Annotated in this window: 82 protein-coding genes, 6 pseudogenes and 1 riboswitch (1 of these 89 cut by a window edge); of the genes and pseudogenes, 37 read left to right on the forward strand and 51 right to left on the reverse strand. The window is 67.4% G+C overall.

What is annotated here, in order from left to right:
- From IEY60_RS31880 to IEY60_RS31890, 4 genes are all read left to right on the forward strand, one after another.
- Nucleotides 1-350, forward strand: partial view of an AAA family ATPase gene (locus tag IEY60_RS31880; protein ID WP_189034248.1) — the end only. It extends 451 nt beyond the left edge of the window; only the last 350 of its 801 coding nucleotides appear in the window; its start codon lies beyond the left edge, outside the window; it ends in the stop codon at nt 348-350.
- 15 nt (nt 351-365) lie between these two features.
- Complete coding sequence (locus IEY60_RS36305) at nt 366-494, forward strand: hypothetical protein (protein ID WP_268241500.1); 129 nt, start codon at nt 366-368, stop codon at nt 492-494.
- A gap of 95 nt (nt 495-589) precedes the next feature.
- Nucleotides 590-1195 carry a hypothetical protein gene (locus IEY60_RS31885; RefSeq protein ID WP_229740317.1) on the forward strand — a complete coding sequence of 202 codons (606 nt, stop codon included), beginning with the start codon at nt 590-592 and terminating at the stop codon, nt 1193-1195.
- Nucleotides 1196-1217: 22 nt separating this feature from the next.
- Nucleotides 1218-1649, forward strand: a complete 432-nt coding sequence (locus IEY60_RS31890) for a hypothetical protein (protein ID WP_373291795.1) — start codon at nt 1218-1220, stop codon at nt 1647-1649.
- A 343-nt stretch (nt 1650-1992) separates the two neighbouring features.
- On the opposite strand, the gene IEY60_RS31895 is transcribed toward IEY60_RS31890, so the two are convergent.
- Together IEY60_RS31895 and IEY60_RS31900 are read right to left on the reverse strand one after the other, a co-directional pair.
- A complete protein-coding gene (locus IEY60_RS31895; protein ID WP_308426149.1) occupies nt 1993-2910 on the reverse strand; it encodes a chloramphenicol phosphotransferase CPT family protein in 918 nt (305 codons plus the stop codon).
- 165 nt (nt 2911-3075) lie between these two features.
- Nucleotides 3076-3855 (reverse strand): annotated as a pseudogene (locus tag IEY60_RS31900) (transposase family protein); the annotation flags it as partial.
- 1414 nt (nt 3856-5269) lie between these two features.
- Here IEY60_RS31900 and IEY60_RS31905 point away from each other — a divergent pair.
- From IEY60_RS31905 to IEY60_RS31915, 3 genes are all read left to right on the forward strand, one after another.
- On the forward strand, nt 5270-7543 hold the full coding sequence (locus IEY60_RS31905) for an aminotransferase class III-fold pyridoxal phosphate-dependent enzyme (RefSeq protein ID WP_189034251.1): 2274 nt from the start codon (nt 5270-5272) through the stop codon (nt 7541-7543).
- 18 nt (nt 7544-7561) lie between these two features.
- A complete protein-coding gene (locus tag IEY60_RS31910; protein ID WP_229740305.1) occupies nt 7562-9793 on the forward strand; it encodes an MMPL family transporter in 2232 nt (743 codons plus the stop codon).
- 83 nt (nt 9794-9876) lie between these two features.
- Nucleotides 9877-10515 carry an LmeA family phospholipid-binding protein gene (locus IEY60_RS31915; protein WP_229740306.1) on the forward strand — a complete coding sequence of 213 codons (639 nt, stop codon included), beginning with the start codon at nt 9877-9879 and terminating at the stop codon, nt 10513-10515.
- 108 nt (nt 10516-10623) lie between these two features.
- On the opposite strand, the pseudogene IEY60_RS36430 reads toward IEY60_RS31915, so the two are convergent.
- Together IEY60_RS36430 and IEY60_RS31920 are read right to left on the reverse strand one after the other, a co-directional pair.
- Nucleotides 10624-10899, reverse strand: a pseudogene (locus IEY60_RS36430) (group II intron maturase-specific domain-containing protein); the annotation flags it as partial.
- A 4-nt stretch (nt 10900-10903) separates the two neighbouring features.
- Nucleotides 10904-11833: pseudogene (locus tag IEY60_RS31920) on the reverse strand (reverse transcriptase domain-containing protein); the annotation flags it as partial.
- A 928-nt stretch (nt 11834-12761) separates the two neighbouring features.
- Here IEY60_RS31920 and IEY60_RS36750 point away from each other — a divergent pair.
- Complete coding sequence (locus IEY60_RS36750; RefSeq protein ID WP_505829444.1) at nt 12762-13277, forward strand: DUF4158 domain-containing protein; 516 nt, start codon at nt 12762-12764, stop codon at nt 13275-13277.
- Nucleotides 13278-13616: 339 nt separating this feature from the next.
- Here the strand turns inward: IEY60_RS36750 and IEY60_RS31935 are convergent, their stop codons facing one another.
- Complete coding sequence (locus IEY60_RS31935) at nt 13617-13898, reverse strand: hypothetical protein (RefSeq protein WP_189034253.1); 282 nt, start codon at nt 13896-13898, stop codon at nt 13617-13619.
- A 249-nt stretch (nt 13899-14147) separates the two neighbouring features.
- Here IEY60_RS31935 and IEY60_RS31940 point away from each other — a divergent pair, with 249 nt between their 5' ends.
- The 3 genes and pseudogenes from IEY60_RS31940 (at nt 14148) to IEY60_RS31950 (ending at nt 15781) form a co-directional block, all read left to right on the forward strand.
- Nucleotides 14148-14411 (forward strand): hypothetical protein, encoded by a 264-nt coding sequence (locus tag IEY60_RS31940; protein ID WP_189034254.1) that lies wholly within the window; start codon nt 14148-14150, stop codon nt 14409-14411.
- 65 nt (nt 14412-14476) lie between these two features.
- A pseudogene (locus IEY60_RS31945) lies at nt 14477-15035 on the forward strand (DDE-type integrase/transposase/recombinase); the annotation flags it as partial.
- 395 nt (nt 15036-15430) lie between these two features.
- Nucleotides 15431-15781, forward strand: a complete 351-nt coding sequence (locus IEY60_RS31950; RefSeq protein WP_189034255.1) for a histone-like nucleoid-structuring protein Lsr2 — start codon at nt 15431-15433, stop codon at nt 15779-15781.
- A 168-nt stretch (nt 15782-15949) separates the two neighbouring features.
- Here the strand turns inward: IEY60_RS31950 and IEY60_RS31955 are convergent, their stop codons facing one another.
- The 12 genes and pseudogenes from IEY60_RS31955 to IEY60_RS32010 all read right to left on the reverse strand — a co-directional run bounded on the left by IEY60_RS31955 (nt 15950) and on the right by IEY60_RS32010 (nt 31055).
- On the reverse strand, nt 15950-16441 hold the full coding sequence (locus IEY60_RS31955) for a hypothetical protein (protein ID WP_229740307.1): 492 nt from the start codon (nt 16439-16441) through the stop codon (nt 15950-15952).
- Nucleotides 16442-16708: 267 nt separating this feature from the next.
- Nucleotides 16709-16998: pseudogene (locus tag IEY60_RS36105) on the reverse strand (chorismate-binding protein); the annotation flags it as partial.
- Between the two features lie 229 nt (nt 16999-17227).
- Nucleotides 17228-18604, reverse strand: a complete 1377-nt coding sequence (locus tag IEY60_RS31965) for a hypothetical protein (RefSeq protein ID WP_189034257.1) — start codon at nt 18602-18604, stop codon at nt 17228-17230.
- A gap of 9 nt (nt 18605-18613) precedes the next feature.
- Nucleotides 18614-19450, reverse strand: coding sequence for an ABC transporter permease (locus tag IEY60_RS31970; RefSeq protein WP_189034258.1), 837 nt, complete (start codon nt 19448-19450; stop codon nt 18614-18616).
- A gap of 23 nt (nt 19451-19473) precedes the next feature.
- Nucleotides 19474-20427: an ATP-binding cassette domain-containing protein gene (locus tag IEY60_RS31975; RefSeq protein ID WP_189034259.1), complete on the reverse strand. Its 954-nt coding sequence runs from the start codon at nt 20425-20427 to the stop codon at nt 19474-19476.
- Entirely contained in the window at nt 20424-21683 is a 1260-nt protein-coding gene (locus IEY60_RS31980; protein ID WP_229740308.1) for a glycosyltransferase, read from the reverse strand. The genes IEY60_RS31975 and IEY60_RS31980 overlap by 4 nt, the downstream gene beginning before the upstream one ends.
- A gap of 62 nt (nt 21684-21745) precedes the next feature.
- The gene (locus IEY60_RS31985; protein WP_189034261.1) at nt 21746-23206 is read right to left on the reverse strand and encodes a condensation domain-containing protein; all 1461 of its coding nucleotides are present in this window, start codon (nt 23204-23206) and stop codon (nt 21746-21748) included.
- 1706 nt (nt 23207-24912) lie between these two features.
- Nucleotides 24913-25737 (reverse strand): esterase/lipase family protein, encoded by an 825-nt coding sequence (locus IEY60_RS31990; protein WP_189034262.1) that lies wholly within the window; start codon nt 25735-25737, stop codon nt 24913-24915.
- Nucleotides 25738-25787: 50 nt separating this feature from the next.
- Nucleotides 25788-27077: a family 1 glycosylhydrolase gene (locus tag IEY60_RS31995; RefSeq protein ID WP_229740318.1), complete on the reverse strand. Its 1290-nt coding sequence runs from the start codon at nt 27075-27077 to the stop codon at nt 25788-25790.
- A gap of 123 nt (nt 27078-27200) precedes the next feature.
- Nucleotides 27201-28001 carry a crotonase/enoyl-CoA hydratase family protein gene (locus IEY60_RS32000; protein WP_229740309.1) on the reverse strand — a complete coding sequence of 267 codons (801 nt, stop codon included), beginning with the start codon at nt 27999-28001 and terminating at the stop codon, nt 27201-27203.
- 81 nt (nt 28002-28082) lie between these two features.
- Nucleotides 28083-29096, reverse strand: a complete 1014-nt coding sequence (locus IEY60_RS32005; protein WP_229740310.1) for a GDSL-type esterase/lipase family protein — start codon at nt 29094-29096, stop codon at nt 28083-28085.
- A 363-nt stretch (nt 29097-29459) separates the two neighbouring features.
- Complete coding sequence (locus tag IEY60_RS32010; protein ID WP_189034265.1) at nt 29460-31055, reverse strand: GMC oxidoreductase; 1596 nt, start codon at nt 31053-31055, stop codon at nt 29460-29462.
- A gap of 715 nt (nt 31056-31770) precedes the next feature.
- Between IEY60_RS32010 and IEY60_RS32015 the strand changes: the two genes are divergently transcribed.
- Nucleotides 31771-32994: a hypothetical protein gene (locus IEY60_RS32015; RefSeq protein ID WP_229740311.1), complete on the forward strand. Its 1224-nt coding sequence runs from the start codon at nt 31771-31773 to the stop codon at nt 32992-32994.
- Nucleotides 32995-33233: 239 nt separating this feature from the next.
- On the opposite strand, the gene IEY60_RS32020 is transcribed toward IEY60_RS32015, so the two are convergent.
- The 3 genes from IEY60_RS32020 to IEY60_RS32030 all read right to left on the reverse strand — a co-directional run bounded on the left by IEY60_RS32020 (nt 33234) and on the right by IEY60_RS32030 (nt 37204).
- Nucleotides 33234-33713 carry a hypothetical protein gene (locus IEY60_RS32020; protein WP_189034266.1) on the reverse strand — a complete coding sequence of 160 codons (480 nt, stop codon included), beginning with the start codon at nt 33711-33713 and terminating at the stop codon, nt 33234-33236.
- A 485-nt stretch (nt 33714-34198) separates the two neighbouring features.
- Nucleotides 34199-34453 (reverse strand): hypothetical protein, encoded by a 255-nt coding sequence (locus IEY60_RS32025; protein ID WP_189034267.1) that lies wholly within the window; start codon nt 34451-34453, stop codon nt 34199-34201.
- 573 nt (nt 34454-35026) lie between these two features.
- Nucleotides 35027-37204 (reverse strand): malate synthase G, encoded by a 2178-nt coding sequence (locus IEY60_RS32030; RefSeq protein ID WP_189034268.1) that lies wholly within the window; start codon nt 37202-37204, stop codon nt 35027-35029.
- A 247-nt stretch (nt 37205-37451) separates the two neighbouring features.
- Between IEY60_RS32030 and IEY60_RS32035 the strand changes: the two genes are divergently transcribed.
- A complete protein-coding gene (locus IEY60_RS32035; protein ID WP_189034269.1) occupies nt 37452-38111 on the forward strand; it encodes a TetR/AcrR family transcriptional regulator in 660 nt (219 codons plus the stop codon).
- Nucleotides 38112-38113: 2 nt separating this feature from the next.
- Nucleotides 38114-39403: an acyl-CoA dehydrogenase family protein gene (locus IEY60_RS32040; RefSeq protein WP_189034270.1), complete on the forward strand. Its 1290-nt coding sequence runs from the start codon at nt 38114-38116 to the stop codon at nt 39401-39403.
- A gap of 39 nt (nt 39404-39442) precedes the next feature.
- Here the strand turns inward: IEY60_RS32040 and IEY60_RS32045 are convergent, their stop codons facing one another.
- Nucleotides 39443-39895 (reverse strand): winged helix-turn-helix transcriptional regulator, encoded by a 453-nt coding sequence (locus IEY60_RS32045; RefSeq protein ID WP_189034271.1) that lies wholly within the window; start codon nt 39893-39895, stop codon nt 39443-39445.
- 84 nt (nt 39896-39979) lie between these two features.
- Between IEY60_RS32045 and IEY60_RS32050 the strand changes: the two genes are divergently transcribed.
- The gene (locus tag IEY60_RS32050) at nt 39980-41200 is read left to right on the forward strand and encodes an MFS transporter (protein ID WP_189034272.1); all 1221 of its coding nucleotides are present in this window, start codon (nt 39980-39982) and stop codon (nt 41198-41200) included.
- A gap of 24 nt (nt 41201-41224) precedes the next feature.
- Here the strand turns inward: IEY60_RS32050 and IEY60_RS32055 are convergent, their stop codons facing one another.
- Together IEY60_RS32055 and IEY60_RS32060 are read right to left on the reverse strand one after the other, a co-directional pair.
- Nucleotides 41225-41917, reverse strand: coding sequence for a DUF4232 domain-containing protein (locus tag IEY60_RS32055; RefSeq protein WP_189034273.1), 693 nt, complete (start codon nt 41915-41917; stop codon nt 41225-41227).
- 105 nt (nt 41918-42022) lie between these two features.
- Nucleotides 42023-42235 (reverse strand): hypothetical protein, encoded by a 213-nt coding sequence (locus IEY60_RS32060; RefSeq protein ID WP_189034274.1) that lies wholly within the window; start codon nt 42233-42235, stop codon nt 42023-42025.
- A 61-nt stretch (nt 42236-42296) separates the two neighbouring features.
- Between IEY60_RS32060 and IEY60_RS32065 the strand changes: the two genes are divergently transcribed.
- The 3 genes from IEY60_RS32065 to IEY60_RS32075 all read left to right on the forward strand — a co-directional run bounded on the left by IEY60_RS32065 (nt 42297) and on the right by IEY60_RS32075 (nt 44869).
- Nucleotides 42297-42839 carry an HNH endonuclease gene (locus IEY60_RS32065; protein ID WP_189034275.1) on the forward strand — a complete coding sequence of 181 codons (543 nt, stop codon included), beginning with the start codon at nt 42297-42299 and terminating at the stop codon, nt 42837-42839.
- Complete coding sequence (locus tag IEY60_RS32070; protein WP_189034276.1) at nt 42836-43090, forward strand: WhiB family transcriptional regulator; 255 nt, start codon at nt 42836-42838, stop codon at nt 43088-43090. The genes IEY60_RS32065 and IEY60_RS32070 overlap by 4 nt, the downstream gene beginning before the upstream one ends.
- A gap of 111 nt (nt 43091-43201) precedes the next feature.
- Nucleotides 43202-44869, forward strand: coding sequence for a VWA domain-containing protein (locus IEY60_RS32075; protein WP_189034277.1), 1668 nt, complete (start codon nt 43202-43204; stop codon nt 44867-44869).
- 78 nt (nt 44870-44947) lie between these two features.
- Here the strand turns inward: IEY60_RS32075 and IEY60_RS32080 are convergent, their stop codons facing one another.
- Together IEY60_RS32080 and IEY60_RS32085 are read right to left on the reverse strand one after the other, a co-directional pair.
- On the reverse strand, nt 44948-45775 hold the full coding sequence (locus IEY60_RS32080; protein WP_444543810.1) for a Vgb family protein: 828 nt from the start codon (nt 45773-45775) through the stop codon (nt 44948-44950).
- 10 nt (nt 45776-45785) lie between these two features.
- The gene (locus IEY60_RS32085) at nt 45786-47264 is read right to left on the reverse strand and encodes an ABC-F family ATP-binding cassette domain-containing protein (protein ID WP_189034279.1); all 1479 of its coding nucleotides are present in this window, start codon (nt 47262-47264) and stop codon (nt 45786-45788) included.
- Between the two features lie 73 nt (nt 47265-47337).
- On the opposite strand from IEY60_RS32085, the gene IEY60_RS32090 reads away from it, so the two are divergent.
- Nucleotides 47338-47943: a TetR/AcrR family transcriptional regulator gene (locus IEY60_RS32090; RefSeq protein WP_229740312.1), complete on the forward strand. Its 606-nt coding sequence runs from the start codon at nt 47338-47340 to the stop codon at nt 47941-47943.
- A gap of 52 nt (nt 47944-47995) precedes the next feature.
- On the opposite strand, the gene gcvP is transcribed toward IEY60_RS32090, so the two are convergent.
- The 7 genes from gcvP to IEY60_RS32125 all read right to left on the reverse strand — a co-directional run bounded on the left by gcvP (nt 47996) and on the right by IEY60_RS32125 (nt 55229).
- Nucleotides 47996-50803 carry an aminomethyl-transferring glycine dehydrogenase gene (gene gcvP, locus IEY60_RS32095; protein ID WP_189034280.1) on the reverse strand — a complete coding sequence of 936 codons (2808 nt, stop codon included), beginning with the start codon at nt 50801-50803 and terminating at the stop codon, nt 47996-47998.
- A gap of 158 nt (nt 50804-50961) precedes the next feature.
- Nucleotides 50962-51061: riboswitch (glycine riboswitch) on the reverse strand.
- A 210-nt stretch (nt 51062-51271) separates the two neighbouring features.
- The gene (locus IEY60_RS32100; RefSeq protein WP_189034281.1) at nt 51272-51829 is read right to left on the reverse strand and encodes a MerR family transcriptional regulator; all 558 of its coding nucleotides are present in this window, start codon (nt 51827-51829) and stop codon (nt 51272-51274) included.
- Nucleotides 51830-51998: 169 nt separating this feature from the next.
- On the reverse strand, nt 51999-52472 hold the full coding sequence (locus tag IEY60_RS32105; RefSeq protein WP_019046780.1) for a bifunctional nuclease family protein: 474 nt from the start codon (nt 52470-52472) through the stop codon (nt 51999-52001).
- Nucleotides 52473-52629: 157 nt separating this feature from the next.
- The gene (ftsR, locus tag IEY60_RS32110) at nt 52630-53418 is read right to left on the reverse strand and encodes a transcriptional regulator FtsR (protein WP_189034282.1); all 789 of its coding nucleotides are present in this window, start codon (nt 53416-53418) and stop codon (nt 52630-52632) included.
- 70 nt (nt 53419-53488) lie between these two features.
- Nucleotides 53489-53974, reverse strand: a complete 486-nt coding sequence (gene odhI / locus IEY60_RS32115) for an oxoglutarate dehydrogenase inhibitor Odhl (RefSeq protein ID WP_189034283.1) — start codon at nt 53972-53974, stop codon at nt 53489-53491.
- A 178-nt stretch (nt 53975-54152) separates the two neighbouring features.
- Nucleotides 54153-54551, reverse strand: coding sequence for a glycine cleavage system protein GcvH (gcvH, locus tag IEY60_RS32120; protein ID WP_189034284.1), 399 nt, complete (start codon nt 54549-54551; stop codon nt 54153-54155).
- A 42-nt stretch (nt 54552-54593) separates the two neighbouring features.
- A complete protein-coding gene (locus tag IEY60_RS32125; protein ID WP_189034285.1) occupies nt 54594-55229 on the reverse strand; it encodes a CDP-alcohol phosphatidyltransferase family protein in 636 nt (211 codons plus the stop codon).
- A gap of 121 nt (nt 55230-55350) precedes the next feature.
- On the opposite strand from IEY60_RS32125, the gene IEY60_RS32130 reads away from it, so the two are divergent.
- The 3 genes from IEY60_RS32130 (at nt 55351) to IEY60_RS32140 (ending at nt 58358) form a co-directional block, all read left to right on the forward strand.
- Nucleotides 55351-56739, forward strand: a complete 1389-nt coding sequence (locus IEY60_RS32130) for a DUF2252 domain-containing protein (RefSeq protein WP_189034286.1) — start codon at nt 55351-55353, stop codon at nt 56737-56739.
- Nucleotides 56740-56851: 112 nt separating this feature from the next.
- Nucleotides 56852-57730 carry a nuclease-related domain-containing protein gene (locus IEY60_RS32135; RefSeq protein WP_229740313.1) on the forward strand — a complete coding sequence of 293 codons (879 nt, stop codon included), beginning with the start codon at nt 56852-56854 and terminating at the stop codon, nt 57728-57730.
- A 22-nt stretch (nt 57731-57752) separates the two neighbouring features.
- Entirely contained in the window at nt 57753-58358 is a 606-nt protein-coding gene (locus IEY60_RS32140) for a phosphatase PAP2 family protein (protein WP_229740314.1), read from the forward strand.
- On the opposite strand, the gene IEY60_RS32145 is transcribed toward IEY60_RS32140, so the two are convergent.
- Entirely contained in the window at nt 58355-60286 is a 1932-nt protein-coding gene (locus IEY60_RS32145; RefSeq protein WP_189034288.1) for an acyl-CoA dehydrogenase family protein, read from the reverse strand. The genes IEY60_RS32140 and IEY60_RS32145 overlap by 4 nt on opposite strands.
- A 100-nt stretch (nt 60287-60386) precedes the next feature.
- Between IEY60_RS32145 and IEY60_RS32150 the strand changes: the two genes are divergently transcribed.
- From IEY60_RS32150 to IEY60_RS32160, 3 genes are read left to right on the forward strand one after another with little or no spacing between them, the layout of a single operon-like run.
- Nucleotides 60387-61034: a TetR/AcrR family transcriptional regulator gene (locus IEY60_RS32150; RefSeq protein WP_189034289.1), complete on the forward strand. Its 648-nt coding sequence runs from the start codon at nt 60387-60389 to the stop codon at nt 61032-61034.
- Nucleotides 61035-61037: 3 nt separating this feature from the next.
- A complete protein-coding gene (locus IEY60_RS32155) occupies nt 61038-61973 on the forward strand; it encodes an ABC transporter ATP-binding protein (protein WP_189034290.1) in 936 nt (311 codons plus the stop codon).
- Nucleotides 61970-63601, forward strand: a complete 1632-nt coding sequence (locus IEY60_RS32160; RefSeq protein WP_189034291.1) for an ABC transporter permease — start codon at nt 61970-61972, stop codon at nt 63599-63601. Before IEY60_RS32155 ends, IEY60_RS32160 begins: the two co-directional genes overlap by 4 nt.
- A 40-nt stretch (nt 63602-63641) precedes the next feature.
- On the opposite strand, the gene IEY60_RS32165 is transcribed toward IEY60_RS32160, so the two are convergent.
- On the reverse strand, nt 63642-65141 hold the full coding sequence (locus tag IEY60_RS32165) for a sugar transferase (RefSeq protein WP_189034292.1): 1500 nt from the start codon (nt 65139-65141) through the stop codon (nt 63642-63644).
- A gap of 486 nt (nt 65142-65627) precedes the next feature.
- Between IEY60_RS32165 and IEY60_RS32170 the strand changes: the two genes are divergently transcribed.
- Genes IEY60_RS32170 through IEY60_RS32185 form a run of 4 tightly spaced genes read left to right on the forward strand, consistent with a single transcriptional unit; the run spans nt 65628 to nt 69356 of the window.
- A complete protein-coding gene (locus IEY60_RS32170) occupies nt 65628-66899 on the forward strand; it encodes a class I SAM-dependent methyltransferase (protein ID WP_189034293.1) in 1272 nt (423 codons plus the stop codon).
- Nucleotides 66896-67672 carry a sugar phosphate nucleotidyltransferase gene (locus IEY60_RS32175; protein WP_189034294.1) on the forward strand — a complete coding sequence of 259 codons (777 nt, stop codon included), beginning with the start codon at nt 66896-66898 and terminating at the stop codon, nt 67670-67672. Before IEY60_RS32170 ends, IEY60_RS32175 begins: the two co-directional genes overlap by 4 nt.
- A complete protein-coding gene (locus IEY60_RS32180; protein WP_444543811.1) occupies nt 67669-68319 on the forward strand; it encodes a PIG-L deacetylase family protein in 651 nt (216 codons plus the stop codon). Before IEY60_RS32175 ends, IEY60_RS32180 begins: the two co-directional genes overlap by 4 nt.
- Nucleotides 68320-68321: 2 nt before the next feature.
- Entirely contained in the window at nt 68322-69356 is a 1035-nt protein-coding gene (locus IEY60_RS32185; RefSeq protein WP_189034331.1) for an NAD-dependent epimerase/dehydratase family protein, read from the forward strand.
- Here IEY60_RS32185 and rfbC read toward each other — a convergent pair.
- Nucleotides 69334-69897 (reverse strand): dTDP-4-dehydrorhamnose 3,5-epimerase, encoded by a 564-nt coding sequence (rfbC, locus tag IEY60_RS32190; protein WP_189034295.1) that lies wholly within the window; start codon nt 69895-69897, stop codon nt 69334-69336. The two genes, IEY60_RS32185 and rfbC, sit on opposite strands and share 23 nt — an antisense overlap.
- 14 nt (nt 69898-69911) lie before the next feature.
- On the opposite strand from rfbC, the gene IEY60_RS32195 reads away from it, so the two are divergent.
- A complete protein-coding gene (locus IEY60_RS32195) occupies nt 69912-71003 on the forward strand; it encodes a class I SAM-dependent methyltransferase (protein WP_189034296.1) in 1092 nt (363 codons plus the stop codon).
- Here the strand turns inward: IEY60_RS32195 and IEY60_RS32200 are convergent.
- The 6 genes from IEY60_RS32200 to IEY60_RS32225 all read right to left on the reverse strand — a co-directional run bounded on the left by IEY60_RS32200 (nt 70924) and on the right by IEY60_RS32225 (nt 77933).
- Nucleotides 70924-72105 carry a glycosyltransferase family 4 protein gene (locus IEY60_RS32200; protein WP_229740315.1) on the reverse strand — a complete coding sequence of 394 codons (1182 nt, stop codon included), beginning with the start codon at nt 72103-72105 and terminating at the stop codon, nt 70924-70926. The genes IEY60_RS32195 and IEY60_RS32200 overlap by 80 nt on opposite strands.
- A complete protein-coding gene (locus tag IEY60_RS32205) occupies nt 72092-73162 on the reverse strand; it encodes a glycoside hydrolase 5 family protein (RefSeq protein ID WP_189034335.1) in 1071 nt (356 codons plus the stop codon). The genes IEY60_RS32200 and IEY60_RS32205 overlap by 14 nt, the downstream gene beginning before the upstream one ends.
- On the reverse strand, nt 73068-74675 hold the full coding sequence (locus IEY60_RS32210) for an oligosaccharide flippase family protein (RefSeq protein ID WP_189034298.1): 1608 nt from the start codon (nt 74673-74675) through the stop codon (nt 73068-73070). The genes IEY60_RS32205 and IEY60_RS32210 overlap by 95 nt, the downstream gene beginning before the upstream one ends.
- Entirely contained in the window at nt 74672-75604 is a 933-nt protein-coding gene (locus tag IEY60_RS32215; RefSeq protein ID WP_189034332.1) for a glycosyltransferase family 4 protein, read from the reverse strand. The genes IEY60_RS32210 and IEY60_RS32215 overlap by 4 nt, the downstream gene beginning before the upstream one ends.
- 125 nt (nt 75605-75729) lie before the next feature.
- The gene (locus IEY60_RS32220; protein ID WP_189034299.1) at nt 75730-77097 is read right to left on the reverse strand and encodes an O-antigen ligase family protein; all 1368 of its coding nucleotides are present in this window, start codon (nt 77095-77097) and stop codon (nt 75730-75732) included.
- Between the two features lie 5 nt (nt 77098-77102).
- Nucleotides 77103-77933, reverse strand: a complete 831-nt coding sequence (locus tag IEY60_RS32225) for a glycosyltransferase (protein WP_229740316.1) — start codon at nt 77931-77933, stop codon at nt 77103-77105.
- Between the two features lie 223 nt (nt 77934-78156).
- On the opposite strand from IEY60_RS32225, the gene IEY60_RS32230 reads away from it, so the two are divergent.
- The 5 genes from IEY60_RS32230 (at nt 78157) to IEY60_RS32250 (ending at nt 85285) form a co-directional block, all read left to right on the forward strand.
- Nucleotides 78157-79245, forward strand: coding sequence for a GumC domain-containing protein (locus IEY60_RS32230; protein ID WP_189034300.1), 1089 nt, complete (start codon nt 78157-78159; stop codon nt 79243-79245).
- Between the two features lie 17 nt (nt 79246-79262).
- Nucleotides 79263-80546, forward strand: a complete 1284-nt coding sequence (locus tag IEY60_RS32235; RefSeq protein ID WP_189034301.1) for a GNAT family N-acetyltransferase — start codon at nt 79263-79265, stop codon at nt 80544-80546.
- Complete coding sequence (locus IEY60_RS32240; protein WP_189034302.1) at nt 80546-81877, forward strand: glutamate-1-semialdehyde 2,1-aminomutase; 1332 nt, start codon at nt 80546-80548, stop codon at nt 81875-81877. Before IEY60_RS32235 ends, IEY60_RS32240 begins: the two co-directional genes overlap by 1 nt.
- Nucleotides 81874-82977: a glycosyltransferase gene (locus tag IEY60_RS32245; protein ID WP_189034303.1), complete on the forward strand. Its 1104-nt coding sequence runs from the start codon at nt 81874-81876 to the stop codon at nt 82975-82977. The genes IEY60_RS32240 and IEY60_RS32245 overlap by 4 nt, the downstream gene beginning before the upstream one ends.
- 277 nt (nt 82978-83254) lie before the next feature.
- Nucleotides 83255-85285, forward strand: coding sequence for an SDR family oxidoreductase (locus tag IEY60_RS32250; protein WP_189034304.1), 2031 nt, complete (start codon nt 83255-83257; stop codon nt 85283-85285).
- 60 nt (nt 85286-85345) lie between these two features.
- Here the strand turns inward: IEY60_RS32250 and IEY60_RS32255 are convergent, their stop codons facing one another.
- The 5 genes from IEY60_RS32255 to IEY60_RS32275 all read right to left on the reverse strand — a co-directional run bounded on the left by IEY60_RS32255 (nt 85346) and on the right by IEY60_RS32275 (nt 89073).
- Nucleotides 85346-86230 carry an NmrA family NAD(P)-binding protein gene (locus IEY60_RS32255; RefSeq protein WP_189034305.1) on the reverse strand — a complete coding sequence of 295 codons (885 nt, stop codon included), beginning with the start codon at nt 86228-86230 and terminating at the stop codon, nt 85346-85348.
- Nucleotides 86231-86304: 74 nt separating this feature from the next.
- A complete protein-coding gene (locus IEY60_RS32260; RefSeq protein ID WP_189034306.1) occupies nt 86305-87498 on the reverse strand; it encodes an NAD(P)/FAD-dependent oxidoreductase in 1194 nt (397 codons plus the stop codon).
- Nucleotides 87495-87677, reverse strand: coding sequence for a rubredoxin (locus IEY60_RS32265; RefSeq protein ID WP_189034307.1), 183 nt, complete (start codon nt 87675-87677; stop codon nt 87495-87497). The genes IEY60_RS32260 and IEY60_RS32265 overlap by 4 nt, the downstream gene beginning before the upstream one ends.
- Entirely contained in the window at nt 87674-87850 is a 177-nt protein-coding gene (locus IEY60_RS32270; protein ID WP_189034308.1) for a rubredoxin, read from the reverse strand. The genes IEY60_RS32265 and IEY60_RS32270 overlap by 4 nt, the downstream gene beginning before the upstream one ends.
- Complete coding sequence (locus IEY60_RS32275; RefSeq protein WP_189034309.1) at nt 87850-89073, reverse strand: alkane 1-monooxygenase; 1224 nt, start codon at nt 89071-89073, stop codon at nt 87850-87852. The genes IEY60_RS32270 and IEY60_RS32275 overlap by 1 nt, the downstream gene beginning before the upstream one ends.
- A 141-nt stretch (nt 89074-89214) precedes the next feature.
- Here IEY60_RS32275 and IEY60_RS32280 point away from each other — a divergent pair, with 141 nt between their 5' ends.
- Nucleotides 89215-89817, forward strand: a complete 603-nt coding sequence (locus IEY60_RS32280) for a TetR/AcrR family transcriptional regulator (RefSeq protein WP_189034310.1) — start codon at nt 89215-89217, stop codon at nt 89815-89817.
- Nucleotides 89818-89835: 18 nt separating this feature from the next.
- Here the strand turns inward: IEY60_RS32280 and IEY60_RS32285 are convergent, their stop codons facing one another.
- Together IEY60_RS32285 and IEY60_RS32290 are read right to left on the reverse strand one after the other, a co-directional pair.
- Entirely contained in the window at nt 89836-90408 is a 573-nt protein-coding gene (locus IEY60_RS32285) for a cutinase family protein (RefSeq protein WP_189034311.1), read from the reverse strand.
- Nucleotides 90409-90679: 271 nt separating this feature from the next.
- Entirely contained in the window at nt 90680-90895 is a 216-nt protein-coding gene (locus IEY60_RS32290; protein WP_189034312.1) for a hypothetical protein, read from the reverse strand.
- Nucleotides 90896-90993: 98 nt separating this feature from the next.
- On the opposite strand from IEY60_RS32290, the gene IEY60_RS32295 reads away from it, so the two are divergent.
- Nucleotides 90994-92691: an FAD-binding dehydrogenase gene (locus tag IEY60_RS32295; protein WP_189034313.1), complete on the forward strand. Its 1698-nt coding sequence runs from the start codon at nt 90994-90996 to the stop codon at nt 92689-92691.
- Nucleotides 92692-92696: 5 nt separating this feature from the next.
- On the opposite strand, the gene IEY60_RS32300 is transcribed toward IEY60_RS32295, so the two are convergent.
- The 3 genes and pseudogenes from IEY60_RS32300 to IEY60_RS32310 all read right to left on the reverse strand — a co-directional run.
- Complete coding sequence (locus IEY60_RS32300) at nt 92697-93530, reverse strand: IclR family transcriptional regulator (RefSeq protein ID WP_189034314.1); 834 nt, start codon at nt 93528-93530, stop codon at nt 92697-92699.
- Between the two features lie 120 nt (nt 93531-93650).
- Nucleotides 93651-94781: an Mrp/NBP35 family ATP-binding protein gene (locus IEY60_RS32305; RefSeq protein ID WP_189034315.1), complete on the reverse strand. Its 1131-nt coding sequence runs from the start codon at nt 94779-94781 to the stop codon at nt 93651-93653.
- Between the two features lie 10 nt (nt 94782-94791).
- Nucleotides 94792-95265 (reverse strand): annotated as a pseudogene (locus tag IEY60_RS32310) (pyridine nucleotide-disulfide oxidoreductase); the annotation flags it as partial.

The following is a 95265-nucleotide window of genomic DNA, read 5'->3' on the forward strand; positions in this document are numbered from 1 at the left end:
TCAAACCCTCGTTCCGGCAACGATTCATCACCCTGGCGATGACCTACCTGCCGCCCGTGCACGAAGCCGAACTGCTGGCCTCCGAAACCGGGGTAGACCCCGCGGCCGCCCGGCGACTGGTCGCGTGCGCAACTTCGATTCGCCAGGCCGACAGCGCCTTCCACTTCGAACCACCCTCGACCCGCGTACTCGTCACCGCTGCGGCCATGATCGCGGCGGGTGCCACCGAGATCGCCGCCGCCGAGGCCTGCGTTCTCGCGCCGCTGAGCAGTGACGGGGCGATTACCGACGGACTGCGTGAGATCGCGGCCGCCACTCTGCTCGCTCCCGAAACCTCGACCACGTCATAGAAAGGTGCGGCCGGCATGGACCTGAAGGAACGCAAACGCAAAAGGGCACTGATCGTCTTCCAGATCGTCATCTACGGCTATCTGCTGACGATGTTCTTCATCCAGCTCTACATGTCCTTCGCCCGCGGGTGGTGGGACCTGTGACGACGTCACGACCGGCGGCCGCCGACACGCCACCACTGTCGCTGGAAGACCACCACGAACAGTCCCGCCTGGCCCAGCGCCGCGCCGACAAATGGATGATCACCGGGGCCGCCCTGATGGGCATGTGGGCACCGGGGCTGATCGGACTGCCGATCTTCCTGCGCGGTGTCCAGCTGCAACGTCGAGCCGAGCGCGCGGGTCTGTCGGTGCGTCCGATGGTCATCACCCTCATCGGGTATCTCGTACTGATCGACGGCTGTCTCAACAGCCTCGGCTGGGCGCTGGATCTGGTCGCCAGCCACACCCTCATCAACCGCGTGCTGCTGGTCGGGTGGGGCAACATGTTCGACGCCGGATACTTCTGGCACTACAACGAACTGTGGGTCGGCGGCGCGGCAGGGCCGGGCGAGAAAGCTCTGGTCGCGGGACTCATTCTCACGGTCTTCTCGATGCGCGTCGCCGCGGCGATCGGGTTCCTGCAGATGAAGCGCTGGGGCCAGCAATGGATGATCGTCACCTGCTGGATGGGTGTGGTCACCTGGGTCGTCTACGTGTTCAACATGACCATGTACGCCGATGTCCGCTACGCCGGAACCGTCTTCCCCGTCATCGGCTGGTGGCTCTACGACATCTTCTACATCACCCCCTTTCTCGCCATCCCCTACCTGCACACCGTCAACCGCGAAATCTTCTCCGACTGAACGATATTCGAGGGATACCAACATCGTGACCACACCGGCTTCGACCGACACCGAACCCGCCGACGACCTCCCGGCGGGCACCACTCCCTATTACGCGCGCATGCACACCTGGATCAAACGAGCCGTCCTGGTATGCCTGATCGCCCTCGTCTTCGAGGGCGCGTTCACGCTGCCGTTCATGGCGGTCTACTACGGCTACCCAACCCTGAGCCTGACCGAGATCTGCAGCGAATTGTACAAAGTGCGGTACTCCGACGACACCCTCGAGTGCAAATACCCTTACCCACCGCTCGGGCCACCAGAAGGCGCACAAGGCAAGGACACCGCCCAGGACGAATGGGGAATCCAGCCCACCCCGAAATACCACCGGCTCGGCTTCCGCGAACTTGTACGCCTGCACGACGAACGCGAAGCCCGCAAGGCTGCCGAGCAACAGCAAGATGCGCCCCCCTGAGCATCCAGAGTCCGTGTGACCCACAATGCCGGCAAGCACGCGATCGCGTCTGGTGATCGAACTGTCCGAAAGTCGTCGACGGTAGCGACCGTGGACTCGTCGTACTGTGTCGCGCAACTCGGGCGGGCGGCGGGTTCATCGCAGGTTGCCGACTGATCCGCACCGTAGAACCAGCGGCGAGAACCTTCCCGATCACCAGGCCGTCGAGGTGCGGGAACACGACCCCCATCGGTCCAAGTGTCCGATGCCAGTTGAGGTGACGTAGCGTTCGGGCCGCGACCAGGAGTGTGTCATGTATGTGGCAGAAGGTCGGGCGGGTTCTCTGCCAGGTTGTTGACGCAAGTCAGTGTTTCGATGCGGCCCGAAGTTGATCGAATGCTCGCAGTGATGGGGTTTGGTCAAGGAACTTCTTGATCTGGGCGGAGCAGTCCTCGATGGAGTCGGTGCTGGTATCGACTTCGAGGTCATAGATGGCCTGGGCGTGGACGGATTCGATCTGCTGGGCGGCGGTGCCGATTGGGCGGTCCCCGCGTTGCTGTTCGCGGCGCTGTAGTTCGTCGGCTGAGCAGTGGACACCGATGAAGACGACGTCGATGCCAGCGAGAACGGTCAGACAGTCGTTCAGGCGCCAAGGCTCGCTCAGGACGTGGTCCATGATGATGTCGTTGCCTGCGTGGGTCATTCCGGCGACGGCTCGGTGAAATCCTGCTCGGGTTCGTTGGAGGACTTCAGCGAGCTCGGTCGTGTCGAGTTCGTGGGTTCGGGTTTGCGAACGCATCGCGCCGATCATGTCGATGCCCATGTGAAAGAAGGGGCCTTCGAGGTCGAGCTGCAGTTGGCGCGCGAGGCTGGACTTGCCCGAACTCGACACGCCGTTGAGAAGAATGACCTGACCAGCCGTGGTTTCATCAAAGTGTTCGGTGGCGCCGGAGGGCTCAGACATGTCTTCCATAGTGGCGGAATATTCGCTGACCGGCAGGGGTGGCCGGGGCGTCGGGCCGCGGCGACTGAAGACATAATCGTGGACGGATTGATAGGTGACGGCCGCATGGTGGTCGTCGAGCAGACCTTCCCAGATCTCCCGGATGGAGATCAACGGTGCGCCGGTGAGAAGAGCGTCGATGTGCGATTCCAGTCCTCGCAGGCCAGGGCGCTCGCGACGGGGATATTTCTTGCGCGTGGGCGGGTTCGGTGATCGCAGTGCAGCCTGGACGGTGCGCCAGCCGACCTGGTGCTTGCGTTCGATGGCTCTGCCCGACATGCCCGCGAGAGCGTAGCGGCGGATGGCCGCATAGACCTGCTTTTTGGCTTCGACGTTGCGCTGCTTGCGTTTTCGTTGTTCGGCGACGATGCCGAGGCGCTTGGGCTGCCGTCGCCGGGCGGCCAGTTCGGGGAAGATGCGCAGAACAACCGGCGTGGTGCGGCCGCTGACGGTGGCGAGTTTGGCCAGCCTCGCCACCCCAGCCATCGCAGCACCCACCCCCGCGCAAACGGTAATCGCGCAAGATCTTCCAGGTCTTCATCCGGGCGAAAGCATGCTCGACGCGAGCGCGGACCTTGCGGTGGGAAATGTTGTGTGCCTGTTTCCATTCCGGCAGCTCGACACCAGCGGGATGATCAAGCCGGTGCCCTGATAGCCGCCATCCGCAATCACCACTGCGTTGCGGCAGACATCGGCCGCACCGGACTCGGTCCAGGCCCGGCAGTCGTTGCGGTTGCCCGGCAACGGCCGCCCGAGCGCGACGACGAGTTCGGTGTCAGCGTCGATCACGACCTGATGGTTGGTCGAGTACCGGTAGTTCTTGCTCTGGGCGGCGAGGTTGATCACGGGTCGGGACCAGGTGCCGTCCACGATCGACACCGCACCACGCGGGAACCGGGCCCGGGGCCGTAGCGCCAACGCCGGTCCAACGTCATCGATCACCCGGGCCGCGGCCGACTTCGAGACTCCGAACACCGCCGCGAGCTGCCGCATCGTGAGGTTGGTCCGCAAGTAGGTGGCCACCAGCAACACCCGGTCTTCGAAACACAACCCCCACGGCCGCCCCCGCAACGGCCGATCAGCGCCCTCGCGCCGCAACTGGGTAATCAGGCGAGCGAACGTGCGTGGCCGCAGCCCGGAGAACAACTCCACCATCACCGGGTCAGACGCCGAGATCACCACCGCGACACGATACCCGTTGCTGCTCAACGACTTACGGGACATCCCTCAGGCGACCTCACATCGGCAGACGTAAAGCGCTTCTGGCTCCGTGCCACACACCTACATTCGGCCTCGAGGCGCCATTTGACAGTGCGAGTACACCGCCATCTATCACTGCGAGTAACAGCCACGAGCACCACCACCTCTCGTGAATCGACTTGGTCCGCGGACACCTTGAATCCGCGTTCGAGATCCAGCGAGTGAGCCTTTCGGGTGATACGGATACGGGTGGTAGTCGATCGACAGCAGCGCATTATTCGGTGCGCAGCTCGGACGCCGACGCCTCCGTCGCGCGCAAGGCCGCCGACCCGGCGACCCGACCGCATGCATCGGCTCGAGCGAGAAGGCACACCGCGAACTCGGCTGGAAACCACAGCGCCCCAGGGCTTGACGACATCATCACCGACGCGTGGCAGCTTCATCGCGCTCTCTATGCGCGGGTGTAGCGGAGGAGACAAGAGTCTGAATCTTCGATGCGCAACAGAAGGAAGCGAACAGATCCGCTGCCTGTCCGCCGCTGCCGAGCGGCAGTGACGTTCTCAAATCGACGTCGCGTAGCCGACCGCCAACCCCACGGCATCGAACCGTGCCAGCAACTCCAGAGCATCCGTGCTGGCAGTATCCGACTCGCTCGGAGATGAGCGCAGCGCTCCCTCTTCCACGGACATAGGCGCGGGGTAGACCGGCCTTGTCCGCCCCGCACCCGCCGTGGCGTTGCCAGAAGGGCCGGGATTCCGCCAGGGGAGACACACGCACCACTCGGGGCAGAGAAAGCGCCCGCCAGCACTGCGGTTCGCACGGGGTGTCATCATCGGTACAGCGCGCTGGTCCGACGATCCTGCCGGACAAGCGTTCATGTCGCCAGGCGGCACCACTACGGGGCTTGGGGATACAAGAGCCGCCGGTTGCTGCTGGCGAGTAGCAAACCGCACCGCCCCAGTCGAGCGTCACCAGGCGTGCGTGTGGCGAGTGGCGTTAGCGCCGAATTAGCGGCTGGTACGGCGAGTCTCACCGAAGTAGAACGTTGCTCTCCACCAGATCGTATTGTAATCTCGCCAGGGGGGGGTAAGCCGCGCAAGGGCGCTCGGCCGGAATCCAAAGCTTCAGCCGACGTAAGACTGAGATAGCAGAGGGCTCAGGGGGACCGATGCCAAGTCACGACGATTCACGCGCACTGATAGCCGGCTCGCTTGCTGGCGTCGGTTTCAGAAGATCCAGTCGCCTGCTCACACCTCGAAGCAACCGTTACTGACCCGGTTTCCAATATCCTGGGCCGCCGCCCTCGCGGCGCAGTGCTGCGCGCGAGACGCGGCACGCCCGGATTCATTTCAGTAGCCCGGCGGCCGGAGTTGTCGACTGCCCGGATACGCAATCCATGCTTCACAACGAATTTTCTTGACTTCCAAGGAGTCTCATCGTGAAGGTCGACCACGACCAGCAGGACAATACTCAGCGGCAGCAGTCGCGATTCGCGCCGACAGCGCGCTGGGTGCGCGATCTGATCATCGAACGCAATACATACGCCCGCCCGAACATGCTGTTCGCGGGGCAGTCCGTCAGCGAGGAGGGGGCGCAGCTGGCCTACACGCTGAGTATGGCACATACTCCGGGGACCGAGGCTGGCGACTGTGTATCGTTCCTGGCGAATTCCACCGAAGAGGGGATCTCCGCGGCGGTCAAACTCGCGCGCCACACCGCCGCCCGTAACAACCGTTCAGGCCAAGTCCTGTTCATCGATCCGCAACAATCGCTGGCCCGGTACTTCGACCCGGTCGGCGACGGGCTCACCGACGCCCTCGTGCCCGGTGTGCGGTTGGTCGATTCCGTCAAGGAGGCCATCGACGCGCTTCCCACGGAGTCGTGGGGAGCGGTACTGATCGTCCTGTCCGCTGAACTCGACGGGCAATCGGAGGAAGTGGCGGACCTGCTGCGCACGGCGGCCGCCGACGGCGCGATGCGTATCGTCTGCGACCGTCGGCCGGTTCCGGTCGCGACCGGTGAGCGCCAGCTGCCCGCCGCCACCCTCGATGCCGATGTCTGGGTCTACGGTGAGAACCTCACCGACAACCAGGTCCCGTTCGGTTGCTCGGTAATGACGCGGCAGGCATACACAGTGTGGAACAACCCCGTCGATTGCCTCGCGCACAGCTCGACCTTCGGCGGCAACGGCGTCGCGGCTACAGCCGCACTGCACGTGCTGCGGGAACGCGGCTATCTCGACGATCGGGCCGAGCGGGCGCTTGCCGACATCATCGCCAGCCGCCGCGCCCGTAACGAAGCGTTCGCCCGCTACGTCAGTCCGCCGGCGGCCGGCTTGCTCGAGGCATTCGAGCTCGACTTCGATATCAAACAGGCTCGCGGCTCATTGTTGACCATGCGCGACGGCCAAACCCTGCTCGATTGCGCGGGTGGCGCCGGTGCGAGCCTGCGCGGACACAATCCTCCCGAGGTGCGCGCGACGGTCGCGGCGCACGACCCGGCGCACGACTACTTCGCTGACCTCGAGCAGTACTTGCACACGCTGACCGGATTCGACCATGCGTTTCCCGCGGTCAGTGGCGCCACCTGCGTCGAAACCGCCCTGACGCTGGCCAGGCTGGCCAGTCCCGAGCGGAAGACGATCGTGACCTTCCGCGGCAACTACTCCGGGAAAACCCTCGCCTCGCTGAGCATGAGCAAACACGGACCGCAACGATCGGCCACGATCCCGGAAGCGTTCCGGCCTTACTATTCGAATCTCGTCTACATCGACCCGATGAGTCCGAACGCCAAGCGTGACTTCGAACGTGCGCTCGACAACGACGACGTCGGCCTGGTCTGGTTCGAGCTCGTCCAGGGCTTTTCGTGCCGGGAGATCTCGCCAGATCTCGTCGAGATGGTCGACGAGCGCAAGAGGACTGGCGGCTATCTCATCGGCGTCGACGAGGTGCTCACCGGAGGCTGGCGGACCGGTGAAAGCTTCCTGGCCCATCCCGCGGCGATCGCCTCGGCCGACTTCACCACGTTGGCGAAACCGTTGTCCGACATGACTATTCCTATGGCAGTCATGCTGTGCCGCGTCGACGCCGTCGACCGGGCCACCCGATACGATTCCACCCTGGTGGAGCGACTGCGGTACGGGTATCGCAACGGCTTGGGCGCGCACTTGGCACTCGACGCGCTGCGCGCGGTGAATACCGTTGAGCAGCACGCTCTGCGCCGGCGCGAACTGCAGGCGCTGCGTTCCGGCCTAGAACGTCTCGCCGAATCGTCGCCGCTGTTCGAGGGGGTGGTCGGCCGGGGCAGCCACCTGCGGCTGGCGATGAACCGGCGCTGGTTCCCGCAGCGCTCGAACTCGATGCTGACGCTGGCGGTCGAGGGCTCACTGATGGACATCATGGCCAACCGGTGCCGTGTGCTGATCGCGGACCAGCGGTTCTTCCCGCCGCTGTTCGCCCGACCGGGCACGATGCAGGAGGCCGTGGATCGTCTGTCGGTCGGGCTGGCCGATGTCACTCCCGCCCATGTCTACGCGAACCTCGTCTCCCGGATCAGCGCCCATGCGCTCCGGCAGACATGGCGAACGACCCTGCGGTTCGGGACCGGAGGCCGTAGCCGGGGCAGGTTCCAGAGCCCGCCCGAGTTCGGCTCGCGGCAACGATACGACGACAGTCACCGTCGGACGCCACTCACCTCTGCCCCCACCGAATAGAGAACGGACAGGCACGCGATGACTGTGTTTGGTCACAATGACAGCGAAACGCCGAGCCGAAGTCGCTGGCGCGGGGTGTCGGGGGGCACCCTGCTCAGCGAACTCGCGCACCGATCCGCCGGGCATCGGCGCATCGTCATCGCGTGCTGGGCGGTGTTGCTGACGGTGATCGTCGGCATGGCACTGTTCCTGGGCGGGCGGACCGACGAAACCTACAGCGTGCCCGGTTCCGACTCCGGCACCGCGCAGGACGTGCTGGCTCGGGCGTTCCCCGCCATGTCCGGGACGTCGGCTACTGTCGTCTTCGCGACACCCGCCGACGGCCAGAACATCCGGGATCACGCGACGGCCATGGCGGACGTTCGTTCGGCGATCACGGCCCTGCCACACGTCGGAGCCGTCGACGACCCGCTGGCCAACGTCTCGGCCAACAATCGCGCGGCGTATGCGACCGTGAGTTATGACGTCAATGAGAACGCGCTGTCCAAGCAGGCCGTCGATACACTGCGAGAGGCCGCGGCCCCGGCCCGCGCGCAGGGACTCGACGTGCAATTCGGCGGTCCGCTGGTCTCCAACACCGCCTCCCGGGGTTCGATATGGGCTGAAGTCATCGGCGTCGCAGTGGCTTTCGTCGTGCTGCTGCTGTCGTTCGGCTCGCTGACAGCGACGCTGATCTGTCTGGGCACCACTGGTGTCGCGGTGGGAATCGGGTTGTCAGTGCTCGAACTGCTGAGCCGAGTCACCACGATGTCGTCCTCGGCGACCTCGATCGCCTCGATGATCGGTATCGGCGTGGCCATCGACTACGCACTGCTGGTGGTCAGCCGTTACCGCGGCTACATCGCGGACGGCAGGAGCGCACCCGACGCCATCGCGGCCTCGGCTGCCACCTCCGGGATGGCGGCCGTGATCGCAGGTTCGTCGGTGGTTCTCGCCTTGCTCGGACTGCTGACCGCGGGTATTCCGGCGATCTCGGCGATGGCCTACGCCACCGCGATCATGGTCGCGGTCGTGCTCGCGGCGACCTCGACCCTGCTCCCGGCGCTTCTGGCGGCGGTCGGACACCGGGCCCACTCGGTGATTCCGGCGCTGGCACGCATCGCGCTGGGCAGCGAGGCCGTGCAGCAGCGGTGGCGGCGCTGGATCGGGCGCGCTGTGCGCCATCGGTGGGGATATCTGCTGGGCAGTCTCGCAGTACTGGGGCTGTTGGCCTTCCCTGTCACGCAAATAACGCTGGGCCAACTGGACGCTGGTGTCGATCCACCGTCGACGACCCAGCGCCGCGCCCACGACCTGATCGCCGACAACTTCCCCCCCGGCACGAACAGTCCCCTCGTTGTCGTGCTGCAAGGCTCGCCCGACACGGTGCCCGCGGTGACAGATAGGGTGCACGACCGGCTCGCCGCTGATCCAGATGTCGCCGCCGTCACACCGGCGCAGACCAACCTGGATGTGGCGGTGATGACCGTGACGCCACGCGAGGCCCAGCACTCCGCGCGAACCACCGCGCTGGTGGACCGCATCCGCGCGTTGCCGGGCACACATACGGCCCCCGGCACCGCCATCCACGTCACCGGTATGGCCGCGGCCGATGCCGATCTGGCCGCGAAGATCGAATCGCGCATCCCCCTTTTCCTCGCTGTGGTGCTCGGCTTGTCGATCATCGCGCTCACTATCGCGTTTCGAGCTCCGCTGGTCGCGGTCAACGCGGCGGTGCTCAACGTGGTGTCCGTCGTCGCGGCTCTGGGTGTAGTGGTTGCGGTATTTCAATTCGGTTGGGGTAGCACGATTCTCGGCGTCGATACGCACTGGCCAATTCCGGCGTACATGCCGTTGCTGATCTTCGCGTTCATCTTCGGATTGTCGATGGACTACGAGGTGTTCATCCTGTCGCGGGTCCGCGAGGAGTACATGCTCCACGATGTCCGCGACCGTGCGGCGAACGAGCAGGCGACGATCAACGGGATCGCGGCCTCCGCCCAGGTGATCGCACCGGCAGCGCTCGTGATGATCGCCGTCTTCATCGGGTTCGCCCTTGATCCGGACGGCAACATCAAAATGCTCGGTGTCGGACTGGCTACCGCGATCGCCCTCGACGCCAGCATCATACGACTCGCGCTCATCCCCGCGGTCATGGCTGTGATCGGCCACCACAACTGGTGGCCTGGTGACCGTCGCGCTTCGAATCGCCGCAGCGCCAAAGTACTTCGAACATCGAGTACCGCCCAGCGTGAACGCGAAGACGGGTGACAGCAGTCAAACCGCCGATCGGCGGGCGGCACGGCACCCGGAGCCTGTGGCGGATAGTCCTCGTCCTCGTCCTCATCCTCGCCGTGGTCGGCGCCGAAACCTACTACCGCCACCGCACCACGAACTGCATCGCCGCGCAGGTGGAGCAGGAACTGGGCTCCAAGGTTTCGGTGAGCTTCGGTCCGAAACCGTTGCTGCTCACCGCGATCGACCACCGGATCCAATACATCGATATCGACAGCGACGACGCCGAATTCGGACCCGCCGTCGACATGAAGGTGCACGCACGGCTCAACGACATCACGCTGATCGACAACGGCCGCAGCGGCGTAGACATCGGTAGCAGCAGCGCCGAGGCCGCCTGGAGCAACGAGGGCATCGCCCAGACCCTGCAAACGCTCGTCTCGGGGGTTCGGTCCGATCCACGCACCGGCGTACTGGGCATCGAGGTGCTCGGCGGCCTTGCCGAGTTGCGAGTGCAACCGCGGATCGTCGGAGAGCAGATCGAGGTGAACACGCAGTCCGCTCAGCTATTCGGTTTCGGCCTGCCCACTGACCTTGTGGACGGCATCGTGGATCTGATGACCAAGAGCCTGCAGAGCAATCCGCTGGGTCTGAAGCCGACCGGGGTGAAGGTCACCGACAACGGCATCGCAGTCACGCTTGTCGGCGGCCCCACCAAGCTGGAAATTCAGCATAACACCGAGGCATACAACTGCTGAATGAGGTGCCCGAACTCTTCGGACTGCGACCCAGAGTAGGTGCTGCAGATAGCGGCGCTTGATCTTTCGCCAACCCAGGCGCGGATGCCTCATCATCAGCCACCGCGCGACCTTCTTCCACGAATAGAAGTACAGGTAGCGGTAGGTAGCGGCCGGGACACCGTGTCGGAAATACATACACCAACCCCGAACAACAGGTCCAAGGTGTTTGAGGAGATGTTCGAGCGACATATAGGGAGACCCTGATCTGCGAGTGATATACCGCACCTTGCCGACGATCGAGTTCAAGGACTTCTTCGACGGGTAGGTGTAGATCACTTTGCGGTTCGTCCCCTGCCTTCGTCCGGCGCTGGATACGCCAACCGAGGAAGTCGAACCCCTCATCCATATGCACCACACGGGTTTTCGGCTCCGACAGTGCTAATCCCATCGGCGCCAATATCTGCGCGACCTCGGCCCTGGCCTGTTCGGCGTGATGCTGCTGACCATTGACCAGGACCACGAAATCGTCCGCATAGCGAACGAGACGATAGGTCGCACCCCCTTTCGCGCGCAGAGCACTGCGCCGTCCGATGGCCTTCCTTTGGGTGTCTCCGCCGACAGCGTCCCATTTGTGCTGGTAGTGCTCATCCAGCACGGACAGGGCAATATTCGCCAGCAGCGGAGACAAGATGCCACCTTGCGGGGTCCCCGTGTGGGTATCGCGGTCGATGCCTTCCTCGGACAAGATGCCCGACTTCAGGAACGCTTTGACCAGCGACAGAACACGTTTGTCTGCGACTCGGTGACGCACCCGGTCCATCAGGGCCGTATGGTCGATCCGGTCGAAACACGCCTCGATATCAGCTTCGAGCACCCACCTATACCCGTGGATGCCGAAGTGATGGATCTCGGCGATCGCGTCCTGAGCGCGTCTTCGCGGCCGGAACCCATACGAACTGGGCTGAAAATCGGCCTCGAAGATCGGCTCCAATACCAACTTCAACGCGGCCTGAACAACGCGGTCCGCTGCCGTTGGTATCCCCAGCCGGCGCTTCCTCAACGGATTACCCGGTTTCGGGATCAACTTCTCCCGCACCCGATCAGGACGATAACTACCACCCTTCAATTCGGACCGAACACGCGACAACAGGCTGGTCGAGTCTTTCGGGATCTCGCGGGGCACAACCCCGTCGATCCCCGCAGTCCGTCCACCTTTGTTGCCGTGCACTCGTTCCCAGGCATGTATCAGAAACGCCGGATCGTGCACAAGGTTGTACAGATCATCGAAAACACGGTCCGGTTCCCGGACCGCCCACCAGTGCAGTTTGGTCTGCATCCGCCGTACCCGCAGCCCGGCTTCCTCGAAGTCCGGCCACGACTCACCCGAATTCACAAGTGCCTCCGACCATTACAATCCCTTCCTGCGATATCCACTGGCGTCCTTCGCCATGTGAACGGCTTTCCCGTTCTCGGACTACTACGACGCCTCCGCCCCATCCACGCCCCACCAGCCGACGACGAGCCTGCCCGCGGGTGGCCGATGGATTCGACCCTCTACGGGCGGAACAGGATGGTTCCCACGTTCACTGCTATCCATTCGAGACAGGAGGTGGCCAGCTATACCCCTGCGGCATCGTCACGGCTACGCCGCAGACATTCACCGTGACCTCCGACCGGGCCTAGTGCCTCCCGGTTGAGGAGTTCCCTACCCTACGAATCAGGCAGGTGCGCACCGCAATTCAGCCCATATCCACCGAGTTGGAGCTGACGGACTTCTTGAGGGGCCTTACACACTGGTTCCTTACGTCCACCTTTGCCTCACGCTTGCCGGACCCGCACCATTCGGCAGTGCTGACACGTCCCGGCTTTGTCAGGGCTGCTTTCCGCCCTCCCCGGCGTCTCCCGGGTCAGGCTGCCCTCAGCTACAGCAATCGTGCTGCGACACAATCACTTCGGAGTCGTTGCACCTCCAATATGGATAACAGCGCCTCGTGGCGCACGACAAGGAAGGTCCACATGTCGGCGCGCGGGTGACCGATGATCGACAACGGCGGGACCCCGCGCACATAGAGGGTTGACCTTTTGTGCCAGCTCGGTGGGCATTGAGATTCGTCATTTCGATGTCAGTTGGCGACCTGGGGATTCGTCACTCGTGTCAGTGGAGTTCGTCACGAGATGCCAGTAAAGACCTGGTCAAGCCCTGTATTTGAGACGAGGGCGGCCGAGTCGGAATCGTTCGTAGAACCTCTCCAGAGATGTCAGTAATGACGAATCTCGACGACGAGGACAACAGGCTGATCGCGGCCCGGCGCCGCGACTACAACCGGCTGGGACTCGCGTTGCAGCTGGTCACGGTGCGTCATCTCGGGATATTCCTGACCGATCCGCTGGACGTGCCGGGCGAGCTGATCGACTATCTGGCCGAGCAGTACCGATCCGGCGCTGTCGCTGGAGCTGGTGTGGGATCTGATCGAGAACACGGTGACCCGCGCCGAGCTGCGTGCCGAGCTGACGACGGTCGATCCCGGCCGCATCCAGATACGCGGTCGCGTTGCGGCTCTTCGTGCAGCGCGGGTTGTGCCAGATCTCGGTCTGCCCAGAAGTCATCCTCGCAGAGTAACGGGCACCAGGTGCTCGAGCTGTTCGCCGTCATCGCCCGCGACAACAAGCAGAACGCCGAGTTCAACGGCATCGGCTACACCGCTGACGGCGAAGCGTCCAAGGCCGACATCTACCAGACCTGGCAGCAGGGCGGCGGCATCGAACTCACTCCGCGCTGAGCACATGACGACGGCCCACCGGGGGTTTCCCGATGGGCCGTCGCGGTGTCGGGTCAGCTGGCCGCGCTGCCGCTCTGGATCGCGGCGAGGATCAGGTCAACGAGCACGGTGGCCAGCAGTGAGGATGCGGATCCCATGGATGTCTCCTAGGTCGAGTTCGAATACCGAGCCCAAGTCTCGACTGGACGGATGTCCAGTACGCACAAGTCTCGACTGGACGAATGTCCAGTACGCAAAGCCCCGGTGACGAACAGCAACCCGGACGATGATGGGACAGCGAACATTTCTCCGACCTGGCGTTGTTCCGAACCGCCCCGCGTGCGATCCCGCACACGGTGCCTACTTGCCACCCTCGGTCGGGGTCACCTGCACCGGCTGATACCCGGTCCCCGCGACATCGATGCCCTCGGCCTTCAACTGATCGAGCGCCTTGGCGACGTACTCGGTGGTGTAGGCGTCGGCGCTCCGGACGATGGTGGGCACCCCGCCGGCCGGGCCATACGGCGGTGTCCGCAGGATCGCCGCCCGCAACGCGGCCAGGATCGCTTCCCGGTTCGGCGTCTTCGGCGTGACGGCCACGCCCATGATCACGCAGTGCTCGGTATCGACGAACCAGGTCACTCACGGCTCCATCAGCCGCCCGCCCGACATCGACCTCCACGTGGTCGGCTTCCCAGGTCGCGTTGCGGTACGTGCTGGGCCGTTTGAGGAAGACGTCGAACTTGCGGCGCGAGCGTTCACCCTCGCGCATGCCGACGATGTCGCCGCGGGTCATGTCCTCACGGATCGCACGGTGCAACGTAGACAGCTCGGCGCCGGTGGCCGCCGTCGCGTTCACGTTGTCGCAGTTCGCGATGCAGCGCGGAGGCGTTGCCGCGCCAGTACGCGAGCCGCACCCGCAGCGCGGCATCGATCCGGAAACGCTCCGGTGACCTCGGCTCACGGCGGGCCGCGAGCCACACCGTGATCGTTGGTCAGGTCATCGTGCTGATCGAGGACGGCCAACCGGTCAACGGCGGCTTGCCGGAGCGCACGCTTCGCAGCATCGGCCACCCGCCCACGCCTTCCGAACCTGTTGGCTCGCAACAGATCCGCGCAAGCGCCCTGCAAAATCTTCGACCACGGACCACCTGATCAGCGGTCGTTTTACTGACATTCTAGTGACGAATCGCTACTGACATTCTGATGACGAGTCTCAGTTGAACCGCAAGTCCGGCCCGCCGGTCCACGACGACCTCGTCGGGCGACGATTCACCGCAGCGACACCGGACTCGGTGTGGCTGACCGATATCACTGAGCATGCCACCGCCGGCGAGGGCAAGCTGTATTGTGCGCGATCAAGGACGTGTTCTCCAAGGATCGTCGGGTTCTCGATCGATGCACGGTTGAAGGCGTCGCTCGCGGTGTCGGCGTTGAACCACGCGGTCGCTTTCCGCTCACCCATCGCGACGGTCGTCCACTCGGACAGGGGAAGTCAATTTCGGTCTCGGAAGTTCGTGAATGCGTTGTCGGTCAACGGCTTACGAGGTTCGATGGGCCGGGACGGGCGTGTGGCGACAATGCGGCGATGGAGTCGTTCTTCGCGCTGCCGCAGAAGAACGTTCTCGACCGGAAGCGCTGGGCGACTCGCGCGGAACTGCGGTTGGCGACGTGGTCTGGATCGAGAAAACCTATCACCGCACCCGCCGACAACGTCGACTCGGCCGACTCACCCCGATCGAGTTTGAGACAATAAACCAGCCCGCGCTCGCGGCCTGAAACACCACACCCGCGAGTCAACCGAACTCGGGGCAGTCCCTCCCGTTGGTCGTCGACCACACCGACGCGCCGCGCGTCAGACGCATCGACCGATACCTGATGATTCTGAGACATCTCGCCTGCCTTCAGCAGACACGGGACCGCTGATCTCCCAACGTCTTCCGGGCTACACTCGATCTACGATCGTAGGCGCGAAGATGTCGCGTGGCGACTGGTCATCTGTCCGATGACAACTCCGAGGTTCGTTAACGAAGCGTTACGCCCTACGAGCTCCTCGTCGGCGATCTCTCGACTTCGCGCCCACTGCTGCCAGTGCACTGGCACTGGATGGTCCCGACGTGCCTTCGGCTATTACGATCCGTGGACACCCTCTGTACTCGAACGAAAGGATCCCCATGGCACGCAAAGTCACTGTCAGCCTTATCGATGACTTCGACGACACCTCCGAAGCAGACGAGACCGTCACCTTCGCAATCGACGGAGTCGCCTACGAAATCGACCTCTGCGACACCAACGCCACCAAACTGCGCGAAACGTTCGACCAGTGGCTCCCCTACGCTCGCCGAATCGGCCCGGCCAAGACTCCCACCAGCCGCCTCACCGCGAAAACTGCTGCGCCCGCACCGATTCGACGCAACGATATTACTGACATTCGTGCGTGGGCCAGCAATAACGGCCATACCGTATCGACCCGCGGACGGATCTCGGCCGATGTTATCGCCGCCTATGACGCTGCTTCTGCATAGAGCAGAAGATTTGTCGGCAGGTAGCGCTGAGATCATGCTTTACCAGATTTCGCTGTACCAGGAATGCGCATACGCGAGTGACCATAAGCGACTCGGTAGCGCTCCACGCAACCGAGTCACACCTCCACGATTTGCTCGACCACAAGCAGAGGGACAGCGCTGGGGAAATCAAGCCACGGCCGTCTCGACAGAAGCGGCCGTGGCTTTCCGCATAGCGGCGTATTCGGTGTACAACGACAACCCTCGCAACAGTCGGCCAAGCCATTGGCTGAACCCGTGCTTCTTCACACACACTGGCCTGTCAGGACAACAGGCGCCGGGGGTGCCGCTGTCGAACACACTGCAGCGCTTCTCTTCCGCTATGGCGCGGGTGTCGGCGTCGGCAACTCTGCGGTACCAGGTTTCGGCCTCGAACAGCGCGCCGCGCAGTTCGAGCAGATAGCCGAAGTTGATCATGGCGTTGGGGTCGTTGGTGTCAGCAGCTTTGCACCACCAGGTTTCGTAGTCAGTGAGTTCGCCGCGCTGCAGGTGTAGCCAGCCGAGCAGGTCATTGTGCCAGTGTCGCGACCATAGGCGGCCCGCTGCACAGCCTTGCGCGAGCCTGGGTTCGGCGGACAACGATCGCTTTGCGCCATCAGGCTTCTGCTTCACTGCGCTCACGGCGCTGCGCGAGTCAAACCGAGGACGGCCATGGCTCCAGGATCGCCCGCTTCGGCGGCGCGGTGGTACTGGGGTTCCTTGTCAAATGGAAAGCGTTGCGGACCGATCCTGCCGAGAAGCCGGCGGCTCGCCGCACACGGCCACCTCATGACCCGGTCGAGCAATGTGCCGTAGTCGGACGAATCGACCATCGAAGCGAACAGCACCCCGGCTTTTCGGGTCACCGTGGACCTGGTGCGTAACTGTCGGCTCTGCCCCGCGGTCGCCTCACCTACGCACGGCGTAGGGCGCGATCGAGCCGGCTTCTCACAGGTCTCCTCGAATTCACGTTCGGGTACGGAGTCGGCGACGATGCCCGCGCCCGCACGCAGCCAGGCACCGTCGCCCTCCTGATAGACCGCCCGCAGGACGAGGGCAGCGTCGAGCGCGCCGCTCTGCGAGATCCGCAGGACGGCACCGGAGTACAGGCCGCGGGGTTCGTCCATCCGAGCGATCGCGTCGAGAGATTCGCGCTTGGGAATACCGGAAGCGGTCACAGCCGGGAACAGGTCTTCCAGACCCGTTTCTCCAGGACTCTCCGCGTCAGTGCCCCGGCCACTGATTCTCCAGATCCCACGGTGGCGCCAGGCAGTTTTGTGGGTGGGTCGGATGGGGCCGGTGCTGTTCACTTCCAGGAGCAGCACGTCCGCCACGGTCGATGATCGCGCCGACGCACAATCCGAACCCGCCGTTCGCCTTGTCCAGGATGCCGGACCAGCTTGACTTCCCGAGCCGACCAGCCGGAGTTCACCAGAAATGCGGGGTCAATCCCCAGGACGCGAGTTCGGCGGTCAGCAGAGTGCGGAGCGCGGTGCGGATGGGGAAGTGGTCTGGGTCGGCGCCGGTGACGGCGAGGGTGATGGTGTGACCGTTGGTGGAGAAGGAGAGGTTTACGCCTACTTCTACTCGGCGGAACATGGCGGTGTCGTTGGTGCAGACTACGGGGCGCATGAGGACGGCTGAGGCTTGGTGGCCTGCGATGGTGGCGACGCCCTGTGCGGTTTCTCCGAGGTTGGTGCACAAGCATTCCGGGGCTTTGGCGGTGCGGGCGAAGCGGTGGAGGACGAAGCGGGGGAGGATCATCTGGAGGGGTTGCAGGTGTTGGAGGGCGGGGGTGGTGGCTGGGTCGTGGTAGGCGGTGGCTGCCGTTTTCACAGCAGTGCGGATGCTGGCGAGGTCGATGCGGTCGCCGGTGCGGTAGGTGACCGAGATCGGTAGGCCTGTGGTGGCATTGGCGCGGGGGTCGTCGGGGGTGCGCGTCGAGTGGGGGATGTCTACGCGGATGTTCGCGGTGTCGCCGACGCGTCCACTGCGACCGAGCAGGCCTGCGCCCAGGGCGATCAGGAGTCCGTTCGTCGTGCCGGAATGTTTGGTGGCAGCGGCATTCCACTCGGCGAGGTCGAGCTGGACCACCTGGTCTGCGGGTGACCATCGAGCCGGCAGGGGGAGCTGGGGTTGCACGGGTCGGGGGTTGCGGTCGGGCTCGGTGACGCTGCGGGTGGCGATCGCTGCCCGGATGCCTTTCGCGACCGCACGCAGTTGTCGAGCCGCGTCGATCAAGTTCGCGCTCAAGGGGTGCTGTGGTCGCGTGCCGACGAGCAGTCCCGAACCCGTTGCGCGGTCCGGGTGTTCGTCGTGCTCGAGTCGGGCCAGTGCGTCGCCGACGGCGAACAGTACGGCGCCGCCGTCGGATGCGACATGGGAGGTCACCAATGACATCAGCGTGCCACCCGCGATAGTCGGCGCCGCGGACAGCCGCCACACCTGACCGGTCTCGGGATCGAAGTCGACCCGGCTCTGTGCGAAATACCAGTCGAGAATCTCGTCGTCGGCGACGGGCACCGAATCCCAGCCCAGTGGAAGCGATTCCGTGGCGGGAAGCCAGTAGGGACGGGCGAACGGCACCCGGGTCGGTTGCACGCGCCGGGCCAGGAAACCCTGGGCCAAGTGGGCGTGGAAGCGGGTGAGCAGTTCAGGGTCGAGGGGCTCGTCGAACCGCCACGCGAGCTGATTGACCAGGGCGTTGCCGTAGAGGCTGTGCAGTTTGAGAAACAGGTCGTCGTCGGCCGTGAGCCGGTTGACGGCGACGGACGCGGTGACTTCGGTCGGGGCAGTGAGCGTCATCAGAACTCCTCAGCGAGCACGCAGGGTGCGGATGGTCAGGGGTGCGAAGACGGCGGCGATCACGAGCGAGGCCACCACCGACCAGAGTGCGTCGGCGCCGACGACACCGTCTTCGGCGAGTCGGCGCACCGCCGACACGAGGTAGGACACCGGGTTGCAGTCGGAGACGTAGCGGAGCCAGGTCGGCATCGCAGACTCGGGCACGAGCGCGTTGGATGCGAAACTCAAGAAGGTGAGCACCAGCATGGACATGCCCTGCACCGCGGCGGGTCTGGACACGGTGACTCCGATGAACGCGAACAACCAGCTGATAGCGGTGGTGGCAAGGACCACGAGCACCGCGCCGGCGATGAACCCGACCGGGTGATCTGGGCGATAGCCCATCGCGCACCCGACGATCACCACCGTGGTCGCGGCTATGACATACCGGGTGGCCCCGGCCAGCAATGCCCCGGCGACAGGTGCCGACCGGGCGATGGGCATGGCGACGAAGCGATCGAAGACCCCGGACCGAATGTCCTCCGACAGTTGCACTCCGGTGGCGACCGACGACGTGAGCACGATCTGTACCAGCACGCCGGGAATCAGAATCGGCAGGTACGCCTGCATGCTGCCCGCGATGGCCGTGCCGAAGATGCTGCCGAACAGCAGCGGCCCGACGATGGGCAGCAGCAACGCGTCGTAGAGCAACTGCGGGCTGTGGCGGAAGGTGAGCAGACCTCGCCACGCCATCATCAAGGACTGGAACAGCGAGGCACGCAGGCTGACGTGGGTGATTCGAGGACGGCGGTCGATCGTCGCGGGCGCGGTGCGTTCGACGGCGATCTCAGCGATGGTGACGGGCATGATGGCCTCGGGCTTTCGAAAAATCAGGCGGCGATGTCGGCGCGGGCAGTACCGGTCAAGGCAAGGAAGACCTCGTTGAGATCGGGTCGGTCGACGGCGAAACCGCGCAGCGCGATGCCCGCGGTACGGCAGGCGGCGACGATGTCGGCGGCGGTGCCGGCATCGGTGAGCGCGATCGTGAGCGTGCCAGCTGAGGACTCTTCGGGTACCTCGCCGGTGAGATCGGCAATGATCGCCTCGGCGTGGGCGGACTGTGCGACGTCGATGAGATCCAGGCGTAGCACCTGGTCGCCGATCGAGGACTTCAGCTGCGCCGCGGTGCCCTCGGCGACGATCATCCCGCGGTCGATGACGGCGATCCGATCGGCCAAAGCGTCGGCTTCCTCGAGGTATTGCGTGGTGAGCAGAACGGTCGCGCCGCGGGCGACCAGACGCCGGATCACGCCCCACATCTTGTCGCGGGTGTGTGGGTCGAGGCCGGTGGTGGGCTCGTCGAGGAAGATCAGCGGCGGATCGGTGATCAAGGTGGCCGCCAGATCGAGCCGCCTCCGCATACCGCCGGAGAAGTGGTTCACCGGCCGGTCGGTGACCTTAGACAGCTCGAACTCTTCCAGCAGTTCGACACTGCGGCGTGCGGCATCACGGCGGGACAGCCCGATCAGACGGCCGAAGAGCCGCAAATTCTCACCGGCGGTGAGGGTTTCGTCGACCGAGGCGTACTGGCCGGTGAGCCCGATCATCGAGCGCACGGCGGTCGCGTCGCGTGCGATGTCGTAGCCGAAGATCTCGGCGGAGCCGCGATCGGGACGGACCAGCGTCGCGAGCATGCGCACGGTGGTGGTCTTACCCGCGCCGTTGGGGCCGAGCAGGGCGAAAACGGTCCCCGCCGCGATGGTGAGGTCGACGCTGCCGACGGCGGTGAAATCGCCGTAGGACTTGCCCAGACCGGTGGTGCGGATGGCGATATCGGTATTCACAGTTGACTCCCGGCGGAATGGAGCAGGTCAGGGGCGCCTGACGAACCCAGCAGCGTCTCGACGGCATCGGCGGCTCGCTCGACACCGTCGGTGGCGAAATCGGCGGCATAGGATGCCGCGCGCAGGACCACGTCGGGACGCGAGACCCGATCGAGTAGTGCGTCGAGCCGCGGACCGGTCAACTGTTTCGCAGGAATCGTGGCCGCGAGGCCGACCCGCTGTAGCGCCTGACCCCAATACGGCTGATCTGCCTGGACCGAGCAGATCACCTGTGGCACACCGGCTCGCAGCGCTGCCGCTGTCGTACCCGCGCCCCCGTGGTGCACCGCGGCGACACAACGGGGCAGCACCCGGGCGTGATCGACCTGCTCGACCGCCGCAACATCTTGCTCGAATCCGGTGGCGATCGTCGCCCAGCCCGACGCGAGCAGCAGCCGACGGCCTCGCCGGGCACACACCTCGCGCAACATCGCGACGAAGGCAGCCGGATCGCCGACATCCATGGAGCCGAATCCGACGTAGATCGGCGCGGATCCCTCATCCAGCCAGGACTCGAGAGACGACGTCGGCGAAGGCGGTTCAGGGTGCGCGGAACCCGTTGCACTGGTGAGGAATCCGTCCGCATCGACCGGAAACCCGACGAACGGCCCGGGTAACTGTTCGTCTATACCCGGGAACAGCCGCGGGTCGTAGGCCTGAATTCGCGTGCTCGCCACGCCCGGCCCGGACGCGACGGGCAGGACCGGCGCCAGGGCAGCGGCTCGTGCGCGGGCCAGCACCGACCAACCCCCTCGGTGCACGAACCCGGGGAGTCTGGCAGCCCAGCGCACCGGCACGACCGGGACCGCGCTGTTCGGCTGGATCGGAAAGAAGTGCACGGCCGCGAACGGCAGCCCGAGCGCCCGCGCCACCGACTCGGCCACTTCCTCGCCTGCCATTCCCGCGACCACCAGATCGTGTCCGGGTGCCAGCGCGCGCAGGTCCGCGAGCTGCTCGGGTACTCCGCGCCGTTGCAGGTCGAACAGCGCCCGCAGCCGGGCGCGCGGATCGCGGCTGGTAAACCGCTGGTCGGTGCGCTGCGCGTGCAGGAGATCGGCGGTATCGCGGCCGAACGGAACCGCGAGTACCCCGTGGTGATGAGCGAACGCGACGAGGTTCGGCGCGAGCGCCAACGTCACGTCGTGCCCGCGCTCGCGCAGCACACGAGCCAGCAGGATGCCGGGTTGGGCGTCTCCTCGGCTGCCGGTGAAAGCCAACAGTGACCCGCATCCGCTCATCCCGCCTGCACGGCGACACGCAGCGCGTCGGTACGCGGGGCTCATGCGTCGGCCGGCTCTGGTGTTTCCGCGCGTCCGGTCGCTGCGTCGGCGACCGCGAGTGCGGCGGGCGCCTGCATGTCGGCAGCCGGACCCGGATGCACCGCGGCGGTGATCGACGACAGTGCCTGGCCGAACGCGGTCAGGAATTCGTCCATCACTGCGGCGGGGAGCCCGGCAGGGTACCGGGTCGACACATAGAGGCCCTCGGCTGCCCGCACGACCCACAGGAATACCTCGTCGGGTGAGTACGACTCCGCGCGTAAGGTCCGTCCGCGCAGGTCGGCGACCAGCTCGTAGCCGGGCAGGACCCGGATGTCGAGGAAGGAGATACCGAAGCGCGGTGTTTCGGTGACGTCGAGCAGGTCGAGGACCCGCGACCAGGAGGCGTCGTTGGCGGTGCGCGATCGACGCAGCGCTGCCCGCGCCTGATCCATGGCTTCGGCGATGCCGACACCAGGGGTCAGGGTGATATCGACCGGGACCACATTGACGAACCAGCCCATCGATTCCATCCAGCGCAGGCTGGGGCGGGTAGCGATCGGCATCGCGGTTCGCATCCGGTTCGCGCCGAACCGTTGCTGATTGGCCAGGGCCAGCGCGGCGAACACGGCCACCGACATCCGGTGCCGCGCCTGGTCGAGGGCCGCTTCGATCTGCTCGAGTTCGGTGAGATCGAGCAGCCATCGCGACACGCTGGGCTGGGGTAGGTCCGCGGGAGCGGGCCGTTGGGCGTGCGGGGCGAAGCGCGGCATGGCACCGTCGGCGAGGAATTCGCGCCACGTCGCGACCGCGGGGGAATCCTGATCCAGTTCGGCCGCGCTCGCCCGTTCCAAGACGGCGAAGTCGGCCGCGCTGCCGAAGGTGACCGATTCGCGCGACGCCTCGCCGGCCATGACCTCGTGGTAGAGCGTGCGCAGTTCGAGGATCAGAATGGCTTGGGAATAGGCGTCCATCACGGAGTGGTCGGCGGCGACGAGCACCGTGAAATCGCCGGTGTCGGCGTGCTCGATCGTGGCCGCGAGGCAGTGTGGCCACACCAGTGGCGACAGACGCGCTTCGAGAGTGCCACGGAGGAATTCGTTGATCCGGGTGCCGTCGGTGAGTCCGGCGACTAGCTGCTCGGCGATCCCGACGGCGGCGGGTGCGGCAACGAGCCTGCGCGGCTCGCCCGGGGACGCGGTGCTCACCGTGGTGCGCAGGCCCTCGTGTCTGGCGTGCCAGCGCCGTAGCGTCTCGCGCCAGGTGGGGCCGTCGAGTGGGGCGTCCATCTCGAAGACGGTGCCGATCCAGCGGCCGCGACCGGGCAGCGGATCGGTGGGATCGACGCTCGCGCAGTAGTCGGCGTGCACGCTGGTCAGCGGACGATCGTCGAGCCGCCATGCGTCGGTGGCGAGTACGGGCGTCCATATCGATAAGACGCCTGAACGGATTTCGAATTCGGACAGGTGGGTGTATTCCATGACCGGTTCACCTCGTGACGAACGCACGCCGAAGCGGCAGAAAGGCGTGATTGAAGGATAACACCGCACTGTGTCATCTGATGCTTCGAAACTTCGGCGGTAACAGATTTCCGGGAAGCCTTGGCGAGATAGATCGTATATGTAAATTCACTAAAAGTAGCGTCATGGTGACGGCCATCACGGTTGCACTAAACAAACCCCTTCAGCCTGCATGTTTCCGCGAATCGCATCACGAGTTCGCCAATCCTGAACAAAAGTTTGAATGTGAAATCCGGTAACGGAAATGCCCGTCGGCATTTTGTTCACTACAGATGAAAAAATGTTTGCGTGCGCATCACACCGCTGTTGGGCAATCGTCCAAGTGCATTTTCCGTATGTTCACTTGACGCAATTCATATACGCCGTTCGCTATACGAAAACTGGCGGATCCGGGTATGGTCGGCCGGAAATATTCGGCAAGTGCTGTTCGGCGACCGACGGGAGTCATCCCTTGGACGACGGTGAGGGCATCGCCGTGGTGCGGGGCTCCTCGCGAGGTGTCGAACGGCGCCGTTCCCTACACCCATTGGTCGCTATTCGACGACGAGACATCGGCGCGCGCGTGCACTGCCGAACTGGGCACCGACTACCGGACCGTCGCCCGAGGTCCCAAGTCGAGGACGCCTGGCTGTTGTGAGCCCGGCGCGATGTCAAAACCGGTCAGATGTCAGCGCGGCACGACGAGGTCGCCGAGATCGTGGCTCGCCACGCGGTGACTCCGACGGCGGAGAGGTGTCGCCCGACCGAGCGCCACAGGCGCACCCCGCTCCGGGCGAGGACCACCTGCCGGAGTCCCGGTCGGGCGAAACTGACCAACAGCAAGCCTCTGCGCCGCACCGACTCGAACCCGATCACGTAGCGCACTGACCGTTCGACACACGCGAAGCAGAGCCCTGGGCCGCAGAACGACAATTTCGTAGCGAATACCTGCATGCGAGACCCCCGAACGATAACCGTGTTACCCTTCATTCATCACGTCTATGACCTGCGAAACCCAGTGATATATCAGCGCCAGCGGCAGACCCTACCTGCTTTCACAGCGACAATTACCCAGCAGCCACTGGCGACAGCTGTGCACGGTGATGGTCCGGATCCTGCAGGTAGAATCGACTTCACCGCTGGCGATTTACTCTGGTTACACCACTTCCTTGTTCTTACCCCCGGAGGCCGGGGAAGGTTTTGATGTCGCTGCGTCGATCCCCTCGCCCCGCCGAAGCCGACACTCACCTACGAGTGATCATGGGTGGCCTGGTCGTCGACCTCTGCGGTTGCCGTACCGCGGTGCGGAACTTTTTGCACGATTGGCTTTCCCATCCTCACCCCTCTATCACTGCCAGCGAGATCAGCGATGGGTTCCTCCCCAACCGGCGAATGCCCTGCGAAACGCTGTGGCTAGACCCGTAGTCGAGCCACAACTGACAGATGTCGGGGCATCGACGGTTGATGCCACCCGGTGACAGCCACGGCCTGTCGTCACGAGTTTTTGTGGCTGACTATCTATCCCGAGGCGCGGATTTTGGGCGCCATCGAGGCTCACCTGCTGCGCAAGTGGCAGCGTGGATGTCGAAACGAGTGAATCGGCAAGCGGCACAGCGTCTTCCCTATTGGACGTGGCGGTGTGTCAATCGGTTTGGCTGTGAATCCCGAGGGATGAGTCATCGAGGCGGTCACCGACGTTGAAGTTTCTGCCTCACCCAGTCCACGACGGGTCGCTGTTGGGGAAGGGTGGGGTGCACGAAGGCGGAGTCGGGCCACAGTTCATCGGCGTATCGATTCTCGACACCGGCCTCGTCGATGAACGATGCTGTCCCGCCGGGGGAAACAACAGCGTCGTCGCGCAGGGCGAGGATGTGATAGTTCACGCCGGTTGCCGCGAGCGGGGGTTGGTTGTTCTTCTGCCTGTATGCTGATCCAGGCGCCGACATGTCCGCGCAGGCCGGGCAGATAGTGGCACGCAACATCTCGTCGACTGTGGCTTCAATACCCATATCGTGAAGTAGGTCGGTTGTTCCGCTGAGGCTGGCGCCATGGGTGGCCGGTGCCAGCAAGACCACCGTGTGTACGCCACTGGGGCCCAATCGCCGGGAAAGAGCACCGGCGAGCAAGCCTCCTTCGGAGTGTCCGACGAGGTCTACTCGGGCGGACGCGGTGCGAGCACGAACTTCATCGATGAACAGTGACAGCTCGTCTTCGGACTGCGCCAAGGGTGCCAGCCCGTTGAGTGCGTATCCGGTCGAGGCATGCGCACCGTAGTTCTTGGCGAACACGCAGGCGCCGTGTTCGGTGAGGTCATCGATCTCCGCTCGCCAGTTCTCGATGTCGCCGAAGATGCCGTGGATGAAGACGATCGGCCTGGGAAATGCACTGTCGGGCAACGGTTTACAGTTCCAATTGTTGACAGAAGGGATCGGCTCCGCTGTCGCGGTGGCCGAGACCGGACTGGTGAGTACCAGGGCCGAGCAGGCCAACGTGACCAAGGATCGATGTTTCATCAGGGATTCTCCTGCTCAGCCCGAAACGGGTGGTGGGTATCGAAGACTCGTCAGCGTGGCTCGACCGACACCGGATCGCCGCAACTGTCGGGCAGTGCAATCAGTGAGCACGGCGCCGGTTGACGGGTCGGCCGGTAGGTGGAGGGCACCCCGTGGTGTTCGGTGATCTCGCGATAGGCCGCCACCGCGACTGTCGGCCGGCGGGTCAGGGCAGGGTCGTGGACGGCATCGACGCTGTAGAGACCGAATCGAGAACCGTATTCACCCCACTCGTAGTTGTCGGTGAGGCTCCAGTAGTTGTAGGAGACGACGTTGATGCCGTCTCGGCGTGCGCGCTGAATCCAATAGACGGTGTCGCGGAGATGGTCGTCGCGGCGGTACCCGTCGGCACGGTTCTGATCCGCGTCGGTAGCCAATCCGTTCTCGATGACCCGCAGCGGCTTGTTCGGATATTTGGCGGCGAAGTAGCGCAGCACGTAGTACATGCTCTCCGGCGATTGCGGCAGATTCCAGAACGAGCCGCCCGAGGCGGCGAACGACGGCAATTCCGACGGCGCGATCGAGTAGTACTGGTCGACGCCGATGAAGTCGAAGGAATCGACCATCCGGTCGGAGAAAACGGCTTCCAGCGCCGGCTCCACACCGGGCAGTGGGATGTAGGCGATGTTCGAGGAGACCTGGCCCCCGGGCTGCACGGCATGGATATAGGTCGTGATCGCCCGATGAGCCTCGATGATCCCATCGACCATGAGTCCGGTGTTGGCCGGCGCCAAACCACCGTAGGTCAGTTCCCGCCGAACGTATTCGCTGGGCTCGTTGAATGTGATCCAGATCGGCTTGGCCCATGTGTAGCGATCAACGACACGTCGCCCGAAAGCGGACAGGGCTGCGGCCATCTCCGGGTTGTTCCACCCCCCACGATCGACCGCCCAACCCGGATGGACCCAGTGATTCAACGTGATCATGGGGCGCATACCCGAGGCCACGATGCGGCCGATCACCGCATCGTAGAATGCCCAACCGGCCGCGTCGTCGACACCGGGCTGCGGTTCGATGCGCGACCACTCCACCGACAAGCGATAGTTGTCCACACCGATCGAGGCCGCCCTGTCGACATCCCCCTCATACTGGTGGAAGAAGTCCACGGCGTTTCCCACCGGCTCATGCAACTTCCCTTCGTTGCCGTAGCGCAGGTAGTTCGAGTCCCGGTTGAAACCTTCGGACTGGAAACCGGATTGAGCGACCCCGAACTCGAAGTCCGCCGGTAACGCGGGAAGGACTTCGGCCGCTGAGGGCGCCGCAAGGGCGGTGAGAGCCAGCACCGAGAACACTGCGGACATCATCGCGGTGACAGTTGGCGATTGACGCATAACACAACTTTCTGCTCGACGACGAGCGGCGCACTTGCGACCCGTAGGTCGAGCTCGTAGGTGGATATCCGCGGGGACTCGGCACGTTCCGGCTCAGTGACCGGTGTATACGCCTGCTCGGCGTTGCTTGAACGACAGGACGCCTTCGGCGGCGTCATCGGTGCCGACGATCTCGGCCCGCAATCGGGGAACGAGATCGAAGGCTGCCGAAACCCCCGCTTCGGCGGCGCGGCGGGAGACGGCCAGCGAGTAGCGAACGCCCATCGGTGCCGCGGCCGCAATCTCATCGGCCAGCTGCAGTGCCCGGTCGAGGAGTTCCTCCGCCGGAACCACCTCCTGCACCAAGCCGATCCGGTACGCCTCCCTGGCATCGAGGTGGTGGCCGGTGAGGAGGTACCGTTGCGCGTTCGCGTAGCCGACGGTCTCCACCCAGCGCGCCGCGCCGCCGAAGAAGGCGAAGACGCCGCGCAACACCTCGGGCTGACCGAACAGGGTGCCTTCGGCGGCGACGGTGAATTCACCGCTCAGGGCGAGCTGCAACCCTCCCGCGAAACAGACGCCGTGCACGGCGGCGATCAACGGCTTCGACAACCTGACACCCGCGGTACCGAAAGGGTCGTAGTCTCCGTCGCCGTAGACAAGCGCGCCACTCTCGACGAGTTCCTGCAACTGCGCCATATCCGCGCCCGCGCAGTACACCCCGCCCTCGCCGTAGAGCACCGCACAGCGCAGATTGTCATCTCGGTCGTAGCGCTCATACGCCTCGGCCAGTGCCTGGAACATCTCTCCAGTCAACGCATTCTTCTTTTCCGGCCGGTTCAGCCCGATCAGAAGCACGTTCCCGCGCACCTCGGTCTTGACGACATCGGACTGCATGCTCGTCGTTTCGCACACCTGCTGCCGCTCCTTCTTGGGATGATTCGCCGCCGTATGAAGGCAAGCGCTGATACATGAGTGCCGTCGTCGATCCACGTGTCAACAAGCGGGAGAACGAGAGTCCGCGAGCATGGACAGTTGGATCGTTTCCGCCATTGCCCGATAACCGGCGGGGTTGGGGTGCAGGCGGTCCGGACTGGCGTAGACGTCCTGCAGGACAGCGGGATCGGCAGGATCGCGGAGGGCGGCGTCGAAGTCGACGATGCCGTCTGCGAGGGTTTGGCTACGAATCCAGGTGTTGATCTGCTGACGGTCGGTCTCGCTACGGGGGGCCAACATGACGCCGTTGACAACGGCGTCGGAGGCTGGAAGCAGTGTGCCGATCCAGATCTTCTTGCCGTGCCGGTGTGCGGTGGTGATGAGTTGCTCATATCCCGCGATCATGGATGCCGTGTCCGCGTGTGGTGGCAGGCCGAGGTCGTTGATGCCTTCTTGGACAAGGATTCCGCTGACTCCGGCTTGGTCGAGTGCGTCTCGTGCGAACCGGGAGAGGCCACTGGGGCCGAGAAGTAGCGGCTCGCCGCTGGTCAAGAGTCGATTGCTGCCGATTCCGGCGTTGACGACCGAAATCGGAATGCGCGCGTCATCGAGTCGGCGCTGGAGCACGTCCGGGTAACGCCCATTGGTGTCGGCCACCGCGCGGTCGGCGGGGACAGCGGCGGCAGTGGCACCGACGAACCCGTCGGTGATGGAGTCGCCGAACGCGACTACGGCTCGGGTCTCGGCGGGCGCGAGCACATCTAGGGCATTGACGTAGAACCAGGCGTTGGTCGTCGAGGTGAACCCCGCGGGGTCGGGCTGTCCGGTCAGATCGCCACTACCGGCAGGGGAATAGTAGGAGGTGGCGTTGGAATTCCAGTGTTTGGTCGGCGGACCGACTGCGTCGGCTACGTGGATACTGACCGCCAGCGGCCTGAACGAGGCAGCAGTGAACGGGACCGGGTCGCTGAGTGCGTCGGCTCCGGCAGCGAGCGTGATCGAGGGCTGTCCGTCGAACAGAACCGGTGCGATATTCGCTGCGGTCGCTCCCGATACCTGATCACCGACGCTCACGGTGTCGAAGGTGACAGGTGCGAGCCCGAATCGGTTCGTCAGACGGACACGTACCTGTGTGCCGCCCAGATGTGGAGTGATGACCATGCGAAAGGTCTGATTGTGCACGGTCATCGGGACGGGCCCACCGGAGGCATCCAACGGCGTGACGGAATCGGTAGGGCTGGCCGCCCACGACGCTACGAAATGCTCTCCCCCGCAACTGTATTCTCGGGCTTGCGCGGGGGCGGGTTGCATCGCTCCCAAGACCATGGTGCCTGCGGTAGCGACGACGGCGAAAGGCACGCGCCAGGCCGATGAGCTCCGTTGCCGAACGGGCCGGGTCGAATATTTCACGATTGCTTGTGTCTCTGTATTCATAGGTCAGATGAGGGTGCCGATATCGCGGGCGACAATATTGTCCAGCGCCCGTTCGGCGACCGCGGCGATCGTCATCGACGGGTTGCAGGCCGCGGTGTTGCCGGGCATCAGCGCGCCGTCGAGGACATAGAGCCCGGGCTGGTCGTGGACGCGGCCGTCGAGGTCGCAGACCGCGCCCATGCTCGCCCCACCCAAGGGATGCCAGGTGGACGGGAACAGCGCGTTGGTATCGAGAAGAAGGCCGTCGGGTCCGGCGATGCGGTGCACGGCGGGGTCGATGTGATTGTTCTGAATGCCGCTGTCGCCGTCGGAGGGCCAGTGCAGGATCGCGTCGTCACGACTCGAGTCGTAGGCGAAGGTGCCCCGGCTGTCGCTGACTCCGAAGCCGACCATCATGGTGCTGCGCGGGTCGAGCGACAGCGGCGGCAGAGACGCCTGGATGATGGTGTGCGCGGCATGCGGATCGTCCCAGTTCTTGCTGCCGTAGACCACCGGACCGCCTTGTGGCGCACCGAATTCGGCCGACGGGTCGGTCCAGACATAGATCCGGTCGGCATTGGTCCCCCACCCCTGACCCAAGCCGTCGGGTAGGTCGGGGATCAGACCCTTGGCGCCCGCGCGAACCAGCAGGCGAGTCGTGTTGAGGCTGCCCGCGGCCATGATCAGGGTGCCCGTGGTGAGGATCTTGTTCTCGACCACCGCACCGGTGGTGTCCAGGCGCAGCACGTGCACGATCCACCGGCCGTCGGCGCCGCGTTCGACGTCGGTCACCTCGTGCAGCGTCTCGACCTTCACCAGCCCGGTGGCCTCGGCCGCCGCGATGTAGGTGACGTCGACCGAATGCTTGCCGCCGTTGTTCACGCCCATCGCGCCGTCACCGTTGGTGTAGGACGGTTTCATCTCCCCGCGCAGTTCGGCGAGCGCGAAATCCCAGTCGATGGGCATCGGGATCTTCGACAGCGGCATGCCGGCGCGCTGTACGCGTTCGGCGAAAACCCTTGCTGCTCGGTAGCTCTCGCTCGCGACCAATTCGTCGGGGGCCTCGGCCAGTTTCAGCATCTTGGCCACCCGCGGATAGTGCACCCGGTCCATCAGCGCCCAGTCGAGTTCGGCCGGGAAGTGTGTGTCGAAGACTTCCCTGGTGGGCTGGAGCGACATTCCCTGGTAGACCAGGGAACCGCCGCCGAGGCCCGCCGCGCACAGGGCGGTCATGTTCACTCCCGACACGGCTTCGACCAGGCCGGTGTAGGGCTCGAAGATCATGGGGCGGCCGAACAAGTTCGGGCTGGAGCGGTACCACAGTAGTCGCTTGTCGGGAGATGATGCCCGAGGGAAGGTTTCGGAGTTGGGGCCGGTGGGCCAGCGCAGTCCGCGTTCGAGCACCGTCACCGGCACCCCCGCCTGCGCCAGTCGCAGCGCGCTGACACCACCGCCGAATCCCGAGCCGATGACCATGACCCTGTGCTCTTCCCGCGTCAGCGGGACGGTGGCGGGCTGTGCGGCGGCCGGGACTGCCGAACCGACCGAGCGTGCGCCGAGAGCGAGAGCACCGGCCGCGGCAACACCGCCCAGCAGTGAGCGGCGCGAGAATGCAGGCATCACGAGATCCTTCATATTTGTCTGACCAAGCGGGCAGAACGGGTTTGGTTGTTCGGGACTTCTTGCGTTCCGCGAATCGCGTCCGCGGCCCGATGTCGATCAGCCGAAGGTGCGGCCGGTGAGCGGCTGCACGGGAGACTGCCGAGCAGGAAGGTCATCTCGTAGTCGAGGTCGAGACCATCGATCCCTTCATGACCACTGCTCGAGCCATTCGGGTTGACCTGCGGAAGCGATGATGGGTTCGCGTGTTCCGGCACGTCGTGCCCCGGTCGGCGCCGGTTGAGTCTGGAGAACCGCCCATATCTGCTCGAGTATTCGCACGCGGGGTGACGGAAGGCGTGTCGGCGGCGGCCCCGACCGCCGACACCGCGGCCGTACGGCGAATAGTTACCACTTCGCCGAGCCGTCCTGCCATCGCAAACTCGCGCTGACTCAACCGACACATACGACACGCTCCATGTACGCCAACCGCTTGCTTCATTGCTTCGGTGTGCTTACCCATGAGGTGCGTCACAGCAAAGCCGTCGTACAGTAACACGGTTACCGTCGCACGGTAACACGGTTACTCGAGCTCCTCCGGGTTCCAGATCCGGACGAGCTGAACACAAGACCAAGTTGGTCAACTGTTCATTTAGCGGCACCGCTCGGGTAACCGCGCCGCCCTAGGTTCGGATCGTAGGACTCGCCTGCCACCGTTCTAGCCGGAGACCATCGCATGCAATTGCCACTGCCCCGTCTGGCCGCCAGCATCGGCTCGCTCACAGCGCTCACCCTGATCACGGGCGCGCTGTACGCGCCGGGGGTCGCTCGGGCCGACACTGTCGAAACACTCGCGGCCACCCCGATCGCCGAGGCCGAGCAGATGTGCACCAGTGGCGCACCGACATTCGACGATGTGGTGACCGCTGCGGCGTCGGTCCTGCGCGGCACGGTCGGGCCCGACCAACTCGTCGGCTACGACCAGCAGGTCGCCGACTTCCGCGCCTCGATCGCCGCGGTGCGAGTGCATCGAGACGGATTGCCGATGCGTCCGGAACTGGTCGGGACCCGGACCGCCGAGATCGACGATCCGATCGTCACCTACCTCGTGAACGGCCTCGATGCGGTGCGAACCGGGCGGATCGACGAGACGATGTCGGTCTCGCACCTCACGGTCAATGACGCGATCGAGGTGTTCGTGCTCGCGACGGGCATCGTGAAGATCCCAGCCAAGCTCGCCGCCGGGATGGTGCCCACAGTCGGAATCTTCCTCAAGCCGGTGGTCAGCGCGATGTTCAACGGAACGAAAGCACTGGCTCGCGCGGTACAGAATTCGATCGACGCGGGATGCGTCGCGCCGAATGTGTATCCGCCGCTGGTGCTCGACGAAGCCGTGATCGAACCGGTCCAGGTTCCGCCGGCGGCCGAAGCGTTGGCCGCGATGGTCATGGCCGCGAACGGCAGCTGCACACCGGTCGCCGAATTGACCCTGGCCACGGTCGTCGAACGTTCACGCGCCTATCTCGACTCCGGCGCCGTGCAGGTGGACCGGGTCGCGATGCACGAGACCGCCGACGCGTTGCAGAGCTTCCTGGCGAGCAACCAGGTGGCCAAAGTGATGCTGATGCGCCGCGCTGATGATCTCGGCCCCCTGGTCGAAGCCCTCGACATGGGTCCGGTGACCTTCCTGGCCAATCTAGGCGCCGACCTGGCCGAGGGCCAGGCACTACAGACCGTGCCGCTGGCGCAGGTCAAGGTGGAGAATGCTTTCGATCTGGCGACGCTGACTCTCGACATCACCAGCCTGCTGTTCTCGGCGGGTACCACCGTCGTCGGTGTCACCGGAGTCGGTGCGGTGGTCACCACACCGCTGTCGATCGTCCAGGACTTGGTGTTCGCGCCGACCGATTACGGTGCGCCGATCATGCGCGGTGTGATGCAGTCGATGTGCGCGGTCTAGATTCGGCGGCGTCGCGATAGTGTCGGTAGTCCTCGCGAAAGTGAGCGTGCACGAGCAGTTCTCGACCTGTATTGGCCGTCGTGCATTTCTGGTAGTGCCGTTGGGTGTCGACTGTGAGCACTCTGGTCTTGGCGCTGCCGTCAGAGTTGCCTTGCGCGGTTCTTGCCTGCGCAAGGCGAACACGCTCCTCTGCCGAAGCAAAGGTTCCGGGCGCTATTCAGCTCAGCGGCGAACGTCCGTCATTCGGCATGGGCGGTCGAAATCGGCCACACCGCTGCTTGGAACACAGAGGGTTCACCATCCTCGGCGTGTGCCAGCGCGTCGCCCACCGACGAGGCGACCCACCAGCAGCCCGCAGCAGCAAAGTAGCGATTGAGGAGGCTGGGGTCATGGCTATCGCCGGACGCACCAACGGCCAGAATCCACAGGAACCTGTTAAGCAGAGTCTGCTTACTTACCGCGGCGATGATCGGCGATTTCACCTGCCACCACGCTGCTACGGCGGCTTCAGGGGACAACTCAGCGAGTAGCTGTTGGCTCTCACCAGCAGCATCGCGGGCCACATGTTCGAATCTGTCCACGGCGGGGCGCGGAACCGGTTGAGGAGTCAGACCTGCCGCAATAAGGCGCATTCGATGAGCCAGGCGACTTTCGTAGTCTCGGGCCAGTCGCTGCTCCGCCGGCGGTAGGAAGCTGATGGAGTCGACATAGCTCTGCACACATGCCCCCCTGATGTCGGTACGCGCCTCAACGAAGGCTAATGGCTCCGACCAAGAGAAGGCCACCGGTTTCCGCCCCTCTTGGCCGAGTTCGACGTGCGTGCCTGAAGCGCGATATGAACAGGACTCCATGGTCCCCACCCACTGTGACGACGGTGTGGTTGGTCTGCGCCATAGCTTCGACGTTCCCTACTCGTCCAGAAGCAGCCCACCCCACGGGAGTGCAGGGACCGTGCAACGCGAACCGTCGTCAGGTGGTCGCAGGTTCAAATCCTGTCAGCCCGACAGGCAAGCCCCCTCTGACCTCGGTCGGAGGGGTTTTCTTGCACGCGGAGATTTGACGTGGTTTGGCAAATCCCACAGAAACTCCACGGCTCGGCCGACGACCAGGCGTGCGAACCCGCCTGGTACATGCCCTCCCCTATGCCATGGTGAGCGGGTGAATCGTGGTGAAGCACCTCGCCGACGTGTGGTTGAGATGACAGCTATCGTGATCGCAGCTCGATCGACTGACGATCTACATCGAGGCGGATCAAGCCGGATCCCCACACCCACGCTCCATCTAGGCCACCTACGATCCCGCCGCCGTCGAGAACATGGTCCCGGTCGCCGGCGAGTGCTTCGCATGCCCAGGACGCACGCATGTGCCGGGGTTCGACCTCGCTGATCGGCTCATCGAAACCGAAAGGGCAATGCTCGAACCCGGCCTCGGTGAGCACCACATCAAGGGCCGCGCTCACCGCAGCCAAGCTCTCGGAGCTGGGTGGGTGAAGGTCGAACCAGGGCTGCCAGGACTCACGATTGCTCCGAAAGTTGCCTTCCTGCATGACAAAGCGAACGGCCGAGGATGCCTATCTGGTTGGCAAGCAACGCTGCACAGGTTCACAAGTGAGAGGACGCGGGCGCGGCAACCACAAAGTTAGCTGCCTAATTGCTGATCGCTGAAATTCCCCCGCGCGTCGTGCTCCGACACGCCGACAGGCGGGCGACTTCAAGGCGAGCGTCTATATGCACTCACCCGAGTATCGGGAAGTCCGTGAAGCGATCCTGTAGAAGACACCGGGCGGCCACAAGACCACGCCGCATCGCCGCAAGGTCAGCCAACGGAGAGACGCGAATCCGCTGGTAGACCACTTCTGTGGACGATGTCGAGCGCGTTCCGTTTGTGACCGTTTTGGTGACCGTTTTGAGGCTGAAGACCCGGTATCCACGATGATCTCCGGTGACGGCAGCGGCCCCGCCTCGGATGTCTCCGACGCGGGGCCGCAAGCGAAAAGAGCTGCTATGAGCTACTTTTCAAGCACTCGACACCACTACTTCTGCGCGGCCTTGAACTCGCGACGGCGGCGGTGCAGGATCGGCTCGGTGTAGCCGTTGGGCTGCTTGGTGCCCTCGAGCACCAGCTCCTTGGCCGCCTGGAACGCGATCGAGGCGTCGAAGTTCGGCGCCATCGGGCGGTAGGCCTTGTCACCGGCGTTCTGGCGGTCCACGACCGGCGCCATGCGCTCGAGGCTGGCGATCACGTCGGCCTCGGTGACGATGCCGTGGCGCAGCCAGTTGGCGACCAGCTGGCTCGAGATGCGCAGCGTGGCACGGTCTTCCATCAGGCCGATGTCGTTGATGTCGGGCACCTTGGAGCAGCCGACACCGTGATCGATCCAGCGGACCACGTAGCCCAGGATGCCCTGGGAGTTGTTGTCCAGCTCCTGACGCTTCTCCTCGTCGGACCAGTCGGTGGACTGAGCCAGCGGGATCTCGAGGATCTGGTCGACGGTGGCACGCGGGCCGCCCTTGGCGATCTCGGACTGCCGCTTGAACACGTCCACCTGGTGGTAGTGGGTGGCGTGCAGGGTGGCGGCGGTCGGCGAGGGCACCCACGCGGTGTTGGCGCCTGCCTTCGGGTGCACGATCTTCTGCTCGAGCATGCCGGCCATCAGGTCGGGCATGGCCCACATGCCCTTGCCGATCTGGGCCTTGCCGGGCAGGCCCTTGGCCAGGCCGGTGTCGACGTTCCAGTCCTCGTAGGAGGTGATCCAGGTCTGGGTCTTCATCTCGGCCTTGCGGACCATCGGCCCGGCCTCCATGGAGGTGTGGATCTCGTCGCCGGTGCGGTCGAGGAAGCCGGTGTTGATGAACACCACGCGATCCTTGGCGGCCTCGATCGACGCGGCGAGGTTGACCGTGGTGCGGCGCTCCTCGTCCATGATGCCGACCTTGAGGGTGTTGCAGGTCAGGCCGAGGACGTCCTCGATCCGGCCGAACAGCTCGTTGGTGAACGCGGCCTCGTCGGGGCCGTGCATCTTCGGCTTCACGATGTAGACCGAGCCGGTGCGGGTGTTGGCCAGCTGGGCGGAGCCGTTGAGCGAGTGCACGGCGATCAGCGAGGTGATCAGGCCGTCCATGATGCCCTCGGGAACTTCGTTGCCCTGCGCGTCGATGATCGCGTCGGAGGTCATCAGGTGACCCACGTTGCGCACGAACAGCAGCGAACGGCCGTGCAGCACCAGCTCGGAACCGTCGAGCGCGGTGAACACGCGGTCGGGGTTCATCGTGCGGGTGAAGGTCTTGCCGTTCTTGGTGACCTCTTCGGCCAGGTCGCCCTTCATCAGGCCGAGCCAGTTGCGGTAACAGACGACCTTGTCCTCGGCGTCGACCGCGGCGACCGAGTCCTCGAAGTCCATGATCGTGGTGAGGGCGGACTCGAGCACGATGTCCTTGACACCGGCGGTGTCGGTGGAGCCGATCGGCGAGTTCGCGTCGATCTGGATCTCGATGTGCAGGCCGTTGTGCTTGAGCAGCACCGAGGTCGGGGCCTCGGGGTCGCCCAGGTAGCCGACGAGCTGCGACGGGTCGGCCAGGCCGATGTCGGTGCCGTCTTCCAGGCCGATCTCGAGCTCGCCGTCGACGATCTTGTAGTACGACGAACCGATGTGCGAGCCGGTGATCAGGGTGACGGCGTCGTCGAGGAAGTTGCGACCCCACTCGATGACCTTGTCGCCGCGCACGCGGTTGTAGCCGGTGCCCTTCTCGGCGCCGTTGGCCTCGGAGATGGCGTCGGTGCCGTAGAGCGCGTCGTAGAGCGAGCCCCAGCGCGCGTTGGCGGCGTTGATCGCGAAGCGCGCGTTCATCACCGGCACCACGAGCTGCGGGCCCGCGGTGGTGGCGATCTCGGCGTCGACGTTGCCGGTGCCGATCTGGAACGGGGCGGGCTCGGGACGCAGGTAACCGATCTCGGTCAGGAACTCCTTGTAGGCGCCCTTGTCGTAGCCGGCGCCCGGGCTCTCCTGGTGCCAGGCGTCGAGCTTGCCCTGGATCTCGTCGCGTTCGGCCAGCAGTGCACGGTTGCGCGGCGCGAGGTCGTTGATGACCTGCTCGGCGCCGGCCCAGAACGCGGCGGAATCTACGCCGGTACCGGGGAGCGCCTCGTTCTCGATGAAATCGTGGAGAACGCTGGCCACCTGGAGCCCGCCGACCTGAATCCGCTCTGTCATCTACTGCCTCACTTTTGAGAAAGACGGGTGGGGAAAAGTCGATGTCATGTTACCCGTGGGTAGTGGTGACACCTCGTGTGGGTTCGAACGCCGCAGGAGCGCCGTCCATTCCGCCACGCCGAGACGCCGAGGTCGGCGCGGTGGGCGTGGCGAGCCACCCCTTGATTGTAGGCACCCGGAGAATTAATGTACTGACCGGAACATTTCTCGGCGGACAGCGCTGGTTGCCCGGCGGAGTGGAGGCACGATGAGCGTCGCGCAGCCCGGCGAACCCGTCGCTCCCGTCCGACGCCGTGGCCGCCCACCCGCCGCCGACCGCAGCGCGGCGGGCACCGGTGATCGCATCCGCGCCGCCGCCCTCGATCTGTTCGCCGAACGCGGCTTCCACGGCACCGGCGTCGCCGAGATCGGCGCGAAGGCCGACGTCCAGCGCGGCGCGCTGTACTACCACATCGGTTCCAAGGAAGAGCTGCTGTGGGAGATCCTCGGCGACTACACCCGGCTGCTGCTCGACGACGCCGAACGCATCGTCGCGGCGGGCGACGATCCGGTCCAGACCCTGCGCCTGCTCATTCGCAGTCATGTGGAGCTGATCGTCACGCACCGGCGCGCGGTGGCCGTGCACCTGCGCGACGCGGACGCGCTCACCGGGCAACGCGCCACCGAACTGCAGCAGTTGCGTGACCGGCTCCAGCGCCGCTGGCAGGACGTCATCGATGCCGGCTTCGCCGCGGGGCAGTTGCGCACCGCCGATCATGTCGTCACCAACGGCCTGCTCGGCATGCTGAACTCGCTCGGCTTCTGGTACCGCGAGCGCGGTGCGCACTCCCCCGCCGAGATCGCCGAGATCCTCACCGACACCGTCCTGTCCGGGCTCACCGCCCCGGGCGACAACACGAAAGGCTGACCATGGCTTGGGATTTCGAGACCGATCCGGAGTACCAGCGCAAGCTCGACTGGGTCGCGGAGTTCGTCCGCACCGAGGTCGAGCCACTGGATCTGCTCTACCCCAACCCGTACGACCGGACCAATCCGGAGATCAGCGCGCTGATGCGGCCGCTGCAGCAGCAGGTCAAGGATCAGGGGCTGTGGGCCTGCCATCTCGGTCCCGAACTCGGCGGGCCGGGATACGGTCAGCTCAAGCTCGCCCTGCTCAACGAAGTGCTCGGCACCTCGATGTGGGCGCCGCTCGTGTTCGGTTGTCAGGCACCGGATTCCGGCAACGCCGAGATCCTGGCGCACTTCGGCACCGCGGAGCAGAAGGAGAAGTACCTGCAGCCGCTGCTCGACGGCGAGATCGGCTCCTGCTACGTGATGACCGAGCCCACCGGCGGCTCGGATCCGACGGCGTTCCGCACCACCGCGGTCCGCGACGGTGACGAGTGGGTCATCAACGGCGAGAAGTGGTTCAACTCCTGCGCCGAGTTCGCCACCTTCCACATCGTGATGGTGGTGACCGACCCGGACGCCGAACCGCATCTGCGCTTGTCGATGTTCATCGTTCCGGCCGACGCGCCCGGCCTCGAACTGGTGCGCAATTTCACGGTGCCCGGCTTCAGCGAACACGAAGGGCACCTGCGATTCACCGACGTGCGCGTGCCCGCCGATCATCTGCTCGGCGCGGAGGGCGCCGGTTTCGTCGTCGCACAGACCCGGCTCGGCGGCGGTCGCGTGCACCACGCGATGCGCACGGTCGCGTTGGTACGCAAGGCGTTCGACATGATGTGTGAGCGCGCGGTGTCGCGCCCGGCCCGCAAAGGCGTGCTCGGCGGCTTCCAGATGACCCAGGAACGCATCGCCGACAGCTGGATCCAGATGGAGCAGTTCCGCTTGCTCGTCCTGCGCACAGCCTGGCGCATCGACCAGGCCCAGGACTACCGCGCCGTCCGCAAGGACATCGCCGCCATCAAGGTAGCGATGCCGACCGTCATGAACGACATCGCCCGCCGCGCGCTGCATCTGCACGGCGCGTTGGGTGTCAGCACCGACCTCCCGTTCCTCGACATGACCACCTACGCGGAGGTCATGGCCATCGCCGACGGACCCACCGAGGTCCACAAGATCACCCTCGCCAAAGAAGTCCTCAAGCAGTACGCCCCCGCGGACCCGGTGTACCCCACCGGTTTCCGCCCCGCCCTGCGCGAGCAGGCCCGCGACCTGGTCGCCCGCCGCCTCGAACGCGAGGTCGGCAACCTCTGATCGGAAGGTCACCGCCGGGAATCCGGAGCGGTCGCGTTCTCAGTCCACGCGCCGCACGTCGGTGGTCTCGGCGGTGACCGGCACGCCCGACACACTGTGGGGCCGCAGCTCGGCGATGACCTCGCCGGCACGGTCGACGAGGGTCGAGTGTCGTTCGCCGGCGGCGAAGGCGTGTCGTTCACCCCACTGGCGTAGCGCGACGATGGTCGTGAACAGGTCTCGCCCGGCGTCGGTGAGCTCGTAGACGTGTCGTTTGCCGCTCGGGGTGGCGCTGGTGGTGAGGATGCCGTCGTCGACGAGCCTGCGCAGGCGGTCGGCGAGGATATTGCGGGCGATCCCGAGTCGCTGCCGGAACTCGGTGAACGAGCCGGGTCCGTCCATGGCGTCGCGGACGATGAGCAGGCTCCAGCGGTCACCCACCAGGTCGACGGTACGAGCGACCGGGCAGGCGGGATCGGTCCACGCGCGATCGACGCCGGACGTCGGTGTCATCCTCACCCCTCACGTCGGGTTGCATTTCGAAACCATTATTCCCTATCGTGAGTTGGTTGCATTTTGCTACCAATTGGAGGGCTGATGGCCACCGGAATCACGCGACCGCGGCAGTCGCTGCTGGCGTCGGTGTGCGCCACGGCGGTGGCGACGATCTACGCGATCCAGCCGGTGCTGGAGACGGCGGGCGCCGAGCTGGGGTTGCCCGCCGAGTCGCTGGGCCTGCTGGTCGCCGCCGGGCAGATCGGCTATTTCGCCGGGCTGATCCTGCTGGTGCCGCTCGGCGACCTGATGAACCGGCGCGGGCTCATCAGCGGGCTGCTGGCGCTCACCGGGGTGGGCGCGGCGCTCACGGCCGCCGCGCCGACCGGTGTCGTCGCGATGGTGGGGCTCGCCGTCGCCGGGGTGTTCGCGGTCGTCGTGCAGGTGAGCGTCGCCTATGCGGCCGCGGTGTCCGCGCCCGGCGAACGCGGCCGCGTCATCGGTGCTGTCACCTCGGGAGTGGTGGTCGGCATCCTCGGGGTCCGCGTCGTCGCGGGCGTCCTCGGCGACACGCTCGGGTGGCGGGTCGTGTTCGTGCTGCTGGCCGGGTTGTGCGCGGCGCTCGCCGTCGTCACCCGAGCGGCTCTGGGCTCGGACACCCGAACGCCCGGCGCGCGCTACACACAGATCCTGCGGTCGATGGGACGCCTCGTGGTCACCGATCGCCTGTTCCGGAGCCGTGGCCTGATCACCTTCTTCCTGTTCGCCTCCTTCGGCACCCTCTGGAGCGGCCTGGCCCTGCCGCTCGGCGCCGAGCCGTGGTCACTCGGCACCACCGAGATCGGGCTCTTCGGGTTGGCGGGCCTGGCCGGCGCTCTCGGCGCGGGCCGGGCGGGCAGGTGGGCCGATGCCGGTCGCGCACAGGTGATCAGTGGGTGGTCGCTGCTGATCCTGGCCGGATCCTGGCTGCTCATCGCCCCGATGGGACCGACCCTGCTCCCGCTCGTGGTCGGCATCGTCGTGCTCGACTTCGCCGTGCAGGCCGTGCACGTCTCCAGTCAGCACCTGCTGACCACCGCGCACCCCGACCGCACCGGCAGCGTCATCGGCGCCTACATGACCTGCTATTCCGCCGGGTCCGCACTCGGCGCGGTCACCACCACGTTGGCCTACGCCGCGTGGGGCTGGTGGGCCGCCTGCGCGTTCGGTGCCGCCTACGCCCTGTGCGGCTTCGCCGTCTGGGGGCTGACCCAGCTCCGCGTCACAGTCACCGCGACGACGGAAGCCGTGGGAATTCAACCGGATCCGTGCCCACGGGCGTGAGCGTACGGACAGAGCACCCTTCGATCAGCTCATCGGCGTGACCGGATGGACCGAGAGATCGCACACCGACAGCGACTCGGACACCGCAACGGTGTCGGTCGTATTCGGCGCGGTCACCCGCAGCCCCGTGTAGGCCGGGCACACCGCGCCCGAGGCGTCGGTGGAGGTGCCCTCCACCACGGCTTCCGCACCGTGGTCCTGGGTGAGTATCACGGTCACGGGCTCGCTCTGGCTGGGTGGCAGTCCACCGAGGTAGCCCCGCGGGGTGCGGGTGGCGTACGCGGTGACCTCGCCGATCGCGTCCACGCCCGGATAGCCGGTGAGCGAACAGGGCCCGCTGGCACCGACCAGCCGGAAGCGCAGGGTCAGGCCCTGGTGGCCCGCAGCGGCGGTGACCGGGCCGACGCCGACCAGCACCTGGCCGTCGGCGCAGGCGGGAGCGGAATCCGGGAGCGGGAAACTCGGCGGGCTCGGCGGGCCCGCGGTGGCCGCCGGGGCCGATGGCACGGGCGGGCCCGGAGCAGGCACAGCGACGGGTGGGACGAGGGTGGCCGGTCCCGCGGCACTCGACTTGACCGAGGAAGCCGGTCCCGGCGCGGGCAGGGTCGGACTCGGCCTCTCCGCTGGTGCGTTCGTCCCGCCGGAATCGTTGCCACAGCCGGCGAGCAGCAGGACCGCCGCGCACGTCACGGTGGCCGGAATCAGCGCTGTCCGCATGAGCACCACTCCTCGCGATCGCCCGACGGGCACCTCACCCCGAAAATGTATCGCGACCTGCCCCTTGGCCGTTCCCCTCGGAATCGGAGCGTTACCGGAAATAAATCAGCCGACATCCGGCGCGGCGTATGCCACCATGAATTCCACGCTGGTCATTCGCACCGGCGCGAGACCGACGAGACATTTCGAGAGGAGGAGACGGCCGTGAAAACCCTTGCGCCACTGCGACAGTCCGAAAAGACCTATCGCCGCGCCGATTCGGCCCGCATCGCGCGAAGCGCAGGCAGCGATGCCATGGCCCGTCTCCGGTTCGCGCACTGACGCGGTAACCCACTCAGCTTCGACTGTCGTTCACTTCTCTCGAAACATGGTGATTCCCATGACGATCCGTCATGCCGTCGACCCGATGGCGCCCACTTCCGACACCTGGATACGCACCAGGGTGCTCGTACTCAACGCCAGCTACGAGGCCCTCGACGAGATCACCGCCGACCGGGCCGTGACACTGCTGATCAGCGGCGCCGCGGAGACCGTCATCGAGCGCGCGCCGCGGTTCCCGATCCGGTCCCAGCACCTGGTCATCGGGCTGCCGGAGACGATCCGGCTGCTGCGTTACGTCTACCTGGGCCATGTCGCCGCGGTGGGTGAGGACAGCCGCGCCACGCTGGCCGGTGTCCTGCGCCGCGACAAGCACCGCTGCGGCTACTGCGCCGACTGGGCGCAGACCGTCGACCACATCCGCCCGCGCAGCAGGGGTGGACCGAACACCTGGGGCAACCTGATCGCCTGCTGCGGCCCCTGCAATACGAGCAAGGCCGACCGCACCCCCGAAGAAGCGGGGATGCGGCTGCTGTGGGAGCCCAAGGCTCCCGACCCGCTGGCCCGCACCCAGCGCCGGATCTGGAAGGAGTACGCGCCGTGACCACCACCGACCTCGCACTGACCGAACTGCTGACTCTGTCCGATTCCGGGCAATGGCACCGCGCCGCCTGCCGGGGTGACCCGAACCACGAGGCCTGGTTCCCGTACCCGTCGCAGGACTTCGACTACGCCCGCCGGATCTGCGCCGGTTGCCCGTTGCTCGCGGGGTGCACCGAGTACGCGGCGCAGACCGGACAGTCGGGGGTCTGGGGTGGTCGTGAATACGACCGCGGACGGGTGATCCGCGAGTGACCGGCCGGGGCCGGGTGCCGTCGTGACGCCCGGCCCCGCGCTGTGACCAGCGTCGATGCGCACCGGTATGCACCGTGCGACCCGCCGAGGTCGTGTCCTTAAACTTGCCCCGTGGGTACTCATCGCAGCGGGACCAGATCTCGAAGTATCAGCAAGGGTCCGGTTATCGCGGCATCGGTACTCGTGCTGGTGCTCGTGGCCGTGTTCGCCTGGTTCCAGCTCAGCGATCGCGCCGCCAGCACCGACGTCGCGGCCGCCGCCGAATGCGTCGAGGGACCGGCATCGCTGGACGTCACCGTCGATCCGGCGATCGCGGGCCCGGTCCGCGCCGCCGCCGACCGCTACAACGCGAGCAAGCCGCGGGTGCGTGACCACTGCGCGCGGGTGGAGGTGTCGGCCCGCCCGTCGGCCGCCCTGGTAGCGGGCCTGGCCGATACCGGCAAGTGGGATCCGGCGCTCGGCCCGAAGCCGGGACTCTGGATCGCCGATTCCAGCCGCTCGATCGAACTCGTGCGCGTGCCGGGCCTGATCGAGGGCACGCCCGCCTCCATCGCCACCAGCCCGATCGTGCTCGCCGTGCCCGACGCGCTGCGCCTGGCGCTCGAACAGCACCAGATCGCCTGGTCCGATCTGCCCCGCCTGCAGCAGGGCTCGCTCGACGAGCTCGGCCTGTCCGGCTGGGGTGGGCTGCGGATGGCACTGCCCGTCGGCGATGCCACCACCGCCGCGGCCGCCTCGATCGGGGCCGCCGTGTCGGGTACCGAGCCGCTGACCGAGCAGGCCGCCGGTTCCGGCCAGGTCGTCGCCGCGATCTCCGGGCTCGCCGCCGGCGCCCAGGTCACCGCCGACGTGGTGTCGGCGATGGGGGCGATCACCGCCGACCCCACCGCCGACGAGGTGCACGCCGTCGCCGCCACCGCGCAGCAGCTCGGCACCGGCGGGCTCACCGCTTTCCGGCCGGTCGGCACCGCGCCGCTCGCGGATTATCCCGCCGCCCTGCTGTCGGGCCCGTGGGTCGACAAGACCCAGAACCTCATCGCGTCCCGGTTCATCGACTTCCTGCGCGCCCCCGAACAGGCAGGCGCGCTGGCGACCGAGGGGTTCGGCCCGGCCATCGGTTCGGCGCCGGCCAACCCGGACAGGGCGGCGCTGCAGAAGGTGCAGGCCACCCTGGCCAACCCGGTCCTCGGCGTGAATGCCACGGTGCTGCTCGATGTCTCGTCGTCGATGGGCACCGCGGAGGGATCGATGACCCGGCTGGCGAACGCGGGCGCGGCGCTGGCCTCGACGCTGACGGTGATGCCGCCGGACTTCGGCCTCGGGCTGTGGACCTTCGGCAAGAACCTCGACGGCACCACCCCGTACAAGGTGCAAGTCCCCACCGACCTGCTCACCGACACCCAGCGCAACGCCGTCGGCTCGGCGGTGACCACCACCAAGGCGACCCAGAGCACCACCGACCAGGCCTACCCCAGCCTGCTCGCCGCCTACCGCGCCGCGGTCGCCGCCTACTCCCCCGGCCGCACCAACTCGATTCTGGTGATCACCGACGGCCCCGACGACGACTCCTCGCTCACCGGATCCGCGCTCGTCGCCGAGATCACCGCCGCCACCAAGTCCGACAAGCCCGTCCGGATCGATGTCGTCGTGGTCGGCGGCCAGGGCACCCAGACCATGCAGACCCTCGCGCAGCAGACCGGTGGCACCTACACCCGCGTGCCGACGAGCAACGACCTCAGCTTCGGCACCGCGGTGGTCAAGGCACTCACCACCCCCTGACCCGGAACGGCCACGCGGGCAACATCATGTCGCCCACGCGGCCGGGCGCTGCTCGAACGACTGCGTCAGCAGAGTCCGTCAGGGTGAGACCTCCACCAGCGCACCGGATTCCATCGCGACCCACAGGTGACCTGCGGCGTCGACGGTCAGGCCGTGTGGTTCGGCGCCGGGCAGGGCGAGGTGGTCGATCACGCCGTCGGTGGTGATCCGGCCGAGCCTGCCTGCCGCCCACTCGGTGAACCACAGCGCACCGTCGGGGCCGGTGACGATCGCGTGCGGGCGCGCGGCGGGGTCGGGCAGGGCGAATTCGGTGACGGTGCCGTCGGTGTCGATGCGCCCGATGGCGCCCGCGCCGATTTCGGTGAACCACACCGCACCGTCCGGGCCGGCGGTGATGCCGACCGGCGCGGCGGCCGGGGTCGGCACCGGGTACACCGTGCGGGCCAGGTCGCGATCCACCCGGCCGATCGCATTGCCCTGGTTCACCGTAAACCACAGGGCGCCATCGGATCCCGTGGTGATCATCGAGGGCATGCCCTCGATGTCGACGCGGTCGATCGTGCCGTCGGCGGCGAGCCGCCCCACGCGGCCGGATTGCAGCTCGGTGAACCACAGTGCGCCGTCGGGTCCGGAACACGCACCGTAGGGACCGTCCAGCGCGATGCCGGTCACGTCGCCCTCGGCCGTGATGCGGCCGAGCCTGCCGCCCTGGAACTCGGTGAACCACAACGCATCATCGGGACCGGTCACGATGACGGTGGGTTGCCCGTCGGCGGGATCGAGGGCGAATGTCCGCACCACACCATCGCCATAGCGGCCGATCATGCCCTGCGCGACCAGGGTGAACCACAGCGCGCCATCCGGCCCGGCGGTCACCCCGTACGGCGCGCCCGGTACCTCTACCACCTGCACGATGTCAGCCAAAGTCCTGAATTCCCTTCTGTATTCCCCGGAATCGACGGCGCAGCGCACGATCGTGCGACACCACGACCACCGCGCCCCGGTAGTCGTGCAGTGCCTGCTCCATCTCGTCGACCAGAGTCAGCGACAGGTGGTTGGTCGGTTCGTCGAGCAGCAGCAGATCATGGTCGCCGGCGAGCACCCTGGCCAGTGACAATCTGCGCCGCTGCCCCTCCGACAGGGTGCCGACCGGGCGATCCAGCAGCTCGGGCGCGAACAGTCCGGTCGCGACGAGCGAGGTCCGGCCGAAACCGTATGTCTCGGTGACGGTTCGGTCCGGGTCGAAGCGGTCCGCCTGGCGCAGGTAGCCGACCCGGCCGGGCGCCGAGGCGTGGACCGCGTCGAGCAGCGTCGACTTTCCCGCCCCGTTCGGGCCGTGGATCAGCAGCCTGCCCCGCGGTCCCAGCGTCACGGGCCCGATGGCGAACTCGGTGTCCGAGCCCACGGCGGCGAATCGTCCACGGAAGCGCAGGGGTTCGGGCGGACACGGCACCGGGTCCGCGCGCAGGCGGCGCAGGCGTTCGGCGGTCTGGCGGACCCGCGAGGCGACCGAGCTCTGCACCCGGCCCGCATTGCGGTCGTAGGCCATCTTGTTGTTGTCCGACATCGCGCGCCCGTGCGCCACCTGCTGGGCGGTGGTCGTCGCGAACTCCTCGAGTCGCCCGACCTCGCCGCGCCACTGCGCATAGGCCTGTTCCCAGCGCACGCGAGCCGCGGCCTTCTCGGCCAGGTAGCCGGTGTAGCCGCCGCCGAAGCGGGTCAGGCCGCCCTCGGCCACCTCGATGATCGCCGTCACCACCCGGTCGAGGAAGATCCGGTCGTGGGAGACGAGCACGACGGTGCCGTGGTGGGTTCGCAGCCGGTTCTCCAGCCAGGTCAGCGCGTTCTCGTCGAGATGGTTGGTCGGCTCGTCGAGCAGCAGGACCTCCGGCGAAGCCGCGAGCAGGCAGGCCAGTCCTAGCCTGGCCCGTTCCCCACCGGACAGGCTGTCGAGTGACCGGTCCCGATCGAGCCCGGCCAGGCCGAGTCCGTGCAGCGACGCGTCGACCCTGGCGTCGGCGGTGTAGCCGTCGCGCGCCTCGAACCGGGTGAGCAGTTCGCCGTAGCGGTCCATGTCCTGCGCTTCGGCGGCGGCGTGCATGCCGCGTTCCAGGTCCCGCAGCTCCGCGAGCGCCAGCTCGATCGCGGCGCCGACGGTGTCACCGGCGAGTGTCTGCGCGAGGTGGCCGAGGCCGCCGTCGGCGCTGACGATCACCGATCCGGTGTCCGCGCGGTCCAGTCCGGCCAGCACCCGCAGCAGCGTCGACTTCCCCGACCCGTTCTCACCGACGATGCCGACCCGCTCGCCGGGCCGGATCGTCGCTGTCACGGTGTCGAGCACGGGCCGGTCCGCGTAGGACTTCGACACTCCGCGCAGACTCAATTGAGTGGTCAAACAGCGCTCCAATCGCTACGTGTGTAGCTTTAACACTACAAACCCTGCCCAACTAACGCAACGGGAGTAGTTTTTGGAACCGCAACGACGACCCGGCGGACGCAGCGCCCGGGTGCGGGAGGCCGTGCTCGACGCGACGGCGGCCGAACTCGCCGAGCACGGCTACCAGGGCCTGAGCATGGAATCCGTCGCCCAGCGGGCCGGGGTCCACAAGACCACCGTCTACCGGCGCTGGCGTGGTCCGGAGGGTCTCGTCGCCGACGCGCTCGCCCGCGCGGCCGACCAGTCATGGCCGATCCCGGACACCGGCAGCCTCGTCGACGACCTGCGCGGACTCACCGAACTGCTGCGCACCGGCTTCACCGACCCTGAAGCCAGTCCGGTCGCAGCGGCTTTCGTCACCGCGGGCATGCAGCACCCGGATGCGGCCGCGGCACTGCGCAGCTTCTATGCGGCACGGCATGCCGAGGCGGCGGTGATCATCGAACGAGCCATCGCGCGAGGGGAACTCACCCCCGGTGTCGACGGAACGGAGATCGTCCGGCTCGCGGTGGCTCCCCTGTTCCACCGGCTGTTCATCACCCACGAGCCGGTCACCGCCGAACACGCCCGCCGAGCCGCCGACGCCGCGGTCACCCTCGCCGAATCATCGTGGGCCGCAGGATCTTCGGCTCCGTAGACGACAACGAGCCCCGCCGATGTGTACGGCGGGGCTCGCTATCGGAGGACTGTCAGTCTTCGTAGGCGTCCAGCGGCGGGCAGGAGCAGACCAGATTGCGGTCACCGAAAGCGCCGTCGATGCGGCGCACCGGCGGCCACACCTTCGGGCGGGTGTGGCCGATGCCATGCGGGTAGACCGCGACCTCACGGCTGTAGGGGTGGTCCCACTCGCCGACCAGGCTCGCCGCCGTGTGCGGCGCACCGCGCAGCGGGTTGTCGGTCACCGGCCACACACCGGCGCCGACCTGGTCGATCTCACCGCGGATGGCGATCATCGCGGCGATGAACTCGTCGAGCTCCTCGAGGTTCTCGCTCTCGGTGGGCTCCACCATCAGCGTGCCCGCCACCGGGAAGCTCATGGTGGGCGCGTGGAAACCGTAGTCGGCCAGGCGCTTTGCCACATCGTCGACGGTGACACCGGTCTGCTTGGTGATCTCGCGCAGGTCGAGAATGCACTCGTGGGCGACCATGCCGTTCTCGCCGGTGTAGAGCACCGGGAAGTAGGCGTCGAGGCGGCGGGCGATGTAGTTGGCCGAGGCGATCGCGGTCAGCGTCGCCTCGCGCAGGCCCTCGGCGCCCATCATCCGGATGTAGGCCCAGGTGATCGGCAGGATCGAGGCCGAACCGTAGTTGGCCGCCGACACCGCGTGCGAACCGGCTTCGCGGGGATCGCCGGGCAGATACTGGGCGAGGTGCGAGCGCACCGCCACCGGGCCGACGCCGGGACCGCCGCCGCCGTGCGGGATGCAGAAGGTCTTGTGCAGGTTCAGGTGGCTGACATCGCCGCCGAACTTGCCCGGGCGGGCGAGGCCGACCAGGGCGTTGAGGTTCGCGCCGTCGACGTACACCTGGCCGCCCGCGTCGTGCACGAGCGCGCACAGTTCGGCCACCTCGTGCTCGTAGACGCCGTGCGTGGACGGGTAGGTGATCATGATGCAGGCCAGCCGGTCGGCGTGGTCGGCGATCTTGGCGCGCAGGTCGTCGAGATCGACATCGCCGTTGTCCCGGCACTTCACGACCTCGACGCGCATGCCGACCATGGCCGCAGAGGCCGCGTTGGTGCCGTGCGCGCTCGACGGGATCAGGCAGGTGTCGCGGTGATCGTCGCCGCGATCGAGGTGGTAGCGCCGGATCGCGAGCAGGCCGGCGTACTCACCCTGGCTACCGGCGTTGGGCTGCAGGCTCACCGCGTCGTAGCCGGTGATCTCGGTCAGCCACTGCTCGAGGTCGCCGATGAGCTTCAGCATGCCGGGCACGTCCTCGGTGGGCGCGAACGGGTGCAGCCGGGCGAAACCGGGCCAGGTGATGGCCTCCATCTCCGCGGTCGCGTTGAGCTTCATGGTGCACGAACCGAGCGGAATCATGCTGCGGTCCAACGCGATGTCCTTGTCCGACAGCGAACGCAGGTAGCGCAGCATGGCGGTCTCGGTGTGGTGGCGGGTGAAGGCCGGGTGCGTCAGGTAGTCCGAGGTGCGGGTCTCGATCGCGGCGGGCTGGGCGCTCGCGGTGTCGGGAGTCCGTGCGGTGCCGAAGGATTCGACGACCGCGGCCACATGCGCGTCGGTGGTCGCCTCGTCGCAGGCGATCGCGACGTGATCGGCGTCGACCAGGCGCAGGTTGATGCCCTGCGACTTCGCCTTGGCGACAACGGCTTCCGCACCGCCGGGCACATACGCCAGCACGGTGTCGAAGAAGTTGTCGTGCACCAGCGCGGCGCCGATCCCGGCCGCGACGGCCGCGGCGTGCCCGTGCACCCGGCGCGCGATGGCGCGCAGCCCGTTGGCACCGTGGTAGCTGGCATACATGGCGGCGACGATGGCCAGCAGCACCTGCGCGGTACAGATGTTGGAGGTCGCCTTCTCACGGCGGATGTGCTGCTCCCGCGTCTGCAGGGCCAGGCGGTAGGCCGGGGCGCCGTCGGCGTCGACGGACACGCCGACCAGGCGGCCGGGCAGCTGCCGGGCGAAGGCGGTGCGCACGGCGAGGTAACCGGCGTGCGGGCCACCGAAGCCCATCGGCACGCCGAAGCGCTGCGTGGTGCCGAAGCACACGTCGGCGCCCTGCTCGCCGGGTGGCGTGATCAGCGTCAGCGCCAGCAGGTCCGCGCCGGCGGCGACGAGCGCGCCACGCTCGTGGGCGGTTGCGAACAGCGCGGTGTAGTCGACGATCCGGCCGGAGGCGCCGGGAGTCTGCACGATCACGCCGAAGAAATCGCCCTCGGGCAGCTCACCGGAGGACAGGTCGGCCTCCACGATCTCGATGCCCAGCGGCTCGGCCCTGGTGCCGATGATGGTCTTGGTCTGCGGGAACAGATCGGCGTCGAGAACGAGCCGGTTCGACTTGGACTTGCCGGCGCGGCGCAGCAGCGTCGTCGCCTCGGCGGCCGCGGTGGCCTCGTCGAGCATGGAGGCGTTGGCGACGTCCATGCCGGTCAGATCCGACACCATGGTCTGGAAGTTGAGCAGCGCCTCGAGCCTGCCCTGGCTGATCTCGGGCTGGTACGGGGTGTAGGCGGTGTACCAGGCCGGGTTCTCGAGCAGGTTGCGCACCAGCACCGGCGGGGTGAGGGTGTCGTAGTAGCCGAGGCCGATCATCGAGGTGGCGACGGTGTTGGAGTGCGCCAGCGCGGCCAGTTCGGCGAGCACCTCGTGCTCGGTGCCGGGCGCGGGCAGCGCGCCGAGGCCGGACTCGTCGAGAATCGTCGCGGGCAGTGCCGTGGTCGCGAGCGCGTCGATCGAGTCGACGCCGACGATCTCGAGGATCCGGGCGAGTTCGTCGAAATCGGGTCCGATGTGGCGGTCGGCGAACGAACGGGTCACGGCAGCTCCAAGGTCGGGCGGGTCGACCGTGTGGTCGACGGGTACCAGCCCTCCCCCTCTGTCGTGGCGCCTGAGAGATTCGGCGACTCGGCCGCATACGGCCGTGTCCCTTTCCCCGTGGGCGGGCAGCCGGATGCCACCGCTTTCCAGAGGCGTCGAATCACCGTGCGGTCCCTGTTGCCTGAGAGATTGACGGGGAGGTGCTGCTCCTTCGGCGCCCGGACTCTCACGAATCCAGGACTCTCCCGCACGGCGGCGACGCTAACCCAGTCTAATGGCACGGCGAACCACCACCGTCACGCACACGATGTAGCGCTCGTCACGCAAGCCGCGAGCACGCAAGCACATGGGTAACTCACCGGGAACGAGCGAACCCGGCCCGCACATCACCTCCGGCCGCGCAGGCTAATTGCCCAGCACCTGAGTCTGGCCCGAATACGCGGGGTGGCGGGCAAGCGCTCGTCACTACTAGCCGGTCTTACGGTTCTCCCGCACCTTGCGCCGGAAGGACAGTTCGTCCTCGGGCCGGTCGGTGATCTCGGTGGCTCGTTCGGCCGGGAAGTCGGCGATCGCCCCGGTCAGTTCCCGCATGGCGCCGCTGACCGCGATTCCGAAGACGCCCTGCCCGCCCTGCAGTAAATCGACTACCTCCTCGGGCGAGGTGCACTCGTACACCGTGGTTCCGTCGGAGAACAGCGTGATCCCGGCAAGATCCGGCACCCCGCGGCTGCGCAGATGATCGACCGCGATCCGGATGTTCTGTAAAGAGACGCCCGCGTCCAACAGCCGCTTCACGATTTTGAGGACCAGGATGTCCTTGAACGAGTACAGCCGCTGACTCCCCGAACCCGCTGCCCCTCGAATCGACGGCACAACCAGCCCGGTGCGGGCCCAGTAATCGAGTTGACGGTAGGTGATGCCGGCGACCTGACACGCGCTCGGCACCCGGTAGCCGACCAGATCGTCCGGAACCGAGTCGTCCGGGAACAAGCCAGGCTGCACCACATCCTGCGATTGCTCTTCCACTGACCACTCCTTGCTCTGCCGACGTTCTCGAGTACCGGAGTCACGACGGATGTTGCCCGACTTTCGAGGTTACTCCTGCCATTGTCGGACCTGCACCGTTGTCGCACCAAGCACCGCGCGCGGCGATTCCCTCGACCTCTACTTCAGGTCTAGAAGATCGGGAAGTGAATCAGCTGTCCGTGGCTTTGAAGTCGTCGGGCGAGACCGACTCGAGGAACTCCTTGAACTTCTCGACCTCGTCCTCGCGCTCGTCCGGCATCACCAGCCCGGCCTCGGCGAGTACCGGTTCCTCGGCGAAGATCGGGCAACCGACCCGCAGCGCGATGGCCACCGAATCCGACGGCCTGGCCGAGACCCGCAGATCGCCGTCGAAGACGAGATCGGCGTAGAAGGTGCCCTCCTGCAGATCGACGATCCGCACTTCCTTGAGGGTGTGCCCGAGTTCGGTGATCAGAATCTTGATCAAATCGTGAGTGAGCGGGCGGATCGGGGTGACCCCCTCCTGCTCGAGCACGATCGCGGTCGCCTCGGCCTGCCCGATCCAGATCGGCAGGTACCGCTCGCCCGCCGCTTCCCGCAGCAGCAGCACGGGCTGGTTCTGTGGCTGCTCGACACGGATGCCGATTACGCGCATCTCGCTCATGCGTTGTCCTGCCTCCCATACTCGCCGCCGGCCGGCACGACAGCTGCCCAGCTCGCCGTACCCACGAGTCTAGGCGAATTCCGGTCGGTGCAACGAGGACGTCCGAGCCGAAATCGGCGTGTTGCCGGGGTGATACCCGATCCGGCGCTCGGGTGTGTCAGTTGCCGAGCGCGGCGCGTACGGCAGCTTTCACCAGTGCCGCGTGCAGGTTCAGCGACAGTGCCGCCAGTTCGCGGACGGTCTCCTCGGCGCGGGCGCGCGCGTCGGCGTCGCGGCTCTTGGCGATGGGCGCGGCGATCTGGGCGACGAGGGCGGCCTCGCGATCGGCGGCCAGTTTGAACGCGCGCAGATGCCGGGCCTCCAGCCCGAATTCGGCCATCGATTTGGCCGCGTGCGCCAGCGTCACCGCGTCGGATTCGAAGAAGCCACCCGCGCCGGGGACGATCAGGCCTGCGCGCAGCAGGTCGTCGAGGAATTTGTCGTCGATGCCTGCCTTGTCGAGCAGATCTGCGCGGGTGAGGCGCACGCCGCCCTCGACGCGCAGTTCATCCGGCGTGATCTCGCCGGGGACGACGCCCAGTCTGCGCGGCGGTGCCGGGCTGGCGTCGTCGGTGTCCGCGCGCGCGGCGCCGGACAGCGACTGCCCGGCCTCCGCGGCGCTGTGGTGGGAGTGCGCCCTGGCGCGCGCTTCACGCACGCCCAGGGTCGCCGCACCACTGTCGATCGCTTCGAGTTGCTCCTTGATCACCTTGAGCGGCAGGTACTGATCGCGTTGCGCGGTCAGCACGAAACGCAGCCGTTCGTAGTCGGCCACCGAGAACCGCCGGTAACCCGACGGCGTCCGCTCCGGCCGGATCAGGCCCTCGGATTCGAGGAACCGGATCTTGGAGATGGTGATATCAGGAAAATCTGGTCGCAGCAGGTCTAACACGGAGCCGATCGACATCCCTCCGCGCGCCCACTGCGCCGCCCCTGTCACAGCACTGCGCCCTTGCCGAGCACCAGCACCGTAGGGGTCATCGCGACCCCGCGCCCGACGCCGACTCGTTCGTCTGCGCGCGCGGACCGGTCAGGAAGACCAGCCGGAACTTGCCGATCTGGACCTCGTCGCCGTTCTGCAGCTCCGAGGAGTCCACCGGCTCCCGGTTGACGTAGGTGCCGTTGAGGCTGCCCACATCGACGACCTGGAACGAGTCGTCGTCCTGACGGAACTCCGCGTGCCGACGGCTGACAGTGACGTCATCGAGGAAGATGTCACTGTCGGGATGGCGACCGGCCGAGGTGGTCGGCTGATCCAGCAGAAAACGCGAGCCCGCGTTCGGACCCCGCTTGACCACCAGGAGGGCCGCGCCGACCGGCAGGCCCTCGACGCCCTGCACCGGCTGTTCGCCGGTCGGCTCTCCGGAGCGCGACGCGTCGACCTCGTTGAGGAAGTCCGCGCGGAAGACCGACGTCGTCTCGGCCGCGGTCTCCCCGTAACCCGGGTCCCTGTTCTCGCTCACCGTTTCTCTCCTCCTCGAACCTGATTATCCATGCAAGCAGGTGCTGTATTCGGCGACACGACCGGCGCGATCACATCGCCAGGAAAAAGATCCCGGCGTCGATTCCCCGACGTATCCGCTTGGCTTTGACCGTACCCTGCCGGGGCGCACCCGTGCAGGGAGAACTGTGAAGGCTGCTTCAGCCCCCGATAACTCCTTGATAACCCGCCGCATCCAGCAGTTCACCGAGGGCGGAATCCAGCGCCGCCTCCTCGTCGAAGGCGAGCTCGAACAGCCAGCCCGCGTCGTACGGATCGGTGTTCAGCGTCTCCGGTGCCTGCACCAGATCTTCGTTCACCGCAACGACTTTCCCGCTCAGCGGAGCGTAGATGTCGGACACGCTCTTGGTCGACTCGACCTCGGCGATGCTCTCGCCGGTGGTCACATCCTTGTCGACATCGGGCAGCTGGACGAACACGACGTCACCCAGCTGTGACTGGGCGTAGTCGGTGATGCCGACACGAACCGCCGTGGGGCCGGTCCGCCGCACCCATTCGTGCTCTTCGGTGTAGCGCAGATCCTCAGGGGTCCGGGTCACAGGACGTCCTTTCGTCGTCAACGTTGCACGCAACAGTATCGACTAGCTCCCACGGTGCGGCACAGGCGGTATCGAACGCGCGACCGCGACCGCCAGCCCCACGTAGAGCGCCCCGGTCCACACGTACAGGGCGGTGCCCCAGATCAGCAGTGCCCAGCCGAAGGCCCAGCCGAAACCTGCCCCTGCCCAATCCATCTCCCCCGTGAGCAGCCACGGCAGGGCCGACATCAGCGCGAAGGTGGCCGCTTTGCCGAGGTAGATCACCTCGGGGGCGGGCAGTTCACGGCGCTTGTATACCGACAAGGTCACGGTGAGTATCAGATCGCGACCGATCAGGATCACCGCGATCCACCACGGAATCAGCCCGCGTGCGACGAACGCCACGAGCGTCGTCACGAGGTATAACCGGTCGACGAGCGGATCGAGCAGGGCGCCCAGCCGGGAGGACTGGTCGAGCAGCCGAGCGAGTTTGCCGTCGAGGAAATCGGTGAAGCCCTGTGCGATCAACAGCGCGAACGCCCAGCCGTCGGCATGGCGGACCAGCAACAACCACAAAAACACCGGGATGCCGATCAGCCGGATCAGGCTCAGCACATTGGGCACGGTCAGGATGCGATCGCTGAACACGCCACCGGTTGCGGTGTCGTTGGTGCCCGGCGTTCCCGATTCGGTTGCCACGCCCCTGCATACCGCACCGACCCCCGCTTGCGCCATCCGGCCACGCCGAAACTTCCGGCCGCGTTCTGTTGCCCGGCGATCGCGGTGCCTGTCCGGCGGCGAACCGCTAACCTGGGCACTTGTGTCCGACAGTGGTTTAGATCTGCGTACCTACGTCTCCGCCGAGGACGCGCGCGAACGCGGCCGCGCCGCCAGGGATCGGGTCCCGGTGTCCGCCCGCGACCGGGCCGCGGAGAGCCCGGACCGGCCGAGCGTGCTCGAGTTCGTCGAGGCGAGCAACCGGGGGCGGATCGAACGCCTGATCCCGCTGCGGATCGGCCGGATGACCGCCTCGCCGTTCACCTTCTTCCGCGGGGCCGCCGGGCTGATGGCCGCCGACCTCGCCGCGGGACCGGACAGTGGCCTGCCCGCCCAGATCTGCGGTGACGCCCATGCCGCGAACTTCGGCCTCTACGGCACCCAGCGCGGCGAGATCGTCATGGATATCAACGATTTCGACGAGACCGTCCTCGGCCCGTGGGAATGGGACCTGGAACGGCTCGCCGCCAGCCTCGTGCTGGCCGGGCGCGAGGGCGGCGCCGACGAGGACGACTGCGTGCGCGCCGCCCGCGATGCCGCCCGCTCCTACCGCCGCACCGTCGCCGAACTCGCCGACATGCCGTTCCTGCAGTCCTGGACCGCGATGCACGACGAGTCGATCCTGACCGAGGCCAAGGCCGAGGATCTGCTCGACGACTTCAAGAAGGCCGCCAAGAAGGCGCGCAAGAACACCAGCGCCAAGGTCGTCGCGAAGTGGACCGAGCGTCTCGACGATCACGAGACCGATATCAGCAAGCACCGGTTCGTCAGCGATCCGCCGATCCTCACCCCGGTCGAGGAGCAGGTCACCGAGGCTGTGATCGACGGGCTGGAGCGCTACGCGGGCACCATTCGGGAGTCCCGGCGCAACCTGCTGGCCCGTTTCGCGGTCTCCGATGTGGCGTTCCGGATCGTCGGCACCGGCAGCGTCGGCCTGCACAGTTATGTGGCGCTGTTGCACGGCAACGACGGCGAGGCGCTGGTGCTGCAGGTCAAGCAGGCGAATCCGTCCGCGCTCGCACCGTTCCTGCCGCCCGCCGCACCACGGCACGAGGGTGAGCGCATCGTGGTCGGCGCGCGCAGTGTGCAGTCCGAGACCGACATCCTGCTCGGCTGGACGACGATCGAGCTCGACGGCTCGATCCCGTTCATCGTGCGCCAGTTCCGCAATCTCAAGGGCAGCATCGACCCGGCCGAGCTCTCGGCCGACGATCTCGACGACTACGGCAGGCTCGCCGGGGCGTTGCTGGCCAGGGCGCACTCCCGGTCGCTCGACCCGCGCACGCTGGCCGGCTATCTCGAAGCCGACGACGACAAGTTCGACGAGGCGATCGCCCGCTACGCGGTGCGCTACGCCGACCGGACCGAGGCCGATCACGCCGAGCTGGTCGCCGCCGTCGAGGCGGGCAAGATCGAGGCCGAGCCGAGCTGAACACCGGCCGTATCCTCCCCGGCAACCGCCGGTCATCGAGCTACGATGTACGCCAACGGTTCTCGGCCCGCGGCGCCAACGACCCAGAAGGGCGGACTCCATGCTCGTGCGCGTGCAGAATGCGGCAGGCACCGATGCCGAGCTGGCACTGATCGATTGGCTGCGCACCTGGAAGGATCCGTCCAGGCCACACGGCGTCGCCACGATCAACTGCAGCCTGTTCCAGGACGACCGGCTGCACCAGTTCGACGCGGTGGTGTGGACGCCGACCAGTTGCGTGGTGATCGAGGCGGAGACCTTCACCGCGTCCCAGGACGGCGTGCTGGAGATCCCGCTCAACGGCCCGTGGATGGTCTCCGGTGAACTCGCGCAGTTCGCGGGCGCCGAAAAGTCGACGCCGCTGGAACGCTCCCGTGAGCACACCTTCGCGCTGCAGAACTATCTCGCGGCGCGCGGGCTCGGCCAGCGCGCGGTGCACGGGCTCGGCGTCATCGTGCCGATGCGGGGCGCGCAGATCGACGTGCACCAGGGGTGGAGCGATCCCAGCTTCGACGTGATCGTCACCGACGATCCGCACCGGCTCGAGCAGTACTTCGAGATGCTGGCCGCGAAGGAACACAACCTCTGGACGGCGAACGACATCGCCATCGCGTTCCGCGGCCTTGGCATCCTGCCCTATCTGCCCGCACCCCAGGATCTGCTCAACGAGGGCTTCCTCGGCCCGATCGATGTGACCCTGTGGCACGGCGGCCCCACCCAGGCCCAGGCCGAGCAATACGCCGAGGAACAGGCGCAGCGCGAGCGCGAGCTGCAGAACCGCGGTCTGGTCGCGCCCTGGTACAGCCCGTGGAAGCTGTACCCGCGGGTCGACGGTGATCTCGACTTCGGCCGCGCGTTCCTGCGGATCACGCTCGCGATCGGCATGATCATCGCGATCGTCTGGGTGCTGTGGTTCGTGGTGACCGCGGTGCTCACCTACGGTCCCGCCTGAGCCACCGCTCGTCGTCGCGTCCGTGATCGAGGAAGTTTCCGCGCGTACCGCCGTCCGCGCGACGGCGATCGGCGCGGGCGCCGCTGTCACGGCCGCGATCCCGCTGACGTTCCCCGCGGACGGCGGGCCGACCGGCCTCGACTCCGCGGTGGCCGACCCGATCGCCGACGCGCTCTCCCCCGGCCTCGCCGAGGTACTCGTCGCGCCGAGCAGCGGGCCCGTCGTGCTGATCCTGTTGCTCACGGCATTCGGCTGGTTCGCCCTGCGGCGCCGATGGTGGCGGGCGGTCACCATGCTGGTGGTTCCCGAGATCACGCTGGCGATCAACACCTGGCTGCTGAAACCGTTGTGGGACAGGCAACTCCACGACTATCTCGCCTATCCGAGCGGGCACACCGTCCATCTCGTCGCTGTCGCAACGACTTTCGCGTGCCTGCTGCCGAACCCGAAGGCGCGGGTCACGGTCGCGGCGATCACCGTGCTCGCGCTGGTCTCGATCACCGCCGGCATGGTCGAGCTCGGCTACCACCACCCCACCGATGTGCTCGGTGGGGCGGCGGCCGCCGCGGCCATGGCGATCGGATTGTGCTGGCTGGCTGACCTGCTGCGAGTCAGGACGCGGGGCTAGTTCCGTTCGAAAACGCTGGCGTCGTGCAGCATTTCGGCGCGCAGCATCTTCTCGGGCACACCCATCGCCTCGACCAGGGTCAGCGCGTCCGGACGCAGCCGGTCGACGAGTTCGTTGACCCCGCGCCGGACCGCCTTGGCCCGTTCCACCGACATGAAGCGGTGCATGATGTACCAGGCCAGGTTCTCCTCCAGCGAGGCGTACACGTAGAGGTCGCAGACGGTTTCGGCGAGCGCCTTGGCGTCGGGGTCCTCGATGGTGGCGATCCCGTCGACGAATTCCTCGAGCACCAGCCGGTCGATGTGCGCGGCGCCCGCGGCCAGGATGTGGTCCTGGGCGTTGTTGAACGCCTCGAACGGACCGGTGTCGGCGGCCCTGGCGCGCAGCCGGTGCGCGGCGGTCCGCAGCAGGTAGTCCTCGCGATCGGCGAACAGCTGCAGCTGCACCGAGCGCTTGGACAGGTCGCCGTCGTCGACGCTGTCGTCGCTGCGGTCGCGCAGGGTCTGGATCAGCTGGCGGACACCGGATCGTTTGCGCACCACGTCGCCCGCCATGGTGGCGGCGAACTTCACCCAGCCGAGGGCGTCGAGGTCGCGGACCTCGTCGGAGTAGGCGGTCAGAAGCTCTTTCGCGACGAGCTGGGTCAGCACGACATTGTCACCTTCGAAGGTGGTGAACACGTCGGTGTCGGCCTTGAGCGTGACGAGGCGGTTCTCGGTGAGATAGCCCGCGCCGCCGCAGGCTTCGCGGCATTCCTGGATCGCGCGGGTGGCGTGCCGGGTCTGGGCGACCTTCAGGCCCGCGGCGCGCTTCTCCAGTGCGCGCTGAGAGCCGGGTTCGGTGTCCTTGCCGGACTGGATCAGGTCCATCCGCCGCACCAGGTCGTTCTGCGCGAAGGCCAGTGCGAACGACTTGGCAACCAGCGGCAGCAGCCTGCGCTGATGGCTGCGGTAGTCCATCAGCAGGGTTTCCTCGCCGGTGTCGGGGTCGGAGAACTGACGCCGCGCCAGCGCGTAGCGCACGGCGATACTCAGCCCGACCCGCGCGCCCGCCGCCGCGGCGCCACCGACGCTCACCCGGCCGCGCACCAGCGTGCCGAGGGTGGTGAAGAAGCGGCGGCTGGGGTTGTCGATCTCGGAGGCGTAGGTGCCGTCCGGATCGACATCGGCGTAGCGGTTGAGCAGGTTCTCCCTGGGCACCCGGACCTGGTCGAACACGATGCGGCCGTTGTCGACCCCGGGCAGGCCGCCCTTGATGCCGTCGTCGTAGGTGGTCACCCCGGGCAGGTCGGCGCCGCGCTCGTCGCGGATCGGGACCAGCAGGCAGTGCACGCCCTTGTTCTCCCCGCCGGTGATCAGCTGGGCGAACACCGCCGCCATCCGCGCGTGCACGGCCGCGCCGCCGATGTAGTCCTTGCGGGCCGACGGCGTCGGAGTGTGCACCACGAATTCCTGGGTCGCCGGATCGTAGGTGGCGGTGGTCTCGATATTGGCGACGTCGCTGCCGTGCCCCGACTCGGTCATCGCGAAGCAGCCGAGCAGGTCGAGCGAGATCAATCGCTTGATGTAGTCGCGATGCCGTTCGGTGCCCAGGTTCTCCACCGCGCCGCCGAACAGTCCCCACTGCACACCGGATTTCACCCACAGCGACAGGTCGGTGTAGGCCAGCATCTCCAGGCCGGTGACCGCACCGCCCGGGTCGCCGGTGCCGCCGTTCTCGGGCCGGAACCCGCGTTCGGCGTATCCCATGGTCGCGATGGCCCGCATCTGGTCGAGTACGCGCGCCCTGGCCGCGTGGATGTCGAGTTCCGGATCGCCGGTGAAGCGGTCGTCGGCGAGCTGGACTCGCGCCTGGTCTCTCACCGCGCGCCAGGGTCCGTCCAGCGCTGCGCGGAGATGTTCTGCCGTCGTCGTTGTGCCGGTAGCCATGTCTTCGACCCTAGCCGCGTCGCGGACGGGGTGGCGGCCCGAAACTCGCCGGAACAGACTCTTGCTCGACGATTGAACAGTCGTTTAGTATGTTGAACATGTGTTCAGTCAACAGCCCGTACCGCAAGGACCCTCCCCCGACCTGACCACCGCCGCCCGGATCCGCGATACCGCGATCGACCTGTTCGGACAGCAGGGTTTCGGTGTCGGCGTCCGGGCGATCGCCGCGGCGGCCGGAGTCTCACCCGGCCTGGTGAATCACCACTTCGGCTCCAAGGACGGCCTGCGCGCCGCGTGCGACGATCGTGTGCTCGAGATCATTCGCGACGAGAAGCTGCGAGTCATCCGCTCCGCAGGTCCCACCGGGATGCTCACCGCGATGGCCGAGATCGAGATGTACGCCCCCCTGGTCGCCTACATGCTGCGCAGCTTCCAAGCCGGCGGCGCTCTGGCGGAATCCCTGCTCGAGCACATGATCGCCGACGCGGTGCAGTACACGCAGACCGCGGTCGAGGCGGGCCAGCTCAAACCGAGCCGCGATCCGGCGGCCCGGGCCAGATACATCGTGCTCTGCCATGTCGGAGCCATGAACCTCTATCTGCAGATGCGAATCCAGCGTGAGGGACAACTCGACTACCGCAAGGCGATCCGGGATTTGTCCGACGAGATCACCTTCCCGGCCCTCGAGCTCTACACCCAAGGCATGCTGACCGATTCGACACTGCTCGACAGCCTCATCGAGGAGTAGACGATGCCCTCCCACACCACCGATCGGGTCATCGAAGTCCGTGACCTGCGTAAGACGTTCGGCCGCTTCACCGCGCTCGACGGGCTGGACCTGCGGGTCGGCCCCGGCGAGATCCACGGGTTCCTCGGCCCCAACGGCGCAGGCAAATCCACCACGATCCGGGTCCTGCTCGGCGTGCTGCGCGCCTCCGGCGGCGAGGCGTCGCTGTTCGGCCGCGACCCGTGGACCGATGCGGTTGCCCTGCACCAGCGGATCGCTTATGTCCCCGGCGATGTCACGTTATGGCCCTCGCTGTCGGGCGGCGAGACGATCGACCTGCTCGCCCGGATGCGCGGCGGGCTCGACCAGACCAGGCGGGCCGAGCTGATCGAGCGCTTCGAGCTGGATCCGGCCAAGAAGGCCCGCACCTATTCCAAGGGCAACCGGCAGAAGGTCGCCCTGGTGTCGGCGTTCTCGGCCGACGCGGATCTGCTCATCCTCGACGAGCCGACATCGGGTCTGGATCCGTTGATGGAGCAGATCTTCCAGGACTGCGTCCGCGATGCCGCGGCCCGCGGGGCGACCGTGCTGTTGTCGAGCCACATCCTGTCCGAGGTCGAGCACCTGTGCGACCGGGTGACGATCATCCGCGCGGGCCGCACGGTCGAATCCGGCTCGCTGGACCAGCTGCGGCACCTGAGCCGCACCGCGATCACGGCCGAACTGATCGGCGATCCGGGCGATGTCGGCGCGCTGCCGGGTGTCGACGATGTCGAAATCGACGGTTCCACTCTGCGCTGCCAGGTCGACGCCGAGCACCTGGGCGGGCTGATCCGCGTCCTCGGTGACGCGGGCGTGCGCAGTCTGACCAGCGCACCGCCCACGCTCGAGGACCTGTTCCTGCGGCACTACCACGTCGAGAGCGACGCGGCCGTCACCGGAGAGAAGGTGCGGGCATGACCGCCATCGCCGCTACCCCGAGATTTGTCGGAACCACCCGCACCGCAAGCGAATTCGCGGGCACCGGGCAGATGCTGCGACTGTATCTGCGGCGCGACCGGATCATCGCGCCCGCGTGGTCGCTGCTGATCGGGTTGATGCCCGCGCTGCAGGTCGTCTCGGTCAAGGACCTCTATGCCACCCAGCAGCAGCTGGACAGCTTCGCCACGACGACGGCAGCCAGTCCCGCACTGCTGGCCATGTACGGTCCGGTCTTCAACTCCTCGCTCGGGTCCATCGGTACCTGGAAGGCCGGGGCGATGTACGCGATGATCGCGATCGCCGCCGTGCTCACGGTAATCCGGCATACCAGGGTCGAGGAGGAGACCGGGCGCGCGGAACTGGTCGGCGCCACCAGCATCGGCCGTTTCGCCGGTCTCACCGGCGCGCTGCTGCTGACCTTCGGCGCCGCGGCGGTGGCCGGAATCGCCTGCGCCGCTTCGCTGCTGGCCGCCGACCTGCCCGCGGCGGGCTCGGTGGCGTGGGGGGCGGCGCTGGCCGCCTCCGGATTCGTGTGGGCCGCGGTGGCCGCGGTCGCCGCCCAGCTGAGCAACGGGGCACGGATCGCGCGTGGTGTGGCGCTCGGTGCGCTGGGCGCCGCCTTCGCGGTGCGCGCGGTGGGCGACGCCGGAAACGGTGTGCTGTCGTGGTTCTCGCCGCTGGGATGGTGCCTGCAGATCCGTCCGTATGCCGAGGAACGCTGGTGGGTGCTCGTCCCGCTCGCGGCCGTCGCCGCCGGCGCGACGCTGCTCGCCTACCAACTGCTGCGCACCCGCGACCTCGGCGCGGGCCTGCTCGCCGACCGTCCCGGCCCCGCCGCGGCAGGCCAAGTCCTCTCGGGCCCGGTCGGTCTGGCCTGGCGGTTGCAGCGCGGCTCGATGCTCGGCTGGACAGTCGGTTTCGGCCTGTACGGTCTGCTGATCGGTGGCGCGGTCAACAGCATCGGCGGCATGCTCGACGACAGCGGGACCCTGCAGGACGTGGTCACCGCGCTGGGCGGTTCCGACGACCTGGAGAAGTCGTTCATCGCCTACGCGATCACCATGCTGGCGGCGGCCGCGGCCGCGTACTCGGTGTCGTCGGTGCTGCGCCTGCACGAGGAGGAGAACTCGGGCCGCGCCGAGGCGGTCCTGGCGGCAGCGGTGGGCCGGGTGCGGTACGCGTCGAGCCACCTGCTGTTCGCGATCGCCGGTCCCGCGGTGGCCCTGCTGGTATCCGGCATCGGAATCGGGGTCGTCTGGGGCGCAACCGATGGCGATGTCGTCGGCAAGCTCGGTCAGTCGCTCGGTGCCGTCGCGGTGCAGCTACCCGCGGTGTGGGTGGTCACCGCGATCGCCCTGCTGTTGTTCGGCGTCGTCCCGAAGTACGCGCCGCTGGCCTGGGCGGTGCTGAGCGCGATGATCGTGATCGTGCTGCTCGGATCGCTCGGCACGTTCCCGCAGTGGCTGATGGATCTGGTGCCGTTCGTCCACCCGCCCAAGCTGCCCGGCGCGTCGTTCGCCCTCGCCCCGATCGCCTGGCTTCTCGCCGTCACGATCGCAGGCACCGTCCTCGGTCTGGCTGCCTTCCGACGCCGCGACCTGCGCTGAGGGAACCGGCCGGCGCGGGCTTGCCGCGTCGGCCCCTCGGCTAGTAGGCGCCGTCCCCGCGTGTGACGACACCGATGGTCCGCGCGATCAGCGCGACATCGAGCACCATGGACCAATTCTCGACATAGGACAGATCCAGGCGCACCGAATCCTCCAGCGACAGATCGGACCGCCCGCTGACCTGCCACAACCCGGTGAGCCCCGGCTTCACGAGCAAGCGCCTGCGCATCTCGCCGTCGTAACTGTCGACTTCACGCTGCACCTGGGGCCGCGGCCCCACCACGCTCATCTCGCCGCGCAGCACGTTGAAGAACTGGGGCAGCTCGTCGAGGCTGTACTTGCGCAGGAACCGCCCGACCGGCGTCACCCGCGGATCATCCTTGACCTTGAAGAACACCGGATTGCCGCCGTGCTGCTCGATCAGATCGTCGACCACGGTGTCGGCATCGAGGTGCATGCTGCGGAACTTGATCATCCGGAACGGCACACCGTCGCGGCCGATGCGCTCGGACAGATAGAACACCGGTCCCGCACTGGTCGCCTTCACCGCTGTCGCGATGGCTACCAGGAACGGCGCGCTGAGCACCAGCACCGCCGCGGCGAAACAGAAGTCGAACAGCGCCTTGCGACTGGACTTCGCCCGGCCGTATCGTGGCCGGTCGATGTGCAGCATCGGCATCCCCGCGACGAGGCGGTGCGTCAGCCGCACGCCCGCGATGTCGACGACACCGGGCGCCACGATCAGGTCGACCCCGATCGGATCCAATTCCCACGCCATGCGGCGCAATTCGGCCGGGCCGAGATGGTCGGTGGCCGCCACGGCGACCGACTCCGCCGCGCTGCGCCGCACCGCGTCGAGCACCGACCGGTCGTCGCCGAGCACCGACGGCCCGCCGTGCCTCTCGAATCGCCCGTCGCCCGAGCCCGCGGGGACACACACCCCCACCACGCGATAGCCGGAGCCGGGATCATCGGTGAACGCAGTGGCCATCGCGTGGGCGGCCTCGGGCGAACCGACGACGAGCACCGCGGTGTGACACCGGCCCTCGGCCCGCCAGCGCCGCAGCCGCCCCCGCCAGGCCAGTCGGCCGGCGATGAGAGCGAGCAGGCCCGTGGGCAGCGCGATAGCGAGATAGCCGCGCGCGAAATCGATCCGGAAGAGCAGCGCGAGGATCGCGAGGACGCCGAACAAGCGCAAGGTCGCCGAGACCAGCCTGCGGAATTCCTCGCTGCCGGTGCCGATCACCTGGGGGGCGCGGGTCCCATGACCGTGCAGCAGGGCCAGCCAGCCCGCCGCCAGCGCCAAGGTCACCACCGAGTAGCCGACCTCGTAGGGCAGCGGCCAGGCCAGCGGCGGCGCGGCCGGGCCACCGAAGCGGATGGCCTGCGCGGCGCCGACGGCGCCGAGCACCGCGACGACGTCGGTGACGACCAGCCGCTGTGCGAACGCCGCCTGCCAGCTCTCACGCCGCGTACGGCCCAGCGCCTGTACCGCGGAGGCGACCTCGACTTCGCCGCCGCTGGTGAGCTCGAAGCTCATGAACCCACACCTCACTTCGGGAAACGCACCGTTTCCCGAACCCCGTTGATCCGAACGCGGCCGCAATGACCGTCCTACTTCCCCACGATTCGATGCCCGCCCGCTGATTGTTACAGACCATTTGCTGGTGGTCGCACCGAAATGTCAGCGGCACAACGGATTCCGAAAGTTAGCCAGATATTGCCGACGGCAGCACCGCAGGCAAGCGCAGACCCATGGCTATTCGATATGAATGCAGGACAAACACTTTCCCGAGTGGGTGACATCATAGAGCGACGAGCAATGGTCGCCGACGCCGACAGATAGCCGACCTGGCGAAATACCGGCCGACTTCGAAACATATCACGAATCAATATCGGTCCCAGCGGTTTCAACTCCCGCCCCCGCGGCGCCTGGCTGTAACGTCTCGGACCGCCGGACCGACTTCCGGCATGTCCGGCATCGGCCGTGACAGTTTTCGCGATCGTGTAAAAGGTGAGGCCCCGCGTGCAGTGTCGACTCTGTGATTCCGAACGGCTCACGAGTGTGCTCGACCTGGGTGCCACCCCGCCGTGTGAGAGTTTCCTCGACCGCGACCAGCTCGATCTGCCGGAATCGACCTTTCCCCTGCATCTGCGACTGTGCGAGGACTGCCTGCTGTTGCAGATCCCGGCGCTGATCACCCCCGAGGACACCTTCACCGAGTACGCGTACTTCTCCTCGTACTCCGAAAGCTGGGTGCGCCACGCCGAGCGGTTCGTCGACACCGCCGCCGAGCGTCTCGGCCTCGGCGCCGATTCGTTCGTCGTCGAGGTGGCCAGCAACGACGGGTATCTGCTGCGTCACGCGGTGGCGCGCGGCATCCGCTGCCTGGGCATCGAACCGTCGGTCAATGTGGGCAGGGTGGCGCGCGCGGCCGGTGTGCCCACCGAAACGACGTTCCTGGACGAGGAGTCGGCCGCGCGGGTGCGCGCCGAACACGGGCCCGCCGACCTGGTGGTCGCCAACAATGTCTACGCCCATATCCCCGACCTGCGCGGCTTCACCCGTGCGCTGCGAGGGTTGCTCAGCGATGACGGCTGGCTGAGCATCGAGGTTCACCACGCCCTGAATCTGGTCCAGCTCGGCCAGTTCGACACCGTGTATCACGAGCACTTCCAGTACTACACCGTCCATTCCGCGCAGCGCGCGCTGGCGGTGGGCGGACTGACCGTCGTCGATGTGGAGCTGCTCGACACCCACGGCGGTTCGATCCGGCTGTGGGCCCGGCCCGACGCGGTCGCGGAGCCCACAGCGCGGGTCTCGGAGGTGCTCGAGCTCGAACGGGCGGCGGGCCTGCATGTGCCCGAGGGTTACGCCGCGCTGGGACCGCGCGCGGAATCGGTGCGGCTGGAACTGCTGCGCTTCCTGCTCGACTGCCGGGCGGCGGGCAAGCGGGTCGTCGGGTACGGCGCCCCGGGTAAGGGCAACACTCTGCTCAACTACTGCGGTATCCGGCCCGACCTGCTCGAGTACACCGTGGACCGCAACCCCTACAAGCACGGCCGCTACACCCCCGGCACCCGCATCCCGATCCATCCACCGGAACGCATCGATGCCGACCGCCCGGATGTGGTGCTGGTGCTGCCCTGGAATCTCGAAACCGAGATCACCGCCCAGTTGCGCCATGTCGGCGACTGGGGTGGCGAACTGGTCTATCCGCTGCCGGTGCTGCACCGCGGCGACATTCTCGGCGACCCGGTGGCAGCCGGTGCCATGGAAACGAAGGTGAACCGATGAAGGTCGTGTTGTTCTGCGGCGGTTACGGCATGCGCATGCGCGGCGGGTCCGAGGACGTCGTGCCCAAGCCGATGCAGCTGGTCGGCCCGCGCCCGCTGCTGTGGCACGTGATGCGCTACTACGCCCACTACGGCCACAAGGAGTTCGTCTTGTGCCTGGGTTACGGCGCCGAGCACATCAAGAACTTCTTCCTCACCTATCAGGAGACGGCGTCCAACGATTTCGTCATCCGCGACGGTCAGGTCCAGCTGCTCGGCACCGATATCAGCGACTGGTCGATCACCTTCGTCGACACCGGGGTGGAGTCGGCGATCGGCGAGCGGCTGCGGCGGGTGCGTGAACATCTCGACGGTGACGAGTACTTCCTGGCCAACTATGCCGATGTGCTCACCGACGCACCGCTGGACACAATGATCGAACGTTTCCACGCCTCGGGTGCGGCCGCGTCGATGATGGTGGTGCCACCGCAGTCCTCGTTCCACTGTGTGGATATCAGCGAGACCGGTGAGGTGAAGAACATCATGCCGGTGGCGCGAATGCCGTTGTGGGAGAACGGCGGCTACTTCGTGCTGAGCCAGGAGATCTTCGATCTGCTGCCACCCGGCGGCGATCTGATCGCCGATGCGTGCGATGCGCTGGCCGGGCAGGGCAGGCTCTTCGGCTACCGGCATCTGGGCTTCTGGAAACCGGCCGACACGTTCAAGGAGCGCGCCGAACTCGACGACGCCTACCGCGACGGTGCGCGTCCGTGGATGGTGTGGGAATCGGCGTGATCGGACTGTTCACCCGCCCGCCGAAGCGGATCGCGGTGCTCGGCGCGCACTGCGACGACATCGCGATCGGGATGGGCGCCACCCTACTGGCGCTGACCGGCGCCGATCCCGAGGTGGAGGTCCGGGCCCTGGTGTTGTCGGGGGCGGGCACCGCGCGGGCGGACGAGGAGCGCGCGGCACTCACCGCGTTCTGCTCCGGCACCAAACCCGACCTCGAGGTGCTCGACATCCCCGACGGTCGCGCGCCCGCGCACTGGGACCGGATCAAGGACGCACTGGCCGGGTTCCGGCGCGGCGGCGAACCCGAGGTGGTGTTCGCCCCGCATCGCGGCGACGCCCACCAGGACCACCGGCTGCTGGCCGAACTCGTGCCGACCGAGTTCCGTGACCACCTGATCCTCGGCTACGAAATCCTCAAGTGGGAGACCGACACCCCGGCACCCACCCTGTACCACCCGCTCACTGCGGAACTCGCGCAGCGCAAGTCGCGGCTGCTGCACGAGCACTATCCGTCGCAGACAGGCCGCGACTGGTTCGACGAGCAGGCCTTCCTCGGTCTGGCCCGGATGCGTGGTGTGCAGTGTCACGCGCCCTATGCCGAGGCCTTCGTGCTCGACAAGGCGATCATCAGATGGGAACAGACGTGAACATGCGGGTACTGGTCACCGGGCACCAGGGCTATCTCGGCACCGTGATGGTGCCGGTGCTGCGGGCGGCGGGCCACGAGGTCACCGGTGTGGACATCGGCTACTTCGCCGACTGCCTGCTCGGCGAGTTCGCCGGTGACCCCACGGGCTTGGCGGTGGATCTGCGCGAGGTCACCGTCGAGCAGGTGCGCGGTTTCGACGCGGTGATCCACCTGGCCGCGCTGTCGAACGATCCGCTGGGCGCGCTGGCTCCCGAGATCACCTACGACATCAACCATCACGCGTCGGTGCGGCTGGCCCGCCTCGCCAAGGAGGCCGGGGTGCGCCGCTTCCTCTACGCCTCGACCTGCTCGGTGTACGGCGCCGCGGGTGCCGAACTGGTCACCGAGGACGCGCCCTTGCGCCCGATCACTCCGTACGCGCAGAGCAAGGTGCGTGTCGAGGACGACGTCGCCGCCCTGGCCGATGCCGATTTCACGCCGGTATTCCTGCGCAACGCGACGGCTTTCGGCTTCTCCCCGCGGCTGCGCGCCGATATCGTGCTCAACAATCTGGTCGGCTACGCGGTGCTCACCGGTGAGGTGAAGGTGCTCTCCGACGGCACGCCGTGGCGCCCGCTGGTGCACGCCGAGGACATCGCGATCGCCTTCGCCACCTGCCTGACCGCGCCCGCCGCCGACATCTCCTGCCGCGCGTTCAATATCGGCACCGAGGTCAACAATCTGACCGTCGCCGAGATCGCCGCCGCGGTGGTGGACGCGGTGCCGGGTTCGCGACTGCTGATCACCGGCGAGAGCGGCGCCGACCCCCGCTCGTATCGTGTCGATTTCTCTTCCGCGCGTAAGGTTCTCGGTTTCGAGGCGCGGTGGACGGTGCCCGCGGGCGCCGAGGAGCTGTTCACCGAGTACACCGCGCGCGGGCTCACCTCCGACGCATTCTTCCGCCGGTTCACCCGGTTGCCACATCTGCAGGGGCTCTGTGACGCGGGTGAACTCGACGCGCAACTGCGCCGGATCAGTGCGCCGGCGCCAGCGTAGCGCGCAGCTGCGCCCAGCTGCCCGCCTGCGCGTCGCGCGCCGAGACGATGCCGGCGGGCAGGGGCCAGTCGATGGCCAGGTCGGGGTCGTCGTAGGCGACCCCGAGGTCCTCGGCCGGGTCGTGCGGGCGGTCGATGCGGTAGCAGACGTCGGCGACCTCGGTGAGCGCCTGGAATCCGTGCAGGAACCCGGGCGGCACGTACAGGTGGTGGAAGTGCTCGTCGTCGAGCCGGAACCCTTGGCGCGCGCCGAAAGTCGGCGAGCCGGGCCGGATGTCGACGAGCACGTCGTGCACGGCGCCGCGTGCGCAGCGCACCAGTTTCGCCTCCCCGCGGCCACCGCGTCCGTGCAGGCCTCGAATCACACCGCGCCTGGATCGCGACTGCGAGTCCTGCACGAACGCCGCGGCGGCGCCCTCTCTCCCGAGGTGGGCGTCGAATTCGCGGGCGTCGAAGGTTCGGGTGAACAGCCCGCGCTCGTCTCGGAACGGCTCGGGAACGAGCATCACCACGTCGGCCAGTTCGGTCCGCTCGATACGCACGGGGACATCCTGCCATGACTCGCCGGTGCCGCGGCTGCGGAAATTCCGAGCTCACCATCGTTCTCGACCTGGGTACGGTACCCGCGGCCGATCACTTCCCACCGCACGACAGCCCCGTCGATCCGGCCGAGACCGGTCATCCGCTGCGGATGGACCAGTGCGTGGCGTGTGGGCTGGCTCAGCTGGCCGACGACGACACCGTCACCGCCGAACCGCGCGGCATCGAACCGCAGGCACTGCGCGATCAGGCGGCGGCTGCCGTGCGGCTGGTGCACGCCGCCGGTCTGTTGCACGGGTCGACCGTGACCGAGTTCGGCAGCCCGCACGGCGGCACCTGGCTCCCGTTGCTCACCGAGCACGGCTTCACCGAGCGGACCGAGGGCGCGGCCGAGGTGGTGCTCGATTGCTTCGGCATCATGCACGAGCCCGATCAGCGGGCCGCGTTCACCGCGCGCGCCGCAGCGACCGCCCCGGACGGTGTGCTGCTGGTGCAATACCACTCGCTGGCCGCCATCCTCGGGCAGGGGCAGTGGAATGCGTTGCGGCACGGGCATTTCGCGTACTACTCCCTGGCGACGCTGCGGACCCTGTTGCGCGCGGCGGGGATGAGTGTGGTGACCGCGTGGGAGTTCGAGCTCTACGGCGGCACCGTGCTCCTGGCCGCCCGCCACGGTGAGCACGCCCCCGATCCGGCTGTCGAGCGGGTGTCGGCTACCGAAGCCGAGGTGCTCGGGGGGTCGGCTCGGGCCCTGCAGCAGGTCGTCGACAAGCACGTTCACGCACTGCGCGAGTGGCTGGAAACCGCTGCCGCACAAGGCACTCTGGTATACGCCTACGGCGCAGCGTCCCGCGCCGTCGCCCTGCTGTCCATGGCGGGCGCGCGACGTAGCCTGCTCGCCGGTGTCGCCGATGCCTCCCCCGCCAAACAGGGCCGCCGGATGCCGGGCACCGATGTACCCATCATCTCCCCCGCCGAACTCGTCGCCGCCGACCCCGGCGCCGTCCTGCTGACCCTGCCCGATCTGCTCACCGAAGTGCGGGCCCGGCTCCCCGAGCTCGAGGGCCGCTGGTTCGTCGACGACCCGGCCGGGCCGACGGCACGCTGAGGTTCGAGTGGTCCACGCCGAGCAGCACATCGACCATGCGGGGCAGAGTGCGGGACCGGTCGTGACGGGTGGCGATATGCGCGCGGCCCGCTTCTCGTAGCCGTGCCCGCAGCTGCGGGTCGTGCACGAGCCGGCGCAACGCCTCGCCCAGCGCGGCCGGATCATCAGGGGCAACGCACAGCGCCACATCGTCGGTGACATTGCCGCCGTGGTCGGTGGCCACCACGGGAACACCCAGGCTCATCGCCTCGAGCACCGCCAGCGGACCCGCTTCGGGCAGCACACTCGCCGACACCAGCACATCCCATCCGCGCACCGTCACCAGCGGGTCGACGTGCCCGAGGAAGCGAACCCGGCCCGCCAGATCGGGGCGGGCAGCCCGCTCCCGCAGTTCGGCCAGATACGGTTCGTCCCCCGGCAACGCGGTGCCCGCGATCTCGATGCCGACCTCGGGCAGTTCGGCGGCGGCGGCCAACAGCACGTGATGGCCTTTCCACGCGGTGATCACGCCGAGAATGCCGATCACCGGCGGCCTGCGCTCCACGATCGGGGCGGCCTCGACCGGCCACGTCACCCCCAGCCACGCGACATCCACGTCGAATCCCAGCGCCCGCACCGGCGCGGCCGCACGCTCGGAGACCGCGACCGCCCGGCCGACAGCCCGACGTCCGATCCTGGCGACCACGAATTGCCTTCGGCTGGCGAGAATGTCGTGCACCAGCCAGACCGTCGACCGGCGGCGCGGCACCGACAGGGCTACCGCGGGCAGGGCCATGGTCGAGTTGACCACCAGCTCGACCCGGCCGCCACGGAACACCTTCCGCAGCACGATCGCGGCCTGGAACCATCGCCACAGCATGACCAGCGCGGCCCGGATGCGCGCCGCACCCCGCTGACCGGTCAACCCGAGTTCCCGAATCGGGAGGTGGCCGACCGAGTCGGGCAGCCGGGCGCTGAGCGGGCCTGTCGGGCAGACCACCACCACCCGGTGGCCGCGCGCCACAGCCACTTCGATGACATCGAGCATGACCTTCTCGGCGCCGGACGCCTGCGCGGTGTGGGCGACGAACACCAGTTCCCGCGTCCCGCTATCGGCCGGCACGCAGCACCTCCGCATGGGTGCGCAACACGGTCACGGCCGGCTTTTCAGTGTAGTCACGGCGCAGCATCCCGAAATTCTGTTCGAGATCGTTGCTGTCGGGACCGGCATCGACCAGGGAGTAGACGAAGACGGGTCCGACATCGTGGATCGCGGTGACCAGACCGAGTCCCTGGTCGATGATCCTGGCCTGCACGTCCTCGCTAACAGCCCGCGCACCTGTTCCGGTCGGCGCGCCGAACTCGGTGGGCCACAACTGCATGGCGGTGTCGTGGTGGGAGTCCATGATCCGCCGGATCCGCATCAGGTTCCCGAACGCGTTGTACCAGCTCTGTGAGTCCGGCAGCTCAGGATAGGAGTACGGGTGCACGGCGATCGCGTCGAAGTCGGCGTCGGCGCCGAGTTGATAGAGGGCCTCGACGAACGAGGTCGGCGAGATGTCCTGGCCGTTGTCGTCCGCGGGCGCCAGCCCGCCGACGAGGACCTGACCGTGCGGCTGCCGCGCGCGCACCGCCTGGGCGGCCTGGCGCAGCAGATGGGCGTAGGTGGCGACATCGGGGCGCGGCGCGAAGAACGCCGTGACGTTGGGTTCGTTCCAGATCTCCCAGTGCGCGATCTGGTCCTTGTAGTGCTCGACGGCGTCACCGACGAAGCGGCCGAACAACACCGGCTGCGGCGCGGCTTTGCTGCCGCCCACACCACCGTGGGGGCCTGCCCAGGCCGGTGCGTAGGTGAGGATCGCCAGCACCGACAGATCGTGTGCCCGTGCCGCCTGTACCGCGCGGTCGGTCGCCGACCAGTCCTGTTTTCCGCGAACGGGTTCGATCACCGACCAGTCGATGTCGATGCGGACCCAGGTGGCGCCGGTCGCGGCGACCAGACCCATCTGCCGATCCAGTTCCTCGGCGCTGAGCTGGAGCCAGGAGTGGCCGCCGGAGATTCCCAGACCTGAGGGGATCACGGTGTCAGTGCTCGCGGTCGGCTCCGGTGCGCAACCGAGCACTGTCGCCAGGACGACCACCGCGATGATCCCCGCTCGAGCGATCCGCCACAGTGTCATCAGTTTTCGGCCCTCGCAAGCTTCGTATCGTCAATCCCTCGGTCCTTCGCATGATGCTTCCGGCGATGAGAAGGTATATCAGGCCGGCCATGGCCGAGATGAGAATCCACGGTGGGCCCCAGCGGTGCTGAATCGCGGTCGCGGCGGCGATCACCGCGACCGCCACACCGGTGACCGCGAGCAGCGTCGTCACCGGCAGCAGCCGCCGCATCCGCACGGTCGCCAGCACAGCCAGCCAGACTGCGGCCAGCAGCACCACCTGCGCCGCCAGGCCCGCGATGACGGCGCCCTCGTAGGACATCCGCGCGATCAACGGCCACGCCAAGGCGAGGTTCACCCCCAGCGCCGCCGCCGCGATCCAGGGGATCACGTTGTTGCGGCCGGTGGCCATCAACGCCACCAGGCCCAGGTGTGCCAGGGCACCGAGCAGCCCGCCGACGACCTGGATACGGCTGGCATCGGCCGCGGCAACGAAGTTCGTGCCGAACAGCAGTCCGACCACCTGACCCGCGACCGGCCAGAAGGCCACCAGCGCGGTCAGCCCGAGCACGATCAGGGCCGCGTTGGCCTGGCGGAAGAAGCGCCGGAACCGCAGCGGATCATCCGGCCACAAGGCGATCAGCAGGGTCGTCAGCGGTCCGACCACCGCCACCGCCGCGGTATCGAGCAGGTCCGAGAACTTCATGCCGACCGCGAAGAAGCCCACGGACTCGAAGCTGTCGAAATGTCCGAGCAGCAGCAGCCCGACCTTCTGCAGCATGATGATCAGCGCCAGCCCGATACTCAGCGGCAGCGCCTCGCGCAGCATCGGGCTCCACCAGCTCAGCTCGATGCGCCGGGCCGGGATGGGCCCGCCCAGCCCACGCGCCACCGCGATGATCTTCACCGTCACGGCAACGACCTCGTAGGCGATGGCGGGCACCACCACGAGGAGCAGAGTCGGCGCCCACAGCACCGCCGCCACGGTCAAGGCCAGCTGCACGCACCGGGCCAGGGACTCGGCGGCGGCGACCAGGGTGAGGCGCATCGTGGACTGGAACAGGATGGTCAAGGCATGGCTCGGGGTGGCGATCACCACCACCAGTCCGGCGAGCGCGGTGGCCGCAACCACCGGTGCCGGACAACGTAAGACGACCACATACCCGATGGCCATCGCGTAACCGACCAGTCCGAGCACCGTGCGCAACACGATGAAGGAGGTGGCGATCTCGGCGGCCTCGGTGGGGTCACCGTGCACGAGTTTGCCGATGACCGCACGCCCGACCCCGAGGTCGGTGATGATCGCGAGCATGCCGAGCAACCCGAAAACGAAAGAGAAATAGCCCCATTCGACAGCCGGGAGCATGCGGGCGATGAGAGTGGTGCCGAGCAGGCCGAGCACGGCGGCGAAGATCCGGGCGGCCAGCATCGCCGCGGTGTTGTTGGCCGCGGCACGACCCGACTGCGCGCGGGACCGATTCTCGGTGAGGCCACCGCTGGGCCGGGGTTGCGCGGAGACGGCCTCGTCCGTCATGGCATCAGCCCGGCCGCACGATAGGCGGCGACCGTCGCTTCGGCCGTCGCCTGCCAGCTCAGTTCGGACATCGCGGCGAGCCCGCGCGCACGCAGGTCCCGGTTGGCCGCGTCGTCGTGGAGCAGGGGGCGGATGGCACGCACCCACGATTCGGTGGTCGCGTCGGCCACCAGTACCGCGCCGTCACCGCAGACCTGGGGCAGCGCACCGACCGCGCTCGCCACGACCGCGCCGCCGCAGGCCATCGCCTCGACCGGCGGCAGCCCGAAGCCTTCGTACTGCGAGCTGTAGGCGACCACGGTGGCGGCCGCGTACAACGCGGGCAGATCCGCGAGGTCGACGTAACCGAGCCCGATCGCGCCGCTCGGTGCCTGCGGACCATCGGATCCGGCGCCGGCCAGCACCAGCGGGACGTCGAGGTCGCGTGCCACCTCGGCCAGCATCCCGACTTGTTTGCGTGGTTCGACGGTGCCGACCTGCAGCACGAACCGCTGCGGCAGCTGATACCGCGCGCGCACCCGCGTCACGGCGGCCTCGTCCGGCTCCCGCGCCCATTCGGCCGGAGCCAGCGGCACCACCACCGCCTCGCGACCGAACCGCTCCGCGATCCGCTGCGCGGTGAATTCCGAGACGGCGATGAGCAAGTCGGCCCGGGTCAGCGACATCCGCACCAGCAGCTGCTCACCGCGTGCCCGATACCGGCTGAACGCCCACGGCACATCGAAGACCGACAGGTCGTGCACCGTACTGACCGTTGCGCCCGGCCCGGACAGGGGAATATCGACATCGAGACCGTGGAAGACATCAACGCCGCGCAGGGGCGCGATACCGTGCCAGGCCCGGCGAGCCCCCGCCGCGACCGGCCGCGACAACGCCGCGATGCCTGATGGCAGCGTGGGTGCGGCGTCGGCCTGCACCAGCGCCGACATCGCGGTTGCGGGCATCAGCCCGGCCATCCGCCCCAGCAGCTCCCGCTGATAGGTAGCCACCCCTGCCCCGTTCGGGCGTAATGCCAGCGCACCGAAACACAGTGTGGGACTGGAACTTTCACTGTTCACGTTACCTGCTCGGAGACAGAGCTGCGCTCGGCGGCCGGGGACGGGGACTGCTGCTGGGTGACGGCACAGCCGACGACCGCGGCCAGCAACCAGAAGTAGAAATCACTCGGGAAGATCTCGAAGTAGCTCGACGCCACCGCCGCCACCGCGCTGGCCAGCACGGCCGCCGCGACACCGAGTGCCAGGGCCGAATCGGGCCCGCGCATCGTGCGGGACGAGCGCAGCGCCATCAGGTAGATCACCACCAGGATCGCCGAGAACAGCCACACCCCGATCGGCCCCAGTTCGATGAGCAACTTCACGTAGTAGTTGTCGGGTTGATAAGGGCGGCCATAGATTTGGACTTCGCCGGTGGCGTACGGCAATTCCCCGGCCATCGGGCCCAGTTCCTCGACAAGCAGCCGCGCGGCCGCGGCCCCGGTCGAGCCGAGTCCGTCGCCGAAGGGATGACTGCCGACGGTCCGCATGACGGTGTTCCAGCCGGTCCCCCGATCGGCCAGGCTCGACGAGGAGAACAGCGAACTGCTGGCCTGCGACGACACCGCGATCCCGCCGATCGCGACCACCGCCACCGAGCCGACGATCACCGGCATCAACTGGCGCCGGTAGCGCACCACCGCCAGCAGCAGGGCACCGACCAGCAGCCCGGCCAGCGCGGCACGCACCACACTCGCCGCCACACCGAGGACCAGAATCGGCGTCGTCATCAGGAACAGCCGATTGCGCGGTCGTCTGGGATTCGCGAGTGCGACCGACCCGCCGACGAGCAGGACCATCACCAGGTAGAACGCATACGGAAACGGCTGGTTGAAGGTGCTGAACGAACGCAGCAGGCCGCCGGCGAAGCGAATCGTCTCGTTGTACTTGTAGCCCATCTGCGCCAGGCCCGCGCCGCCGATCACCTGCTGGGCCAGGCCGAACAGCGCGATCGCCACCGACTCCACCATCATGATCGTCACCAGCAGGTCACGGTCGCGCGCGGTGAACGGGCGCAGATACAGGATCAGCGGGACCACGATGAAGTAGAAGAACGTGATCTTGATGGCGAACAGTCCGAGCGTGCCGGCCGTGACGAACGCCGACACCACCCCGAAGACACACAGTGCGGCGCCGAAAGACCACCACGGCACCACCGGACGCGCATCGGTCTGCCGGTGCGGGACGAAAACGGCCACCAGCAGGGTGAGTCCGAGCAGCGCCTCCTTCCAGCCGTTGACCTGCATCCAGCCCGGCGCGATCTCGAGCAGACCGTTGAACGGGACCAGTGCGGCGACCAGCAGCACGCCACGCTGCGGCCGGAACCGGATCCAGCGCAGGAACACCCAGCCCACCGGGATGGCGGCCAGGTACAGCAGCGGGCCCATCGAACTCAGCCCCGCCCGGCCAGGTGCTTGGTCCGCGCACCCAGGCGCACCAGCGCCTGGCGCAGCACCTTGCCGTCGCCGGCCAGTACGTCGACCGGACCGACCAGGCCGCGGTATTCGCGCCGCGCGTGGTGGTTGAACCGCAGCACATCGGAGAATTTGCTGAGGGTCGACGTCGTGGAGGAATGGTTGAACACCGAAGCCCGGTTGATCGCCAGCACCCGGTTGTGACCGTAGAACCTGCCGCGCGCACACAATCGCGCGACGAGATCGATGTCCATCGCATAGAAGAAGTCGGTGCGAAATCCCCCGGTCGCCTCGAATTCGTGGCGCCGGAACAGGAACGCGGCGGTCGGGCACAGCTCGTCGGGCAGCTTGCGCACGAACGCGCCGAGCGCCCTACGCGACGAACACCGCCCGACCAGATTCCCCAGCCCCCGAGCCCGGGCGAGCACCGCGCCCTCATCGTCGATGACGTCGAACTTGGCGCCGGCGACGGCGACCTCGGGATCGCGCAGCGAATCGACCTGCGCCGACAGGCAATCCGGGGTGATCAGGTCGTCGGCACAGACGAGTTTGACCAGATCGCCTCGGGCCTGGCTCATCACCCGATTCCAGTTGTCGACCATCGGCAGCACGGTGTCGTTGGTGCACAACCGGATTCGCTCGTCGTCGAAGGAACGCACCAGGTCACCGGTGCCGTCGGTGCTGGCATTGTCGAGCACGACGATCTCGAAGTCCGCGAAATCCTGCGCGCGGATCGACTCGATGGTCTCGACAATCGTGCGTGCCGCGTTGAATGCCGGGACGCACACCGACACGGGTACCCCCACCACAGCACATCCTCCACAACACTCATCGGGCCCGCGCCGCCCGACGCGTGCCCGTTTCGTGCACAGTACCCGCCTGGCAACCGAGATTCACATCGACATCGGTACAGATCGTTTACCCAACGCGTGGTCCGGGTACCCCTGATACCCCCACGTGCGACCGAGTTAGCGGCGCAGGGGAACCCCAGCTAACATCGCGGAAGCAAGATCGGCGAATTGTGGGGTAAGCGTGAGCGAGACCGACCCGGCGGACACCGGCGACGCGGACCCGGGGCGCCCGGCGATGTCCGGGGTGAACATCGCCGACCATCTGCGCCAACTGGTTCGCGCCCTGCCGATCGCCCTGGTGGTCGCAGCCCTCGTCGGCGGTGCGGTGTGGCTGGTCCGCGACGGCAGCGCCCGCACCTACGAAGCGAGCCTCACCGCGCAGATCTCCCAGCAATCCATCGGCGCGGTGTTCAACGAGCTGACCCAGCCCTACATCGTGCTGGTCACCGAGAGCCGGGTGCTCTCGGATGTGGTGAAGAACGGGCTGGCGCCCTCGGAGAACGACCTGCGCCCCAGGGTTTCGGCGATGACCGGGCCCGCCCCGTCGCTGCTCATCATCAAGGCGCAAGCCGGGTCGCCCGAGCAGGCCGAAAAGCTGGTGCTGGCGGTGCAGCAGTCGCTCGACAGTGTCGCGTCCCAGATGCGCACCGAGGCCATCGCCCGTTCGGCCGCCGATCTCGAGGTGCATCGGCGGGCCGTCGAGGACACCTTCACCAAACGGCTGGCCGAGGATCCGCTGCGCCCGGAACTCAGTTTCGATGCCAGGGATGTGGCCCGCGAGATGGAGTTCCGCCAGGTTCTGGGCATGCCGCGCCTGACCGTGATCGCCAATCCGACCTCGGAACTGGTCGCCCCGCACCCGGTCCAGGAAGGCCTGTTCGCGGGGCTGGCCACGCTGATCATCGTTGCCGAGACGGTGGTGCTGGCGCGTGGTGCGCTCAGCCGCCGCACCGGTGGAGCCGGTGGGGTCAACGGTCGAACCGGTGGTTTCCGGCGCGGCCGGAAAGCTGAGACCGCGGTCGCCACAGCCGTCCCTGTTCCCACCGCGGCACCCGAGCCGACACCCGGTCCAGCCCCGACCCCGGCCCCGGCCCCGACCCCGACTCCGGCCCCGGCCCCGGCCCCGGCCCCGGCCCCGGCCCCGGCCCCGAAGCGTGACGCCAGGACCTCGACGCCGGTGGCCTACGACCCCGAGACCACGGTGCTGCCCCGGCAATGGCCGGTTCGTGCCGCCCCGGTGCCGAAGACCACCGGATCGCGCGACGGCTAGACATGGTGTTGTCGCGCATGACATCCCCCACACCGGGCGACATGTCGCGCCTGATATTGGGCCCTGTTCGCAACGGCGACAGCATCGTTCGCCTGCGGCCGCCGCGCATGTCGGACTTCGCGCAGTGGCGTGAGATCCGGCTGCGTGACCGCGCCGTCATCGAACCGTACTGGGGCACTTCACCACTGAGCTGGGAGCAGCGGCACACGCCCCGGCACTGGGCGCGGGAGTGCCTGGTCGCCTGGTCCGAGATGCGGGCCGGGCACCGGTACGCCGGGGTCATCGAGGTCGACGGCCGGTTCGCAGGGCAGGCGGAGTGCTTCATCATCGACGCGGCCTCGGCGACAGCGGAATCCGGTGGCTGGATCGACGCGCGGTGGGCAGGCCGCGGGGTCATGGCGCAGGTGGGCGTGCTGCTGCACGACTACATGTTCAGCACCCGCGGTGTCACCCGGGTGCTGGCACCCGTCTCATCGGACAACCGACCCGCCCTCCGTTGTGTGCGTGGCCTCGGCTACCGCCACCAAGCCACCATGGCACTGGCCTACGACGCCGGTGGGGCGCCCCGGGATCACACCTTGTCGGCGATCACCCCCGCCGACCTCGCGGCGCAGGACCTCCCCGCCCTCCTCCCGGCCGAATCAGCCTCGGTCCCAGCCGGTTCCAGCTCTGGCGGTGTGTCGCCCGCAGTAGTCGCGCTCGCCGCCGCCAGGCTGGTCGCTTGGGCCGCCCGCGAGCATCTGCGACGCTACGTGCCCGCCGAACCCGTGTCCCTGGTGGTCGCCGATCACCCGGATGCCGCGGTGCGCACCCTTGCCCGCACGGATCGATCGGACTGGCGACGTGCCGCGACAGCCCACCGCACGCGGATCACGGTGGCGGTCGGGCCCGCCGAATGGGAACGCCGGCACCGCCGGGCCGGGTGGTACCGCGCGCGGTGGTACACCCGATTCGGTCTCCGGTCACCGATGGGACTACACCTGGTGCTGCACGTGAACAATTGCTACGCAGGCGAATTCCAACTGTCCGAATCCCTGCTGCCGGGTCAGGCCACCAGCCTGTTCACCTGGGCCGACCCCGATCTCGCCGATACCGAACTCTGGGCCGCGGCGCTGCGCGCGGTCACCGAGTACGGGTTCACCGAGCTCGGGCTGCGGCGGATAGCGGCCGAGATTCCGGTCGGCGACACTGTCACCTCCGCTGTGGTTGCCGCCGCCGGCTTCGTGCACGAAGGTGTCCTGACCGACCATCGTGGCCCCACCGGGCTGTACACCGACCACGGTTTGTGGGGGCTCACCTGATGCGCAGTTTCGAACGCAGTACCGCGATCCAGGCTCGCCTGCACGACCTGATTCCGGGCGGCGCGCACACCTACGCCCGTGGCGCCGACCAGTACCCGGAGCAGATGGCACCGATCCTGGTGCGCGGCAAGGGCGCTCGCGTCTGGGATGTCGACGGCAACGAGTTCGTCGAGTACGGGATGGGGTTGCGATCGGTCACCCTGGGCCACGGCTACGAGCCGGTAGTCCGTGCGGCCACCCTCGCCGTCGCCGACGGCATGAGCTTCTCGCGGCCCACCGAACTCGAACTACGTGCCGCACAGGACTTCCTGGACCTCGTGCCGGGCGCCGACATGGTGAAATTCGCGAAGAACGGCTCCGACGCCACCAGCGCGGCGGTGCGGCTGGCCAGGGCCGTGACCGGCCGGACCACGATCGCCGTCTGCGATCAGCCGTTCTTCTCCGTCGACGACTGGTTCATCGGCACCACCGACATGGCGGGCGGGATCCCCACTGTCGACACCGTGAAGTTCGCCTACAACGATCTCGAAGCACTCGCGGCGACACTCGCGGGCGACACCGTCGCCGCCGTCTTCCTCGAGGCCGCGACAGCCATGGCCGAGCCGCTGCCCGGATACCTGGAAGGTGTTCGCGCGCTGTGTGATCGGCACGGCACGCTGCTGGTGTTCGACGAGATGATCACCGGCTTCCGCTGGGCGGCCGGTGGTGCGCAGGCTGTCTACGGTGTGACACCGGACCTGTCGTGCTGGGGCAAGGCGATGGGCAACGGATTCCCGATTTCCGCGCTCGCGGGCAAACGCGAGTACATGGAGCGCGGCGGCCTGCGCACCGACCACGACCGGGTCTTCCTGCTGTCCACCACGCACGGACCCGAGACCGCGTCGCTGGCCGCGTTCCGCGCCGTCGTGCACGCCTACCGCACCGAGGACCCCATCACCCGGATGGAGCAGGCGGGCCGGGAACTCGCCGACGGGGTGAATTCGGTCGCCGAGGGGCTCGGCATCGCGGAGTATCTCCAGGTGCGTGGCAGGCCGTCGTGCCTGATCTTCCGCACCCTGGACACCGAAGGCCTACCGTCGCAAGCCTTTCGGACACTGTTTCTGCAGGAACTGCTCGAGCACGGCGTCCTCGGCCAGTCGTTCGTCACCTCGGCCGCCCACGACGCCGACGCGATCGCCGCCACGATCGCCGCGTGCGCGGCGGCGGCCCCGGTGTATCGCCGCGCGCTCGAGCGCGGCGCCGTCGACGGGCTGCTGCGCGGCCGCCCCGTCGCCCCCGCTCTGCGTCGCACCGCGGCGCCCCGACAGATCGAAGCGAGCACCTACCGATGACCCATGTCGCCCTCGTGCACGAACGTTTCACCGAGTTCGGTGGATCCGAGGCGGTGGTCGGCCAGTTCGTCGAAACCTGGCCCGACGCCGAGGTTTTCGCGCCGATCGTCGCGCCGGGCGGGCTTCGCGAACCGGTCCGCACCGTCCACGACAGCTGGCTCAGCCGGGCACACACCCTCACCGGCGGCAGGCACGCACCACTGCTGCCGCTGGTACCGCGCGCATTCCGGCGCATGCCGTTGCGTGACTTCGATGTCGTGGTCGTCAGCCATCACGCCTTCGCCACCCAGGCCACGCTGGCCACCGACGCGCCGGTCGTGGCGTACGTGCACAGCCCGGCCCGGTGGGCGTGGGATCGCGAATTCCGCCTGCAGGAGGCAGGCGGCCGCGCTGGCCAGCTCGCGCTCGGCGCGCTGGGTGCCCTGGCCCGGCGCGGTGAACTGCGCGCCGCGCCGCGGCTGACGCACGTCGTCGCCAACTCCCACGCGGTGGCCCAGCGGGTCACCGACTGGTGGGGCCTGCCCGCCTCGGTGGTCAACCCGCCGGTGCAGGTCGCCCGGTTCACCCCCGATCCGAGCGTGGCCCGCGAGGACTTCTTCCTCTGCGCGGGCAGACTGGTGCCCTACAAGCGCGCCGACCTGGCGATTCGCGCGGCACAGCGCGCGGGCGTTCGCCTGGTCGTTCTCGGAGAGGGACGCTTCCGCGCCCAGCTCGAGGCGATCGCAGGTCCGGAGACGACCTTCCTCGGCGCCACCTCCGCCGAGCAGCTGCAGGACATGTACCGGCGCTGCCAGGCACTGCTCATGCCCGGCATCGAGGACTTCGGCATCGTCCCCGTCGAGGCGATGGCGTGCGGCGCGCCCGTGCTGGCCGTCGGCGCCGGCGGTGCGCTCGACACGATCCGTCCCGGCGTCACCGGTGAGTACGTGCCCGCCGGTTCCGATGACGACGTCGTGGCGGCGCTGGCCACGGTGATGCGCGACTTCCGTTCGGCGAGCTACGATCCGGCGAAGATCCGCGACCACGCGGGCAGCTTCGCGCCCGAGGTGTTCCGCGCCAGGATGGCCGCCGTCGTCGACGACGTGCTCGCGGACCGATAGCGGCAAGTTGTCCGAAACTCACAGTTACTGAAATTAACTGTCACACACACCCTTTGACCTGCGACGACAGGTGACCATTCCCACACGGCGACCGGGCGCCACGAGCTTGCCCAGCAAGGTTACTGACGAGTACGGTAAAGGCCAGCCGGGACGACGAGGTGCCCGGTTTCTCTCCAGCCATCTGCTGCTGGACTTCAACCGTTGATGCCCGCATCCACCGCCGCATGCCGGATCACTGTTGCACGACACCGTGTTTCGAGAATTTTCAGGAGGGGCGATGGTTTCCTACATCGTGACAGGCGGTACCGGGTTTCTGGGTCGGCGAGTGGTGCGGGGGCTGCTCGCAGCCGACCCCACCGCGATCGTGCACGTGCTCGTGCGCGCCGAGTCGCTGGCGAAGTTCACCGCGCTGACCGCGCAGCATCCCGACGGCGATCGGGTGTTCGCGCTGGTCGGCGATCTGACCGCCGACGGTCTCGGCTTGGGTGACGAGCCGCCGCGCGCGGACCACGTGCTGCATCTGGGCGCCGTCTACGACATGACCGCCGACGAGGAGACCGCGCACGCGGCCAATGTCGCGGGCACCCGCTCGGTGATCGAGCTGGCGCGCAGGCTCGATGCCGTGCTGCACCACGTGTCCTCGGTGGCGGTGGCCGGTGATCATCGTGGCAAGTTCTTCGAGGAGGATTTCGACCTCGGCCAGAACCTGACCTCGCCGTATCACCGCACCAAGTTCGCCGCCGAGAAGCTGGTCCGCGAGGCGACCGACGTGCGCTGGCGGGTGTATCGCCCGGCGATCGTAGTCGGCGATTCGCGCACCGGCGAGATGGACAAGATCGACGGCCCCTACTACTTCTTCCAGGCGATCGCCGCGCTGTCGGCGCTGCCCGCCGAGTTGCCGCTGCCGCTGCCCGATCTGGGCGCGACCAATGTTGTCCCGGTCGACTATGTCGCCGAGGCGATGGTGCGGCTGGTGCGCCGCGACGGACTGGACGGGCGCACATTCCACCTGGTCAACCCGGAGCCGCAGCCCTTCGGCGACATCTATCGCGCCCTCGCGACCGCGGCGGGCGGCCCTGCGGGCATCGGCACCGTGCCGGGTAGCGCTCGCGCGCTCAACGGCCTCGGCCATGTTCCCGGCGCGCATGCGGTGCGCGACTTCCTGTTCGAGCAGGCGGGCATTCCGGCGGCGGTCGCCCCGCATGTCGGTTTCACCGCCGAGTTCGTCGCGGACTCCACCCAGGCCCAGTTGCCCGGGCTGACCGTGCCCGCCTTCGACACCTACGCCCAGCGGCTGTGGGATTTCTGGCGCGCCAACCTGGATCCGCATCGTGGTCGTCCCGCCGCCGACGCCGACCGGCTCTCGGGCCGGATCGTGCTCATCACCGGTGCGTCCTCGGGGATCGGTCTGGCCACCGCCCACGCGGTCGCCCGGCGTGGCGCGACCGTGCTCATGGTGGCTCGCGGCGTCGAAGACCTCACCGCCGCAGCGGAATCCGTGCGCGCCGACGGCGGCACCGCGTTCTCCTACCCGTGCGACATCACCGACGCGACGGCTGTGGACGCCCTGGTAGGGCAGCTGCTGACCGAGCACGGTCACGTCGACTACCTGATCAACAACGCGGGTCGGTCGATCCGCCGGTCGGTCGCCAACTCGGTGGATCGCATGCACGATTTCGAGCGCACCATGGCGGTGAACTACTTCGGCGCCGTGCGGCTGATCCTGGCACTGCTGCCCTCGATGCGTGAGCGGCATTTCGGCCACATCGTCAACATCTCCTCGATCGCGGTCCAGACCAAGGTGCCCCGGTTCGCCGCCTACGCCGCCAGCAAGTCGGCGCTGGACAACTTCAGCGATATCGCCGCGGTCGAAAACCGTGGCGCCGGTGTCACTTTCACCTCCATCCGGATGCCGCTGGTACGCACGCCGATGATCGCGCCCACCGATCTCTACCGCGCCCTGCCGCTGCCCGACCCCGAGCGCGCCGCCGACATCGTGGTCCGCGCCCTGCTCGAACGTCCCGACCGCATCGACACCCCCGTCGGCACCTTCTCCCAGGCCGTGGAGATGTTCCTGCCCTCACTCAAGCGCACGATCATGCACACCGGCTACCGGCTGTTCGGTGAATCGACCGCGGCGCAGGGCAAGTCGGTCCCGGCGCCGGTGTCCGCCGAGGCCGAGTCGACCGAGCCCGCCGAGCCGAGCCGCAACGCACTCACCGTGCTGGCTCCGGTTCTCACCCCGCTGATGGTGATGCCGGGCCCGGCTGCCCGCATGAGCCGGATGCTGCCCGGCGTGCACTGGTAGTCCCCGGACGCCACGATCGACGGGCCGGTCACGACGCTGTCGTGACCGGCCCGTTGTTCGTCACCGCAGGTGCGTGCGCGCCCAGGCGGCGAGGGTGGTCGGTGTCGTGGTGCGGATCGAACGCTCGTCCTCGGCAACGAATCCCGAGCTCGAGCCCTTCGACATGCCCACGATGCCGTCGATCTGCGCCGCGCCGAGACCGGCGGAGCGCAGGGCGGCCCGCAGCTCGTCGTCGGTGATCCGCACGGCGGTGACGTCGCGGCCGATCTCCGCGCTCAGGATCTCGGCGACGTCGACGAAGGTCAGATCCTCCGGTCCGTGCACGGCCTGCACGACTCGCCCCGACCACGCACCGGACAGCAGCCGGGCCGCGGCCACCTCACCGATGTCGCGCGGGTCGACCCACGGCATGGCGTGGTCGAGCGGCCACGGCGTGGACAGCGTTCCCGACCTGATCTCGTCGAGCTGGGTGAGCAGATTGGTGAAGAAGTAGCTGCACCGCAGATGCAGCACGTTCGCACCGGTCGCGTCCAGCAGTTCCTCGGTCTGCGCCAATCCGTCGATCTCCCCTGCCCCGGAACGCTTCTCGGCCCCGATACTGCTGAGGAACACCGTAGCCTCGATGCCGTTCTCGGTCACCGCTCGCGCCGCCGACTCCCCCATCCGCGCGTACCCGGCCACCGGATCACCGTCGATCAGTGCGGGTGGATCGACCCAGAACAACCGATCCGCGCCCCGGGTGGCCGCCACCACCGCCGCCGGATCACCCTGGTCGACCTGGACCACCTCGACGCACTCCCGCGTGGCCGGATCCAGCCGCGCGGGGTTGCGCATCAACACCGTAGGCCGGACCCCCGCCTGCACCAGCAGCCGGACCACGCGCGAGCCCACATGCCCGAGCGGTGTGGTGACGACAGTCCTCTTCTCGTGTGCACTCTGTTCCATACCCGGACGTTACGACCGATCGCGGTCAGTCTCCGGCCGCAATGGCAGGTGCATGGTCGGCGAGTGCGCGCGGATCAACGAGCGGTGGCCGTGGTCAGCGATGCACCGGCCCGCCAGGTCTCACCCGCGGCGATGAGCGGGCGGGTCGCCCGGAGTTCGCGCGGTCTGCCCATGGCGACGGCCCCGACGGGGCGACCGTCACGCAGTGCCACCGCGAGGAAGTCCTTGGCATCGAGGTCACCGTCGACGACCAGGTCGTCGTGGGGGTGGACCCAGCCCGCGAACTGCAGCGAGACTCCGTGCTGATCGGTCCAGCCCCACGGGACTTCCGCGACCGCGGCCGGGTGGCCGAGGATGGACATGGCGGCCGCCGCGCCGGCTGTCATGGCCGAGTTCCAGTGCTGGCCACGTTCGAATTCGCCACGGAGCGGGTGGAATCCGGTGGTGGCGTCACCGGCGGCGAAGACGCCGGGGGCCGAGGTGCGGTAGTGCTGGTCGACGATGATGCCGTCGTTCACCGCTATGCCGGCGGCCTCGGCCAGAGTGGTCTCGGGAACCGAGCCGATGGCGACCAGCGCCGCGGCCGCCGACCAGGTTCGCCCGTCGGCGGTGGTGGCCGTGACGCCGTCGCTGGTGTCGACGAGTTGAGTTGTCGCGACGTTGTTCTCGACCACCACACCGTGCTCCACATGGATGCGGTGCACCAGCTCCGACACTGCCGCAGGCACCACCCGATCCAGCAGCGCCGGACCGGCGTTGAGCACCGTCACCTGCGCGCCGAGCCCGCGGGCGGTGGCCGCCACCTCGCAGCCGATCAGCCCACCGCCGACGATCAGCAGCGAACCACCGTCGACGACGGCCGCGCGGAGTGCGCTGATGTCGGCACGGGTGCGCAGTGTGTGCACCCGCGCCGACGCGGTGCCGATGGACCGGGCGCGCGCACCGGTGGCCAGCAGCAGGCTGTCGTAGCCGAGCACCTCACCGGTGCCCAATCGCACTGTCGCACGGTCGGTGTCGACGGCTGCCACGCCGAAGGCCGGGCGCAGATCGATCCGGTTGTCGGTCCAGAACTTCACCGGCTTGAGCAGGGCGCGATCGAACGACCCGGCGCCGGACAGGAGTTCCTTGGACACCGCGGGCCGGCGGTACGGCAGGTCCGGTTCGGCGCCGACGAGGACGATCTCGCCGTCGTACCCCTCGCGCCGCAGCGTCTGGGCCGCGGTGGCACCGGCGACACCGGTGCCGGCGATCACGATCCTGGCGCTCATCCGCGGCTCACCTCGAGCATCTCGAAGTCGGCCTTGGCGGCGCCGCAGTCCGGGCACGACCAGTCGTCGGGGATGTCGTCCCAGCGGGTGCCCGGCTCGATGCCGTCCTCGGGCCAGCCCTGCGCCTCATCGTATTCGAATCCGCACTGCACGCAACGGAACAGCTTGTAGTCGTTCATCGCGAGACCTCGTCGCTCAGCTGGAAATCGAGCTTCTCGCGGACTCCGCAGTCGGGGCAGCACCAGTCGTCGGGAATCGCCGACCACGCCGTGCCCGCGGGGAAACCCTCACGGGGAGCACCGGTTTGCTCGTCGTAGCGGTAGTCGCACACGGGACAGATGTAGGCAGCCATCAGCGCGCTCCGTACTTCGCCAGGACCTTGTCCCGCTTGGCGGGCTGGATGTTCACGCGGGTGATGTCGCCGTCGTAGTGCGCGAGCACACGCGGGTCCATCACCTTGCGCCACAGCGGCGTCAGGTAGGCCAGGCCGATCAAGCTGGCGTAGCCGCTGGGCAGTTCGGGCGCGCCGTCCATGTGCCGCAGCGTCTGATAGCGGCGGGTCGGGTTGGCGTGGTGATCGCTGTGCCGTTGCAGGTGGTAGAGGAAGATATTGGTGACGATGTGGTCGGAGTTCCAGCTGTGCTCGGGGGTGCAGCGCTCGTAGCGACCCGAGGCGGTCTTCTGCCGGAGCAGACCGTAGTGCTCGAGATAGTTCACCGTCTCCAGCAGCGAGAACCCGTAGACCGCCTGGATCAGCAGGAACGGCAGGATCACCGGACCGAACACCGCGACCAGCACCGCCCACAGCACCACCGTCATCAGCCACGCGTTGAGCACATCGTTGTGAATCGTGAACGGCCCCTTGCCGAGTCGCTCGAGGCGAGTGCGCTCGAGCTCCCACGCCGAGATCAGGCTGCCCCACACGCTGCGCGGCAGGAAGGTCCAGAACGACTCACCGAAGCGGGCACTGGCCGGATCCTCCGGAGTGGACACCCGCACGTGGTGTCCGCGATTGTGCTCGATGTAGAAGTGGCCGTACCCGGTCTGGGCGAGGGTGATCTTCGACAGCCAGCGCTCCAGCTCGTCCTTCTTGTGGCCGAGTTCGTGCGCGGTATTGATACCGATGCCGCCCATCGCGCCGATGGTGAAGGCCAGGCCGATCTTCGACAGGACGCCGAGGCCACCGTCGATGCCGAGCCAGGACAGGTTGTCGGCCGACCACAGGTAGCAGGCGAAGACCAGGCTCACCAGCTGCAGCGGGATGTAGGCATAGGTGCAGTACCGGTAGTAGCGGTCGTTCTCGAGCAGTTCCATCACCTCCTCCGGCGGGTTCTTGCCGTCGGGGCCGAAGAAGCGATCCAGGATCGGCAGCAGCACGTACACCAGCAGCGGCCCCAGCCACCACCAGACCGGCGCGACCGACTGCCAGCCCAGCTGATTGAAGGCCCACACGAAGGCCGAGGCCAGCAGCGCGGAACTAGGCGCGACCAGGCCGAACAGCCACAGGTAGCGCTTGGGATCGCGCCAGTGCAGGACTGCCGCCGACCCTTCGTGGTCGATGCGAGATGTCGTCATGTCGTTCTCCTGATCGCCGAGACACTAGCTCGGTCATTGCCGTGTCCGTTTACAACATAGCGTGATGTGTTCTCAGTGAATACACTCTTTAAGAGAATGTCAATGAAGAAGCAGAACTGGTAGCACATGTACGATGGTCGGGTGGTCGAATCGCCGAACTTCCAAGCCGAGATGCGTCAGCTGTTGCGCGACCGCATGCTCGATGCCGCCCGCACGATGGTCGTCACCGAGGGGTGGGGTGCGGTCAACATGTCGCGCGTGGCCAAGGAAGTCGGCATCAGCAGGCCCGTCCTCTACAAGGAGATCGGCACCAAGCAGGCGCTCGCGGACGCGCTGATCGAGCGTGAGCTCGGCATCTACCTGGCCGGGATCGCCGAGACGCTGGCCGAGTATCCGGCGGACATGATCGCGGGCATGACCGCGGCCGCGGACTACGCCCTGCGCAACGCGGGCGACAACACCCTGATCAAGGCCGTGCTCTCGGCGCGCAGCGAGGGTGACACCGCGCTGCTGCCCGCCCTGATGAGCGACCCGGAACCGGTTCTCGGCCGCGCGGTCGCCGCGCTGACCGGCACCGTGCGCGAGCTGCACCTGCTCGCGGAATTGTCCGACGAGGAACTCACCTCGGTCGTCGAGATCATGGTCCGGCTGACCCTGAGCCATCTCTTCCAGCCGACCGGGAGCGTGGACCGCGCGGTGGCGCAGATCGGGCGCGTGCTGTCCGGCGTACTGCCCGCCGCCTGACGACGGCGGGCAGCGGGCTCACAGCCGCGCATTCACCTGCCCGGACGCGTTCGCGAACGCCCAGCTGTAGGCGCCGTGCGCGGTCGGGAACACCCCGCCCGCGCACACCGGATCGCCTGCGGTGCAATAGTTCGCGGTGCGATCGGCGTACAACGGCGCGACCGTGCCGCCGACGAGCCGCAGCGGGTCGCCGAACAGCAGTACCGCGACGACCCGGGACGACATCTCGGGCGGCAGCACATACATTCCCGGCAGGAGCATCATCGCAGGCGAGCCGAGGACGCCGTGGGTCACCGCCGCGCCCTGCGAGTAGCCGACGAGCACGAACCGCTGGTCGGGGCAGGCGGCGGCCCGCGCGAGCAGGTGCCCGGTCATCGCCCTGGTGCCGTCGGAGACCGAGGAGGGAACCAGCAGGTCCGCCGGGTACTCGACACGGTGGGCGGAGGTGTCGACCGGTAGCTGCGCGCTGAGGACCGCGTAGAGCGGGTCGCCCACCACCGCGCCCAGATAGCCGGGTTCGTTTGTGCCGCGGGCGACCACGACATCGAGCGTGGCACAACTGTGCGCCCACGCTGTCAGCCCGGGGGACATCGCTGTCCCGATTCCCGCGGCCAGTAGCAACACCGACAGCGCTCGCGCTGTATGTCCTGCGACGTTACGAATTACCTTCCGGTTGATCATGGCATCCACCCACTCACGCCGTTGTGAGAATAAAGAGAGAGCGATCACCGTCCACCGCAACGGTATTCGGCGTGCTCAAGGGTGGAATACCCGCTGACCTGCATCGACTCGACCCGAACTCGGCATCTCTTACGCCACGGTCAGGTCTCGGATCGCCTGCGGCACAAGGCCGCCGACGCGATCAGTGCTTCTTGGGCTTTTTCTTCTTCTTGGGCTTGTCGTGGTCGGGCTCCCATTCGTAGCCGGGAACGCCGCGCTCGCAGTAGGAGTTCTCGACCAGGACATCGCCCTGGTCGCGTTCGCACCAGCGCTCGCTGCGCGAGCAGGAGGTGGCGCCCAGACCGGCGGCGACCGCGAGGACGAGCACGGCGGCACCGGTGCGGGTTCGGACGTTCATGGCTTCCCCAAGTCTCTCTCGAAATGAAACACCGCTGGTCAGGGCATTTTCCAACACTTACCCCCGGCCACCGACGCACCAATGCTACGTTCCGTGGCATGCCGAGCACTGTGCCAGAACACACTGACGATTTCATCCCCGACGCGATTGTGGTCGGAGCCGGCCTCGCCGGCCTGGTCGCCACCCATGAACTGGTGCTGGCCGGACGCAAGGTCCTGGTGGTCGACCAGGAGAACCGCGCCAATCTCGGCGGGCAGGCGTTCTGGTCGCTGGGCGGTCTGTTCTTCGTCGACAGCCCCGAGCAGCGCAGGCTCGGCATCAAGGACTCCTACGAACTGGCACTGCAGGATTGGCTCGGCTCGGCCGGTTTCGACCGCGAGGACGAGGACCGGATGGCGCGTCAGTGGGCGCAGGCCTACGTCCGCTTCGCGACCGAGGAGAAGCGGGACTACCTGCACGCCTTGGGCTTACGCGTCACTCCCCTGGTCGGCTGGGCCGAGCGTGGCGGCGGGCTCGCCGACGGGCACGGCAACTCGGTGCCCCGGTTCCACCTCACCTGGGGTACCGGACCCGAAGTGCTCCGGGTCTTCCTCGAACCCGTCCTGGTCGGTGAGGCACGCGGGTTGGTGCGCTTCGCGTTCCGGCACCGGGTCGACGAGCTGATCGTCGACGACGGCGCCGTCACCGGGATCCGCGGCAGCGTCCTCGCGCCGAGCGAGACCGAGCGCGGCGTCGCCTCCAACCGGGATGTGGTGGGCGAGTTCACCTTCCACGCGCCGTCGGTGCTGGTGAGTTCGGGCGGCATCGGGCACGCGCACGAGCTGATCCGGCGCAACTGGCCCACCGAACGCCTCGGCCCCTGCCCGGAGACGATGATCTCGGGCGTCCCGGCCTATGTCGACGGCCGGATGCTCGGCATTTCCGAGCAGGCGGGCGCCGCCCTGGTGAACCGCGACCGGATGTGGCACTACACCGAGGGCATCAACAACTGGGATCCGATCTGGCCCGATCACGCCATCCGGATCATTCCGGGTCCGTCGTCGCTGTGGTTCGACGCGAACGGAAACCGCATGCCCGCACCGTGTTTCCCCGGTTTCGACACCAACGAGACCATGCGCCGGATCCTGTCGACCGGGTACGACTACTCGTGGTTCGTGCTGAACCAGACGATCATCGAGAAGGAGTTCGCACTGTCGGGGTCGGAGCAGAATCCCGACATCACCGGCAAGGATCTCAAGCTCACGCTGCGCAGCCGGGTGGCCAAGGGCGCGCCGGGCCCGGTGGAGGCGTTCAAGCAGCACGGCGTGGACTTCGTCGTCGCCGATTCGCTCGTCGACCTGGTCGACGGGATGAACAAGATCGCGCGCGGTCCGCAGCTGGACGCCGCGGAGCTGGAACGCCAGATCGTGGCCAGGGACCGAGAGGTCACCAATCCCTACACCAAGGACGCGCAGATCGCCGCGATCACCAACGCGCGCAAGTACTTCGGTGACAAGGCGGGCCGGGTCGTCAAACCGCATCGCATTCTCGACCCCGCCCAGGGCCCGCTCATCGCGGTGCGGCTCAACATCCTGACCCGAAAGACGCTGGGCGGCTTGCAGACCGATCTCGACTCGCAGGTGCTGCGCCCCGACGGCTCGGCCTTCCCCGGTCTCTTCGCCGCCGGTGAGGTCGCCGGTTTCGGCGGTGGCGGCGTGCACGGCTACAACGCGCTGGAGGGCACGTTCCTCGGCGGCTGCATCTTCTCCGGTCGCGCGGCGGGCCGCGCGATGGCCAAGCACCGCGCGGCAGACTGAGTGATCTAGAGGGGGCGGCCGTGCCTGGGGGCCAAGGCGCGCGCCGCTTCCTTGGCCACCTCGGCCAGCGCCCGTGCCAGCCGGGCGGTGTCGAGTGCGCTGCGGTCGCCGTTCACGGTGCCCGACAGCGAGATCGCGGCCAGCGCGACGCCACGGCCGCGGATCGGCACCGCCACGCAGCCGACACCGGGCATCGATTCCTCGGTGTCGACGGCGACGCCCTGCCGGTTGCGGATGCGGGCGAGCTCGCGATGCAGTTCGGCGCGATCGACGATCGTGCGGGCCGTACGCGGAGTGGCGTTGCCGCGCAGCGAGCCCTCGGCGATGCCCGGTTCGAGGGTCGCCAGCAAGGCTTTGCCGAGTGCGGTGCAGTGCGCGGGCAGTCGGCCGCCGACGCGGGTCGGGATGGCGACCTGGCTGCGTCCGCCCGCGCGGTCGAGGAACAGCACGTCACGGCCGTCGAGGACGGCGAGGTGGCCGATCAGGCCGGTGCGCTGGCTGAGGTCGTAGAGCAGCGGCCCGACCGCCTCCCGCAGTTCGTTGTGCTCGGCGGCCAGACCGCCCAGTTCGAGCACCCGCAGGCCGAGGCGGTAGCCGCCGGGAGTGTGCGCGAGCCAGCGCAATCGGATCATCTGGTCGAGGATGCGGTGCACGGTCGAGCGCGGTAGCCCGGTGCGTTCGGCCAGGCCGAGCAGGGTGAGGGTGGGGGTGGTCGAATCGAACGCGTCGAGGATCAGCGTCATCCGCTCGATCATCGACGTCGGCGGCGCCCCGGCGGCCCGACCCGATCCGGTCCACAGGTCCTCCGGCGCCGGCTCGGTCACGATCTCGACCGTCATTGATCCAACCTCCACAGTGTGTAGCGGATACAGACTAGAGCCGTCTGCTCCGCTTATGCACCATTTCGCTGGACCATCCGGTTCACCAGGCGATTTCGTGACCACACCGACCACTGCCGGTCACACCGCAGCGCGACCGACCGCTGTCACCGGCAGCGGCTGCCGCACGATCGGCGGGGCCGCGGGCGCCAGTACCGTGGCAATCTCACCGACGGCGCGGGCAGGCGCGGAGCCGGGATCGGTGTGGACGAAGGGCGCACCGCGATCACCTGCCGCACAGACCGCTGGATCGAACGGGATCCGGCCGATGACCGGGCAGTGGGTGTCGAGCCGGGTGCTCAACGCGCGGCTCACCGTGGTAGCGCCGCCCGCGCCGAACAAGGTGTGCCTGGTGCCGTCGGGACTGTCGTACCAGGACATGTTCTCGATGATGCCCGCCACCCGCTGACCGGTCTGCGCCGCGACCGCACCCGCCCGTTCGGCGATGCGCGCAGCGGTGCGCTGCGGGGTGGTGACCACGACGAGTTCTGCCGCAGGCAACAGCTGAGCCAGCGAGATCGCGATGTCGCCGGTGCCGGGTGGCATGTCGATCAGCAGGATGTCGAGCTCACCCCAGTAGACGTCGTGGACGAACTGCTGCAGGGCACGATGCAGCATCGGCCCGCGCCACACGACCGGCTCGTTGCCTTCGGCGAACATCCCGATCGAGATGACCCGCACACCGAAGGCACTGGGCGGCATGATCATTCGCTCCACGAGTGTCGGCCCGGTGGTGATGCCGAGCATCGCCGGGACCGAGTGTCCGTGCACGTCGGCGTCCATGATGCCGACGCGCAATCCACGGCGGGCCAGTGCGACCGCCAGATTGACCGTGACACTGGACTTTCCGACACCGCCCTTGCCCGAGACCACGCAGTAGACGCGGGTCGAGCCGGCGAGCGTGGGCACCGTCTCGGTTTCCGGGCCGCGCAGCTGCCGAGTCAGCTCTCGGCGCTGTTGCTCACTCATCACGCCGAAATCTATATCGACACCGGTGACGCCGGGAACCGCTGTCACGGCGGTACGAACGTCCTCGCTGATCTTCGCTCGCAGCGGGCACCCTGTGACGGTGAGCAGGATTCGCACCACGACCTGGCCGCGCGCGTCGAGGGTGACGGCGTCGACCATGTTCAGCTCGGTGATCGGGCGGCCGATCTCGGGGTCGTAAACACCGGACAGTGCGGTTTCAACCTGCGCTGCGGTCACGTCCATGGTCTTCCCTTCATCGAGACATGCTGGCGCGCACCATCTCCGCGCGTTCTACGACTTTCACGCGCGCCCGGCCTTCTGGCTCACCCAGGGCACGCTCGTGGGCGTCGAGGCGATACCAGCCTTCCCAGGTGGTGAAGGCGATCCCGTTGCCGGTGAGGAATTCCAGCACCGCGTCGGGGTGGGGTCTGGCAGCAGGCACGAGATGGGGACGATCGTCGAGCAGGCACGCGACAGTCTCGTTGGCATCGCCCTTGGTGTGGCCGATCAGGCCGACCGGTCCACGTTTGATCCAGCCGGTGACATAGACACCGGGAAGGTAGCGGGTGCTGCCGTCGGCTGCCGGGTCGTCGAGCACCCTGCCTGCTTCGTTGGGGATCGTGGCGCTCCGGTCGTCGAAGGGGAGCTCGGCGATGTCCCCGGATCGGTAGCCGACGGCGCGGTAGATCGCCTGCACGTCCCACTGCTTGAACTCGCCGGTGCCCTT

The organism is Nocardia rhizosphaerihabitans (genome assembly GCF_014646295.1).
In the GTDB taxonomy this organism is placed as follows: Bacteria; Actinomycetota; Actinomycetes; order Mycobacteriales; family Mycobacteriaceae; genus Nocardia; species Nocardia rhizosphaerihabitans.

What these genes read in the sequence shown, in the direction of transcription:
- IEY60_RS36305 (WP_268241500.1), top strand. Translation starts at nt 366, where the DNA reads ATGGACCTGAAGGAACGCAAACGCAAAAGGGCACTGATCGTCTTCCAG.
- IEY60_RS31885 (WP_229740317.1), top strand. Translation starts at nt 590, where the DNA reads ATGATCACCGGGGCCGCCCTGATGGGCATGTGGGCACCGGGGCTGATC.
- IEY60_RS31895 (WP_308426149.1), bottom strand. Translation starts at nt 2,910, where the DNA reads ATGTCGGGCAGAGCCATCGAACGCAAGCACCAGGTCGGCTGGCGCACC.
- IEY60_RS31910 (WP_229740305.1), top strand. Translation starts at nt 7,562, where the DNA reads ATGACTGTGTTTGGTCACAATGACAGCGAAACGCCGAGCCGAAGTCGC.
- IEY60_RS36750 (WP_505829444.1), top strand. Translation starts at nt 12,762, where the DNA reads ATGACGAATCTCGACGACGAGGACAACAGGCTGATCGCGGCCCGGCGC.
- IEY60_RS31950 (WP_189034255.1), top strand. Translation starts at nt 15,431, where the DNA reads ATGGCACGCAAAGTCACTGTCAGCCTTATCGATGACTTCGACGACACC.
- IEY60_RS31965 (WP_189034257.1), bottom strand. Translation starts at nt 18,604, where the DNA reads ATGACGCTCACTGCCCCGACCGAAGTCACCGCGTCCGTCGCCGTCAAC.
- IEY60_RS31970 (WP_189034258.1), bottom strand. Translation starts at nt 19,450, where the DNA reads ATGCCCGTCACCATCGCTGAGATCGCCGTCGAACGCACCGCGCCCGCG.
- IEY60_RS31985 (WP_189034261.1), bottom strand. Translation starts at nt 23,206, where the DNA reads ATGGAATACACCCACCTGTCCGAATTCGAAATCCGTTCAGGCGTCTTA.
- IEY60_RS31990 (WP_189034262.1), bottom strand. Translation starts at nt 25,737, where the DNA reads ATGAAACATCGATCCTTGGTCACGTTGGCCTGCTCGGCCCTGGTACTC.
- IEY60_RS31995 (WP_229740318.1), bottom strand. Translation starts at nt 27,077, where the DNA reads ATGTCCGCAGTGTTCTCGGTGCTGGCTCTCACCGCCCTTGCGGCGCCC.
- IEY60_RS32010 (WP_189034265.1), bottom strand. Translation starts at nt 31,055, where the DNA reads ATGCCTGCATTCTCGCGCCGCTCACTGCTGGGCGGTGTTGCCGCGGCC.
- IEY60_RS32015 (WP_229740311.1), top strand. Translation starts at nt 31,771, where the DNA reads ATGCAATTGCCACTGCCCCGTCTGGCCGCCAGCATCGGCTCGCTCACA.
- IEY60_RS32030 (WP_189034268.1), bottom strand. Translation starts at nt 37,204, where the DNA reads ATGACAGAGCGGATTCAGGTCGGCGGGCTCCAGGTGGCCAGCGTTCTC.
- IEY60_RS32035 (WP_189034269.1), top strand. Translation starts at nt 37,452, where the DNA reads ATGAGCGTCGCGCAGCCCGGCGAACCCGTCGCTCCCGTCCGACGCCGT.
- IEY60_RS32040 (WP_189034270.1), top strand. Translation starts at nt 38,114, where the DNA reads ATGGCTTGGGATTTCGAGACCGATCCGGAGTACCAGCGCAAGCTCGAC.
- IEY60_RS32045 (WP_189034271.1), bottom strand. Translation starts at nt 39,895, where the DNA reads ATGACACCGACGTCCGGCGTCGATCGCGCGTGGACCGATCCCGCCTGC.
- IEY60_RS32050 (WP_189034272.1), top strand. Translation starts at nt 39,980, where the DNA reads ATGGCCACCGGAATCACGCGACCGCGGCAGTCGCTGCTGGCGTCGGTG.
- IEY60_RS32055 (WP_189034273.1), bottom strand. Translation starts at nt 41,917, where the DNA reads ATGCGGACAGCGCTGATTCCGGCCACCGTGACGTGCGCGGCGGTCCTG.
- IEY60_RS32065 (WP_189034275.1), top strand. Translation starts at nt 42,297, where the DNA reads ATGACGATCCGTCATGCCGTCGACCCGATGGCGCCCACTTCCGACACC.
- IEY60_RS32105 (WP_019046780.1), bottom strand. Translation starts at nt 52,472, where the DNA reads ATGAGCGAGATGCGCGTAATCGGCATCCGTGTCGAGCAGCCACAGAAC.
- ftsR (WP_189034282.1), bottom strand. Translation starts at nt 53,418, where the DNA reads ATGTCGATCGGCTCCGTGTTAGACCTGCTGCGACCAGATTTTCCTGAT.
- IEY60_RS32145 (WP_189034288.1), bottom strand. Translation starts at nt 60,286, where the DNA reads ATGGCTACCGGCACAACGACGACGGCAGAACATCTCCGCGCAGCGCTG.
- IEY60_RS32155 (WP_189034290.1), top strand. Translation starts at nt 61,038, where the DNA reads ATGCCCTCCCACACCACCGATCGGGTCATCGAAGTCCGTGACCTGCGT.
- IEY60_RS32160 (WP_189034291.1), top strand. Translation starts at nt 61,970, where the DNA reads ATGACCGCCATCGCCGCTACCCCGAGATTTGTCGGAACCACCCGCACC.
- IEY60_RS32165 (WP_189034292.1), bottom strand. Translation starts at nt 65,141, where the DNA reads ATGAGCTTCGAGCTCACCAGCGGCGGCGAAGTCGAGGTCGCCTCCGCG.
- IEY60_RS32175 (WP_189034294.1), top strand. Translation starts at nt 66,896, where the DNA reads ATGAAGGTCGTGTTGTTCTGCGGCGGTTACGGCATGCGCATGCGCGGC.
- IEY60_RS32185 (WP_189034331.1), top strand. Translation starts at nt 68,322, where the DNA reads ATGCGGGTACTGGTCACCGGGCACCAGGGCTATCTCGGCACCGTGATG.
- IEY60_RS32195 (WP_189034296.1), top strand. Translation starts at nt 69,912, where the DNA reads ATGACTCGCCGGTGCCGCGGCTGCGGAAATTCCGAGCTCACCATCGTT.
- IEY60_RS32205 (WP_189034335.1), bottom strand. Translation starts at nt 73,162, where the DNA reads ATGACACTGTGGCGGATCGCTCGAGCGGGGATCATCGCGGTGGTCGTC.
- IEY60_RS32210 (WP_189034298.1), bottom strand. Translation starts at nt 74,675, where the DNA reads ATGACGGACGAGGCCGTCTCCGCGCAACCCCGGCCCAGCGGTGGCCTC.
- IEY60_RS32215 (WP_189034332.1), bottom strand. Translation starts at nt 75,604, where the DNA reads ATGTCGGCGCTGGTGCAGGCCGACGCCGCACCCACGCTGCCATCAGGC.
- IEY60_RS32220 (WP_189034299.1), bottom strand. Translation starts at nt 77,097, where the DNA reads ATGGGCCCGCTGCTGTACCTGGCCGCCATCCCGGTGGGCTGGGTGTTC.
- IEY60_RS32235 (WP_189034301.1), top strand. Translation starts at nt 79,263, where the DNA reads ATGACATCCCCCACACCGGGCGACATGTCGCGCCTGATATTGGGCCCT.
- IEY60_RS32240 (WP_189034302.1), top strand. Translation starts at nt 80,546, where the DNA reads ATGCGCAGTTTCGAACGCAGTACCGCGATCCAGGCTCGCCTGCACGAC.
- IEY60_RS32245 (WP_189034303.1), top strand. Translation starts at nt 81,874, where the DNA reads ATGACCCATGTCGCCCTCGTGCACGAACGTTTCACCGAGTTCGGTGGA.
- IEY60_RS32250 (WP_189034304.1), top strand. Translation starts at nt 83,255, where the DNA reads ATGGTTTCCTACATCGTGACAGGCGGTACCGGGTTTCTGGGTCGGCGA.
- IEY60_RS32255 (WP_189034305.1), bottom strand. Translation starts at nt 86,230, where the DNA reads ATGGAACAGAGTGCACACGAGAAGAGGACTGTCGTCACCACACCGCTC.
- IEY60_RS32260 (WP_189034306.1), bottom strand. Translation starts at nt 87,498, where the DNA reads ATGAGCGCCAGGATCGTGATCGCCGGCACCGGTGTCGCCGGTGCCACC.
- IEY60_RS32265 (WP_189034307.1), bottom strand. Translation starts at nt 87,677, where the DNA reads ATGAACGACTACAAGCTGTTCCGTTGCGTGCAGTGCGGATTCGAATAC.
- IEY60_RS32270 (WP_189034308.1), bottom strand. Translation starts at nt 87,850, where the DNA reads ATGGCTGCCTACATCTGTCCCGTGTGCGACTACCGCTACGACGAGCAA.
- IEY60_RS32275 (WP_189034309.1), bottom strand. Translation starts at nt 89,073, where the DNA reads ATGACGACATCTCGCATCGACCACGAAGGGTCGGCGGCAGTCCTGCAC.
- IEY60_RS32285 (WP_189034311.1), bottom strand. Translation starts at nt 90,408, where the DNA reads ATGTCCCCCGGGCTGACAGCGTGGGCGCACAGTTGTGCCACGCTCGAT.
- IEY60_RS32290 (WP_189034312.1), bottom strand. Translation starts at nt 90,895, where the DNA reads ATGAACGTCCGAACCCGCACCGGTGCCGCCGTGCTCGTCCTCGCGGTC.
- IEY60_RS32295 (WP_189034313.1), top strand. Translation starts at nt 90,994, where the DNA reads ATGCCGAGCACTGTGCCAGAACACACTGACGATTTCATCCCCGACGCG.
- IEY60_RS32300 (WP_189034314.1), bottom strand. Translation starts at nt 93,530, where the DNA reads ATGACGGTCGAGATCGTGACCGAGCCGGCGCCGGAGGACCTGTGGACC.
- IEY60_RS32305 (WP_189034315.1), bottom strand. Translation starts at nt 94,781, where the DNA reads ATGGACGTGACCGCAGCGCAGGTTGAAACCGCACTGTCCGGTGTTTAC.